Annotated in this window: 110 protein-coding genes, 7 tRNA genes and 1 other RNA gene (2 of these 118 cut by a window edge); 75 read left to right on the forward strand and 43 right to left on the reverse strand. The window is 53.9% G+C overall.

The features are described 5' to 3' along the window. On the reverse strand, positions 1–1,558 hold the 5' portion of the coding sequence (gene tkt, locus P2W74_RS06635; RefSeq protein ID WP_276294397.1) for a transketolase. It extends 437 nt beyond the left edge of the window; only the first 1,558 of its 1,995 coding nucleotides appear in the window; it begins with the start codon at positions 1,556–1,558; its stop codon lies off the left edge, out of view. Positions 1,559–1,578: 20 nt separating this feature from the next. Further along, on the reverse strand, positions 1,579–2,529 hold the full coding sequence (gene tal, locus P2W74_RS06640) for a transaldolase (protein WP_276294398.1): 951 nt from the start codon (positions 2,527–2,529) through the stop codon (positions 1,579–1,581). Between the two features lie 273 nt (positions 2,530–2,802). Between tal and maeB the strand changes: the two genes are divergently transcribed. The 18 genes from maeB (at position 2,803) to eutR (ending at position 20,363) form a co-directional block, all read left to right on the forward strand. Next, positions 2,803–5,082 (forward strand): NADP-dependent oxaloacetate-decarboxylating malate dehydrogenase, encoded by a 2,280-nt coding sequence (gene maeB / locus P2W74_RS06645; protein WP_276294399.1) that lies wholly within the window; start codon positions 2,803–2,805, stop codon positions 5,080–5,082. Positions 5,083–5,241: 159 nt separating this feature from the next. Next, positions 5,242–5,577, forward strand: coding sequence for an ethanolamine utilization microcompartment protein EutS (eutS, locus tag P2W74_RS06650; protein ID WP_192613012.1), 336 nt, complete (start codon positions 5,242–5,244; stop codon positions 5,575–5,577). Between the two features lie 12 nt (positions 5,578–5,589). Continuing rightward, on the forward strand, positions 5,590–6,069 hold the full coding sequence (eutP, locus tag P2W74_RS06655; protein ID WP_276294400.1) for an ethanolamine utilization acetate kinase EutP: 480 nt from the start codon (positions 5,590–5,592) through the stop codon (positions 6,067–6,069). After that, positions 6,047–6,748 (forward strand): ethanolamine utilization acetate kinase EutQ, encoded by a 702-nt coding sequence (eutQ, locus tag P2W74_RS06660; RefSeq protein ID WP_276294401.1) that lies wholly within the window; start codon positions 6,047–6,049, stop codon positions 6,746–6,748. The genes eutP and eutQ overlap by 23 nt, the downstream gene beginning before the upstream one ends. 156 nt (positions 6,749–6,904) lie before the next feature. Continuing rightward, positions 6,905–7,714 (forward strand): ethanolamine utilization cob(I)yrinic acid a,c-diamide adenosyltransferase EutT, encoded by an 810-nt coding sequence (gene eutT, locus P2W74_RS06665; protein WP_276294402.1) that lies wholly within the window; start codon positions 6,905–6,907, stop codon positions 7,712–7,714. Then, positions 7,704–8,720 (forward strand): phosphate acetyltransferase, encoded by a 1,017-nt coding sequence (gene pta, locus P2W74_RS06670; RefSeq protein ID WP_203360474.1) that lies wholly within the window; start codon positions 7,704–7,706, stop codon positions 8,718–8,720. The genes eutT and pta overlap by 11 nt, the downstream gene beginning before the upstream one ends. Before the next feature lie 36 nt (positions 8,721–8,756). Further along, positions 8,757–9,050, forward strand: a complete 294-nt coding sequence (gene eutM, locus P2W74_RS06675; protein ID WP_005121908.1) for an ethanolamine utilization microcompartment protein EutM — start codon at positions 8,757–8,759, stop codon at positions 9,048–9,050. 105 nt (positions 9,051–9,155) lie between these two features. Beyond that, positions 9,156–9,443 (forward strand): ethanolamine utilization microcompartment protein EutN, encoded by a 288-nt coding sequence (gene eutN / locus P2W74_RS06680; RefSeq protein WP_276294403.1) that lies wholly within the window; start codon positions 9,156–9,158, stop codon positions 9,441–9,443. An 11-nt stretch (positions 9,444–9,454) separates the two neighbouring features. Further along, positions 9,455–10,858: an aldehyde dehydrogenase family protein gene (locus P2W74_RS06685; protein ID WP_276294404.1), complete on the forward strand. Its 1,404-nt coding sequence runs from the start codon at positions 9,455–9,457 to the stop codon at positions 10,856–10,858. A gap of 155 nt (positions 10,859–11,013) precedes the next feature. Beyond that, positions 11,014–11,853, forward strand: a complete 840-nt coding sequence (gene eutJ / locus P2W74_RS06690; RefSeq protein WP_276294405.1) for an ethanolamine utilization protein EutJ — start codon at positions 11,014–11,016, stop codon at positions 11,851–11,853. Continuing rightward, complete coding sequence (gene eutG, locus P2W74_RS06695) at positions 11,843–13,030, forward strand: ethanolamine utilization ethanol dehydrogenase EutG (protein ID WP_276294406.1); 1,188 nt, start codon at positions 11,843–11,845, stop codon at positions 13,028–13,030. Before eutJ ends, eutG begins: the two co-directional genes overlap by 11 nt. A 123-nt stretch (positions 13,031–13,153) precedes the next feature. After that, entirely contained in the window at positions 13,154–14,380 is a 1,227-nt protein-coding gene (gene eutH / locus P2W74_RS06700) for an ethanolamine utilization protein EutH (RefSeq protein ID WP_276294407.1), read from the forward strand. Then, the gene (eutA, locus tag P2W74_RS06705; protein WP_276294408.1) at positions 14,377–15,780 is read left to right on the forward strand and encodes an ethanolamine ammonia-lyase reactivating factor EutA; all 1,404 of its coding nucleotides are present in this window, start codon (positions 14,377–14,379) and stop codon (positions 15,778–15,780) included. The genes eutH and eutA overlap by 4 nt, the downstream gene beginning before the upstream one ends. A gap of 11 nt (positions 15,781–15,791) precedes the next feature. Then, the gene (gene eutB / locus P2W74_RS06710; RefSeq protein ID WP_192613003.1) at positions 15,792–17,153 is read left to right on the forward strand and encodes an ethanolamine ammonia-lyase subunit alpha; all 1,362 of its coding nucleotides are present in this window, start codon (positions 15,792–15,794) and stop codon (positions 17,151–17,153) included. Positions 17,154–17,173: 20 nt separating this feature from the next. Beyond that, positions 17,174–18,073, forward strand: a complete 900-nt coding sequence (gene eutC / locus P2W74_RS06715) for an ethanolamine ammonia-lyase subunit EutC (protein WP_276294409.1) — start codon at positions 17,174–17,176, stop codon at positions 18,071–18,073. A 9-nt stretch (positions 18,074–18,082) separates the two neighbouring features. Next, entirely contained in the window at positions 18,083–18,742 is a 660-nt protein-coding gene (gene eutL / locus P2W74_RS06720; RefSeq protein ID WP_203360482.1) for an ethanolamine utilization microcompartment protein EutL, read from the forward strand. A gap of 11 nt (positions 18,743–18,753) precedes the next feature. Next, positions 18,754–19,260, forward strand: coding sequence for an ethanolamine utilization microcompartment protein EutK (eutK, locus tag P2W74_RS06725; protein ID WP_192613000.1), 507 nt, complete (start codon positions 18,754–18,756; stop codon positions 19,258–19,260). A gap of 50 nt (positions 19,261–19,310) precedes the next feature. Next, a complete protein-coding gene (gene eutR / locus P2W74_RS06730; protein ID WP_276294410.1) occupies positions 19,311–20,363 on the forward strand; it encodes an HTH-type transcriptional regulator EutR in 1,053 nt (350 codons plus the stop codon). Between the two features lie 43 nt (positions 20,364–20,406). Here eutR and P2W74_RS06735 read toward each other — a convergent pair whose 3' ends face one another. The 4 genes from P2W74_RS06735 to amiA all read right to left on the reverse strand — a co-directional run bounded on the left by P2W74_RS06735 (position 20,407) and on the right by amiA (position 24,727). Then, complete coding sequence (locus tag P2W74_RS06735; RefSeq protein ID WP_276294411.1) at positions 20,407–21,678, reverse strand: DUF1963 domain-containing protein; 1,272 nt, start codon at positions 21,676–21,678, stop codon at positions 20,407–20,409. A gap of 167 nt (positions 21,679–21,845) precedes the next feature. Continuing rightward, positions 21,846–22,895 carry an ankyrin repeat domain-containing protein gene (locus P2W74_RS06740; protein WP_276294412.1) on the reverse strand — a complete coding sequence of 350 codons (1,050 nt, stop codon included), beginning with the start codon at positions 22,893–22,895 and terminating at the stop codon, positions 21,846–21,848. A gap of 60 nt (positions 22,896–22,955) precedes the next feature. Beyond that, complete coding sequence (gene hemF, locus P2W74_RS06745; protein WP_276294413.1) at positions 22,956–23,855, reverse strand: oxygen-dependent coproporphyrinogen oxidase; 900 nt, start codon at positions 23,853–23,855, stop codon at positions 22,956–22,958. A 2-nt stretch (positions 23,856–23,857) separates the two neighbouring features. Then, positions 23,858–24,727, reverse strand: a complete 870-nt coding sequence (gene amiA / locus P2W74_RS06750; RefSeq protein WP_276294414.1) for an N-acetylmuramoyl-L-alanine amidase AmiA — start codon at positions 24,725–24,727, stop codon at positions 23,858–23,860. 337 nt (positions 24,728–25,064) lie between these two features. Here amiA and P2W74_RS06755 point away from each other — a divergent pair, with 337 nt between their 5' ends. The 4 genes from P2W74_RS06755 (at position 25,065) to yfeX (ending at position 27,559) form a co-directional block, all read left to right on the forward strand. After that, positions 25,065–25,490 (forward strand): GNAT family acetyltransferase, encoded by a 426-nt coding sequence (locus tag P2W74_RS06755; protein ID WP_276294415.1) that lies wholly within the window; start codon positions 25,065–25,067, stop codon positions 25,488–25,490. Further along, complete coding sequence (locus P2W74_RS06760) at positions 25,477–25,926, forward strand: DUF2919 domain-containing protein (RefSeq protein ID WP_276294416.1); 450 nt, start codon at positions 25,477–25,479, stop codon at positions 25,924–25,926. The genes P2W74_RS06755 and P2W74_RS06760 overlap by 14 nt, the downstream gene beginning before the upstream one ends. 60 nt (positions 25,927–25,986) lie before the next feature. Next, complete coding sequence (locus P2W74_RS06765) at positions 25,987–26,562, forward strand: RpoE-regulated lipoprotein (protein ID WP_276294417.1); 576 nt, start codon at positions 25,987–25,989, stop codon at positions 26,560–26,562. A 97-nt stretch (positions 26,563–26,659) separates the two neighbouring features. Beyond that, a complete protein-coding gene (gene yfeX, locus P2W74_RS06770; protein ID WP_276294418.1) occupies positions 26,660–27,559 on the forward strand; it encodes a porphyrinogen peroxidase in 900 nt (299 codons plus the stop codon). A 139-nt stretch (positions 27,560–27,698) separates the two neighbouring features. On the opposite strand, the gene murP is transcribed toward yfeX, so the two are convergent. Both murP and murQ read right to left on the reverse strand, forming a co-directional pair. Further along, positions 27,699–29,123, reverse strand: coding sequence for a PTS N-acetylmuramic acid transporter subunit IIBC (gene murP / locus P2W74_RS06775; protein WP_276294419.1), 1,425 nt, complete (start codon positions 29,121–29,123; stop codon positions 27,699–27,701). A 5-nt stretch (positions 29,124–29,128) separates the two neighbouring features. After that, the gene (gene murQ / locus P2W74_RS06780) at positions 29,129–30,025 is read right to left on the reverse strand and encodes an N-acetylmuramic acid 6-phosphate etherase (protein WP_276294420.1); all 897 of its coding nucleotides are present in this window, start codon (positions 30,023–30,025) and stop codon (positions 29,129–29,131) included. A gap of 195 nt (positions 30,026–30,220) precedes the next feature. On the opposite strand from murQ, the gene murR reads away from it, so the two are divergent. The 7 genes from murR (at position 30,221) to cysM (ending at position 36,996) form a co-directional block, all read left to right on the forward strand. Then, positions 30,221–31,081, forward strand: a complete 861-nt coding sequence (gene murR / locus P2W74_RS06785) for an HTH-type transcriptional regulator MurR (RefSeq protein ID WP_276294421.1) — start codon at positions 30,221–30,223, stop codon at positions 31,079–31,081. 124 nt (positions 31,082–31,205) lie between these two features. After that, positions 31,206–31,997: an SDR family oxidoreductase UcpA gene (gene ucpA, locus P2W74_RS06790; RefSeq protein WP_203360491.1), complete on the forward strand. Its 792-nt coding sequence runs from the start codon at positions 31,206–31,208 to the stop codon at positions 31,995–31,997. A 157-nt stretch (positions 31,998–32,154) separates the two neighbouring features. After that, positions 32,155–33,171: a thiosulfate/sulfate ABC transporter substrate-binding protein CysP gene (gene cysP, locus P2W74_RS06795; protein ID WP_276294422.1), complete on the forward strand. Its 1,017-nt coding sequence runs from the start codon at positions 32,155–32,157 to the stop codon at positions 33,169–33,171. Further along, positions 33,172–34,005 carry a sulfate/thiosulfate ABC transporter permease CysT gene (cysT, locus tag P2W74_RS06800; RefSeq protein ID WP_000458417.1) on the forward strand — a complete coding sequence of 278 codons (834 nt, stop codon included), beginning with the start codon at positions 33,172–33,174 and terminating at the stop codon, positions 34,003–34,005. Further along, positions 34,005–34,880, forward strand: a complete 876-nt coding sequence (gene cysW / locus P2W74_RS06805; protein WP_276294423.1) for a sulfate/thiosulfate ABC transporter permease CysW — start codon at positions 34,005–34,007, stop codon at positions 34,878–34,880. Before cysT ends, cysW begins: the two co-directional genes overlap by 1 nt. Continuing rightward, entirely contained in the window at positions 34,870–35,967 is a 1,098-nt protein-coding gene (gene cysA / locus P2W74_RS06810) for a sulfate/thiosulfate ABC transporter ATP-binding protein CysA (RefSeq protein WP_276294424.1), read from the forward strand. Before cysW ends, cysA begins: the two co-directional genes overlap by 11 nt. Positions 35,968–36,084: 117 nt before the next feature. After that, entirely contained in the window at positions 36,085–36,996 is a 912-nt protein-coding gene (gene cysM / locus P2W74_RS06815) for a cysteine synthase CysM (RefSeq protein ID WP_276294425.1), read from the forward strand. Positions 36,997–37,028: 32 nt separating this feature from the next. On the opposite strand, the gene P2W74_RS06820 is transcribed toward cysM, so the two are convergent. Beyond that, positions 37,029–37,745 (reverse strand): type 1 glutamine amidotransferase, encoded by a 717-nt coding sequence (locus P2W74_RS06820; RefSeq protein ID WP_276294426.1) that lies wholly within the window; start codon positions 37,743–37,745, stop codon positions 37,029–37,031. A gap of 13 nt (positions 37,746–37,758) precedes the next feature. Beyond that, positions 37,759–39,054 carry a MocR-like B6 salvage transcription factor PtsJ gene (ptsJ, locus tag P2W74_RS06825; protein WP_276294427.1) on the reverse strand — a complete coding sequence of 432 codons (1,296 nt, stop codon included), beginning with the start codon at positions 39,052–39,054 and terminating at the stop codon, positions 37,759–37,761. A gap of 82 nt (positions 39,055–39,136) precedes the next feature. On the opposite strand from ptsJ, the gene pdxK reads away from it, so the two are divergent. Both pdxK and P2W74_RS06835 read left to right on the forward strand, forming a co-directional pair. After that, complete coding sequence (gene pdxK / locus P2W74_RS06830; protein ID WP_276294428.1) at positions 39,137–40,003, forward strand: pyridoxine/pyridoxal/pyridoxamine kinase; 867 nt, start codon at positions 39,137–39,139, stop codon at positions 40,001–40,003. Then, positions 40,000–40,239, forward strand: coding sequence for a cytoplasmic protein (locus tag P2W74_RS06835; protein ID WP_271445102.1), 240 nt, complete (start codon positions 40,000–40,002; stop codon positions 40,237–40,239). The genes pdxK and P2W74_RS06835 overlap by 4 nt, the downstream gene beginning before the upstream one ends. A gap of 74 nt (positions 40,240–40,313) precedes the next feature. On the opposite strand, the gene crr is transcribed toward P2W74_RS06835, so the two are convergent. From crr to cysZ, 5 genes are all read right to left on the reverse strand, one after another. Then, positions 40,314–40,823, reverse strand: coding sequence for a PTS glucose transporter subunit IIA (gene crr / locus P2W74_RS06840; RefSeq protein ID WP_000522253.1), 510 nt, complete (start codon positions 40,821–40,823; stop codon positions 40,314–40,316). A 40-nt stretch (positions 40,824–40,863) separates the two neighbouring features. Next, positions 40,864–42,591 (reverse strand): phosphoenolpyruvate-protein phosphotransferase PtsI, encoded by a 1,728-nt coding sequence (gene ptsI / locus P2W74_RS06845; protein ID WP_276294429.1) that lies wholly within the window; start codon positions 42,589–42,591, stop codon positions 40,864–40,866. A 44-nt stretch (positions 42,592–42,635) separates the two neighbouring features. After that, the gene (gene ptsH, locus P2W74_RS06850; RefSeq protein ID WP_002441228.1) at positions 42,636–42,893 is read right to left on the reverse strand and encodes a phosphocarrier protein Hpr; all 258 of its coding nucleotides are present in this window, start codon (positions 42,891–42,893) and stop codon (positions 42,636–42,638) included. A gap of 384 nt (positions 42,894–43,277) precedes the next feature. Continuing rightward, on the reverse strand, positions 43,278–44,249 hold the full coding sequence (gene cysK, locus P2W74_RS06855; protein ID WP_276294430.1) for a cysteine synthase A: 972 nt from the start codon (positions 44,247–44,249) through the stop codon (positions 43,278–43,280). A gap of 184 nt (positions 44,250–44,433) precedes the next feature. Continuing rightward, a complete protein-coding gene (cysZ, locus tag P2W74_RS06860) occupies positions 44,434–45,195 on the reverse strand; it encodes a sulfate transporter CysZ (RefSeq protein ID WP_276294431.1) in 762 nt (253 codons plus the stop codon). A gap of 230 nt (positions 45,196–45,425) precedes the next feature. On the opposite strand from cysZ, the gene zipA reads away from it, so the two are divergent. The 3 genes from zipA (at position 45,426) to P2W74_RS06875 (ending at position 48,731) form a co-directional block, all read left to right on the forward strand. Continuing rightward, entirely contained in the window at positions 45,426–46,424 is a 999-nt protein-coding gene (zipA, locus tag P2W74_RS06865; RefSeq protein ID WP_276294432.1) for a cell division protein ZipA, read from the forward strand. A 71-nt stretch (positions 46,425–46,495) separates the two neighbouring features. Continuing rightward, positions 46,496–48,511, forward strand: a complete 2,016-nt coding sequence (gene ligA, locus P2W74_RS06870) for an NAD-dependent DNA ligase LigA (RefSeq protein ID WP_276294433.1) — start codon at positions 46,496–46,498, stop codon at positions 48,509–48,511. A 1-nt stretch (position 48,512) separates the two neighbouring features. Then, positions 48,513–48,731, forward strand: a complete 219-nt coding sequence (locus P2W74_RS06875; protein ID WP_276294434.1) for a DUF3820 family protein — start codon at positions 48,513–48,515, stop codon at positions 48,729–48,731. On the opposite strand, the gene P2W74_RS06880 is transcribed toward P2W74_RS06875, so the two are convergent. Then, a complete protein-coding gene (locus P2W74_RS06880) occupies positions 48,728–49,726 on the reverse strand; it encodes a bile acid:sodium symporter family protein (RefSeq protein WP_276294435.1) in 999 nt (332 codons plus the stop codon). The two genes, P2W74_RS06875 and P2W74_RS06880, sit on opposite strands and share 4 nt — an antisense overlap. Before the next feature lie 89 nt (positions 49,727–49,815). Between P2W74_RS06880 and P2W74_RS06885 the strand changes: the two genes are divergently transcribed. The 5 genes from P2W74_RS06885 to P2W74_RS06905 all read left to right on the forward strand — a co-directional run bounded on the left by P2W74_RS06885 (position 49,816) and on the right by P2W74_RS06905 (position 54,428). Next, complete coding sequence (locus P2W74_RS06885; protein ID WP_276294436.1) at positions 49,816–50,742, forward strand: LysR family transcriptional regulator; 927 nt, start codon at positions 49,816–49,818, stop codon at positions 50,740–50,742. Between the two features lie 389 nt (positions 50,743–51,131). Beyond that, on the forward strand, positions 51,132–51,965 hold the full coding sequence (xapA, locus tag P2W74_RS06890; protein WP_276294437.1) for a xanthosine phosphorylase: 834 nt from the start codon (positions 51,132–51,134) through the stop codon (positions 51,963–51,965). A 59-nt stretch (positions 51,966–52,024) separates the two neighbouring features. Next, a complete protein-coding gene (locus P2W74_RS06895) occupies positions 52,025–53,278 on the forward strand; it encodes a nucleoside permease (RefSeq protein ID WP_276295137.1) in 1,254 nt (417 codons plus the stop codon). Positions 53,279–53,332: 54 nt separating this feature from the next. Continuing rightward, on the forward strand, positions 53,333–53,491 hold the full coding sequence (locus P2W74_RS06900) for a XapX domain-containing protein (RefSeq protein WP_276294438.1): 159 nt from the start codon (positions 53,333–53,335) through the stop codon (positions 53,489–53,491). Between the two features lie 52 nt (positions 53,492–53,543). Continuing rightward, positions 53,544–54,428 carry a LysR family transcriptional regulator gene (locus P2W74_RS06905; RefSeq protein ID WP_276294439.1) on the forward strand — a complete coding sequence of 295 codons (885 nt, stop codon included), beginning with the start codon at positions 53,544–53,546 and terminating at the stop codon, positions 54,426–54,428. Positions 54,429–54,543: 115 nt separating this feature from the next. On the opposite strand, the gene P2W74_RS06910 is transcribed toward P2W74_RS06905, so the two are convergent. The 5 genes from P2W74_RS06910 to P2W74_RS06930 form a co-directional block, all read right to left on the reverse strand. Beyond that, positions 54,544–54,670, reverse strand: a non-coding RNA gene (locus tag P2W74_RS06910) — RtT sRNA. A 29-nt stretch (positions 54,671–54,699) separates the two neighbouring features. Continuing rightward, positions 54,700–54,775 (reverse strand) — tRNA-Lys (locus P2W74_RS06915). 4 nt (positions 54,776–54,779) lie between these two features. Further along, a tRNA-Val gene (locus P2W74_RS06920) sits at positions 54,780–54,855 on the reverse strand. A gap of 45 nt (positions 54,856–54,900) precedes the next feature. Further along, positions 54,901–54,976 (reverse strand) — tRNA-Val (locus tag P2W74_RS06925). A gap of 44 nt (positions 54,977–55,020) precedes the next feature. Beyond that, a tRNA-Val gene (locus P2W74_RS06930) sits at positions 55,021–55,096 on the reverse strand. A gap of 258 nt (positions 55,097–55,354) precedes the next feature. Between P2W74_RS06930 and gltX the strand changes: the two genes are divergently transcribed. After that, positions 55,355–56,770 (forward strand): glutamate--tRNA ligase, encoded by a 1,416-nt coding sequence (gene gltX, locus P2W74_RS06935; protein WP_276294440.1) that lies wholly within the window; start codon positions 55,355–55,357, stop codon positions 56,768–56,770. Between the two features lie 59 nt (positions 56,771–56,829). Here the strand turns inward: gltX and P2W74_RS06940 are convergent, their stop codons facing one another. Next, positions 56,830–57,222 (reverse strand): MerR family transcriptional regulator, encoded by a 393-nt coding sequence (locus tag P2W74_RS06940; protein WP_276294441.1) that lies wholly within the window; start codon positions 57,220–57,222, stop codon positions 56,830–56,832. Position 57,223: 1 nt separating this feature from the next. Then, positions 57,224–57,586 (reverse strand): YfeC-like transcriptional regulator, encoded by a 363-nt coding sequence (locus P2W74_RS06945; RefSeq protein WP_276294442.1) that lies wholly within the window; start codon positions 57,584–57,586, stop codon positions 57,224–57,226. A 220-nt stretch (positions 57,587–57,806) separates the two neighbouring features. Here P2W74_RS06945 and P2W74_RS06950 point away from each other — a divergent pair. The 3 genes from P2W74_RS06950 (at position 57,807) to P2W74_RS06960 (ending at position 60,401) form a co-directional block, all read left to right on the forward strand. Further along, positions 57,807–57,882 (forward strand) — tRNA-Ala (locus tag P2W74_RS06950). A 38-nt stretch (positions 57,883–57,920) separates the two neighbouring features. After that, positions 57,921–57,996 (forward strand) — tRNA-Ala (locus P2W74_RS06955). Positions 57,997–58,202: 206 nt separating this feature from the next. Next, positions 58,203–60,401 (forward strand): bifunctional diguanylate cyclase/phosphodiesterase, encoded by a 2,199-nt coding sequence (locus P2W74_RS06960; protein ID WP_276294443.1) that lies wholly within the window; start codon positions 58,203–58,205, stop codon positions 60,399–60,401. A 45-nt stretch (positions 60,402–60,446) separates the two neighbouring features. Here P2W74_RS06960 and nupC read toward each other — a convergent pair whose 3' ends face one another. Next, complete coding sequence (gene nupC / locus P2W74_RS06965; RefSeq protein ID WP_203360511.1) at positions 60,447–61,634, reverse strand: nucleoside permease NupC; 1,188 nt, start codon at positions 61,632–61,634, stop codon at positions 60,447–60,449. 306 nt (positions 61,635–61,940) lie between these two features. Between nupC and P2W74_RS23785 the strand changes: the two genes are divergently transcribed. Both P2W74_RS23785 and P2W74_RS06970 read left to right on the forward strand, forming a co-directional pair. Further along, the gene (locus tag P2W74_RS23785) at positions 61,941–61,997 is read left to right on the forward strand and encodes a hypothetical protein (RefSeq protein ID WP_456064466.1); all 57 of its coding nucleotides are present in this window, start codon (positions 61,941–61,943) and stop codon (positions 61,995–61,997) included. Then, positions 61,978–63,216, forward strand: a complete 1,239-nt coding sequence (locus P2W74_RS06970) for an Nramp family divalent metal transporter (RefSeq protein ID WP_276294444.1) — start codon at positions 61,978–61,980, stop codon at positions 63,214–63,216. The genes P2W74_RS23785 and P2W74_RS06970 overlap by 20 nt, the downstream gene beginning before the upstream one ends. A 94-nt stretch (positions 63,217–63,310) precedes the next feature. On the opposite strand, the gene ypeC is transcribed toward P2W74_RS06970, so the two are convergent. Both ypeC and mgrA read right to left on the reverse strand, forming a co-directional pair. Then, positions 63,311–63,643 carry a DUF2502 domain-containing protein YpeC gene (gene ypeC / locus P2W74_RS06975; protein WP_276294445.1) on the reverse strand — a complete coding sequence of 111 codons (333 nt, stop codon included), beginning with the start codon at positions 63,641–63,643 and terminating at the stop codon, positions 63,311–63,313. Positions 63,644–63,769: 126 nt separating this feature from the next. Then, positions 63,770–64,768, reverse strand: coding sequence for an L-glyceraldehyde 3-phosphate reductase (mgrA, locus tag P2W74_RS06980; RefSeq protein ID WP_276294446.1), 999 nt, complete (start codon positions 64,766–64,768; stop codon positions 63,770–63,772). A 186-nt stretch (positions 64,769–64,954) separates the two neighbouring features. Here mgrA and P2W74_RS06985 point away from each other — a divergent pair, with 186 nt between their 5' ends. Then, on the forward strand, positions 64,955–66,610 hold the full coding sequence (locus P2W74_RS06985) for an alpha-keto acid decarboxylase family protein (RefSeq protein ID WP_276294447.1): 1,656 nt from the start codon (positions 64,955–64,957) through the stop codon (positions 66,608–66,610). Here P2W74_RS06985 and P2W74_RS06990 read toward each other — a convergent pair whose 3' ends face one another. Further along, the gene (locus P2W74_RS06990) at positions 66,611–67,846 is read right to left on the reverse strand and encodes an ion channel protein (protein WP_276294448.1); all 1,236 of its coding nucleotides are present in this window, start codon (positions 67,844–67,846) and stop codon (positions 66,611–66,613) included. It lies immediately after the preceding gene. A gap of 204 nt (positions 67,847–68,050) precedes the next feature. On the opposite strand from P2W74_RS06990, the gene glk reads away from it, so the two are divergent. Continuing rightward, a complete protein-coding gene (glk, locus tag P2W74_RS06995) occupies positions 68,051–69,016 on the forward strand; it encodes a glucokinase (protein ID WP_276294449.1) in 966 nt (321 codons plus the stop codon). A gap of 81 nt (positions 69,017–69,097) precedes the next feature. On the opposite strand, the gene ypdB is transcribed toward glk, so the two are convergent. Together ypdB and ypdA are read right to left on the reverse strand one after the other, a co-directional pair. Next, entirely contained in the window at positions 69,098–69,838 is a 741-nt protein-coding gene (gene ypdB / locus P2W74_RS07000; protein WP_276294450.1) for a two-component system response regulator YpdB, read from the reverse strand. A 14-nt stretch (positions 69,839–69,852) separates the two neighbouring features. Beyond that, positions 69,853–71,550 (reverse strand): two-component system sensor histidine kinase YpdA, encoded by a 1,698-nt coding sequence (gene ypdA / locus P2W74_RS07005; protein WP_276294451.1) that lies wholly within the window; start codon positions 71,548–71,550, stop codon positions 69,853–69,855. Between the two features lie 390 nt (positions 71,551–71,940). Between ypdA and alaC the strand changes: the two genes are divergently transcribed. Beyond that, positions 71,941–73,179, forward strand: coding sequence for an alanine transaminase (gene alaC / locus P2W74_RS07010; RefSeq protein WP_276294452.1), 1,239 nt, complete (start codon positions 71,941–71,943; stop codon positions 73,177–73,179). Positions 73,180–73,232: 53 nt separating this feature from the next. On the opposite strand, the gene ypdK is transcribed toward alaC, so the two are convergent. Together ypdK and lpxP are read right to left on the reverse strand one after the other, a co-directional pair. After that, positions 73,233–73,304, reverse strand: coding sequence for a membrane protein YpdK (gene ypdK, locus P2W74_RS07015; RefSeq protein WP_010723117.1), 72 nt, complete (start codon positions 73,302–73,304; stop codon positions 73,233–73,235). Between the two features lie 434 nt (positions 73,305–73,738). Continuing rightward, positions 73,739–74,659 (reverse strand): kdo(2)-lipid IV(A) palmitoleoyltransferase, encoded by a 921-nt coding sequence (gene lpxP, locus P2W74_RS07020; protein WP_276294453.1) that lies wholly within the window; start codon positions 74,657–74,659, stop codon positions 73,739–73,741. A gap of 421 nt (positions 74,660–75,080) precedes the next feature. Here lpxP and P2W74_RS07025 point away from each other — a divergent pair, with 421 nt between their 5' ends. Next, on the forward strand, positions 75,081–75,323 hold the full coding sequence (locus P2W74_RS07025; protein ID WP_276294454.1) for a DUF2545 family protein: 243 nt from the start codon (positions 75,081–75,083) through the stop codon (positions 75,321–75,323). Between the two features lie 227 nt (positions 75,324–75,550). Here the strand turns inward: P2W74_RS07025 and P2W74_RS07030 are convergent, their stop codons facing one another. The 4 genes from P2W74_RS07030 to P2W74_RS07045 are packed head-to-tail and all read right to left on the reverse strand — an operon-like array spanning position 75,551 to position 78,271. Beyond that, complete coding sequence (locus tag P2W74_RS07030; RefSeq protein ID WP_276294455.1) at positions 75,551–76,222, reverse strand: hypothetical protein; 672 nt, start codon at positions 76,220–76,222, stop codon at positions 75,551–75,553. Then, positions 76,207–76,731: a sigma-70 family RNA polymerase sigma factor gene (locus P2W74_RS07035; RefSeq protein ID WP_276294456.1), complete on the reverse strand. Its 525-nt coding sequence runs from the start codon at positions 76,729–76,731 to the stop codon at positions 76,207–76,209. The genes P2W74_RS07030 and P2W74_RS07035 overlap by 16 nt, the downstream gene beginning before the upstream one ends. Positions 76,732–76,739: 8 nt before the next feature. Continuing rightward, positions 76,740–77,432 (reverse strand): hypothetical protein, encoded by a 693-nt coding sequence (locus P2W74_RS07040; RefSeq protein ID WP_276294457.1) that lies wholly within the window; start codon positions 77,430–77,432, stop codon positions 76,740–76,742. 44 nt (positions 77,433–77,476) lie between these two features. After that, entirely contained in the window at positions 77,477–78,271 is a 795-nt protein-coding gene (locus P2W74_RS07045) for a substrate-binding domain-containing protein (RefSeq protein WP_276294458.1), read from the reverse strand. A gap of 533 nt (positions 78,272–78,804) precedes the next feature. Between P2W74_RS07045 and P2W74_RS07050 the strand changes: the two genes are divergently transcribed. Both P2W74_RS07050 and P2W74_RS07055 read left to right on the forward strand, forming a co-directional pair. Further along, positions 78,805–79,029 (forward strand): hypothetical protein, encoded by a 225-nt coding sequence (locus tag P2W74_RS07050; protein WP_276294459.1) that lies wholly within the window; start codon positions 78,805–78,807, stop codon positions 79,027–79,029. Between the two features lie 68 nt (positions 79,030–79,097). Further along, the gene (locus P2W74_RS07055) at positions 79,098–80,645 is read left to right on the forward strand and encodes a sensor domain-containing diguanylate cyclase (protein ID WP_276294460.1); all 1,548 of its coding nucleotides are present in this window, start codon (positions 79,098–79,100) and stop codon (positions 80,643–80,645) included. A gap of 210 nt (positions 80,646–80,855) precedes the next feature. Here the strand turns inward: P2W74_RS07055 and P2W74_RS23465 are convergent, their stop codons facing one another. Further along, complete coding sequence (locus P2W74_RS23465) at positions 80,856–81,002, reverse strand: hypothetical protein (protein WP_412767217.1); 147 nt, start codon at positions 81,000–81,002, stop codon at positions 80,856–80,858. A gap of 39 nt (positions 81,003–81,041) precedes the next feature. Continuing rightward, the gene (locus P2W74_RS07060) at positions 81,042–81,914 is read right to left on the reverse strand and encodes an AraC family transcriptional regulator (protein WP_276294461.1); all 873 of its coding nucleotides are present in this window, start codon (positions 81,912–81,914) and stop codon (positions 81,042–81,044) included. Positions 81,915–82,201: 287 nt separating this feature from the next. On the opposite strand from P2W74_RS07060, the gene P2W74_RS07065 reads away from it, so the two are divergent. From P2W74_RS07065 to P2W74_RS07105, 8 genes are all read left to right on the forward strand, one after another. Beyond that, entirely contained in the window at positions 82,202–82,768 is a 567-nt protein-coding gene (locus tag P2W74_RS07065) for an RBBP9/YdeN family alpha/beta hydrolase (RefSeq protein WP_276294462.1), read from the forward strand. 140 nt (positions 82,769–82,908) lie between these two features. After that, entirely contained in the window at positions 82,909–84,570 is a 1,662-nt protein-coding gene (locus tag P2W74_RS07070; protein WP_276294463.1) for a fatty acid--CoA ligase, read from the forward strand. A gap of 495 nt (positions 84,571–85,065) precedes the next feature. Further along, complete coding sequence (locus P2W74_RS07080; RefSeq protein WP_276294464.1) at positions 85,066–86,055, forward strand: quinone oxidoreductase family protein; 990 nt, start codon at positions 85,066–85,068, stop codon at positions 86,053–86,055. Between the two features lies 1 nt (position 86,056). Further along, the gene (locus tag P2W74_RS07085; RefSeq protein WP_276294465.1) at positions 86,057–86,905 is read left to right on the forward strand and encodes a TauD/TfdA dioxygenase family protein; all 849 of its coding nucleotides are present in this window, start codon (positions 86,057–86,059) and stop codon (positions 86,903–86,905) included. A gap of 77 nt (positions 86,906–86,982) precedes the next feature. Beyond that, positions 86,983–88,035, forward strand: coding sequence for a beta-keto acid cleavage family enzyme (locus tag P2W74_RS07090; RefSeq protein WP_276294466.1), 1,053 nt, complete (start codon positions 86,983–86,985; stop codon positions 88,033–88,035). Between the two features lie 109 nt (positions 88,036–88,144). Then, complete coding sequence (locus P2W74_RS07095) at positions 88,145–89,482, forward strand: MFS transporter (protein WP_276294467.1); 1,338 nt, start codon at positions 88,145–88,147, stop codon at positions 89,480–89,482. Between the two features lie 28 nt (positions 89,483–89,510). After that, the gene (locus P2W74_RS07100; protein WP_276294468.1) at positions 89,511–89,828 is read left to right on the forward strand and encodes a Rieske (2Fe-2S) protein; all 318 of its coding nucleotides are present in this window, start codon (positions 89,511–89,513) and stop codon (positions 89,826–89,828) included. Between the two features lie 185 nt (positions 89,829–90,013). Continuing rightward, the gene (locus P2W74_RS07105; RefSeq protein WP_276294469.1) at positions 90,014–91,027 is read left to right on the forward strand and encodes a hypothetical protein; all 1,014 of its coding nucleotides are present in this window, start codon (positions 90,014–90,016) and stop codon (positions 91,025–91,027) included. A gap of 54 nt (positions 91,028–91,081) precedes the next feature. Here the strand turns inward: P2W74_RS07105 and P2W74_RS07110 are convergent. Together P2W74_RS07110 and P2W74_RS07115 are read right to left on the reverse strand one after the other, a co-directional pair. After that, positions 91,082–91,156: transfer RNA gene (locus P2W74_RS07110), tRNA-Arg, on the reverse strand. A 75-nt stretch (positions 91,157–91,231) separates the two neighbouring features. Next, positions 91,232–92,173, reverse strand: coding sequence for a formate/nitrite transporter family protein (locus P2W74_RS07115; RefSeq protein WP_276294470.1), 942 nt, complete (start codon positions 92,171–92,173; stop codon positions 91,232–91,234). Positions 92,174–92,461: 288 nt separating this feature from the next. Here P2W74_RS07115 and mlaA point away from each other — a divergent pair, with 288 nt between their 5' ends. Next, positions 92,462–93,217, forward strand: a complete 756-nt coding sequence (gene mlaA, locus P2W74_RS07120; protein WP_276294471.1) for a phospholipid-binding lipoprotein MlaA — start codon at positions 92,462–92,464, stop codon at positions 93,215–93,217. Between the two features lie 62 nt (positions 93,218–93,279). Here mlaA and fadL read toward each other — a convergent pair whose 3' ends face one another. Next, positions 93,280–94,620 (reverse strand): long-chain fatty acid transporter FadL, encoded by a 1,341-nt coding sequence (fadL, locus tag P2W74_RS07125; protein ID WP_276294472.1) that lies wholly within the window; start codon positions 94,618–94,620, stop codon positions 93,280–93,282. 371 nt (positions 94,621–94,991) lie between these two features. On the opposite strand from fadL, the gene P2W74_RS07130 reads away from it, so the two are divergent. From P2W74_RS07130 to sixA, 4 genes are all read left to right on the forward strand, one after another. Beyond that, the gene (locus tag P2W74_RS07130) at positions 94,992–95,276 is read left to right on the forward strand and encodes a YfcZ/YiiS family protein (RefSeq protein WP_162383127.1); all 285 of its coding nucleotides are present in this window, start codon (positions 94,992–94,994) and stop codon (positions 95,274–95,276) included. Positions 95,277–95,453: 177 nt separating this feature from the next. Next, positions 95,454–96,764, forward strand: a complete 1,311-nt coding sequence (gene fadI, locus P2W74_RS07135) for an acetyl-CoA C-acyltransferase FadI (RefSeq protein ID WP_276294473.1) — start codon at positions 95,454–95,456, stop codon at positions 96,762–96,764. Continuing rightward, complete coding sequence (fadJ, locus tag P2W74_RS07140) at positions 96,764–98,905, forward strand: fatty acid oxidation complex subunit alpha FadJ (RefSeq protein ID WP_276294474.1); 2,142 nt, start codon at positions 96,764–96,766, stop codon at positions 98,903–98,905. Before fadI ends, fadJ begins: the two co-directional genes overlap by 1 nt. A gap of 213 nt (positions 98,906–99,118) precedes the next feature. Continuing rightward, a complete protein-coding gene (gene sixA, locus P2W74_RS07145; RefSeq protein WP_276294475.1) occupies positions 99,119–99,604 on the forward strand; it encodes a phosphohistidine phosphatase SixA in 486 nt (161 codons plus the stop codon). 88 nt (positions 99,605–99,692) lie between these two features. Here sixA and smrB read toward each other — a convergent pair whose 3' ends face one another. Next, positions 99,693–100,244, reverse strand: a complete 552-nt coding sequence (gene smrB / locus P2W74_RS07150; protein ID WP_276294476.1) for an endonuclease SmrB — start codon at positions 100,242–100,244, stop codon at positions 99,693–99,695. Between the two features lie 165 nt (positions 100,245–100,409). Between smrB and prmB the strand changes: the two genes are divergently transcribed. From prmB to P2W74_RS07180, 6 genes are read left to right on the forward strand one after another with little or no spacing between them, the layout of a single operon-like run. Beyond that, entirely contained in the window at positions 100,410–101,342 is a 933-nt protein-coding gene (gene prmB / locus P2W74_RS07155) for a 50S ribosomal protein L3 N(5)-glutamine methyltransferase (protein WP_203360542.1), read from the forward strand. A 39-nt stretch (positions 101,343–101,381) separates the two neighbouring features. Further along, on the forward strand, positions 101,382–102,467 hold the full coding sequence (aroC, locus tag P2W74_RS07160) for a chorismate synthase (protein WP_276294477.1): 1,086 nt from the start codon (positions 101,382–101,384) through the stop codon (positions 102,465–102,467). A gap of 3 nt (positions 102,468–102,470) precedes the next feature. Beyond that, positions 102,471–103,295 (forward strand): penicillin-insensitive murein endopeptidase, encoded by an 825-nt coding sequence (gene mepA / locus P2W74_RS07165; protein WP_276294478.1) that lies wholly within the window; start codon positions 102,471–102,473, stop codon positions 103,293–103,295. Continuing rightward, a complete protein-coding gene (locus P2W74_RS07170; protein ID WP_203360544.1) occupies positions 103,295–104,104 on the forward strand; it encodes a sulfite exporter TauE/SafE family protein in 810 nt (269 codons plus the stop codon). The genes mepA and P2W74_RS07170 overlap by 1 nt, the downstream gene beginning before the upstream one ends. Next, on the forward strand, positions 104,104–104,652 hold the full coding sequence (locus P2W74_RS07175; protein ID WP_276294479.1) for an elongation factor P hydroxylase: 549 nt from the start codon (positions 104,104–104,106) through the stop codon (positions 104,650–104,652). The genes P2W74_RS07170 and P2W74_RS07175 overlap by 1 nt, the downstream gene beginning before the upstream one ends. A gap of 32 nt (positions 104,653–104,684) precedes the next feature. Then, positions 104,685–104,963, forward strand: a complete 279-nt coding sequence (locus tag P2W74_RS07180; protein ID WP_276294480.1) for a YfcL family protein — start codon at positions 104,685–104,687, stop codon at positions 104,961–104,963. Between the two features lie 104 nt (positions 104,964–105,067). Here the strand turns inward: P2W74_RS07180 and mnmC are convergent, their stop codons facing one another. After that, positions 105,068–107,068, reverse strand: a complete 2,001-nt coding sequence (mnmC, locus tag P2W74_RS07185; protein ID WP_276294481.1) for a bifunctional tRNA (5-methylaminomethyl-2-thiouridine)(34)-methyltransferase MnmC2/FAD-dependent 5-carboxymethylaminomethyl-2-thiouridine(34) oxidoreductase MnmC1 — start codon at positions 107,066–107,068, stop codon at positions 105,068–105,070. A 158-nt stretch (positions 107,069–107,226) separates the two neighbouring features. On the opposite strand from mnmC, the gene fabB reads away from it, so the two are divergent. Together fabB and P2W74_RS07195 are read left to right on the forward strand one after the other, a co-directional pair. Further along, a complete protein-coding gene (fabB, locus tag P2W74_RS07190; RefSeq protein WP_203360546.1) occupies positions 107,227–108,444 on the forward strand; it encodes a beta-ketoacyl-ACP synthase I in 1,218 nt (405 codons plus the stop codon). Positions 108,445–108,649: 205 nt separating this feature from the next. Then, the gene (locus P2W74_RS07195; RefSeq protein WP_276294482.1) at positions 108,650–109,828 is read left to right on the forward strand and encodes an MFS transporter; all 1,179 of its coding nucleotides are present in this window, start codon (positions 108,650–108,652) and stop codon (positions 109,826–109,828) included. Here the strand turns inward: P2W74_RS07195 and flk are convergent. Beyond that, the gene (gene flk, locus P2W74_RS07200) at positions 109,825–110,826 is read right to left on the reverse strand and encodes a flagella biosynthesis regulator Flk (protein WP_276295138.1); all 1,002 of its coding nucleotides are present in this window, start codon (positions 110,824–110,826) and stop codon (positions 109,825–109,827) included. The genes P2W74_RS07195 and flk overlap by 4 nt on opposite strands. A gap of 108 nt (positions 110,827–110,934) precedes the next feature. Here flk and pdxB point away from each other — a divergent pair, with 108 nt between their 5' ends. From pdxB to truA, 3 genes are all read left to right on the forward strand, one after another. Next, entirely contained in the window at positions 110,935–112,071 is a 1,137-nt protein-coding gene (gene pdxB / locus P2W74_RS07205) for a 4-phosphoerythronate dehydrogenase PdxB (RefSeq protein WP_203360548.1), read from the forward strand. 67 nt (positions 112,072–112,138) lie between these two features. Then, the gene (locus P2W74_RS07210) at positions 112,139–113,152 is read left to right on the forward strand and encodes an aspartate-semialdehyde dehydrogenase (RefSeq protein WP_276294483.1); all 1,014 of its coding nucleotides are present in this window, start codon (positions 112,139–112,141) and stop codon (positions 113,150–113,152) included. Beyond that, a protein-coding gene (truA, locus tag P2W74_RS07215) for a tRNA pseudouridine(38-40) synthase TruA (RefSeq protein WP_276294484.1) crosses the window boundary here: on the forward strand, positions 113,152–113,766 show its 5' portion. Its footprint extends 198 nt past the window's final position; only the first 615 of its 813 coding nucleotides appear in the window; its start codon is at positions 113,152–113,154; its stop codon lies beyond the right edge, outside the window. Before P2W74_RS07210 ends, truA begins: the two co-directional genes overlap by 1 nt.

Here is a 113,766-nt window from a genome sequence, read left to right on the forward strand (position 1 = left end):
GGCGGGAGAGGATCAGCGCCGTCGGTCCATTACGACGCTCAACGGCCAGTTTCCAGCCGACGGCCGCTTCGACCTGATCGCACGGTCGCCAGGTGCTGAAGTTTGGCGTCAGTCGCAGGCTCGCTAACTGTTCAACCGCCTGGTGCGTCGGACCGTCTTCGCCCAGACCGATAGAGTCATGGGTGTAGACCATGATTTGCCGGGCTTTCATTAGCGCCGCCATTCGGGCTGCGTTGCGGGCATATTCAACAAACATCAGGAAGGTGGCGGTGTAGGGTAAGAATCCGCCGTGATGGGCGATGCCGTTGGCAATGGCGGTCATGCCGAATTCACGTACGCCGTAGTGGATATAGTTGCCTGCCAGATCCTCGGTCAGTGAGGTGGAGCCTTTCCAGATGGTCAGGTTGCTGGGGGCGAGATCGGCTGAACCGCCGAGCAGTTCCGGCAGCAGTGGGCCGTAGACATTCAATGTGTTCTGCGAGGCCTTACGGGTGGCGATTTTAGCCGGACTAGACTGGAGTTCGGCGATATATTTTTGGGTGGTCTTTTCCCAGGATTTGGGCAGGTCGCCGTTCATCCTGCGGGTAAACTCTGCCGCCAAATCGGGGTAAGCTTTTGCATAGGCGGCGAACTTCTCTTGCCACGCCTGCTGCGTTTTCCCGCCTTTTTCATGGGCATCCCAGGCATGATAAATCTCTTTGGGGATCTCAAAAGCTGGGTGATGCCAGCCCAGTTTCTGGCGCGATAACGCCACTTCTTCCTGGCCAAGCGGCGCGCCGTGCGCCTCTTCTTTACCGGCTTTATTCGGTGAGCCGAAGCCAATCACCGTCCGGCAAAGAATCAGCGACGGTTTATCTTTCACGCTCTGCGCTTGCAAAATCGCTTTTTTCACCGCTTCCGGATCGTGGCCGTCGATCTCCTCCACCACATGCCAGTGGTACGCTTCAAAGCGTTTTGCCGTGTCATCGGTAAACCACCCTTTGGTTTCACCATCAATGGAGATGCCGTTGTGATCGTAAAAACCGATCAGTTTGCCGAGCCCCAACGTGCCCGCCAGCGAACACGCCTCGTGGGAGATCCCTTCCATCAGGCATCCGTCGCCCATAAACACATAGGTGAAGTGATCGACAATTTCATGATTGGGCTGATTAAACTGCGCCGCCAGCGTACGCTCGGCGATCGCCATCCCGACGGCATTGGCCAGGCCCTGACCCAGCGGACCCGTCGTGGTTTCTACACCTGGCGTATAGCCGATCTCCGGGTGTCCCGGTGTTTTTGAGTGCAGCTGGCGGAAATTCTTTAACTCTTCTAACGGCAGGTCGTACCCGGAAAGATGCAGGAGGCTGTACAGCAGCATGGACGCGTGACCGTTGGACAAAATAAAGCGGTCGCGATCGTGCCAGCCGGGGTCAGCGGGATTGTGGCGGAGAAAATCATTCCACAGCACTTCGGCGATATCGGCCATCCCCATTGGCGCACCGGGATGCCCGGAATTGGCTTTTTGCACGGCATCCATACTCAGCGCACGAACAGCATTGGCAAGATCTTTACGGGTCATAAATCACTCCGTGGCAAGGTTTACAGTTTGGCAGCAAGCAGGTCTTCCAGTTTGCGTTGGTCAACGGCGAACAGACGAATGCCGTCCGATAATTTTTCTACTGCCATCGCGTCCTGATTGTGTTCCCAGCGGAATTCCGCTTCCGTCATTGGCGTTGGGCGGGGGAGCGCCTGGGAGGATGGCACCAGTTTGCGGACCACCGGGTCCTCGTTATCCTGTAGCTCTTTTAGCAGGTTAGGGGCGATAGTCAGACGATCGCAGCCGGTCAGCGCCAGAATTTGTTCAGTGCGACGGAAGCTGGCGCCCATGACGATGGTGTCATAGCGATGCTGCTTGAAGTAGTCGTAGATGTTACGTACTGATTTCACGCCCGGATCTTCATCGACCACGTACGGATCCATTGGGCTGCGCGCCTGATACCAGTCGTAAATACGGCCGACAAAGGGCGAGATCAGAAATACGCCTGCTTCGGCGCAGGCACGTGCCTGAGCAAACGAGAACAGCAGCGTCAGGTTGCAGTTGATCCCCTCTTTTTCAAGCTGCTCGGCGGCACGAATACCTTCCCAGGTTGAGGCCAGCTTGATAAGGATCCGTGACTTTTCGACACCTTGTTGTTGGTAGAGGTCTACCAGATGGCGCGCTTTCTGAATGCTCTTTTCTTTATCGAAAGAGAGCCGCGCATCCACTTCGGTCGACACGCGACCGGGAATGCTGTTCAGAATTTCCGCACCGAAATTCACCGCCAGTTTGTCGCAGGCTTCGGCCACCTGCTCCCGCTGGGTTTTTCCATGGTGTTTGCCCCAGACAACCGCGTCGTCAATCAGATGACCGTACTGGGCTAGCCCGGCGGCCTTCAGCAACAGCGAGGGGTTGGTGGTGGCGTCCTGGGGGTGATAATGGCGAATAGACTCAATATCACCACTGTCGGCAACGACTGTCGTGAATTGTTTGATACCGTCTAACTGGTTCATAGGAAATACTCCTTGAAAAGTAAAGTGTTAGCTGAGTGCTTTGATTCACACTTCTGAGAAATTCATGGGGTATACCACAAAAAAGCATAGCAGACGGGCATGGTATTGCTGGTTTAAGCAGGTAACATGACAGTTATAAATTGATAACAAATTCTTTCTTTGAGTAGTGAGAGTTTGGTGACGTTCAAAGTTTGTGCTGCCCTGTGAGGCGATAATGTGCGGCTCAATTGAACCGCGCCACTTTTTTGATCGATACGTGAAAGGAACAACAAGATGGATGACCAGTTAAGACAAAGCGCCCTCGATTTCCACGAATTTCCTGTGCCGGGTAAAATCCAGGTTTCTCCAACCAAGCCTCTTGCCACCCAGCGCGATCTTGCACTGGCCTATTCGCCAGGTGTAGCGGCCCCTTGTCTTGAAATTGCAAAAGACCCGCTGGCGGCCTACAAATATACCGCGCGCGGCAACCTGGTTGCGGTGATCTCCAACGGCACGGCGGTACTTGGGCTGGGCAATATCGGCGCCCTGGCAGGTAAACCGGTGATGGAAGGCAAAGGCGTTCTGTTTAAAAAGTTTGCCGGTATTGATGTCTTCGACATTGAAGTGGATGAGCTCGACCCGGATAAATTTATCAATGTCGTTGCGGCGCTTGAGCCAACGTTTGGCGGCATTAACCTTGAAGACATCAAAGCGCCCGAATGTTTCTACATTGAGCAAAAACTGCGCGAGCGCATGAATATCCCGGTATTCCACGACGATCAGCACGGCACCGCGATCATCAGCACCGCAGCCATTCTAAATGGCCTGCGCGTGGTGGAGAAAAACATCTCTGACGTGCGCATGGTGGTCTCCGGTGCAGGGGCGGCGGCGATTGCCTGTATGAACCTGCTGGTGGCGCTCGGGATGCAGAAGCACAACATTGTCGTCTGCGACTCGAAAGGCGTTATCTACAAAGACCGCGAACCGAACATGGCGGAAACCAAAGCGGCTTACGCGGTGGAGGACGACGGCAAACGTACGCTGGATGATGTAATTGACGGGGCGGACATTTTCCTCGGCTGTTCAGGGCCAAAAGTCCTCACGCCTGAGATGGTGAAAAAAATGGCCCGCGCGCCGATGATTCTGGCGCTGGCCAACCCGGAACCTGAAATCCTGCCGCCGCTGGCGAAAGAGGTTCGTTCGGACGCCATTATCTGTACCGGTCGTTCTGACTATCCAAACCAGGTTAACAACGTTCTGTGCTTCCCGTTCATCTTCCGTGGCGCACTGGATGTGGGCGCCACGGCGATTAACGAAGAGATGAAACTGGCGGCGGTGCATGCCATTGCTGAACTGGCGCATGCAGAGCAAAGCGAAGTCGTGGCTTCCGCCTATGGCGATCAGGATCTGAGCTTCGGCCCGGACTACATTATTCCAAAACCGTTCGATCCGCGTCTGATCGTCAAGATCGCGCCTGCGGTGGCGAAAGCGGCGATGGATTCCGGCGTGGCAACGCGTCCAATTGCTGATTTTGATGCTTACATCGATAAACTGACCGAGTTTGTTTATAAAACCAACCTGTTCATGAAGCCTATCTTCTCTCTGGCCCGCAAAGCGCCAAAACGCGTGGTGCTGACGGAAGGGGAAGAGGCGCGAGTCCTGCATGCCACGCAGGAGTTGATCACCCTGGGGCTGGCGAAACCGATCCTTGTCGGCCGTCCGAGCGTGATCGAAATGCGCATTCAAAAACTGGGGTTGCAGATCAAGTCCGGCGTCGACTTTGAGATCGTCAACAATGAATCCGATCCGCGTTTTAAAGAGTACTGGAGCGAGTACTACCAGATCATGAAGCGCCGGGGGATCACCCAGGAGCAGGCGCAGCGTGCGGTGATCAGTAATACGACGGTGATTGGCGCAATCATGGTTCAGCGTGGTGAAGCGGATGCGATGATCTGCGGGACGATCGGCGACTATCACGAACACTTCAGCGTGGTGAAGGATATCTTCGGTTATCGCGAAGGCGTACACACGGCAGGCGCGATGAACGCTTTGCTGTTGCCAAGCGGTAACACCTTCATTGCAGACACCTATGTCAACGATGATCCTGGTCCGGAAGAGTTGGCTGAAATTGCCCTGATGGCGGCGGAAACCGTTCGTCGTTTTGGCATCGAACCGAAAGTGGCGCTGCTGTCACACTCCAACTTTGGCTCCTCTAACTGTCCATCCGCTGGCAAAATGCGCACCACGCTGGAACTGATCAAAGCGCGGGCACCTGATCTGATGATCGACGGCGAAATGCACGGGGACGCCGCGTTGGTGGAGAGTATCCGTAATGACCGGATGCCGGACAGCCCGCTGAAAGGGTCGGCCAATATTCTGGTGATGCCGAACATGGAAGCCGCCCGCATTAGTTACAACTTACTGCGCGTCTCCAGCTCCGAAGGCGTCACGGTGGGACCTGTGTTGATGGGCGTCTCTAAACCGGTTCACGTATTAACGCCGATCGCCTCTGTTCGCCGTATCGTGAATATGGTGGCGCTGGCCGTGGTGGAAGCGCAAACACAGCCGCTGTAATTTCACTTTAATTAATTCAGGCGCGGGTTTCTCCCGCGCTTTTTTATTTCCCCATTCTTAGTGATCCATCTCACCTTTTAAACCAGCTTGCCGAATTTTGTTATTTACTCTGACGAAAAATTGCCACGATGAGGAAAGTTTCAGCACAGGCGGTGAGCAATGGATAAAGAACGCATCATTCAGGAATTTGTGCCGGGTAAACAGGTCACGCTGGCGCATCTCATTGCGCATCCTGGTGACGAGCTGGCGAAAAAGATCGGCGTTCCCGAAGCCGGAGCCATCGGCATTATGACGCTGACTCCAGGAGAAACCGCGATGATCGCCGGTGACTTAGCGATGAAAGCGGCTGATGTACATATCGGTTTTCTCGACAGATTCAGCGGGGCGCTGGTGATTTATGGTTCTGTCGGCGCGGTAGAAGAGGCGTTATTACAGACGGTCAGCGGCCTGGGACGCCTATTAAATTTCACCTTGTGCGATCTGACAAAAAGCTAATGAGAGGCGGCCATGAAACGAATTGCGTTTGTCGGCACCGTCGGTGCGGGAAAAACAACGCTTTTTAACGCATTACAGGGAAATTATTCCCTCGCCAGAAAAACGCAGGCTGTGGAATTTAATGAAAACGGCGATATCGATACCCCTGGGGAATATTTTAGCCATCCTCGCTGGTATCACGCCTTAATTACCACGCTGCAGGATGTCGATACGCTGATTTATGTTCATGCAGCCAATGACAAAGAAAGTCGCTTACCTGCCGGACTGTTGGATATTGGCGCCAGTAAACGACACATCGCCGTGATCAGCAAAACAGACGTACCGGATGCCGACGTCGCTGCAACGCGACAATTACTGCGCGGATTAGGGTTCCAGGACCCCGTTTTCGAACTCAATACGCATGATCCGGACAGCGTGCAGCATCTGGTGGATTATCTGGCAGCACTTACCGAACAGGAGGAAGGGGCAGGTGAAAAAACTTATCACAGCTAATGACATTCGTGCGGCTCACGCACGGGGCGAGCAGGCATTGTCGGTTGTTCTGCGCGCCAGCATCATCACCCCGGAGGCCCGCGAAGTTGCGGATCTACTGGGCGTCACGATTACCGAATGCGACGAATCTACCCCGGTAGCCGCCGCGACATCCGCTCCGGTGGATGACGGCAAAACGGACAGCCAGCGTATTCGTGAAACCATCATCGCCCAGTTGCCGGAAGGGCAGTTCACCGAAAGCCTCGTCGCGCAGCTGATGGACAAAGTGATGAAGGAAAAACAGTCGCTGGAACAAGGCGGTATGCAGCCGAGTTTTACCTCGGTCACCGGCAAAGGCGGCGTGAAAGTGATTGACGGCAGCAGCGTGAAGTTTGGCCGCTTTGACGGTGCTGAACCGCACTGCGTCGGCTTAACGGATTTAGTGACGGACAAAGACGGTAGCAGCATGGCCGCTGGCTTTATGCAGTGGGAAAACGCCTTCTTCCCGTGGACGCTGAATTACGACGAAATCGACATGATTCTGGAAGGGGAACTCCACGTTCGTCACCAGGGCGAAACCATGATTGCCAAAGCCGGGGATGTGATGTTCATCCCGAAAGGCTCCAGCATTGAATTTGGTACGCCATCGACCGTGAAATTTCTGTATGTGGCCTGGCCTGCGAATTGGCAGTCCTGCTAACCGCCTGACCCAGCAGGCTATTTTATTTGCCATTTTGGCTCTGGGCAGTGCTCACAATCCTCACGTACTCCGCGTACGCTCCGGTTGTTCCGCGCTGTCCATGTCCAAACTGGCGGCAACAATCACGCCTGTTGGGACAGGCTTTGGGGCGGATGTATGAAGGATTTCATTACTGAAGCATGGCTGAGAGCGAATCACACGCTCAGCGAAGGAGCTGAAATTCACCTCCCCGTTGATGCTCGCCTGACGCCATCTGCCAGGGAACTGCTGGAAAGCCGTCACCTGCGCATTAAGTTTCTGGATGAACAAGGAAGTCTGTTTGTCGATGACGAGGAGCAGCAACCGCAGCCGGTACACGGTTTGACCAGCAGCGACTCGCACCCGCAGGCGAGTTGTGAGTTGTGCCGTCAGGAAGTGACGAAAAAGCCCGACACGTTGACCCATCTGACGGCGGACAAAATGGTCGCCAAAAGCGACCCACGGCTGGGGTTTCGCGCCGCGCTGGACAGCACCATTGCCCTGACGGTGTGGTTACAAATTGAGTTGCCGGAACTGTGGCAACCCTGGCTTGCGGACATTCGCTCGCGTCTGGGCAACATCATGCGGGCCGATGCGATGGATGAACCGCTGGCGGCGCAGTCCATCGTGGGGCTCAACGAGGAACAACTGCACCGGCTTTCTCATCAGCCGCTGCGCTACCTTGACCACGATCACCTGGTGCCGGAAGCCAGCCACGGTCGCGATGCCGCATTACTGAATCTGCTGCGTACCAAAGTGCGTGAAACGGAAGTGGTGGCGGCCCAGGTCTTTATTACCCGCGGTTTCGACGTACTGCGACCGGATATCCTGCAGGCGCTGAACCGTCTCTCGAGTACGGTTTACGTGATGATGATCCTGAGCGTAGCGAAGCATCCGCAGACGGTCAGCCAAATTCAACAACGACTGGGAGGTGGCAATGATCATTGAACGTTGCCGTGAGTTGGCAAAAAACTCGCCTGCCCGGGTGGTCTTCCCGGACGCGCTGGACGTACGCGTGCTGAAGGCGGCGCATTACCTGCAACAGCAGGGTCTGGCGCAGCCGATTCTCGTGGCCAGCCCGTTTGAGATGCGCCAGTTTTCCCTGACGCACCGTATCGCCATGGACGGTCTTCGCGTAATTGATCCACAAAGCAATCTGCAGATGCGTGAAGAATTTGCGCAGCGTTGGCTGGCTCGAGCCGGTGAGAAAACGCCGCCGGATGCGCTGGAGAAACTCAACGATCCGCTGATGTTCGCCGCCGCCATGGTCAGCGCAGGCAAGGCGGATGTCTGTATCGCAGGCAACCTGTCGTCAACGGCGAACGTACTGCGTGCCGGGCTGCGCCTCATTGGTTTACAGCCGGGCTGTAAAACGCTGTCGTCCATTTTTCTGATGCTGCCGCAGTACACCGGACAGCCATTAGGGTTTGCCGATTGCAGCGTGGTGCCGCAGCCAACGGCGGCGCAGCTGGCGGACATCGCCATTGCCAGCGCCGACACCTGGCAGACGATTACCGGCGTTGAGCCGCGCGTGGCGATGCTGTCATTTTCCAGCAACGGCAGCGCCCGTCACCCCAACGTCGCCAACGTGCAGCAGGCGACGGATATCGTGCGTGAACGTGCGCCGCAGCTGGTGGTGGATGGCGAATTGCAGTTTGACGCCGCGTTTGTGCCGGATGTCGCGGCGCAAAAAGCGCCAGCCAGCCCGTTACAGGGGAAAGCCAATGTGATGGTCTTCCCGTCGCTGGAAGCGGGCAACATCGGTTACAAAATCGCACAGCGTTTGGGCGGTTATCGCGCCGTCGGGCCATTGATTCAAGGGCTTGCCGCGCCGCTGCACGATCTTTCCCGAGGCTGTAGCGTGCAAGAAATTATCGAACTGGCGTTGGTGGCAGCTGTGCCGCGCCAGACTGACGTGAGCCGTGAAAACGCCTCGCACACACTGGTTGTATAAGGTCCCGTTCTGGACCCTTTAAACGAGGAAAACACAATGGAAGCATTAGGAATGATCGAAACCCGGGGCCTGGTTGCACTGATTGAGGCTTCTGACGCAATGGTTAAAGCGGCACGCGTGAAGCTGGTTGGCGTGAAGCAGATCGGTGGCGGCCTGTGTACTGCCATGGTTCGTGGCGATGTGGCAGCCTGCAAAGCGGCGACCGATGCCGGTGCTGCCGCAGCGCAACGTATTGGTGAGCTGGTTTCTGTGCATGTTATTCCGCGTCCGCATGGCGATCTGGAAGAAGTGTTCCCGATCAGCTTCAAAGGCGACAGCAACGACATGTAATCACCCCATGTGACGTCACAGGCTGGCGTCACTCTCTCTCCTTTTCGCATTGTTCTCTTTGGAGAGCAGGGGGAGGTTTTACCTGAAAATGCCACGGAGGCGGGTATGAAACTGGCAGTCGTCACAGGACAAATCGTTTGTACCGTACGCCATCAGGGTCTGGCGCATGACAAATTGTTGATGGTGGAAATGATTGATTCCCAGGGAAATCCCGACGGACAGTGTGCCGTTGCTATCGACAGCATCGGGGCGGGAAACGGGGAGTGGGTGTTGCTGGTCAGCGGCAGTTCTGCTCGCCAGGCTCATCGTAGCGAAGCGTCGCCTGTCGACCTGTGCGTGATTGGCATCGTCGATGAAGTGGTGGCCGGTGGTCAGGTGATCTTCCATAAATAAGGCAGAAAATCATGAATCAACAGGATATTGAACAGGTCGTCAAAGCGGTGTTGCTGAAAATGAAAGACAGCAGCCAGCCTGACCAGGCTGTTCATGAAATGGGCGTCTTTGCCTCCCTGGATGACGCGGTTGCCGCCGCAAAAGTGGCTCAGCAGGGGCTTAAAAGCGTCGCGATGCGCCAGCTGGCGATTCACGCTATTCGTGAAGCGGGCGAAAAACACGCCAGAGAATTAGCGGAACTTGCGGTTTCTGAAACCGGCATGGGACGCGTAGAAGATAAATTTGCCAAAAACGTGGCGCAGGCCCGCGGCACGCCGGGTGTGGAATGTCTGTCACCCCAGGTGCTGACCGGCGATAACGGCCTGACCTTAATTGAAAACGCGCCGTGGGGCGTGGTGGCATCCGTCACCCCGTCAACCAACCCGGCGGCGACGGTAATTAATAACGCCATCAGCCTGATTGCCGCGGGTAACAGCGTGGTGTTCGCGCCCCACCCGGCGGCGAAAGGCGTTTCGCAGCGCGCCATCACCTTGCTCAACCAGGCGGTTGTCGCGGCAGGCGGCCCGGAAAACCTGCTGGTCACCGTCGCAAACCCCGATATCGAAACGGCTCAGCGCCTGTTTAAGTACCCGGGCATTGGCCTGCTGGTCGTCACTGGCGGCGAAGCAGTGGTGGACGCCGCACGTAAACACACCAATAAACGTCTGATTGCTGCAGGCGCGGGGAACCCGCCGGTGGTGGTGGATGAGACCGCAGACCTGGCGCGTGCCGCGCAGTCCATCGTCAAAGGCGCGTCCTTCGACAACAACATCATTTGTGCCGATGAGAAGGTGTTGATTGTTGTCGATAGCGTCGCCGATGAGCTGATGCGTCTGATGGAAAGCGAGCAGGCGGTGAAACTGACCACGGCTCAGGCCGAACAGCTTCAGCCGGTGCTGCTGAAAAATGTTGATGAGAACGGCAAAGGCACGGTTAGCCGTGACTGGGTAGGACGCGACGCAGGGAAAATTGCCGCTGCGATTGGTCTGAATGTGCCAGAGCAAACGCGCCTGTTATTCGTCGAAACGCCCGCCAACCACCCGTTCGCCGTTACCGAACTGATGATGCCGGTATTGCCGGTAGTACGGGTGGCGAACGTCGACGAAGCGATTGCGCTGGCGGTCACGCTTGAAGGGGGTTGTCACCATACGGCGGCGATGCACTCGCGCAATATCGACAACATGAACCGGATGGCGAATGCCATTGATACCAGCATTTTCGTCAAGAACGGACCGTGCATTGCCGGACTGGGGCTGGGCGGTGAAGGCTGGACCACCATGACCATTACCACGCCAACCGGGGAAGGGGTGACCAGCGCGCGTACCTTTGTGCGTCTGCGTCGCTGTGTTTTGGTGGATGCGTTCCGCATCGTTTAGTGCCTGCCCATCAGGCTATTTTATTTGGCATTTTGGCCCTGGGCAGTGCTCAGAATCCTCACGTACTGCGTGTACGCTCCGGTTCTTGCGCGCTGTCCGTGTCCAAACTGCCTGCAACAATAACGCCTGATGGGACAGGCACCAGGAGAAAAGAGATGGCGCACGACGAACAACAGTGGCTTACCCCACGTTTGCAAAAAGCCGCAGCGCTGTGCAATCAGACGCCGGCAAAGAGCGATTCAGCGCTGTGGCTGGGCGTTGATTTGGGCACCTGCGATGTGGTGTCGATGGTTGTCGACAGCGACGGAATTCCGGTGGCGGTCTGCCTCGATTGGGCCGACGTGGTGCGTGACGGCATCGTCTGGGATTTCTTCGGCGCGGTGACCATTGTTCGTCGCCATCTCGATTCCCTTGAACAACAACTCGGCTGTCGGTTTACCCATGCGGCAACCTCGTTTCCGCCGGGCACCGACCCACGCATCTCGATTAACGTGCTGGAGTCGGCAGGTCTGGAAGTGAGCCACGTGCTGGACGAACCGACTGCCGTGGCAGATCTGCTGCAACTGGATAACGCCGGGGTGGTGGATATCGGCGGTGGCACCACCGGGATCGCCATCGTCAAGCGGGGTTTGGTGACTTACTCCGCCGATGAGGCGACAGGAGGACACCACATTTCCCTGACCCTTGCCGGAAACCGCCGCATTCAACTGGAAGACGCAGAGCAGTACAAGCGCAGCAACGGGGCAGAAATTTGGCCCGTTGTGAAGCCGGTCTACGAAAAGATGGCGGAGATTGTCGCCCATCATATCGAAGGACACGGGATCGCTGATTTATGGCTGGCGGGCGGTTCGTGCATGCAGCCGGGCGTCCATGAGTTATTTCGCAAGCGCTTTCCAGAGTTAGCGGTGCATTTACCACCGCACAGTTTGTTTATGACGCCGCTGGCGATAGCGAACAGCGGGAAAGAGAAAGCGGAGGGGATCCATGCAAGCTGAATTGCAGACGGCGCTCTTTCAGGCCTTTGACACACTGAATCTGCAACGGGTTAAAACGTTCAGCGTTCCACCGGTCACGTTGTGTGGTTTGGGCGCGCTCAGTGCCTGCGGGCAGGAAGCGCAAACGCGCGGGCTGACGCATCTGTTTGTGATGGTCGACAGTTTCCTTCACCAGGCCGGAATGACAGCCGGGCTGACGCGCAGTCTGGCGATGAAGGGGGTGGCGATCACGCTCTGGCCTTGCCCGGTGGGTGAGCCGTGTATCACGGATGTTTGCGCGGCAGTGGCGCAACTGCGTGAGTCGAAGTGCGATGGCGTGGTGGCGTTTGGCGGCGGTTCGGTGCTGGATGCGGCAAAAGCGGTCGCCCTGCTGGTCACGAACCCGACACAACCGCTGGCAGATATGACAGCGCAAAGCGCATTGCGTCCGCGGTTGCCGCTGATTGCGGTGCCGACGACGGCAGGAACCGGGTCGGAAACGACGAACGTGACGGTCATTATTGATGCGGTCACCGGACGTAAACAGGTGCTGGCGCATGCGGCGCTGATGCCGGATGTAGCGATTCTGGATGCCGCGCTGACGGAAGGGATCCCGTCGCACGTGACCGCGATGACCGGGGTCGATGCGTTGACCCACGCGGTTGAGGCATACAGCGCGCTGAACGCCACGCCGTTTACCGACAGTCTGGCGATTGGCGCGATTGCGATGATCGGCAAATCACTGCCGAAAGCGGTGGGCAATGGTCACGATCTTGCCGCGCGAGAGAGCATGCTGCTCGCCTCCTGTATGGCTGGAATGGCGTTTTCCAGCGCGGGGCTGGGGTTGTGTCATGCGATGGCGCATCAGCCAGGCGCTGCGCTGCACATCCCGCATGGACAAGCGAACGCCATGCTGTTGCCAACGGTGATGGGATTTAACCGCATGGTGTGCCGTGAGCGCTTCAGCCACATCGGGCGGGCATTAACCAATAAGAAATCAGACGATCGCGATGCGATCAATGCGGTGAGTGAACTGATTGCCGAGGTTGGCCAGACCAAACGGCTTGCCGACGTCGGCGCGCAGCCTTCGCAATACAGCGCATGGGCGCAGGCCGCGCTGGACGATATTTGTATCAGCAGCAACCCACGAACCGCCACGCAGAGAGAAATTATCGATTTGTACGCGGCGGCACAATAAAAGCATACCAGGACGTAGGCCGGATAAGGCGTTCGCGCCGCCATCCGGCAAAACGCGGCATCATTGCCTGATGGCGCTGCGCTTATCAGGCCTACGAAAACCCTGGCAAATGGAGACAAGGCTATGGGAATTAACGAAATCATCATGTACATCATGATGTTCTTTATGCTGATTGCCGCCGTGGACAGGATCCTGTCGCAGTTTGGCGGCTCTGAACGCTTCCTCGGTAAGTTCGGTAAGAGTATCGAGGGTTCCGGCGGTCAGTTTGAAGAAGGGTTTATGGCAATGGGCGCGCTGGGTCTGGCGATGGTCGGTATGACCGCGCTGGCACCGGTGATGGCGCATGTGCTGGGACCTGTGATTATTCCGTTGTACGAGATGCTGGGTGCTAACCCATCGATGTTCGCCGGTACGCTGTTGGCCTGCGATATGGGCGGCTTCTTCCTCGCCAAAGAGCTGGCGGGCGGCGATGTGGCGGCGTGGCTATACTCAGGTTTAATTCTCGGCGCGATGATGGGGCCGACGCTGGTTTTCTCTATCCCGGTGGCGCTCGGCATCATCGAACCGTCTGACCGTCGTTACCTGGCACTCGGCGTGCTGGCCGGTATTGTCACCATCCCTGTCGGCTGTATCGCCGGAGGGTTGATTGCCATGTACTCCGGCGTTGAGGTCAACGGCCAGCCGGTAGAGTTCACCTTCGCGCTGATCCTGATGAACATGATCCCGGTATTGATTGTGGCGGTGCTGGTGGCGCTGGGGCTGAAATTTATCCCGGAAAAAATGATCAACGGTTTCCAGATCTTCGCCAAATTCCTCGTGGCGCTGATAACGATCGGTCTGGCGGCGGCGGTGGTGAAGTTCCTGCTGGGCTGGGAGCTGATCCCGGGTCTTGATCCTATCTTTATGGCCCCTGGCGACAAACCTGGCGAAGTGATGCGCGCCATTGAAGTCATCGGTTCCATCTCCTGTGTGCTGCTCGGTGCTTATCCGATGGTGCTGCTGCTGACCCGCTGGTTTGAAAAACCGCTGATGAGCGTTGGCAATCTGCTGAAAATCAACAACATTGCTGCGGCAGGTATGGTGGCGACGCTGGCGAACAACATTCCAATGTTCGGCATGATGAAGCAGATGGATACCCGCGGCAAAGTGATTAACTGCGCGTTTGCGGTCTCCGCCGCGTTCGCGCTTGGCGACCACTTAGGCTTCGCGGCCGCAAATATGAACGCCATGATCTTCCCGATGATTGTCGGCAAGCTGATTGGCGGTGTGACGGCGATTGGCGTAGCGATGCTGCTGGTGCCAAAAGATGACCCGGCAGCGGTTAAAACCGAAGCGGAGGCGCAATCGTGAAGACTCGCCAGCTACTGAGCGTCGGTATCGATATCGGCACCACCACCACTCAGGTGATCTTCTCGCGCCTTGAGCTGGTTAACCGTGCGGCAGTGTCGCAGGTGCCGCGTTACGAATTCATCAAACGCGAAATTAGCTGGCAAAGCCCGGTCTTCTTTACTCCCGTCGATAAACAGGGCGGATTGCAAGAAGCCGAACTGAAGGCGCTGATTCTGGCCCAGTACCAGGCCGCAGGCATTGCCCCAGAGTCTGTGGATTCCGGGGCTGTCATCATCACCGGCGAGAGCGCGAAAACCCGTAACGCCCGTCCGGCGGTGATGACCCTTTCCCAGTCTCTCGGCGACTTTGTCGTCGCCAGCGCCGGACCTCATCTGGAATCGGTGATTGCCGGTCACGGGGCAGGGGCGCAAACCCTGTCGGAACAGCGTCTGTGTCGCGTGTTGAACATCGATATCGGTGGCGGTACGTCGAACTACGCGCTGTTCGACGCCGGGAAAGTAAGCGCAACGGCCTGTCTGAACGTGGGCGGCAGACTGCTGGAAACCAACGGTCAGGGACGAGTTGCCTGGGCGCATCAGCCGGGGCAACAGATTGTTGATGCGGTTTTCGGCGCGGGGACCGATGCCCGCGCGCTGACGGTCACACAACTGGGTCAGGTGGCGCGGCGGATGGCCGATCTTATCGTCGAGGTTATCGACGGTTCACTCTCGCCGCTGGCGCAGGCGCTGATGCAAACAGGGTTGCTGCCCGCAGACATGCAGCCTGACGTCATCACGCTTTCCGGCGGTGTGGGGGAGTGCTATCGCAACCAACCTGCCGATTCATTCTGTTTTTCTGATATTGGACCGCTACTGGCACTGGCGCTGCATGAACATCCGCGCCTGCGTGAGATGAACGTGCAGTTCCCGGCGCAAACCGTGCGCGCCACGGTGATTGGTGCCGGGGCCCACACGCTGTCGCTCTCGGGCAGCACGATATGGCTGGAGGGTGTTGCGCTTCCGCTGCGCAATCTGCCGGTGGCCATTCCCGTCGATGAATCCAGTCTGGTCAACGCCTGGCATCAGGCGCTGATTCAGCTCGATCTCTGCCCACAAACTGACGCGTATGTACTGGCGCTTCCCGCCTCGTTGCCGGTGCGTTACGCCGCATTACTCACGGTCATCGACGCGCTGTTAGCGTTCGTCGCGCGTTTTCCGAATCCGCATCCCCTGCTGGTGGTGGCCGAGCAGGACTTTGGTAAAGCCCTGGGCATGCTGTTACGCCCACAGTTACAGCAACACCCGCTGGCGGTCATTGACGAAGTGATCGTTCGGGCGGGGGACTATATCGACATTGGTACGCCTCTTTTTGGCGGATCGGTTGTGCCGGTGACGGTGAAATCACTCGCATTTCCTTCCTGAGGGAACGACTTATGAAACTAAAGACCACATTGTTCGGCAATGTTTATCAGTTTAAGGATGTAAAAGAGGTGCTGGCAAAAGCCAACGAACTGCGTTCGGGGGATGTGCTGGCAGGGGTTGCCGCAGAAAGCTCGCAAGAGCGTGTTGCTGCGAAACAGGTGTTGTCGGAAATGACGGTAGCGGATGTCCGCAACAACCCGGTGATTTCCTATGAGGAGGATTGCGTTACGCGTCTGATTCAGGATGACGTCAACGAAACGGCCTATAACCGCATTAAAAACTGGAGCATCAGCGAGCTGCGCGAATACGTGCTGAGCGATGAAACCTCCGTTGATGACATTGCCTTTACGCGTAAAGGTTTGACTTCGGAAGTGGTGGCGGCGGTCGCCAAAATCTGCTCGAACGCTGACCTGATCTACGGCGGCAAGAAGATGCCGGTGATCAAAAAGGCCAACACGACCATTGGTCTGCCGGGCACCTTCAGCTGTCGTTTACAGCCGAACGATACCCGTGATGATGTGCAGAGTATTGCTGCACAAATCTATGAAGGACTCTCTTTCGGCGCGGGCGATGCGGTGATCGGCGTTAACCCGGTAACGGACGACGTGGATAACTTAAGCCGCGTGCTGGACACCGTTTATGGGGTGATCGACAAGTTCAACATTCCAACCCAGGGCTGTGTGCTGGCGCACGTCACCACCCAGATTGAAGCCATTCGTCGCGGTGCGCCGGGCGGACTGATTTTCCAGAGTATTTGCGGCAGCGAAAAAGGGCTGAAAGAGTTTGGCGTAGAGCTGGCGATGCTGGATGAAGCGCGAGCCGTCGGTGCTGAGTTCAACCGTATTGCCGGGGAAAACTGCCTGTACTTTGAAACCGGGCAGGGTTCTGCGCTGTCAGCGGGCGCGAACTTCGGCGCGGATCAGGTGACGATGGAAGCGCGTAACTACGGTCTGGCGCGCCATTACGATCCGTTCCTCGTGAACACCGTGGTGGGCTTTATCGGGCCGGAGTATCTCTACAATGACCGCCAGATTATCCGCGCCGGTCTGGAAGATCACTTTATGGGCAAGCTGAGCGGCATCTCGATGGGCTGTGACTGCTGCTACACCAACCATGCCGATGCCGACCAGAACCTCAACGAAAACCTGATGATTCTGCTCGCTACAGCGGGCTGCAACTACATCATGGGCATGCCGCTCGGTGACGACATCATGCTCAACTATCAGACCACCGCGTTCCACGATACCGCGACCGTGCGCCAGTTGCTGAATCTGCGCCCGTCGCCGGAGTTTGAACGCTGGCTGGAAACCATGGGCATTATGGCAAACGGTCGCCTGACCAAACGGGCGGGCGATCCGTCACTGTTCTTCTGATGACGCGGGGATGACACACGATGGATCAAAAACAGATTGAAGAAATTGTACGCAGCGTAATGGCGTCAATGGGACAACCGCAGCCACAGGCATCCGCGCCGTTACCGGAAGCGAAATGCAGCACGACGCAATGTGCAGCCTCCTCTGCAGTGGAAAGCTGTGCGCTGGATTTAGGTTCGCCGGAAGCCAAAGCCTGGATTGGCGTTGAGAACCCCAACCGCGCTGATGTGCTGACAGAGCTGCGTCGCAGTACCGCTGCGCGCGTCTGCACCGGTCGTGCAGGTCCGCGTCCGCGTACCCAGGCGCTGCTGCGTTTCCTGGCTGACCACTCACGCTCGAAAGATACCGTCCTGAAAGAGGTGCCGGAAGAGTGGGTGAAAGCGCAGGGTCTGCTGGAAGTGCGTTCAGAAATCAGCGACAAAAACCTGTACCTGACTCGCCCGGACATGGGCCGTCGCCTGAGCCCGGAGGCCATTGAAGTGCTGAAGGCGCAGTGCCTGGCGAATCCGGACGTGCAGGTGGTGGTTTCCGATGGCCTGTCTACCGACGCCATTACCGCCAACTATGAAGAGATCCTGCCGCCGCTGCTGGCCGGGTTAAACCAGGCGGGTCTGAAGGTCGGCACACCGTTCTTTGTGCGCTATGGCCGTGTGAAGATTGAAGATCAGATCGGCGAAATTCTTGGCGCGAAAGTGGTGATTCTGCTGGTCGGTGAGCGTCCGGGGCTGGGGCAGTCGGAAAGTCTCTCCTGCTACGCCGTGTATTCACCGCGCGTGGCGACGACCGTTGAGGCTGACCGTACCTGTATTTCCAACATTCACCAGGGTGGCACACCGCCGGTTGAAGCGGCCGCTGTGATTGTAGATTTGGCAAAACGTATGCTGGAGCAGAAAGCCTCCGGCATCAACATGACCCGTTAAGGAGACATCATGCCAGCATTAGATTTAATTCGACCCTCGGTCACCGCCATGCGTGTGATTGCCTCCGTTAACGCTGAGTTTGCACGGGAACTTAAATTACCGCCGCATATCCGTAGCCTCGGACTCATCACTGCAGACTCTGATGATGTGGCATATATTGCCGCAGATGAAGCCACTAAACAGGCCATGGTTGAAGTGGTGTTCGGTCGCTCGCTGTATGCGGGCGCCGCACATGGCCCGTCACCGACGGCCGGTGAAGTGATGATCATGCTGGGCGGCCCGAATCCGGCGGAAGTGCGCGCCGGGCTGGATGCGATGGTCGCCAACATCGAAAGCGGCGCGGCGTTCCAGTGGGCGAACGATGCCGAAAACACGGCATTCCTCGCGCATGTGGTTTCACGTACCGGTTCGTATCTTTCGGCGACCGCCGGGTGTCGACTCGGCGATCCGATGGCCTATCTGGTGGCACCGCCGCTGGAAGCGACATTTGGGATTGATGCGGCGCTGAAATCTGCCGATGTACAACTGGTGACCTACGTGCCGCCGCCGTCAGAAACCAACTATTCAGCGGCGTTTCTGACCGGCAGCCAGGCCGCCTGTAAAGCTGCCTGTAACGCGTTTGCCGATGCCGTTCTGGATATTGCCCGTAATCCAGTACAGCGCGCGTAAGGGAGGTTTCCATGATCAATGCACTGGGATTACTGGAAGTGGAGGGCATGGTCGCCGCTGTTGATGCTGCGGATGCCATGCTGAAAGCCGCCAACGTGCGTCTGCTCAGTCACGAAGTGCTCGATCCTGGCAGGCTTACGCTGGTGGTTGAGGGGGATTTAGCGGCGTGTCGCGCGGCGCTGGATGCCGGAAGCGCTGCCGCACAGCGAACAGGTCGTGTTATCAGTCGCAAGGAAATCGGGCGGCCAGATGATGACACCCAGTGGCTGATCGGCAGTTTTAAGCGCCAGCCAACACCCTCTGTGAAACCGAAAAAGACGCCAGATGAGCCGGTGGCGTCTGAATCTCTGGAGGAATTGCTGGCGCAGTTGGCAACAATACGTCAGGGAATGACGGCAGGGGAGGTGGCGGCGCACTTTGGCTGGCCACTTGAAAAAGCCAGAAACGCGCTGGAGCAGCTCTTTTCTGATGGGACGTTGCGTAAACGCAGTAGTCGCTATCGTCTGAAGAACGAATAACCTGTCGGAGGCGCCGGGGGCTTCGGTGAAGTTCCCGGCCTTAAAAGATCATGAAAAAGACCCGTACAGCAAACTTGCATCATCTTTATCATGAAGTGTTGCCCGAAGACGGTAACTTTACGCCGAAGGTCGAGGTGGACGCGGTTCACCAGCGACGGACAACGGATGTGTATGAACACGCCCTGACGATTACCGCCTGGCAGCAGATCTATGATCAGCTAAATCCTGGCAAATTTCATGGCGAGTTCACGGAAATCCTGCTGGATGATATTCAGGTATTCCGTGAATACACCGGTCTGGCGTTACGCCAGTCTTGTCTGGTCTGGCCAAACTCATTCTGGTTTGGCATTCCGGCGACACGCGGCGAGCAGGGCTTTATTGGTTCTCAGTGCATTGGCAGCGCGGAGATTGCGACCCGACCAGGGGGAACTGAATTTGAGTTGAGCACGCCGGACGATTACACCATTCTTGGGGTGGTCATCTCCGAAGAGGCCATTACACGGCATGCAAACTTTTTACATAACCCGGAACGGGTGCTGCATATGCTGCGTAACCAGTCGGCGCTGGAGGTAAAAGAACAGCATAAAGCGGCGCTGTGGGGGTTCGTGCAGCAGGCGCTGGCGACCTTTAGCGAGAATCCTGGCAATCTGCATCAGCCCGCGGTACGTAAAGTGCTGCGGGATAATTTGTTGTTGGCGATGGGGACGATGCTGGAAGAAGCGCAGCCGATCATAACGGCGGAGAGCATCAGTCATCAGAGCTATCGACGGTTGCTTTCGCGCGCGCGGGACTATGTGCTGGAGAATATGTCAGAGCCGCTAACCGTACTGGATTTATGCAATCAACTGCATGTGAGCCGTCGTACGCTGCAAAACGCCTTTCACGCGATTTTAGGCATTGGGCCGAATGCGTGGTTGAAGAGGATCCGCCTGAATGCGGTGCGTCGTGAGTTGATAAGCCCCTGGTCGCAAAACGTCACGGTGAAAGACGCTGCGATGCAGTGGGGGTTCTGGCATTTGGGGCAGTTTGCCACCGATTATCAGCACCTGTTTGCCGAGAAACCGTCGCTGACGCTGCACCAGCGGATGCGCCAGTGTATGTAACCTGTGTGCCGGATACGTGAAGCGCTATCCGGCATTAACGCAGTTAGCTTTGCTGATAAGACGTCGCCGTAGTCCGGCAATCCGGGCAGATGAATGCGTAAAGCATCCCTTCACCGTATTGTTCAATATCGGCATAATCTAGCTGCGCGAGAAACATCATCGTCCGGGAACATTCCGGGCAATGAGGATAAAGCGCATCCTGAATCCAGGTTGGATGCCCACCCAGTTGTGAAAAGGATGTCGGTAAAAAGGGGTCTGCTGCAAAAAGGGGAGATCTTGTATTCCCCAATTGCATGCCATTAATTGGCAGTCGGCGCCACTCCTGGACATCTTCTGGTAACCAGGACGGCGGTACATTTTTTGGGGACAAATGAGCGCAGCCGAGTGAATCAACGTAGCCGAAAACGGTGCTGTAAGCGGTGCAGCACTCACAGGTCACGACACGAATGATATCGGTCACGGGTTCAGTCAGGAGACCAGCAGCTTTCAGGTCAACTTCAAATAGATTTGCCAAAGGCAATGTGCAATGCGGACAGGCATCGCTGTGTTCACCCGCGACGCGCAAAACAGCAGAAGATGCGGCAGTTTGCTTCACCAGATGAAAACACTGAGAAAAATAGAGATTGCGCCTTTGGCCTTCAGCGGTTAATTCCCAGCCTGCCACATGCGCATATTCTTCTGGCGCAACGTACAGTGAATTGCGCCACGGCGGCGGGTTTTGACGCCACCGGGCAAAACGTTCGACGACGGCGTCATCCCCCATCCATGCCAGGCATTGAAGGATCTCATTTCTATTTTCCGCATCCACCTCGACCCGCTGTAATAGCGTATCGCGCACATCCGGGGGCGCGCGATGGAAAGGCAGAGGATAATCGCATTCAAAATCCTCATCCTGGACCCATTCTCTTAAACACGCATCCAGGTTCGCGTGGGTAAATGCGGCAAGATAAAGGCAGATTTCCTGAGCTTGCGTATATTGACCCGACTCAAAGCGTGACATGGCATACTCTGCCATGCGGCGGGCTTCTGCGGGTTGTAGCTGCTGGTAAAGCACATCGGTTGGGATGGGGCAAGGCTGCCAGTCGATTAACGGATCGTGTTTCCGCGGCTGATGAATAATTTTCAGCATTTCAACCGGATCGCCCACTCCTGCAAATGCATTCACGGTTTTCTTATTTTTTCGGATAAATTCATCGTGCTCGCGTTTCTTTTGGGCATGAATGCAGGGCATGCAATATCCTTGTGTACGCGCTGCGGTTTCCGGAAGAATACAGTTTAAGCAATCAGGATTTTTACAGGGAAGGCGCTCGCTCATTGGGTTTTGCTCCACGCGTGTAATGACATGCTAATAGTTCATCGTTATAGGTTAGAACCTATCCCAATAGGATTTTATTCCAGACAATAATGCCGCATGAAATGGGTGTTATCCTGGCAGTGGCAGAATGCGATATAAGCGCTCTGAACTTTGTAAAAATCGCTGCGTTATCGAAGGTAAGCAACCGCACCTAACGGGATGGGCTCAGGGTTGTTCAGTACCCAGATAACAGCCAGTTCAGCGAGTCGTGTCAATGATTCATCTGCCATAGTAACGTCGGCTTTGATTATCTGTCGGGCCTCTTGCGACTGGCCTTCGTTAAGCGGCATACCTGTTTGAAAGTATTGAGGCAGGGCAGCCAGCATGTCGCGATAATTAGTATCCCAGTTGGCTCCACCGTTTCGCTGAAGCTCGTCACTGATTTTTCCCGTTATTCTGATCGCTTCCCCTTGGACGGTTTTCGCTGCGCCGCTTGAAGGAACCAACATTGACCAAAGTGTTGCATATTGCTCATTCCATGTACCGGGAGCAAGTACGATCGGCGAAAAACCATCATGGATGATTCGTTGCACAACGGGCTGGGTGCCAAAAATTTCATATAACTGCGTCAGGGCAGCGTCGGTATCGGGGAGTAATTCCCGGTTGAATTTTTCTCGATGAAACTCGAAGTTTTCACCCATTCGCGTGACGGATGTTCGCATTTTTTCCGTAATGGGCGTACCTGCTTTTACCAGCAGGGCAGCAATGGGCGCTAAGTTTCGAATGCCTGCATTATTTGCTGCCGCCAGCGCTTTCTCAAGCGGTGTTTCGCCCCGATCATTTTGGATGAGAACACTGGCGCCGTGGTTAAGCAATTGCTGAACCATGTTCAACGATTTGCAGGCGGCTAGATGCAGGGGCGTATCGCCATACTGGTCGCGGGCTTCTGTATCTGCGCCCAGTTCCAGAAAAATAGCCAAATCACCGCTGAACCGCATCGCGTGTTGATGAAGCGGGGTACGTTGATAGCGATCCCACTTATTAATATCCGCCCCTTTTTCAACAAGCCAGCGAACAAGTTCATCTGGAATAGCGGAAAAACTCAGCGCGACATCTTTATTATCACCGTTCGTGGCATCCAGTTCGCATTTATCAAAAACGGCTTTTAGTTTAGCTACGTTCCCTTCCTGTATTAATTCCCGAAAATCTTTCGGTAGGGCTTTCAGTTTTTTGTCCATGTGTTCCCTCACTCTCTGTTTGGTATATACCCAACATACTCCAATATGTTTACCGCAGGACTATACCCAATCGCGTACCTGAATAAACTCGCTTAAGGCGGCTTCCGGGCTGTCGGCTTCTGGTTGCCAGTCATATTCCCAGCGAACCAGCGGCGGCATCGACATCAAAATGGATTCGGTGCGCCCGCCGGTCTGCAAACCAAACAACGTTCCTCTGTCCCACACCAGATTGAATTCCACGTAGCGCCCGCGACGATAGAGCTGGAAGTTCCGCTCACGTTCGCCCCAGGTCATCGTTTTGCGGCGCTCGACGATCGGCAAATACGCATCGCTATACCCTTTACCGACTGCCTGCATAAAGGCAAAACAGCGGTCGAAATCCGGCGTGTTCAGGTCGTCAAAGAACAGCCCGCCAATACCGCGCTGTTCGTTGCGGTGTTTGAGGAAGAAGTAGTCGTCGCACCATTTTTTATAGCGTGGATAAACGTCATCGCCGAACGGCTGGCACACATCGCGCGCCGTACGGTGCCAGTGAAGGGCATCCTCTTCAAAGCCGTAGAAGGGCGTGAGATCAAACCCACCGCCAAACCACCAGACCGGGTCCGCCCCGGGTTTCTCTGCAATGAAAAAGCGTACGTTGGCATGGCTGGTTGGAATGTACGGGTTGAGCGGATGTACTACCAGCGAGACGCCCATCGCTTCAAAGCTGCGCCCCGCCAACTCAGGACGGTGTGCGGTAGCGGACGCGGGCATCGCATCGCCGTGAACATGGGAAAAATTGACGCCCGCCTGTTCAAATATTCCACCGCTGCGCAACACCCGACTGCGTCCGCCGCCGCCCGCTTCACGCTGCCAGTTGTCTTCAACGAAGCTGGCGCCATCGACCGCTGACAATTGCTGGCAAATATCATCCTGCAAACTCAGCAGGAACTGTTTCACGCGTTGTGCATCGGGTTTCATGGTTAACGTTTCTTCGAGTGGGCTTTCTGGTTATCGAACCAGTGAAAATAGCTGATCACGCCGTTGGCGATGGCGGTGGCAATTTTTTGCCGGAATGCGGCTGTGCCCAACAGGCGTTCCTCTTCCGGATTGGTGATAAAAGAGGTCTCAACCAGCACTGACGGAATTGACGGTGATTTTAGCACCACGAACGCGGCCTGCTCTGTACTGCGCGTGTGCAGACGATGCACGGGTTTGATCTTCCGGAGAATATGCGACCCCAGCGTCAGGCTGTTTTTAATGGTGTCCGTCTGTACCAGGTCGAAAAGCACCTGCTGCAACAGATGATCTTTGTCGGTGGTTTTCTTGCCCGCGACTTCATCGGCGCGGTTCTCGCGATCGGAGAGGTATTTCGCCATGGCGCTACTGGCGCCGCGATTGGAAAGTGCGAAAACAGACGCGCCAGCGGCAGACGGGTTGGTAAAGCCATCGGCGTGAATGGACATGAACAGGTCAGCGCCGTGTTTGTGGGCAATCTCAACGCGATCGTATAACGGAATAAACGTGTCGCCGCTGCGGGTTAAACGCGCATCAATCCCCTGACCACGCAAGATTGAACGGACGTTTTTGGCGATAGCCAGTACCACGTGTTTCTCTTTCGAACCGTTGCGGCCAATGGCGCCGGTGTCGATTCCTCCGTGGCCGGGGTCGAGTACGACAACACGTCTGGCCCCTGCTTTTTTGGCTTTCGGCTTACTGTGGCCGTTGCTGGTTTTCAGCGGTTCTTCTTTGGCGATGGCGTTCGACATGCCTGACAGCGTCAGGGCAGCCAGCCCAGCTTTCAGCACCTGGCGGCGCGATGTGAGAGTTTTTAGTGGTTTAAAAGTGCTCATACGGCCTGAGTTGTAATAAAAATAAGTTCCAGATGTACCCGTCATACTTCAACTTGCATGTGCGTTGGCTGCGTTCGCTCACGCCAGTCACTGACTTTAGTCAGCTCCTGAAGATTCACTCACTTGCCACCTTCCTGCAACTCGAATTATTTAGGGTATATATATCGTACCGTGTAATCCGTTACGACTGTTCAGGATGAGAATTGTTTTACGTTTCATTTCAATACGTGACAATGCGCTATTATGCCATTTTTTTCGCCGCTTCGCGTCAGATATTGGCTAAATCAGACGATCGCGCCATAATCACAGTTTTTAACCCTAAAAGGTAACTCATACCATGGAGATACGCGTTTTCCGCCAGCAAGATTTCGAAGAGGTGATCACTCTCTGGGAGCGCTGCGATCTGTTGCGTCCATGGAACGATCCGGAAATGGATATCGAGCGTAAGGTGAACCATGACGTCAGCTTGTTCCTGGTCGCTGAGGTGAACGGCGAAGTTGTCGGCACGGTGATGGGGGGATACGACGGGCATCGCGGTTCGGCGTACTATCTTGGCGTGCATCCGGAGTTTCGTGGTCGTGGCATCGCCAATGCGCTACTGAACCGTCTGGAGAAAAAGCTGATTGCGCGCGGCTGCCCGAAAATTCAAATCATGGTGCGGGACGATAACGACGTCGTGCTGGGCATGTATGAGCGCCTGGGCTACGAGCACAGCGATGTGCTGATTTTGGGTAAGCGTTTGATTGAAGATGAAGAGTATTGAGTTTCATCCTGGCGATTATGATAGTCACGGACGTTTGCGCCTGCCTTTTCTGTTCTGGTGCGTACTGTTGCTACAGGCGCGTACCTGGGTATTGTTTGTGATTGCGGGAGCATCCCGTGACCAGGGCAATACGCTGCTTAATCTGTTTTATCCCGATCACGATTCTTTTTGGCTGGGGCTAATCCCTGGCGTACCCGCCGTGCTGGCGTTTTTACTCAGCGGGCGGCGCTTTGCGTTTCCGGTTCTGTGGCACGGATTTCGCGCGCTTTTGATTTTAGCCCAATCGGTGCTGCTTTGTTGGCAACCGGTATTATGGTTGATGGGGGAGCCGGTCAGCGGCGTCGGACTGGCGCTGGTCGTGGTGGATATTATCGCGCTTATCTGGCTGGTGACCCATCGGCGTTTACGCGCCTGTTTTGCCATTGAAAAAGAATAACGGCACTTTTTAACGAAGCTGGACTCCAACCAACGTTGATTAATAAAGAAAGGAAGTGAGATGAAATCGCTGCGTTTGCTTTTATGTGCGATGCCGCTGGCGCTGACCGGCTGTTCGACGCTCTCGTCTGTAAACTGGTCCGCCGCAAATCCGTGGAACTGGTTTGGATCATCGACGGAAGTCACCGAACAAGGCGTTGGAACATTAACGGCGTCCACCCCGCTTGATGAAAGCGCCATTGCCGACGCGCTGGATGGCGACTATCGCCTGCGTAGCGGGATGAAAACGGATAACGGCAATGTCGTACGTTATTTCGAGGCGATGAAGGGTGACAAAGTGGCGATGGTGATCAACGGCGACCAGGGAACCATCAGCCGGATTGCTGTATTGGACAGTGAGATTCCGGCACACACCGGCGTTGAGATCGGTACACCGTTTAGCGACCTTTACAGTAAGGCGTTCGGCAACTGCGCGTTAGCCTCTGGTGACGATAGCAATGCTGTAGAGTGTAAAGCGGAAGGAAGTCAGCATGTTAGCTATGTTTTTTCTGGCGAATGGAGCGGTCCTGAAGGGTTGATGCCCTCTGATGACACTCTGAAAAACTGGACGGTGAGCAAAATTATCTGGCGTCGTTAATTTGCGTCTGAACAAACCGCCCCGCAGAAAATACGGTTACAATAGCCCCCATCAATAATGCCACCCAGTCGTGGCATTCTCATATTCAGGAGGAATAATGTCTCAGGTTCAGAGTGGCATTTTGCCAGAACATTGCCGTGCGGCGATTTGGATTGAAGCCAATGTTAAAGGGGAGGTTGATGCCCTGCGTGCGGCGAGCAAAGCGTTTGCCGACAAACTGGCAACCTTCGAAGCGAAATTCCCGGATGCGCACTTAGGCGCCGTCGTGGCTTTCGGCAACAACACCTGGCGTGCCCTCAGCGGTGGCGTCGGCGCAGAAGAGCTGAAAGATTTTATCCCTTACGGTAAAGGTCTGGCGCCAGCAACGCAGTACGATGTGCTTATCCATATTTTGTCCCTGCGTCATGACGTGAATTTCTCCGTCGCGCAGGCGGCGATGGAAGCCTTTGGCGACTGCATTGAGGTGAAAGAAGAGATCCACGGTTTCCGTTGGGTAGAAGAGCGTGACCTCAGCGGCTTTGTCGATGGTACTGAAAACCCGGCTGGCGTTGAGACGCGACGTGAAGTTGCGGTCATTAAAGACGGCGTTGATGCGGGCGGCAGCTATGTGTTCGTTCAGCGTTGGGAACACAACCTGAAGCAGCTCAACCGCATGAGCATCCACGATCAGGAGATGATGATTGGCCGCACCAAAGAAGCCAACGAAGAGATCGACGGCGACGATCGTCCGGAGACCTCTCACCTGAGCCGCGTGGATCTGAAAGAAGAAGGTAAAGGGCTGAAAATTGTCCGTCAGAGTCTGCCGTACGGGACGGCCAGCGGCACACATGGCCTCTATTTCTGCGCCTACTGCGCGCGTTTGTACAATATCGAACAGCAGTTGTTGAGCATGTTCGGCGACACCGACGGCAAACGCGATGCCATGTTGCGCTTCACCAGACCGGTCACCGGCGGCTATTACTTCGCGCCGTCACTGGATCGTTTGATGGCGCTGTAAGTCGCTAATTGCTTTGCATGTGCTGAAAGGCCAGTCAGTGATGTCACTGACTGGCCTTTTTGTTATTCACGTTTCAGCGTGGTGCGGGGGTATAACTGACGGCAAGCAGGGAAGCAAAGCGTCAGGTGATTGCCATTTTTTAATCCAGATCCACGTTACGGCAGCCAAAGAGAACCGTAAAAATAAAACCGCTCGTCCAGGAAATCAGTATGCCGCCGGCATACACCGCCATTGCAGGGAGGATGCCTTGCGCAGAGGTCATTAATGGCAGGGCCACCAGACCGGAGGGACCAAAGGCGCTGTTTAACCCCATCGGCAGACCGGACCAGGCCACCAGACCGATAAACAGACCTCCGGCAGCGCCGCCGAAGCAGGCGGTGATAAAGGGTTTCATTCGCGGCAATGTGACGCCATAAATCAGCGGTTCGCCGACGCCGAGTAAACCTGGAATGATCGCGCCGCGAACCTGGCTGCGTAACGTGCTGTGTTTTTCTGCCCGCCAGTAGAGCGCCAGCGCGGCCCCGACCTGACCCGCGCCCGCCATAGAAAGAATTGGGAACAGGCTGTTAAAACCCTGACTGCTCATTAACGCCAGATAGACGGGAATAAACCCCTGATGCACGCCAAAGACGACAGAAATCAGAAAAAGCCCGGCGAGGACGGCACAGCCCAGCGGATTGCTGTTGAGATGGATAAAGAGCCACGACATCCCTTCGAACAACCATCCGCCCAGCGGCATAATCACCAGATAAGCCAGAATGGCCGTGATCACCAGAGTTAGCATGGAGGTCAGAAGCATATCCAGATCGTCAGGCATAAAACGGCGAATCAGACCTTCAATGCGCGCGCTGGCCCAGGCGGCGATCAGGACGCCAATAATGTTGCCGCGCGGGTCTATCGTCAGCCCGAAGAAATCCTGAAGACCGGAGTAATAACCCGTGGTGGCGCTCGGGTTGTATCCCAGCAAGAACAGCGAAGCGATGATTGCACCGTTAACCCCTGTGCCGCCAAACGCCTGCGCCGCGTTGTAACCAATAAGAATGACCAGAAAGGTAAAGAGTCCTTTGCTGAAGACTTTCATAAAGTTCAGCGCATCGGGAAGCGTGCCGGTCGCATCGGCCGGGACGTGCATCACGGTGCCGAGGAGCGTTGCAATCCCGAGTAACAGACCTGCAGCAATAAAACCGGGGATCAGCGGGGTGAAAATAGTGGCAAACTTTGACAGAAATTGCTGAATCCCGGATGTCTGCTTCGCTTTAATCTGGCGTTTGTTCTGCGCAGCGATTTCCGCAGCCTGCGGGGTCACCGTTTCGCCAAGCAACACGTTCATGGCATCTGCCGCGCGTTGCGCTTTACCCGGGCCAAAAATAACCTGCACCTGGTCATCAGAGAGCAGGACACCTTTCACGCCTTCCAGCGTTTTGATGGCGGGATCAATCAGACTGCTGTCATGCACTGACAGCCGCAAGCGGGTCATACAGTTGCCGCATTTGGAAATATTAGCGGCACCACCGACCCGGTCGATGATGGTATTCAGGAGTGCGTTGCTGATGTCTTTTGCCATTCGCGTTACTCCTCTTCCAGTGCCCGGCGAATGAAGCCGCCATGTTGCTCAAGCCGTAATCTGGCTTCTGTTGCATCGAGGTTTTTCAGCAGCATGATAATGGCGGTTTTGCAGTGACGCGCACACGCCAGCAGCGCGTCCTCGGCTTGTTGCTCAGTACAGCCTGTTGCATTTTTGACGATATTGACCTGGCGGGCATTCAGTTTTTCATTGGTGGCGACAACGTCCACCATCAGATTTCCGAATACCTTTCCTGATTTAATCATCAGACCGGTCGAAAGCATGTTGAGTACGAGCTTTTGCGCGGTGCCAGCTTTCATCCGAGAAGAACCGGTGACCACTTCTGCGCCGACCACGGGGGTGATGGCCAGCTCCGCGGTTTTTGACACATCGCTGCCCGGATTACAGGAGATCCCGATCGTCCGGCAACCGATTTTACGTGCATATTCCAGTCCGGCAATGACATACGGAGTACGACCGCTGGCAGCGATGCCAACAACCACATCGTGGTTGTTCAAGGCGAGGCTTTTCAGGTCATTGATGCCGAGTTCCCGGTCATCTTCTGCTCCTTCAATTGCGTGCTGTAGCGCGCGATCGCCGCCAGCAATCACCCCCACGACGATTCCGGGGGCCACGCCGTAAGTCGGGGGGCATTCACTGGCATCAAGGACTCCCAGGCGGCCTGAGGTGCCTGCGCCTGTATAAATCAGACGTCCGCCAGCGCTGACCTGAGCCGTAATCATATCAATGGCCGCTGCGATTTCTGGCAGCACACGCTCTACCGCAAGGGGAACGGTTTTATCCTCATTATTGATGATTTGGCACATCTCTACTGTAGATACACGGTCAATTTCTGCTGAGGCGCGGTTCGCCCCTTCGGTAATCATCTTTTCAAGTTGCATGATGCGGGCTGCCTTACAGGTTCGTTGTTACCCCAGGATATAACTGGAATCATATATTTCATAAAATTAAACACAATGAGAATCATTGAGTCACAGCGCGGAGTGTGAGGACAATCAAACTCTGATGGCCTTTATGGTATGCTGCGCTGACGGTTTGGAATTTTTGATTCCATGATGACGGGGAGCTGGAGCGATATGTTTTATCTGACGAAAATGCGCAATGCAGAGGGAGAATTCACGGAAAATGAGCAGAAAATTGCCGGGTTTCTTTTGGCGAACGTCAGTGAGCTGAAGGCAGTCTCTTCCCGTAGCATGGCAAAACAGCTGGATGTGAGTCAGTCCAGTATCGTGAAATTTGCCCAGAAGCTTGGGGCAAAAGGCTTTACTGAACTCAGAATGGCGTTGATTGAAGAGTACAGTATCAGCCGGGAAAAAAAGCATGATACGGCGCTGCATCTGCACAGCACCATTACCAGTGAAGACAGCCTGGAAGTTATCGCCCGCAAACTTAACCGGGAAAAAATGTTTGCCCTTGAACAAACCTGCAGTCTGATGGATTTCGCTCGCCTGCAAGCGGTCATCGGGGCGATCAGCAAAGCCAGTCTCATTCAGATAACCGGAGTAGGCGGTTCCTCCCTCGTAGGACGGGATTTATCGTACAAGCTCATGAAAATTGGCTATCGCGTTGCCTGTGAGGTGGATACCCATGTTCAGGCAACGGTCGCGCAGGCCCTGCAAAAAGGGGATGTGCAGATAGCGATCTCCTACAGCGGTTCGAAAAAGGAAATCGTGTTGTGCGCTGAAGCGGCGCGTCAACAAGGGGCCACCGTTGTTGCAATCACATCACTGAGTGATTCGCCGTTACGCCGCCTGGCGCATTACACGCTGGACACGGTATCCGGGGAGACCGAATGGCGAAGCTCTTCCATGTCAACGCGAACCGCGCAGAATTCAGTGACCGACCTTCTCTTTATCGGCATGGTACAGCTTAACGACGTTGAGTCCCTGCGCATGATCGAACGCAGTAGCCAACTGATTAAGCAGTTGGGTAAATAGCGCGCTGATTTTTTACTTAAGATTTACCTGAATTAGTGAGCTGTTCCGCAGCACTTATTTGTTATTGCTGTATTTTCAGTGTTAATGGAGTGTAAGGCTCTGTATTCAAATGGAGAACATTGAAATGGGTAAACTCACGGGTAAAACAGCACTGATTACGGGCGCGTCACAAGGTATCGGCGAAGGGATCGCCAGAGTGTTTGCCCGCCATGGCGCGAACTTAATTTTGTTGGACATCTCCGATGAGATTGAAAAACTGGCGGACGAGCTAGGGGGCCGCGGTCATCGTTGTACGGCGGTTCATGCTGATGTCAGGGATGCCGCCTCTGTCGCGGCAGCCATTGCCCGCGCAAAGGCGACGGAAGGTAAAATTGATATTCTCGTCAACAATGCGGGCGTTTGCCGGTTAGGTAACTTCCTCGACATGAGCGAGGAGGACCGGGATTTACATATCGATATCAATATTAAAGGTGTCTGGAACGTCACAAAAGCCGTACTGCCCGAAATGATCGAGCGCAACGACGGTCGCATCGTGATGATGTCTTCCGTGACGGGCGATATGGTTGCCGATCCGGGCGAAACCGCCTATGCCTTATCCAAAGCTGCACTGATCGGTCTTACCAAATCACTGGCCGTGGAATTCGCGCAGGCGGGGATTCGTGTGAATGCGATCTGTCCAGGCTACGTGCGCACCCCGATGGCGGAAAGCATTGCCCGGCAGTCCAATCCGGATGATCCAGAGTCCGTGCTGACCGAGATGGCGAAAGCGATCCCGATGCGCCGCCTGGCGAGCCCGCTTGAGGTCGGTGAGCTTGCAGCCTTCCTGGCATCCGATGAGTCCAGCTACCTGACGGGGACACAAAACGTCATTGACGGTGGCAGCACGTTGCCGGAAAGCGTCAGCGTCGGGGTCTGATTGACACGCCTTACCTCCTCACCGTCGGTGGGGAGGTGTTCTCTTATTCTCTTTTCAACTTTCAAATCATCAAACGGTATATAAAACCGTTACTCCTTTCACCCTGGTTATAAATATGATGGCAAATAGAAAGTCATTAAATTTATAAGGGTGCGCAATGGCCGTTAACTTACTGAAAAAAAGAACCCTGACGCTGGTAGCGTCTCTGTTACTGGCCACGCAGGCGCAGGCAACGGAGCTGCTGAACAGTTCATACGATGTTTCCCGCGAGCTGTTTGCCGCCCTGAACCCACCGTTTGAACAGCAATGGGCGAAAGACAACGGCGGCGACAAGCTGACGATTAAACAATCTCATGCCGGGTCATCAAAACAGGCGCTGGCGATTTTGCAGGGCCTGAAAGCCGATGTCGTCACTTACAACCAGGTGACGGATGTGCAGATCCTGCACGATAAAGGCAAGCTTCTCCCGGCGGACTGGCAAAGCCGTCTGCCGAATAACAGCTCGCCATTCTATTCAACGATGGCGTTCCTGGTGCGCAAGGGCAACCCGAAGAACATCCACGACTGGAATGACCTGGTGCGCACTGACGTGAAACTGATTTTCCCGAACCCGAAAACCTCCGGTAATGCGCGTTATACCTATCTGGCGGCCTGGGGGGCGGCGGATAAAGCCGATGGCGGCGATAAAGCCAAAACCGAGCAATTCATGACCCAATTCCTGAAGAATGTTGAGGTGTTTGACACCGGCGGTCGCGGCGCAACCACCACCTTTGTTGAACGCGGACTGGGCGATGTGCTGATCACCTTTGAGTCGGAAGTGAACAACATTCGCAAACAGTATGAAGCGCAGGGCTTTGAAGTCGTGGTGCCGAAGGTGAATATCCTCGCCGAGTTTCCTGTGGCGTGGGTCGATAAAAACGTGCAGGCCAACGGTACAGAGAAGGCGGCGAAAGCGTATTTGAACTGGCTCTACAGCCCTGAAGCGCAGACCATCATTACTGATTTCTACTACCGCGTGAACAACCCGGACGTGATGGACAAGCTGAAAGACAAATTCCCGCAAACCGAACTGTTCCGCGTGGAAGATAAGTTTGGCGCCTGGCCTGCGGTGATGAAAACCCATTTTGTCAGCGGTGGCGAACTGGACAAACTGCTGGCGGCGGGGCGTAAGTAAATGTTTGCCGTCTCCTCCAGACGCGTGCTGCCCGGCTTTACCTTAAGTCTGGGCACCAGCTTGCTGTTCGTCTGCCTGATTTTGCTGCTGCCGCTCAGTGCGCTGGTGATGCAACTTTCTGAGATGAGCTGGGCGCAGTACTGGGAAGTGATCACCAACCCGCAGGTGGTTGCGGCCTATAAAGTCACGCTGTTGTCGGCCTTCGTGGCGTCGATCTTTAACGGCGTGTTCGGCCTGCTGATGGCGTGGATCTTAACCCGCTATCGCTTCCCGGGACGTACGCTGCTGGATGCATTGATGGATCTGCCGTTTGCCCTGCCAACGGCGGTCGCTGGCCTGACGCTGGCGTCGCTGTTTTCGGTCAACGGTTTTTACGGCGAGTGGCTGGCGAAGTTTGATATTAAGGTCACCTATACCTGGCTCGGTATTGCGGTGGCGATGGCGTTTACCAGTATTCCGTTTGTAGTGCGTACGGTGCAACCGGTGCTGGAAGAGTTAGGCCCGGAATATGAAGAAGCGGCAGAAACACTCGGTGCCACGCGGTTGCAGAGCTTTCGTAAAGTGGTGCTGCCGGAGTTATCACCTGCGCTGGTGGCTGGCGTGGCGCTCTCTTTTACCCGCAGCCTGGGAGAATTCGGCGCGGTGATTTTTATCGCGGGCAATATCGCGTGGAAGACCGAAGTGACATCGCTGATGATTTTTGTTCGCCTGCAGGAGTTTGATTATCCGGCGGCGAGCGCAATCGCGTCGGTGATCCTGGCCGCATCGCTGTTACTGCTGTTCTCGATTAACACTCTGCAAAGTCGCTTTGGTCGACGTGTGGTAGGTCACTGATGGCGGACGTTACTCAATTAAAACGCTATGACGCGCCCCGCATTAACTGGGGGAAATGGTTGCTGATTGGCGCGGGCATGCTGGTGTCCACGTTTATTTTGCTGGTGCCGATGATCTATATCTTCGTGCAGGCATTCAGCAAAGGATTGATGCCGGTATTACAGAATCTGGCCGACCCGGACATGCTCCACGCCATCTGGCTGACCGTGCTGATCGCATTGATTGCCGTGCCGGTCAACCTGGTGTTCGGCGTGTTGCTGGCCTGGCTGGTGACGCGCTTTAACTTCCCGGGTCGCCAATTGTTGCTGACGCTGCTGGATATCCCGTTTGCCGTCTCGCCGGTGGTCGCCGGTCTGGTGTATCTGCTGTTCTACGGTTCTAACGGACCGCTGGGCGGCTGGCTGGATGAGCATAACCTGCAAATTATGTTCTCCTGGCCGGGCATGGTTCTGGTCACTATCTTCGTCACCTGCCCATTTGTGGTACGTGAACTGGTGCCGGTGATGCTAAGCCAGGGGAGCCAGGAAGATGAAGCGGCGATTTTACTCGGCGCTTCCGGCTGGCAAATGTTCCGCCGCGTGACGCTGCCGAACATCCGCTGGGCGCTGCTGTACGGCGTGGTGCTGACCAACGCCCGTGCGATTGGCGAGTTTGGCGCAGTGTCGGTGGTCTCCGGCTCGATTCGCGGTGAAACCCTGTCGCTGCCGCTACAGATTGAATTACTGGAGCAAGACTACAACGCTGTCGGCTCCTTTACTGCCGCCGCGTTACTGACGCTGATGGCGATTATTACCCTGTTTTTGAAGAGCATGTTGCAGTGGCGCCTGGAAAATCAGGAAAAACGCGCGCAACAGGAGGAAAATCATGAGCATTGAGATTGCCAATATTAAGAAGTCTTTTGGTCGCACCCTGGTGCTGAATGATATCTCACTGGATATTCCTTCAGGTCAGATGGTGGCTCTGCTGGGGCCGTCCGGTTCCGGAAAAACCACGCTGTTACGGATTATCGCCGGGCTGGAACATCAGTCCAGCGGCCATATTCGCTTCCACGGGACGGACGTCAGCCGCCTGCATGCCCGCGATCGTAAAGTCGGTTTCGTGTTCCAGCACTACGCGCTGTTCCGCCATATGACCGTATTCGACAATATCGCCTTTGGCCTGACGGTGCTGCCGCGTCGTGAGCGCCCGAATGCGGCAGCGATTAAAGCGAAAGTGACAAAGTTGCTGGAGATGGTGCAACTGGCGCATCTGGCGGACCGCTTCCCGGCGCAGCTTTCCGGCGGGCAGAAACAGCGTGTGGCGCTGGCGCGCGCGTTAGCCGTGGAACCACAAATTCTGTTGCTTGATGAACCGTTTGGCGCACTCGACGCTCAGGTACGCAAAGAGTTGCGTCGCTGGCTGCGTCAGCTGCATGAAGAGCTGAAATTCACCAGCGTCTTTGTGACGCACGATCAGGAAGAAGCCACCGAAGTGGCGGACCGCGTGGTGGTGATGAGCCAGGGGAACATTGAGCAGGCCGATGCGCCGGATCAGGTATGGCGCGAGCCTGCGACCCGCTTCGTACTGGAGTTTATGGGCGAGGTGAACCGCCTGCAGGGGACGATCCGTGGCGGGCAGTTCCACGTTGGGGCGCACCGCTGGCCGCTCGGCTACACGCCAGCATATCAGGGCCCTGTCGATCTGTTCCTGCGCCCGTGGGAAGTGGACATCAGTCGCCGTACCAGCCTTGACTCACCGTTGCCGGTACAGGTGCTGGAAGCCAGCCCGAAAGGCCACTATACCCAATTAGTTGTGCAGCCTCTGGGGTGGTACAACGAACCGCTGACGGTGATCATGCAGGGTGACGATGCGCCGGTACGCGGCGAGCGCCTGTTCGTTGGGTTACAAAATGCGCGGTTGTATAACGGCGAACAACGCATCGAAACGCGCGAAGCGGAGCTTGCTCTGGCTGAATCGGCCTGATAGGTTAATTCGTATGTTTATCGCCCGGTGGTGCTGTACTTACCGGGCCTACGGTATTGTCGTCACTTGTCGGCCGGGTAAGCGCAGCGCCACCCGGCTTTTTTATGAGCAGAAAACGTGAATACATTAGAACAAACCATCGGCAACACGCCGCTGGTTAAATTACAACGTCTGGGGCCGGACAACGGCAGCGAAATTTGGCTCAAACTGGAAGGCAATAATCCGGCAGGCTCGGTAAAAGATCGCGCCGCGTTATCGATGATTGTCGAGGCGGAAAAGCGAGGTGAAATCAAACCGGGCGACGTGCTGATTGAAGCGACCAGTGGCAACACCGGAATTGCACTGGCGATGATTGCCGCGTTGAAAGGCTATCGCATGAAGCTGTTAATGCCGGACAACATGAGCCAGGAACGACGCGCCGCCATGCGCGCCTACGGTGCTGAGCTGATCCTGGTCACCAAAGAGCAGGGGATGGAAGGGGCGCGGGATTTGGCGCTGGAAATGGCGAATCGCGGTGAAGGCAAACTGCTGGATCAGTTTAACAACCCGGATAACCCGTACGCGCACTACACCACCACCGGTCCCGAAATCTGGCAACAAACGTCCGGGCGGATCACCCATTTCGTCTCCAGTATGGGGACGACCGGCACCATTACCGGCGTGTCGCGTTTTCTGCGTGAGCAAGAGAAACCGGTGACGATTGTGGGGTTGCAGCCTGAAGAAGGCAGCAGTATTCCGGGTATTCGTCGCTGGCCGGCAGAATATATGCCGGGGATTTTCAACGCCTCGCTGGTGGATGAAGTTTTAGATATTCATCAGGATGACGCCGAAAACACGATGCGTGAACTGGCGGTGCGTGAAGGTATTTTCTGCGGCGTCAGTTCCGGCGGCGCGGTGGCAGGGGCGCTGCGCGTGGCAAAAGCGAATCCTGGAACCGTGGTCGTAGCGATCATCTGCGATCGCGGCGATCGCTATCTGTCGACCGGGGTCTTTGGCGAAGAGCACTTCAGCCAGGGAGCGGGAATCTAAGAACATCGCCCGGCAATGGCCGGGCACGTCGGTTATTTGCGGTGCTTCTCGACCAACAGGTCGAGGAACTGCCACAGTTTTTCATTCATTCCCCGGTAATTCCATTCACGCATTTCCTCGTTTGAGCGAATAAAGCGCTTCCCTTTGGCTTCTGCCAGTTCCTGTTCGGAATGCTGAATCAGTCCTTCAACCGCGTCGGCGGTAAACTCCATATGGCACTGGAAACCATAAACAAAATTACCGTACTGCACGATTTGCCGTGGGCAGCCTGTGCTTGTGGCAAGTACCGTTGCCTGGTCGGTTAACCCCGGCATGTCGTTGTGCCAGTGACCGACCATCAACGGGGAGCCAAAGTGGGCAATCAACGGATGCTGTTGACCTGCTTCGGTCAGCGTAATGGGATAATGACCAATCTCTTTTTCCGGGCTCTGACAGACTTTTGCCCCCAGCGCCTCGCCAATCAGCTGTGAGCCTAAACAAATCCCCACCACAATCCGTTGTGCGACAATGGCCTGGTTGATCAGATGCTGCTCGGCCAGTGAGTCAAAATGTGGGCACTCGGCAAGCGTGGTGCGCGGTGACTGCGGGCCGCCAAAAACCACCAGCATATCGAAATCATCGGCATTCGCGGGAATGGGTTCTCCGCTATAGACGCGAGACCAGGAGATGGCGTAACCACGTGCTTCTGCCCATTGCAGATAGGCTCCGGTTGATTCGAACGACTCATGAACAACAAAATGAACTCGCACTTGTATTCTCCTGTTAGCGTTTCAGCGCCTGATGAATATCAGCCGCCAGTGTGTTGATGTCGCTGTCGCTGAGTGTCGACAGCGTAATGCGCAGGCCGTGGGCTGGCGTATTCACGGCAAACACTTCACCTTCACGCACCAGCCATCCTGATTTTGCCAGTTTAAACGCAACCGTCTGACTTGCGTCATGCAGCGGTAGCCACAGATTCAGGCCGTCGCCGGGAGAGACGGAATCAATGCCCTGATGGCGCAATGCCGCCGCCATTTTTTGCTGCACAGAAGCATAAAACTGCCGGGTATGACGAAGCGATTGCTGGTAGTCCTCGTCGGTCAGGCAGGCGCAGACGAGATCCTGCAACAGATGGCTGACCCACTGACTGCCTGAATTCAAGCGTAAACGAAGCTTCGCCGAGGTGGCCGCGTCGCTGCAAACGATAGCGAGGCGCAGGTCCGGGCCGAGCGTTTTCGACATGGAACGCACCACGGCCCAATGTTGCGTTTCACGGGCAATGACCGGATACCAGGGAGATGAAGACAGCAGGGCGAAGTGATCATCGACAATTACCAGCACTTGCGGATAGCGAGCCAGAATGGCGTGTAACGCCGACGCGCGTGATGCGCTCAGGCTGCATCCTGTTGGGTTGTGCGCCCGTGGAGTCAGAATGACCGCTCTTGCCCCTTTTTGCAGAGCCTGCTCCAACCCTTCCGGCTGCATGCCTTCGCTATCGACATGCACGGGAGCCGCGCTAAATCCGGCGTAACGCAGCATGCTGATACTGCTTAAAAAGCAGGGATCTTCCACCACCACACTGTCACCTGGCAGCAGATGCGCGCAGAGCAGGCGCTCAATCGCATCAATGGCACCGCTGGTAATATCGATTTCGCCAGCGTGAGGGGTCGCATTCTGCATCCAGTGTGCAGCCCATTTCTTGAGTTCAGGAGACACTGCCGCATCACCATACAGACGTGGCGACGTGTTTATCGCTGTGAAGTAGCGGCTAAGATCGGGTAGGCGCTGAGGATCAGGGTTACCACCGGAGAGATCGGTCAGCGGTGTTCCAGGATTGCTCCCTTCGAGCGCGACAGGTGATGGAGTGCCTTTGATCACCGTCCCGTTGCGTCCAAGGCTGACGGCCAGCCCGGAGGTGACCAGCCGCTTGTAAGCCGCCGCGACAGTATTGCGGTTGATCTCCAGCGCGGTCGCCAGTTCACGGACCGGCGGCAGCGTTTCGCCTGGCGTCAATTTGCCACTTGCGACATGTTGGCGAATATTGTCAAAAATTTCGTTGGCGGTTTTTCCGTCGATCATTATTGACCTATGACAAAATGAATTTTAGCATATGACGATAATAGTGAGGCGTGAGCCCGCTGTCCAGTGAGAGGAGAAGGCAATGGGGCAGGATAGTGAAATACAGTCAGTGCTCTTCGACGATACGCATCGGGCGATACAGACCGATATTGTCGCCGTTCAGTCACAGGTCGTTTATGGTAGCGTCGGCAACAGCATTGCGGTGCCTGCCATTAACGCGCAGGGATTACGGGTGACGCCGGTTCCTACGGTACTGTTTAGCAATACCCCGCATTATCAGACGTTTTATGGCGGCATTATCCCTGCCGACTGGTTTCGCGGTTATCTTCAGGCCTTAAATGAACGTGACGCACTGCGCGAACTTAAAGCGGTGACCACCGGTTATATGGGAAGTGCGGAGCAAATCGCTCTGCTGGCGCAGTGGCTGAAGACGGTCCGGGAGTCGCATCCTGATGTGTGCATTCTGGTGGATCCGGTGATAGGCGACACGGACAGCGGAATGTACGTGAAAGCGGAAATCCCCGCCGCGTATCGCCACCATCTGCTGCCGTTGGCACAAGGACTGACACCCAACGTCTTCGAACTGGAGATGCTCAGCGGGAAGCCGTGCCGCACGCTGGATGATGCCGTGATCGCCGCCAAATCGCTGCTTTCCGACACCTTGAAATGGGTCGTGATCACCAGCGCGCCGGGTGAAACCGATGAGACGATAAACGTTGCGGTGGTGACCGCCGATTCGGTGGATGTCATTGAACACTCACGGGTGAAAACCGATCTGAAAGGGACCGGCGATCTGTTCTGTGCGGAGCTGGTGAGTGGCCTCGTGAAAGGGAAAACGCTGGTGGCGGCGACGAAAAATGCGGCACAGCGCGTGCTGGATGTCATGACCTGGACCCAGCAATGTGGCTGCGATGAACTGATACTGCCACCGGCAGGGGAGGCGCGATGAAGAGTTATCGGTTAGTGGTTCGCCAGCAGGGGCGTGTCGTCGGCCATTTCGAAACCAGCGGCCTTGAGGCGCTGGAAGACATTTGTGTGGCGCGGGCGATGTTCGGCATAGCGGGGGGATATCAGTGCGAATTGCAGGTTTCAGATTCGGAAAGGCGTATGCTGGAAAGCGGGCCGGAAGGGATGAAAATCCTGATGCGTGAAAAATGTTATCGCCCGGTGACCTCGCCATTGTGACCGCGGCACCGATGCCGGATGAAGTGTATAAAAAAAATGGCGCCAGTCGGCGCCATTCTTCACTGCGGCAAGAATTACTTCTTGATGCGGATAACCGGGGTTTCACCCACAGTTACGCTACCGGACAGTTTGATCAGTTCTTTGATTTCGTCCATGTTGGAGATAACAACCGGCGTCAGGGTAGACTTGGCTTTTTCTTCCAGCAGCGGCAAATCGAATTCAATAACCGGGTCGCCAACTTTAACGCGCTGGCCTTCTTCAGCGATACGCTTGAAACCTTCACCTTTCAGTTCAACGGTGTCGATACCGAAGTGAACGAACAGCTCAATGCCGCTATCAGATTCGATAGAGAACGCATGGTTGGTTTCAAAGATTTTGCCGATGGTACCGTCAACAGGCGCTACCATTTTGTTGCCGGTGGGTTTGATAGCAATGCCATCACCAACGATTTTTTCAGCAAATACTACATCCGGCACGTCTTCGATGTTGACGATCTCGCCAGAGAGCGGAGCAACAATCTCAATAGTTCCGGTGTCTTTCTTATCATCAGAAACCAGAGATTTCAATTTATCAAACAAACCCATGATCTTCTCCTAAGCAGTAAATTGGGCCGCATCTCGTGGATTAGCAGATTGTTTTTTCTTCAATGAACTTGTTAACCAGCGTCATTAACTCGTCCGTTGTCGGTTGAGCAAGAGCCTGCTCTGCTAACACCTTCGCATCTTCGAAGTTCGTGTTACGGATAATCTTCTTAATGCGCGGGATAGAAATGGCGCTCATAGAGAATTCGTCCAGACCCATCCCCAGCAACAGAAGTGTAGCACGTTCGTCGCCTGCAAGCTCACCACACATGCCAGTCCATTTGCCTTCCGCATGAGAAGCATCGATAACCTGCTTGATAAGCGTCAGGACAGACGGTGACATTGGCTGGTAAAGGTGTGAAATCATATCATTACCACGGTCAACTGCCAGGGTATACTGCGTTAAATCATTGGTACCGATACTAAAGAAGTCCACTTCTTTGGCTAAATGACGCGCAATGGTCGCGGCGGCCGGTGTTTCCACCATCACGCCAATCTCAATGCTCTCGTCAAAGGCTTTCCCTTCGTCACGCAGTTCCTGTTTGTAGATTTCGATCTCTTTGCGCAGTTCGCGTACTTCTTCAACAGAGATGATCATCGGGAACATGATGCGCAATTTACCGAAAGCAGACGCACGCAGGATGGCGCGAACCTGGTCACGCAGGATCTCTTTACGATCCAGTGCGATACGCACAGCACGCCAGCCGAGGAACGGGTTCTCTTCTTTCGGGAAGTTCATGTACGGCAGCTCTTTGTCGCCGCCGATGTCCATGGTACGTACGATAACAGCCTGAGAGCCACACGCTTCAGCAACGGCTTTATACGCCGCAAACTGCTCTTCTTCGGTTGGCAGAGCGTCACGGTCCATGAACAGGAATTCGGTGCGGTACAGACCAACACCTTCAGCGCCGTTACGCTCGGCACCTTCAACATCACGTACAGTACCGATGTTAGCGCAAACCTCAACCTGATGACCGTCAAGCGTGATGGCCGGCAGATCTTTCAGTTTCGCCAGTTCGGCTTTCTCAGTCGCAACTTGCTCCTGAACCGCACGCAGCTGTTCGATTTCTTCGTTAGTTGGGTTGACGTAAACCAGGTTGTTTACGGCATCCAGAATCAGATAGTCGTCATTTTTTACCTGAGCGGTCACGCTACCGGTACCTACGATGGCGGGCAGTTCCAGAGAACGCGCCATAATAGAGGTATGCGAAGTACGACCACCAGCGTCAGTAATGAAACCCAGCACCTTGTTCAGGTTCAGCTGCGCAGTTTCTGACGGCGTCAGGTCAGCCGCAACCAGGATAACTTCGTCCTGAATTGAGCTCAAATCGATAATTGCCAGACCAAGGATATTACGTAGCAGACGTTTACCGATGTCACGTACGTCAGCCGCACGTTCTTTCAGGTATTCATCATCCAGCTCTTCCAGAGCAGTGGCCTGACCTTCGATAATTTCATGCGCAGCTGCATCAGCCGTCATGTGTTTATCTTTAATCAGGGCTATGATTTCCTGCTCCAGCTCCTCATCTTCGAGCAGCATAATATGCCCTTCAAAGATGGCTTCTTTCTCTTCACCGAACGTTTCACCAGCTTTCGTTTTGATCGCTTCCAGTTGCGAAGATGCCTTGGCACGACCGCTCAGAAAACGTTCAACTTCCTGATCAACCTTGTCGGCAGAAATTTTTTTCCGGTCAATGACGATTTCGTCTTCTTTCAGCAGCAGTGCTTTGCCGAAAGCGATACCCGGGGATGCTAAAATGCCTGAAATCATAACCCTACCTTACTTGTGACTGATTTTTAAAAGAACCCGGAAAATTACTCGAGTTCCGCCATCAGTTTAACCAGATGTTCAACCGCTTTCTGCTCGTCTTCACCTTCTGCTGCGATGGTAACGACGGTCCCCTGAGTCAAGCCCAGAGTCTGCAGTTTGAACAGGCTTTTTGCGCTAGCGCTTTTGCCGTTGGAGGTCACAGTAATATCAGAAGTGAAGCCTTTCGCTTCTTTAACAAACTGAGCAGCAGGGCGGGTGTGCAGACCGTTCGGAGCGGTAATGGTAACTTCTTGCTGGAACATTATATTTCCCCAACTTATAGGTTTAGTGTTGTGGAACTAAAGTCTAGCCTGGCGGCTCAACTTTAGCCTGTATTGTTAGCGCCGGCGTAAACGGGGCACGACACAGTCGGTGTTCTACGCAATTCCGTTGCTGGCAACTTCTGGCCGCTGACGTTTCGCTCGTCATTAAACATTATGCCGCTAAAGGGAGACTTGAACCAAATCATAAAATCGATTCAGCTAGCGGTTTTCGTGTAACGATTAATTTCGCGCATCAAAATAATTAGTCTGGTTAAATACCAGACCCGGCAGGGTGAATCAATGCCAGGAGGAGTGAAACTTTGAAGCAGGCCACAAAAAAGCGCCCAAAAAGGCGCTTTTTTACGCGTTATTAACATGCTGGCATTACTGTTGCAGTTCTTTCTCAGTGAAGAGATCGGCAAACAATGCAGTGCTCAGATAACGCTCACCTGATGATGGTAATATAACCACAATATTCTTACCGGTAAAGGCTTCATCTTGCTGGAGCTTAAGCGCTGCAGCAACGGCGGCGCCTGAGGAGATACCCGCCAGAATACCTTCTTCTTCCATCAGACGACGTGCGGTGGAAATGGCCTCATCGTTGGTGATGCCGACAACTTTATCAATCAGTTTCAGATCCAGGTTGCCGGGGATGAAGCCCGCGCCGATACCCTGAATTTTGTGCGGACCGGGTTTCAGTTCTTCGCCTGCCAGCGCCTGAGCGATAACCGGAGAGTCCGTCGGCTCAACGGCAACGGTGATAAGATCCGTTTTGCCTTTCGTTCCCTTAATGTAGCGGGTTACGCCGGTGAGCGTACCGCCAGTACCAACGCCAGAGATAAACACATCGACCTGACCGTCGGTATCTTCCCAAATTTCCGGGCCGGTGGTTTTCTCATGAATTTCAGGGTTTGCCGGGTTGCTGAACTGTTGGAGTAACAGGTACTTAACCGGATCGCTGGCGACGATCTCTTCGGCCTTCTGGATTGCGCCTTTCATGCCTTTTGCGCCTTCGGTCAGCACCAGATTTGCGCCCAGCGCTTTAAGGAGCTTACGACGCTCAATGCTCATGGTTTCCGGCATGGTCAACGTCAGTTTGTAGCCACGAGCTGCCGCCACATACGCCAGAGCGATACCCGTGTTGCCGCTGGTTGGCTCGACCAGTTCAACACCTGGTTTCAGTACGCCACGTTTTTCGGCATCCCAAATCATATTGGCACCGATACGGCATTTGACGCTGAAGCTCGGGTTACGTGATTCCACCTTCGCCAGAATGCGTCCGTTACCGATACGGTTCAGTCGAACCAGCGGCGTATGACCGATAGTCAGCGAGTTATCTTCAAAAATCTTACTCATGGCCTGTCCTTAACTGTATGAAATTGGGGTACAAGGGCTAGCATACCCGCTCAGAGAATATGCGGAAGTAAGGATTTAGCATATCTATATTCAGAAGGGAAATAATGGGGATCCAGATGGAATAAGGAGCGGCATAAGCCACTCCTTTTTTGCACAATTTTTTTACAAAGAGAAAAAAGATCAATTACTTCCAGAGGGCATGTTTATCACGATAACAATCCACCCACATTGCCGTCGCGCCGCAGACGGCAACCGGCATAATGAACAGGTTGAGCACGGGCAGCATAGTGAACAGACTGGTCAGCGCGCCGAACTGCATATTGGTGACTTTTTTCGTACGCAGGGCATTCCTCATCTCTTTGAAAGGCACCTTGTGGTTGTCGAAGGGATAGTCGCAGTATTGAATCGCCAACATCCACGCGCTAAACAAGAACCACAGCACCGGCGCGACGGTTTGCCCGATGCCGGGAATAAAATAGAGAACCAGCAGGGCAATCGCGCGCGGGAGATACCACGCCAGTTTTTGCCATTCACGTTTCATGATGCGCGGCACATCTTTCATGATGCCGAGTACGCCGGTGTCGGGAGGCATCGCCCCGGTTAAACGCGCTTCAAGCTGTTCTGCCAGCAAACCATTAAACGGCGCGGCAATCCAGTTGGCGAGCGTCGAGAAGAAATAGCCGAATACCAGCAGCACAGAGAGGACGACAATCGGCCACAGCAGGTAGCTTAACCACTGTAGCCAGTCCGGTACATGGCTCATCAGCGAAGGTATCCAGCTGTCCAGCTCGGTAAACAGCCACCAAAACGCGCTGCCCATCAACAGAATGTTGACCATCAAAGGTAAAATCACAAAGCGACGGATACCCGGTTGGGTGACCAACTTCCATCCCTGAGAAAAATAATAGAAACCGCTGCGTGGCGCAGCTGCGGATGATGAAACCATAATCAGGACATGCTCCTTTTGTTTAAGCCCCGGCTAAACTTTGTCTATCTTACCGTGTTGTGGCCTGGTGGACAGTTAAGAAATGTTCGAAAAAACAGCAAAAAGTACAATTTTGTTCATCTTTATGCTGTGAAAGACAAGAGTCCACTTGCACTTGAGGTAATCGGCAAATACTCTTAGTGAGTAAATGTTTGCCGTGGTGGCAAGGTGTTAGAACAACAGAGAATATAATGATGCAGGATTTGCGTCTGATATTAATCATTGTTGGCGCGATCGCCATAATCGCTTTACTGGTACATGGTTTCTGGACCAGCCGTAAAGAACGATCTTCTATGTTCCGCGATCGTCCACTAAAACGCATGAAATCAAAACGTGACGACGAATCGTTTGACGACGATGTCGAACAAGACGACGAAGGCGTGGGTGAAGTTCGTGTTCACCGCGTAAATCATGCCCCGGGCAATGCACAGGAGCATGACGCACCTCGCCAGCCGCCGCAACACCAGTACCAGCCGCCTTATGCGTCTGCGCAGCCGCGTCAACCGGCTCAGCAACCGCCGGGAGCGCCGGTACCGCCGCAGCATGCTCAGCCGCAGCCAGTACAACAGCCGCAGTCGGTACAACCGCCTGTGCAGCATCAGCCGGTACAACAACCGGCTGCGCCGCAGGTGCAACCGGTTCAGCAACCTGTGCAGCACGCCCCGCAACCTGCGCCGCAAACATTCCAGCCAGCGGAACCCGTTGCCGAGTCAATACCTCAGCCAGAACCTGTCGTGGAAGCGCCGCCAGCGCCTGAAAAACCGCAGCCTAAAGAAGCGGTCATTATCATGAACGTCGCAGCGCATCACGGCACCGAGTTGAACGGTGAGATCCTGCTGAACAGCATTCAGCAAGCCGGCTTCAAGTTTGGCGATATGAATATTTTCCATCGTCATTTAAGCCCGGATGGCAGCGGTCCTGCACTATTCAGCCTGGCAAATATGGTGAATCCAGGGACGTTTGATCCTGAAATGACGGGTGATTTCACCACCCCAGGGGTGACTATTTTCATGCAGGTGCCGTCCTACGGCGATGAACTGCAAAACTTTAAGCTGATGCTGCAGTCAGCACAGCACATCGCCGACGAAGTGGGCGGCGTGGTGCTTGACGACCAACGCAGAATGATGACCCCGCAGAAATTGCGTGAGTATCAGGACCGCATCCGCGAAGTGAAAGACGCTAACGCCTGATTCTACTCAGGCGTGACATTTCCTTTCTGAACCCCCGCCTGTCGGGGGTTTTTTATCATTGATGGTGCGATATGGAATCAATCGAACAACAACTGACAGAATTACGAACCGCACTTCGCCATCATGAGTATCTTTACCATGTGATGGACGCGCCGGAAATTCCCGATGCGGAATATGACCGCCTGATGCAGACGCTGCGCGAACTGGAAGAAAAGCACCCGGAAATGGTGACGTCAGACTCGCCAACCCAGCGCGTCGGGGCTACTCCGCTGGCGGCATTCAGTCAGATTCGCCATGAAGTGCCAATGCTGTCGCTGGATAACGTGTTTGATGAAGAGAGCTTTCTGGCCTTTAATAAACGCGTACAGGACCGGCTGAAAAGCACCGACAAACTGACCTGGTGCTGCGAACTGAAACTCGATGGCCTGGCGGTGAGCATTCTGTACGAAAACGGTGTGCTGGTGAGTGCGGCGACGCGTGGCGATGGGACAACCGGTGAAGATATTACCTCTAACGTGCGTACCATCCGTGCCATTCCACTCAAACTGCGCGGCGACAATATTCCTGCTCGCCTGGAAGTGCGCGGCGAAGTCTTCCTGCCACAAGCCGGTTTTGAAAAAATTAATGAAGATGCCCGCCGTACGGGAAATAAAGTGTTCGCTAACCCGCGTAACGCGGCGGCGGGTTCATTGCGCCAGCTAGACCCGCGTATTACCGCGAAGCGACCGCTCACTTTCTTCTGTTATGGCGTTGGCGTGCTGGAAGGGGGCGAACTTCCCGATACGCACCTTGGGCGTTTGCTGCAGTTTAAAGCGTGGGGGCTTCCGGTGAGCGATCGGGTGACGCTCTGCGACTCCCCTGAGGCTGTACTGGCGTTCTACCATAAAGTGGAAGAGGATCGTCCAACGCTCGGCTTTGATATTGACGGTGTCGTCATTAAGGTCAACTCACTGGCACTCCAGGAACAACTGGGTTTCGTGGCTCGCGCGCCACGCTGGGCGGTGGCCTTTAAATTCCCCGCGCAGGAGCAAATGACCGTCGTTCGTGACGTGGAATTCCAGGTTGGGCGGACGGGCGCAATTACCCCTGTGGCCCGCCTCGAGCCGGTGCAGGTGGCGGGCGTGCTGGTGAGCAACGCCACGTTGCATAATGCCGATGAAATTGAACGCCTCGGTTTACGCATTGGCGACAAGGTCGTTATCCGCCGTGCTGGTGATGTGATCCCTCAGGTGGTTAACGTGGTGCTTTCAGAGCGCCCGGAAGAGACCCAGGAAATTGTGTTCCCCACCCATTGCCCGGTCTGCCAGTCGGACGTCGAGCGTGTGGAAGGCGAAGCGGTCACCCGCTGTACCGGGGGCCTGATTTGCGGGGCGCAACGTAAAGAATCACTTAAGCATTTCGTTTCACGTCGCGCCATGGATGTTGACGGTATGGGCGATAAGATAATCGACCAGTTGGTCGAGAAAGAGTATGTCCATACGCCCGCCGATCTGTTCACCCTGACGGCCGGTAAGTTGACCGGGCTTGACCGTATGGGGCCGAAATCGGCGCAGAACGTGGTGAATGCGCTGGAGAAAGCCAAAGAGACGACCTTTGCCCGTTTTCTGTATGCGCTGGGTATTCGTGAAGTCGGCGAGGCGACCGCTGCCGGACTGGCGGCATATTTCGGTACGCTGGAAGCGCTGGAAGCCGCCTCTCTCGACGAACTGCAAAAAGTTCCGGATGTGGGCATCGTGGTGGCCACTCACGTGTTCAACTTCTTCGCGGAAGAGAGCAACCGTGAGGTGATCGAACAACTGTTGGCGCGGGGCATTCACTGGCCTGCTCCGGTCGTTGTCAACGCGGAAGAGATCGACAGTCCGTTCGCCGGTAAAACGGTGGTACTGACCGGCAGCTTAAGCCAGATGTCCCGCGACGATGCCAAAGCGCGTCTGGTTGCGCTGGGGGCGAAGGTGGCAGGCAGCGTGTCGAAGAAAACCGATTTAGTGATTGCGGGCGAAGCGGCGGGTTCGAAACTGGCGAAAGCACAGGAACTGGGCATTGCCGTCATCGACGAAGCTGAAATGCTCCGCTTGCTGGGTGTCTGAGATGGAAAAAGAGCAGTTGGTCGAGATAGCCAATACGGTGATGCCGTTCGGCAAGTACCAGGGGCGTCGATTGATTGATGTGCCGGAAGAGTATTTGCTGTGGTTTGCCCGCAAGGATCAGTTCCCGGCGGGAAAATTAGGCGAGCTGATGGCGATCACGCTGTTGATTAAAACAGAGGGGCTGACGCAGTTGGTTCAGCCCCTGAAACGCCCGCTCTAAGCTTTCGCGGCGCGGTTTTCTTGCTGCGCCTGTAACGCCTCGGTCTGGCGCTTGTAGCGACGCGCCAGCACCGCACACACCATCAGTTGAATCTGGTGGAAGATCATCAGCGGCAGCACCATCATCCCAATCACCGAGGTCGGGAACAGAATGTTTGCCATCGGGATACCGTTGGCGAGACTCTTTTTCGACCCGCAGAAGACAATCGTAATCTCATCCGCCTTGTTGAAACCGCATTTGCGGGCCACAAACATGTTGATTGCAATAACAATCGCCAGCAGCACGATGCTGACCACCACGATAAACAGCAGCGATCCCCAGCCCACTTTGTGCCAGATACCGTTCACAACCGCTTCACTGAAGGCAGAATAAACCACCAACAGGATGGAAGTTTGGTCGGTTTTGCCAATCCACTTTTTATTGCGCGCCACCCAGTTGCCAATCCACGGGCGTGACAAATGCCCAAGCACAAACGGTAGCAGCAGTTGCAGCATGATTTTACCGACCTGCTCCAGGCTACCTTCTGCGCCGTGGATATTCATCACCAGGCCCACCAGGAGTGGCGAGAGGAAAATGCCCAGCAGGCTTGACGCGGATGCGGAACAGACCGCGGCAGCGACGTTGCCGCCCGCCAGGGAGGTGAAAGCGATGGCGGACTGGACGGTGGCAGGAAGAATGCAAAGATAAAGAAAACCGGTATAGAGCATAGGGTCGACGTTAACCGGCGCCCACCAGGCAAATAACACGCCGATGATCGGGAACAGAACGAAGGTACTGCACATCACCCACAGATGAAGTCGCCAGTGGCTACCGCCTGCGATAATCGCTTCGCGCGAGAGTTTGGCACCGTGCATAAAAAACAGCAGTGCAATGGCGGCCGTGGTTAAGCCTTCAAAGAAGGGAACAAAGCTGCCTTCGGCCGGAAAAAACGAGGCCAGCAATACGACGGTGATAAGGCTCAAGGTAAACGGATCAAGGATACGAAAAAGTTTCATAAATACTCCAGGAATCTGATGCCGATATTTTGCGTTTTTTCATTTGAGAAATAAAATTGATTTATTGCATCTATATATGAGCTGAATTAATGAATTACTCTCTGCGTCAACTCCGTATCTTTGTCACCGTCGCTCAGGCTAAAAGTTTTAGCCGTGCGGGGGATATTATCGGTCTGAGCCAGTCGGCAGTCAGTCACAGTATTAAAGAGCTGGAGCGGCAGACAGGCGTCAAACTGTTGGATCGCACAACGCGTGAAGTCGTTTTGACGGAAGCCGGGCAGCAACTGGCGACACGCCTGGATCGGGTGTTGGATGAACTGCACAGTACCCTGCGTGAAGCGGGTAGGGTGGGCACACAGTTGACCGGCACGGTACGCGTGGCGGCCAGCCAGACCATCTCCGCGCATCTTATTCCGCAGTGTATTGCGCAAAGTAATCACCTTTATCCTGCGATTGATTTTGTTCTGCACGACCGTCCACAGCAGTGGGTACTGGAGAGTATTCGTCAGGGGGACGTCGATTTTGGCATTGTGATCGATCCCGGTGCCGTGACGGATTTGCAGTGTGAAACCGTGTTGTCTGAACCGTTTTTGCTGCTCTGCCATCAGAATCATCCCTTTGCCAGGCGGGAGTGGGTGAGCTGGCAGGATCTTGAGCATGAGCGGCTGGTATTGCAGGATTATGCTTCAGGCAGTCGACCGTTGATTGACGCGGCATTGTCGCATTTTTCGATTGATGCCAATATCGTGCAGGAGATTGGTCACCCAGCGACGCTGTTTCCGATGGTGGAGGCGGGTATTGGTATTAGTGTATTGCCTGCGCTGGCGTTACCGCTGCCTCAGGGGAATCAATTACAGGTGAAGCGACTCACGCCTGTCGTGGAAAGACAGCTCATGCTGGCCCGGCGGAAAAACCGGTCGCTTTCGACCGCCGCCCAGGCGCTCTGGGATGTGGTTCGTATGCAGGCCAGTGAGCTCACCGCGGGCCGCGCTCAGGACCCGTTGTATCAGATCTAGATCGCGCAATAAAACGCCTGCTATTTCTGGCAGGCGGACACGTTAAAAATATTGGCGGGAGTGGGTAATTCCGTCCTGCAGGAATGACTCACCTAACTTATTTATAGAATGTCCCGCAGGCTAAATAAAATTAAATGAGCAACTAATAAATTTTCAATGCTTTATTTATGCTGTGCAGGGTTGCGTGCGATATTTTTTAAGGTGATTCCGTTATCCCGTATTTAATTGTGGGGGAGTGATAGCAGACCGTTCTTAATGAAAATAAGATCAATATAGGATTGATATCAATCATCACGAGAAAGTGTATTGGCAAATGGTCGTGGACTCTCGTTATAAAAGAAAGAGGACAGCTATTTTTATTTGACTATTCAGCCTTATGAGGATTTACCATGAGTCATTCCCCTTTTTCGCAGAATCCGTTCTATTGCGCGGATATCATTCGTGGTTACAAACCTGATTTCACCCCACGAGTGGCTTTTATTCTCGGTTCAGGTCTCGGGGCACTGGCAGAGCAAATTGAAGAGGCTGTCGCAATCTCCTATGAAAAACTGCCGGGTTTCCCGGTAAGCACCGTTCATGGTCATGCGGGCGAGTTGGTACTGGGTCATCTGGCGGGCGTACCGGTTGTCTGTATGAAAGGCCGGGGCCATTTCTATGAGGGGCGTGGCATGACCATCATGACCGACGCGATTCAGACCTTCAAGCTGCTGGGCTGCGAACTGTTGTTCTGCACCAATGCTGCCGGTTCACTGCGTCCTGACGTCGGCGCGGGCAGCCTGGTGGCGCTGAAAGATCATATCAACACCATGCCGGGTACACCAATGGTCGGCACCAACGATGAACGCTTTGGCGAACGTTTCTTCTCGCTGGCCAATGCTTACGACGCGGACTATCGCACTGTTCTGCAGCAAGTCGCGAAAGAGGAGGGCTTCCCGCTGACAGAAGGTGTGTTTGTCTCTTACCCAGGGCCGAACTTCGAAACAGCGGCGGAAATTCGCATGATGCAGATTATCGGCGGTGATGTTGTGGGGATGTCAGTGGTGCCGGAAGTGATTTCCGCCCGCCATTGTGGCCTGAAAGTGGTGGCAGTATCCGCCATTACCAACATGGCGGAAGGTCTTAGCAACGTGAAACTCTCGCACGCCCAAACGCTGGCTGCTGCAGAACTCTCACGGCAGAATTTTATTAACCTCATCTGCGGCTTTCTACGCCGTATTGCCTGAATAAAATAACAATAAACGGCCTCAGTCGTGAGGCCATAGGATGCGACAAGGAAACGATGATGAGTATCGCAATGCGCTTAAAAGTGATGTCCTTTTTGCAATATTTTATCTGGGGGAGTTGGCTGGTAACCCTCGGATCTTACATGATTAATACTCTACATTTTACCGGTGCCAATGTGGGCATGGTGTACAGCTCGAAAGGGATCGCGGCGATTATCATGCCTGCCGTGATGGGGATCATTGCCGACAAATGGCTACGCGCGGAACGCGCTTATATGCTGTGCCATCTGGTTTGCGCCGGTGTGCTGTTTTACGCCGCTTCTGTTACCAATGCCGATACCCTGTTTTGGGTGATGCTGGTGAATGCGATGGCGTTTATGCCAACCATTGCGTTGTCAAATAGCGTCTCTTACTCCTGCCTTGCACAGGCGGGGCTTGACCCGGTGGCGGCCTTCCCGCCCATTCGGGTGTTTGGGACGATTGGGTTTATTATTGCGATGTGGGCGGTCAGCCTGCTGCACCTGGAGTTGAGCCGTCTGCAACTTTATATCGCGTCTGGCGCGTCATTGCTGTTGGCGATCTATGCGCTGACGCTGCCCAAAATTCCGGTGGCGGGGAAGAAAGCGACGGCAACGCTTGCCAGCAAACTGGGGCTGGATGCCTTTGTCTTATTCAAAAATCCGCGTATGGCCATTTTCTTTCTCTTCGCCATGCTGCTGGGCGCGGTACTGCAAATCACCAATGTCTTCGGTAATCCATTCCTGCATGATTTTGCCCGTAACCCGGAATTTGCCGACAGTTTTGTCGTGAAGTATCCCTCTCTTTTGCTTTCGGTTTCACAGATGGCGGAAGTGGGGTTTATCCTGACGATCCCATACTTTTTGACGCGTTTCGGCATTAAAACCGTGATGCTGATGAGTATGGTGGCCTGGACGCTTCGCTTTGGTTTCTTTGCGTATGGCGACCCATCTCCGACCGGCTTTATCCTCCTGCTGTTGTCGATGATCGTCTACGGCTGTGCGTTTGATTTCTTCAATATCTCCGGTTCGGTATTTGTTGAGCAGGAAGTAGACGCCAGTATTCGCGCCAGCGCTCAGGGGCTGTTTATGACCATGGTGAACGGCGTGGGGGCCTGGGTCGGATCTCTTCTGAGCGGCATGGCGGTGGACTATTTTTCTGTCGATGGCGTGAAGGACTGGCATACGATCTGGCTGGTTTTTGCCGCTTATGCATTAGGCCTGACCGTGATTTTTGCTATTGGTTTTAAATATAAACATCAACCCGATAAGGTCAGCGCTTCCGTTGTACAGTAATTTTTATCTGCAGCCCCCTGCACGAACCTGCTTTTTTTGATTGAAGGATGTTAAGTGAAAGAAATATTATTCTCTTCCGGTGTCAGTTTAGGTCCTGGTATGTTTTTTACGTTGTTACGATTACCCATTCCTGTACCAAATGTGTTGCCGGGTATTTTATCTAGTGTGTTTATGTATATTGGTTATCAGGTGGTGCAGTTTTTTATTTCCTGACGGAGTGTGATACGTTCAGGTTAACTTTTTAGACACCTGCGGGCTCTTATTTATGGAACGTGTTTATCGTACAGACTTAAAGCTGTTGCGTTATTTTCTCGCCGTTGCTGAAGAGCTCCATTTTGGACGGGCTGCTGCCCGTCTGAATATGTCACAACCTCCTTTAAGTATTCACATAAAAGAACTGGAACAACAACTCGGTACGCTGTTATTTATCCGTCATTCCCGCAGTGTGGCATTAACACATGCAGGTAAAGTATTGATGGAGGAGTCACGTCGTCTGCTGGCCAGTGCAAATCAGGCGCTGGCAAGGGTTGAGCAGATTGGACGGGGCGAGGCAGGGCGCATTGAGTTAGGGGTTGTAGGTACGGCAATGTGGGGCAGAATGCGGCCTTCAATGCGTCTGTTTTTAAAGCAGAATCCCAATGTTGAAGTCGTGTTTCGCGAAAAATCGCCAGGGATGCAAATGGCGTTGCTGGAGCGCCGTGAACTGGATGCCGGAATTTGGCGGATGGCGGTCGAGATACCAGACGGATTTACCCGCCTGCGTTTGCATGAATCCGCATTTTTGGTTGCAGTTCCCGAGGATCATCCGCTGGCTTCCTACACTGCGGTGCCTCTTGAAGCATTACGCAATGAGTATTTTGTTACTCTGCCTTCGGTGCATTCTGACTGGGCATTTCTACAGAAGGTGTGCCAGAACGCCGGATTCTCACCGATGATCGTGCGCGAGGTTGTGGAGCCTCAGACGGTGCTGGCGATGATCAGTATGGGGATTGGCATTACGCTGATGGCGGACGGTTACGCTCAAATGAACTGGCCAGGCGTTGTATTTCGCCCGCTGGAGGAACCTATCCCGGCTGATTTGTATATTGTCTACGAGCAGCAACAGGCGACACCGGCGCTGGAGAAGCTGGTTAGCGCACTGACAGCGTGAGAGAAGCAAAGGTAGGTCTGATAAGCGAAGCGCCATCAGGAAAGTGAAGCAAATGTTCCAAACCGCAGATAGCAAAAAGGCGCCTTTAGGGCGCCTTTAGGGCGCCTTTTTACATTGGTGGGGCGTGCAGGATGACTCGCTTCGCTCGCCCTTCGGGCCGTCGTCGCAAGCGACTCCGTTGTTTCGCTGCGCTCAACACCGAACCTGCAGCAGGTTCGAATCGTACAAACCGCAGATAGCAAAAAGGCACCTTTAGGGTGCCTTTTTACATTGGTGGGGCGTGCAGGATTCGAACCTGCGACCAATTGATTAAAAGTCAACTGCTCTACCAACTGAGCTAACGCCCCGAAGTGGTGGGTGATGACGGGATCGAACCGCCGACCCCCTCCTTGTAAGGGAGGTGCTCTCCCAGCTGAGCTAATCACCCACTTCGGTACTTCACATTTTGCAAGAAATCCAGCTGGCGAGAAAGTGGTGGGTGATGACGGGATCGAACCGCCGACCCCCTCCTTGTAAGGGAGGTGCTCTCCCAGCTGAGCTAATCACCCACTTCTCAATTTCTTGCTACACGGCGGAGACTACATAAAGTAGTTGGTGGGTGATGACGGGATCGAACCGCCGACCCCCTCCTTGTAAGGGAGGTGCTCTCCCAGCTGAGCTAATCACCCCCGCTGTGTGGAGTCGCATTATAGGGAGAGTTGAAAATGAGTCAACGCCTTTTCTAAATAATTTGTTTGTTCGTCGTAAAATTAGACAAAACGATCGCAAAACGGCCCGCGCCGCATGATTTATAAACAAAAATGGCAAAGCGTGATGTTCCAACCGGATCAACATTGAGGAATCAAGCCACAGTGATAGAATACCGACCTACCGATCTTTCCAGGATTTGCCGGTTTTCGGCATCTTTATAAACGTAAGGCCATTTCATGAAAATTAAAACTCGCTTCGCGCCCAGCCCGACAGGATATCTGCACGTCGGCGGTGCGCGTACTGCTCTTTATTCCTGGCTTTTTGCACGTAATCACGACGGTGAGTTCGTGCTGCGTATTGAAGACACCGATCTCGAACGTTCCACGCCGGAAGCTATTGAAGCCATTATGGATGGCATGAACTGGCTGAGCCTGGAATGGGACGAGGGTCCGTACTACCAGACAAAACGCTTTGATCGCTATAACGCGGTGATTGATGAAATGCTCGAAGCAGGGACCGCATATAAATGCTACTGCTCTAAAGAGCGTCTGGAAGCGTTGCGTGAAGAACAAATGGCGAAAGGCGAGAAGCCACGCTACGACGGCCGCTGCCGCCATGGTCACGAACATCATGCGGAAGATGAACCGTGCGTGGTGCGTTTTGCCAACCCGCAGGATGGTTCCGTTATTTTTGACGATCAGATCCGTGGCCCGATCGAATTTAGCAACCAGGAGCTGGACGATCTCATTATTCGCCGCACTGACGGCTCTCCGACCTACAACTTCTGTGTGGTTGTCGATGACTGGGATATGGAGATCACCCACGTTATCCGTGGTGAAGACCATATCAACAACACTCCGCGCCAGATCAACATCCTCAAAGCGCTGAATGCGCCAGTGCCGGTTTATGCACACGTGTCCATGATCAACGGTGATGACGGTAAAAAGCTCTCCAAACGTCATGGCGCGGTAAGCGTGATGCAATACCGTGATGACGGTTATCTGCCGGAAGCGTTGCTGAACTATCTGGTCCGTCTGGGCTGGTCCAGCGGTGACCAGGAAATCTTTACCCGTGAAGAGATGATCAAGCTCTTTTCTCTGGGTGCGGTGAGCAAGTCTGCCAGCGCGTTCAATACTGAAAAACTGCAATGGCTGAACCATCACTACATTAATACTCTGGCACCGGAATATGTGGCGACTCACCTGCAATGGCACATTGAGCAGGAAAACATCGACACCCGCGTTGGCCCGCAGCTGGCTGAACTGGTGAAATTGCTGGGTGAGCGTTGTAAGACCCTGAAAGAGATGGCGCAAAGCTGCCGTTACTTCTACGAAGATTTCGCTGAGTTTGATGCTGATGCAGCGAAAAAACATTTGCGTCCGGTTGCGCGTCAGCCGCTGGAAGTGGTGCGTGACAAACTGACCGCCATCAGCGACTGGACTGCAGAGAATGTTCACCACGCTATTCAGGCGACTGCCGATGAGCTGGAAGTAGGTATGGGTAAAGTTGGGATGCCGCTGCGCGTTGCCGTCACTGGCGCGGGTCAGTCCCCTGGTCTGGACGTTACCGTTCATGCTATCGGGAAATCCCGTAGCATCGAACGTATCAACAAAGCGCTGGCGTTTATTGCTGAGCGTGAAAATCAGCAGTAAAACAGACGGGTAAATACAAAACGGCAGGAGTGTATCCTGCCGTTTTTTTTGGGGGGATGTTACTTAGATTCGTCAATATTCAGGCGGGCGAGAAAGCCGCGAATACCTTCACGTGACAGTAACTGCGCCAGTTTTTCTTGTTCTGTTGAGGACATGTTGTCCAACGCATCAACAATCTGGCGATACGCATGACTGTGAGCAAAATGCTCGTATTCCGCGAGGGGTTCTTCCATTTGATAAAACGCAGGGGTTTTACGAAAGGCAGGAATATTGAGGATAAATTCCCGTACGCTGGCATCAATATGAATGAGTCTTGCCCGACCACCTTTAACACCGGGGAATTTTTCTGTTTTCCAGTTTTGTTCTCTGATCCAACGGTTAACAGTTTGTTTGGCCACATTCAGGCACTCCGCCAGCTCTTCCGTGGTCATTTTGCTGCGTAATCTTTTCATATTATTTGCTATCGCGGATCCCTAAGCGTTGTAACAAACCGGTAATTCCTTCCCGTAGGAGCAATGACGTAAAGTTCTTCTGTTCCGAAGGCGTCATCTCTTTGGCGAGTGTGATGAGCAGAGTCTCAAGTGAAGTATCACCGGCCAGCGGAAAAGGTTCCGCCATACCTTCAGTTAAGCGTTCGGCACTACGGATATATTCACGCACCTGTTCATTGACATGAACCAGACGTGCCTTGCCTCCCTGAACTCCGGGTTTTGGTGATGTCGCCCATCCTTCCTTGCGTACCCATTTATTGATGGTCTGTCGGCTGTAACCGGTCAGATTCGCGAGTTCTTCTGGCGTCATCCGTTCCTTGAACATAAGATTCCCTGAATAGATGTGGGGTTAATTAGTGGTTCATTTTATAGCACCATTTTAATAGAAACCGTGACGGGATTAACTACTGAATGCGAGTTGTTACGCAATGTTCTTCATTTGCATGCTTTTTCAGCGATTGAGTTCTGCAGGGTAATTTTGCCGTTGACACGTGCGAAGGGAATTCATATGATGCCGCCCGTCAACTCGACAAGCTTTACGTAATGGGGCTATAGCTCAGCTGGGAGAGCGCTTGCATGGCATGCAAGAGGTCAGCGGTTCGATCCCGCTTAGCTCCACCAAATTCTATCCCAAGGAATTTGGTACGTAATCGCATCGTGGGGCTATAGCTCAGCTGGGAGAGCGCTTGCATGGCATGCAAGAGGTCAGCGGTTCGATCCCGCTTAGCTCCACCAAAATTTTAACCCTCGCTGAAAAGCGGGGGTTTTTTATATCTGCGTTTTTCCTTTCTATTTCATGCGGTTTAACCCTTCGTTGTGTACCTCTATGCGATGCAATAGCTCGCAAAGCCTGGCGTTGAGCGGGTATCAGGTTGCTTCGTGTCGCGAATAAACTTATCATTTATGCGTCAACTTTATCGTTCTATGAGAGCATTAACGTAATGCCAGTGATGCATAACATGTTAAAAAACATAAGAAAATTTACTCTGGCTTTAGCGCTTTCCGTTATTGCGATACAGTTTTCTCGTTTGATTTCCCCGTTAGCCGTTGTTGATTCCAGCTCTATTTACTTAGCCTGGCTGCCACTGTGTGTCGTTTATTCCGTACTGTTTCTCTTTGGCAGACACGGTATTGCGCCAGTCGTTCTCGGCATGATGCTGACCAATCAGTGGAATTTCCACCTGCCGTTTGCACAGGCAGCGGTTCTGTTGTTTTGCCAGCTCTTTTTTGTGTTAGGGATGTGCGCGCTGGTGCGCTGGCAAATCGGCTCGCGTTGGCGATATCGACTCCCTGACAAAAATATCTGGGTGAGGGTGTTCTGGCTGGGGGGGGTTGCTCCCATTGGGATCAAAGTCATGATGCACCTGGCCGGGCGTTACCTGGATTACCCGGTAGAGATTTCAACCTTTTTTGGTACTGCGACGGCTATTTACACGATTGTCGACGTTTTAAGTTTGATTTCTGCCGCGCTGATTTTCACTTTATTTTTCTACTTTCCCATGCGGATGATAGCGAATCCGCGTTATGCGCGCTTGTTTTGGCGCAGGGAAGTCGTATCCCGTATTCGCAAAAAGAATCGACTCTATATCATGGGTTGGCTGATGGTGCTGTCGGCGTTGTTGGGGGTGATGTGTACGCCGTACCATGCTGACTATGTTGCAGGTTACCTTGTCCCGGTGTTCTTCATTGTTTTTACGCTGGGTATCGGCAAGTTCAGCTATCCATTTTTGAATCTCAGTTGGGCTGTCTCAGCGCTTGCCTTACTGACGTACAACAAAAATTTCCTGCAGGGAGTGGTATCAGCCTATTCGCTGGCTTTTATTCTCTCCGTACTGATTTCTTTCAGTATTTGTATGCTTTACATGGCGCGGATGTACCAGCGTGGAGAATGGCTTAATCGGCGCTGGCAGTCGCAAGCACTGACGGATCCGCTCACCCAATTACCCAATCTTCGGGCGCTGGAGAAATTCCTCGGTAACGAGTCCGGGCAGAGTGTGTGTTGCCTGCGCATGGAAAATCTGGAGTTTCTGAGCCGTCATTACGGCATGCTGATGCGCGTTCATTGCAAGAAGTCGATATTTCGCGCCTTACAGCCGCTGCTGTTGGAAAAAGAGAGTGTCTTTCAACTGCCGGGTAGCGAGCTGTTGCTGGTACTGACAGGGCCGGAGACCGAAGCCAGATTGCAGCATATGGTCAACCTTCTCAACAGTCGAAAAATCCACTGGAATAATACCGGACTGGATATGGAGTATGGCGCGTCCTGGGGGACGTTCGATGGCCGGCAAGAAACATTACAACCTATGCTCGGGCAACTGAGCTGGCTGGCGGAACAATCCTGCACGCACCAGCAGGTTCTGGCGCTGACGAATAGTCTTGAGGTGGCTTCCGGGCAGACGACCGAGCGGGTATTGCTACTGCAAAAAATACGTAGCGCCCTGGAAAGCGACGATTTGGTTTTGTATGCACAACCGATTTATGACGCGCAAGGGAAGGGCTACCATGAGATTCTGGCGCGGCTGAGAAGTGATGACGGCCTGATGATGCCTGACCAGTTTATCCCCTTAATTACCCGCTTTAACCTCAGTGCGCGCTTCGACTTACAGGTGGTGGAGGCGTTGCTGAAATGGCTCTCTGTGCATCCTTCACAACAGAAGGGGGCGCGTTTTTCCGTCAATTTGATGCCGCTAACGCTGATGCAGAAAGAGATCTCGCTGCACATTATTCGTCTGTTCAAACGTTATCAGATAGCGCCAGAAAGCGTGATCATTGAGATTACGGAAGAACAGGCTTTTTCTAACTCAGAGAGTAGCGTGCAGAATATTGAACATCTGCGTAAATTCGGTTTCAGGATAGCTATCGATGATTTTGGGACCGGGTACGCCAACTATGAACGTCTGAAACGGTTGAAAGCCGACATTATCAAGATTGATGGTTGCTTCGTGAAAGACATTGTGACTGATTCCCTGGATGCCATGATCGTCAAATCCATCACCGATATGGCAAAAGCAAAGTCTCTGAGCGTGGTGGCTGAATTTGTCGAAACCCCGGAACAGCAGGCGCTTTTATTCAGTCTTGGCGTGAACCATCTGCAGGGTTACCTGATTGGGCGGCCCAGTCCGCTGGCAGAATTGCAGGCATAAAAAAACCGGGGAGAAGCCCCCCGGTTTTCAATGTTATCTCTTAGATTACAGAACCAGTGCAGCGATAGACGCTGACAGTACGCTGACCAGCGTAGAGCCATACACCAGCTTCAGACCAAAACGGGAAACCACGTTGCCTTGCTCTTCATTCAGGCCTTTGATTGCGCCTGCGATGATACCGATAGAAGAGAAGTTAGCGAAGGAAACGAGGAAGACAGACAGGATACCTTCAGCGCGCGGAGAAAGCGTTGAGGCGATTTTCTGCAGATCCATCATCGCAACAAACTCGTTAGAAACCAGCTTGGTCGCCATAATACTGCCCACCTGCAGCGCTTCGTTCGCCGGAACACCCATTACCCAGGCAATCGGATAGAAGATGTAACCCAGAATGCCCTGGAAGGAGATACCCAGTACGGCAGCAAACAGCGCGTTCAGTGCGGCAATCAGGGCGATGAAACCAATCAGCATTGCGGCAACAATAATCGCGACTTTAAAACCAGCCAGAATGTATTCACCCAACATTTCGAAGAAACTTTGGCCTTCGTGCAGGTTGGACATCTGAATATCTTCTTCGCTGGCTTCAACGCGATACGGGTTGATCAGAGACAGCACGATAAAGGTGCTGAACATGTTCAGAACCAGCGCAGCAACCACATATTTCGGGTCCAGCATGGTCATGTAAGCGCCGACGATAGACATGGAAACCGTGGACATCGCCGTGGCTGCCATGGTGTACATGCGGTTGCGCGACATTTTGCCAAGAATATCTTTATAGGCAATAAAGTTCTCGGACTGTCCCAGAATCAGGGAGCTCACGGCGTTAAAGGATTCCAGTTTGCCCATACCGTTGACTTTGGAGAGCAGGAAACCGATAGCACGGATAACGATCGGCAGGACGCGAATATGCTGGAGAATACCGATCAGCGCAGAAATAAAGACGATAGGGCAAAGGACTTTCAGGAAGAAGAACGCCAGACCTTTATCGTTCATGTTGCCAAAGACGAAGTTTGTCCCTTCATTGGCAAACCCGAGCAGTTTTTCAAACATCTCGGAGAAGCCTTTTACGAAGCCCAGACCGACGTTCGAGTTCAGGAAGAACCAGGCCAGTAATACTTCAATGACGAGTAACTGAATAACGTAACGAATACGAATTTTTTTACGGTCATGGCTTACCAGCAGCGCGAGCACTGCAACGACGGCGAGGGCCAGGACAAAATGAAGGACGCGGTCCATATTTGCTCCAAATATGAGGCAGGTTTAATTTCCGTGCACATTCTATGCAACAACACCAAAGAAAACGAGATCAAACACACACTATAATAAGGACCTGTGACGAGATTCAAAATTAGTGATCTGCGATACACTTCCCCTATGTTTAGTATGGAAGTGAAAAGTTATGTCATTGTGCTAATCTAATAACAATTATTAAACAATATACTGCCATACCCCAATACCTCAGCGATCCATCGTTCAACACTATCAGAGAAATCAACTTTACCCGCTTTAACGCACTTGATAATCATTATCAATAAACATAACATGAAACATAGCAAAGGCTATGTTTCTGAGGCACAAGATGACAGACGATCGCGTTGAGAGTAGCAGTGGACGGGCAGCGCGCAAGTTGAGGCTCGCATTAATGGGACCTGCGTTCATCGCGGCTATCGGATATATCGATCCCGGTAACTTTGCGACCAACATTCAGGCCGGGGCCAGCTTTGGGTATCAACTGCTGTGGGTGGTCATCTGGGCCAACCTGATGGCGATGTTGATCCAGGTGCTGTCGGCCAAACTCGGTATTGCTACCAGTAAAAATCTCGCGGAACAGATTCGCGACCACTACCCGCGTCCTGTGGTCTGGTTCTACTGGGTTCAGGCCGAAATTATCGCCATGGCGACCGATCTGGCGGAGTTTATCGGCGCGGCCATCGGCTTTAAACTCATTCTCGGCATCTCGTTATTGCAGGGGGCGGTACTGACCGGTATTGCCACGTTTTTGATTCTGATGCTGCAACGCCGTGGGCAGAAACCACTCGAGAAAGTGATTGGCGGATTGTTGCTCTTTGTGGCGGCAGCTTACATTGTGGAGTTGATTTTCTCCCAGCCGAATCTGGCGCAACTGAGTAAAGGGGTGATTATCCCGAGTTTACCCAACTCTGAAGCCGTCTTCCTGGCGGCCGGGGTTCTGGGGGCGACGATCATGCCGCACGTTATTTATCTGCACTCTTCTTTAACTCAGCACCTGCACGGCGGTTCGCGCCAGCAGCGCTATTCGGCAACCAAATGGGATGTGGCTATCGCGATGACTATCGCGGGGTTTGTGAACCTGGCGATGATGGCGACAGCCGCCGCGGCTTTTCACTTTAGCGGCCACACCGGCATTGCCGATCTTGATCAAGCCTATTTAACACTGGAGCCGTTGCTCAGCCATGCCGCCGCCACCGTTTTCGGGTTGAGCCTTGTGGCTGCGGGGCTCTCCTCTACCGTGGTGGGAACCCTGGCAGGGCAGGTCGTGATGCAAGGGTTTATTCGCTTTCATATTCCTCTGTGGGTACGCCGTACGGTCACTATGCTGCCGTCGTTTATTGTGATTCTGATGGGGCTTGATCCGACGCGTATTCTGGTTATGAGCCAGGTACTGCTCAGCTTTGGTATTGCGCTGGCGCTGGTGCCTTTACTGCTTTTCACCAGCGACCGTTCCCTGATGGGTGATTTGGTCAACACCTCGTGGGTAAAATATCTGGGATGGCTGATTGTCATACTGGTTGTCGCGCTGAACATCTGGCTGCTGGTCGGTACGGCACTGGGATTGTAATAATAACCGCCGCCGGACGTGCCGTGTTTGTCGTAACGAGAAGATTTTCTGATATAAACAGAACGCAATAAAAAAGAGCCCGAAGGCTCTTTTTTTAATGGTGATGTTTTTTACCGTGACCGTGGCCATGACCCCGATGATCATCGCGATCATTCCAGCCTTCACGGTATCCGCGTTCGTAAGCTTTGCGCTTATCCCAACCACGGTGATAACCATTGTCATGTCGCGACCAGCGATTCTGGCGCCATTCATAATGATGGTGCCAATAATCGCGGTCACGCCAGTATCCGCCGTCCCAGTAGTTACCGTAATTGTCGCGATCGCCAATTTGTAATTTTATTGATGGCAACAGGGTGATTTCGCCAGCGTTAGCGGCCAGCGGTGTAAAAGCCAGTAAGGCTGCCGCCAGAATCAGTGACCTGAACATTCTTTTTCTCCTTCACGATCGAAGCCGTAACCGGCCTGTTAACGTAATATTACGAGGCAGTAAAGCCCCGTTTCATCGCCTTAACTCTTAAATCTTGTAGGAGAGCACTTTTTGTTAAAACTGTATTTATTTTGCACTATTCAGGATGGCGTCAATCTCTGCACATTCCTCGGCGGAGAAGTGGCGGTTTGCCAGCATCCCAATAGCGTCCTCTATTTGCGCGCATTTACTGGCGCCAATCAGCACGGAGGTGACGTTATCATCGCGTAGTACCCAGGCTAATGCCATTTGCGAAAGCTTCTGTCCCCGTCGCGCGGCCAGCGCATTCAACTGGCGGACTTTATCCAGTTTTTCTGCGGTGATCTGCTCAGGATTCAGGAAACGGCTTGTGCTGGCTGCACGGGAATCGGCAGGAATACCATTGAGATAGCGGTCAGTTAATTGCCCCCCTGCCAGAGGTGAAAACGCGATACTCCCGACACCTTTCTCCTGCAACAACGATAAAAGACCGCCTTCCACCCAGCGTTCAAACATCGAGTATTTGGGTTGGTGGATCAGACAGGGCGTTCCCAGATCGTCGAGAATCTCAATAGCTTGTCGCGCAAGGTCTGCCGGATAATTGGAAAGCCCCACATAAAGCGCCTTCCCCTGACGCACGACATGATCCAGCGCCTTCATCGTCTCTTTGAGGGGTGTTTCGGGGTCGGGACGGTGGTGGTAAAAAATATCGACATACTCAAGCCCCATGCGTTTCAGGCTTTGATCAAGACTGGAGATCAGATATTTACGCGAGCCCCAATCGCCGTAAGGTCCCTCCCACATGGTGTAACCCGCTTTGGTGGAAATGATGAGCTCGTCGCGCCACGGTAAAAAATCTTCCTGGAGAATACGCCCGAAGTTGCGTTCTGCGGAGCCGGGTGGCGGACCGTAGTTGTTGGCGAGATCAAAATGGGTGATACCCAGGTCAAAGGCCCGCTGCAGGAGCGAGCGACTGTTTTCTAGCTGGGTGGTGTCGCCAAAATTGTGCCATAGCCCCAGTGAAATCGCGGGGAGCTTTAATCCGCTCTGACCACAGCGGCGGTATTCCATTGTCCGATAACGATTTTCATCAGCCCGATAAGCCATTTTGTTACCCCTGTTAGTGACGTCTTCTTTTCAGTGTATACGTTTACACTGAACCTAATTCAATGAGATTACGCTGCGAAAAACTGTAAATTTTGCTTTCCACCCCCAATCGCCGTGACGTTTCTGGACAGCTATCACAGTTCTTTAATACTCAACAGTGAGGTTACCGTCAGAAGGATAGCTGTCATGAAAACCCTCTATTCAATCGCGGATTATCTGCTGGACAGACTGGCAGGTTGCGGTATCAACCATCTTTTTGGTGTGCCGGGCGATTATAATTTGCAGTTTCTCGACCATGTTATTGAGCACCCCGAGGTACGTTGGGTTGGGTGTGCAAACGAACTGAACGCCGCCTATGCTGCCGATGGTTACGCCCGGGTAGCAGGGGCAGGGGCGTTACTGACAACATTTGGCGTTGGTGAATTAAGCGCCATCAACGGTATTGCGGGAAGCTACGCAGAGTTTGTCCCCGTCTTGCATATTGTGGGGGCGCCTTGCCAGGGCGCACAGCGAAAGAGGGAGTTGATGCACCACACCCTTGGCGACGGTGATTTTCAGCACTTTTACCGTATGAGCCAGTCGGTAACGGTTGCCAGCGCCATACTGGATGAACAAAACGCCTGTCATGAAATTGACCGCGTACTGCGTGAAATGCTGACCGAGCGGCGACCCGGTTATCTGATGCTTCCCGCAGACGTGGCCAGATCGCCTGCGACGCCGTTTGCAAATGCGCTCACGGTAACGCCGTCTGAGCCAGACAGCAGCGTCGTGGCGGCGTTTCGCTACCATGCCCGCCAGCGGTTGATGAACAGCCCACGGGTCGCATTGTTAGCTGATTTTCTGGCATTGCGTTTTGGCTTGCAGCCGGTGCTTCAACGCTGGATGGCGGAGACACCCATGGCGCATGCCACCTTATTGATGGGAAAAGGGCTGTTTGATGAGCAGCATCCGCATTTCGTCGGCACCTACAGCGCCAGCGCCAGCAGTGAATATGTGCGTCAGGCGATAGAGGATGTCGATATGACCATTTGTGTCGGCACCCGATTTATTGACACGCTGACCGCCGGTTTCAGTCAGCAGCTCCCGCAGGAACGCACTATTGACGTCCAGCCTCATGCCTCGCGAGTGGGCAATACCTGGTTCAGCGGCCTTTCTATGGAACAGGCCGTCACCACATTACGAGAATTGTGCCTGGAGTTGTCTTTTTCCCCGCCTCCAGATCGTCCTCCTGTTGCGCGTACGCGGGTAGAAAAGGGTCCACTGACGCAGGAAAATTTCTGGCATACGCTGCAGAAGTATCTGGTTCCCGGGGATATCGTGCTTGCCGATCAGGGCACCGCCGCGTTTGGCGCAGCCTCTCTGTCGCTCCCCGCCGGAGTGGACGTGCTGGTACAGCCGCTTTGGGGATCGATTGGCTACTCGCTGCCTGCCGCATTTGGCGCACAAACAGCCGCTCCTGACCGCCGGGTGATCCTGATAACCGGTGATGGCGCGGCGCAACTGACCATTCAGGAACTGGGGTCAATGATGCGCAATGGGCAGGCGCCGATCGTTTTAGTGCTCAATAATGACGGTTACACCGTGGAACGCGCCATTCACGGGGAGAACCAGCGTTATAACGACATTGCGAACTGGAACTGGACCCAGGTGCCGCATGCGTTGAATGCGGAAGGCCAGGCTGAATGCTGGCGGGTGACGCAGGCCGTTCAACTGGACGAGGTGCTTGAACGGCTGAAATATCCGCAGCGGCTTTCGCTCATCGAAGTCATGTTGCCGAAAGCCGATTTACCGGATCTGTTAAGGACGCTCACCCGCTCGCTGGAGGCGCATAATGGGGCTTAGTTATTCATCGTGACGATGGGCGATCATCATCGGTTTCCCTGCCAGCAATAGCCACGCCGGGAGCATTACGATACACAACAATGGCAGCAGGGTGGCGTTAGGGACGACGACTGCTGCCATAAACAGGCTCAGCCAGCCGTCACGCGTGACCACCAGTACCAACCCAAGAATCGCGCAGGATACGGTGATGGCTGCCGGAACCGCCTCCACGTGGGCGTGCAGCATCAAACCTAACGCCACGCCCACAAACACCGCAGGAAATATCCGTCCGCCGCGAAAACCGCTGGCGGCTGCAACGACCAGGGCTGCCAGTTTTATCACCGCGAGCATAAAAAAGTCGGAGGTGCCTAGTGTCTGGCTAAAGGCCAGTTGCTGCATCTCGTCCAGACCTTTAAATAAGGTCAATGGTCCACCGATCACGCCCAGAATACCCAGGATAAAGCCGCCGACGCCCAGCATCAGTACCGGGTTTTTCAGCCGATGTATCAGGCGGTGCAAACGCGGCAAACACCAGACTGCCACCATCCCTGTCGCTATCGCAATTGCCGCCACGATCGCACCACTGAAGATATCCACCAGTTGCATCTGCGCGTAGTGGGCAATGGGTAAAGAAAAATGAGGATGAAAAAACAGGCTGGTCGTGAGTGACCCCGCTGCGGCAGCCATCATGGGAGCAAACAGGCGATCCCACAAGGGGATGTCGTTGGTGCCGTTCAGCGTTTGTGAAAATATCAGCGCGGCGGCAACCGGAGTGCCAAACAACGCCCCAATGGTGCCGGCAGACGCCAGAATAGTCCAGTCAAGGGCACCAATTCGGGGGAACAGGCGAGCGCCAAGGGCAACGGCCAACGCGATATTTACGGCCATAATGGGATGTTCCGGACCAAGGCTGACTCCGCCAGCCAGACCGAGGATCAGCGCCATCAGTAAACCGGGAAGTGCGCCTGGGTTGACCGGTGCGCTGATCAAAGGCTCTGTTGCTGGATCGGGGCCGGCATGGCCAGGACTGAAGCGGATAACCAGCCCGACCATAATCCCGGTCAGCGTCAGGATGCCGACAATCCATAGCGATGAGTCGTGAGCCACGCCGAGACTGGCAGGCAGACGTTCCCACAGTATCTGCTGTAACGCGTTCGCGACTTTCATTACAGCGATTAATATCAGACTGGATACGACCCCGATGACCAGCGCGGGAAGTGATAATGCCAGCATAGTTCTGGCTCGCGGATGGAGCATGATTCATTCCTTGTACAAGGGTATAAGCCATAGTTTGCACAACCTGCTGGTTGTCATCGCTGCAAATGGTGCTGAAACGATAAAGTAATTCTGTGACCCAGATCGATATTTTCAGGGAGCCCGCTTTCCAGGCGTTGTTGTTATGCCTTCGTGAATCTACAGTGTGGCAAAGAATCATTTTGACTTTAGCGGAGCAGTAGAAGAATGACAAAGTATGCATTAGTAGGTGATGTCGGCGGCACCAACGCGCGTCTTGCTCTGTGCGATATCGCCAGCGGAGAGATTTCGCAGGCGAAAACCTATTCGGGGCTTGATTACCCGAGCCTGGAAGCCGTTGTACGTGTCTATCTGGATGAGCATAGCGCCAGGGTGGAAGACGGATGTATCGCCATTGCTTGTCCTGTCACCGGTGATTGGGTGGCAATGACCAACCATAGCTGGGCATTTTCTATTGCGGAAATGAAAAAGAATTTGGGGTTCAGCCATCTGGAAATCATCAATGATTTCACCGCCGTGTCGATGGCAATCCCGATGCTGAAAAAAGAGCACTTGATTCAGTTCGGCGGTGCGGAACCTGTTGAAGGTAAGCCCATCGCGGTGTATGGCGCGGGAACCGGCTTAGGCGTGGCGCATTTGGTGCATGTGGCTAAGCGTTGGGTCAGTCTGCCGGGCGAGGGGGGGCACGTTGACTTTGCACCGAACAGTGAAGAAGAAGGCATCATTCTGGAAGAACTGCGCGCCGAAATTGGTCACGTTTCGGCTGAACGTGTGCTGTCAGGCCCAGGTCTTGTGAACTTGTATCGTGCGATTGTGAAATCAGACGGGCGTCTGCCGGAGAATTTGCAACCGAAGGATGTCACTGAGCGCGCGCTGGCGGATACCTGCATTGATTGTCGTCGTGCGCTGTCGTTGTTTTGCGTCATTATGGGGCGCTTCGGCGGCAATCTGGCGCTAACGCTGGGGACCTTTGGCGGTGTCTATATTGCGGGTGGCATCGTGCCGCGTTTCCTGGAGTTCTTTAAAGCATCCGGCTTCCGTGGAGGATTTGAAGATAAAGGCCGTTTCAAAGCCTATGTTCAGGATATTCCTGTCTATCTGATCGTCCATGACAATCCGGGGTTACTCGGCTCCGGCGCGCATCTGCGCCAGACGCTGGGGCATATTCTGTAATCGGAGTACCGGATGGTGTCTACGACGCCATCCGGTAACAAAAACACCCCAAAACAAACGTAATAATCACTCGTTCCCGAGCTACAAATGCATTAACTGCCTGAACTCTTTCACTTTGCTCCGACTCACCGGCACTTCAAATTCCAGATCTTTGAGCCGCAGAATGTAGGTGTTATTAAACCAGGGCTCAATCTCGCGAATTTTATTCAGATTCACGCAAAATGAGCGGTGGCAGCGGAAGAAATGCGACGCCGGAAGTTTGCTGCAAAATTCGGTGATATTCATTGGCATGACATACGATTCCCGCCGTGTATAAACAAAGGTCATCTTTTCATGGGCTTCAGCGTAATAAATATCGTTGATCGGCGTGACGATGATCCGCTCATCTTTGACTAAGTTGATGGTGTCATTCTCGCGCGTTACGGGATTAGCGGGCGCAGTTCCGGGCTGCAGTTGCTGTTGTTGCCAGGCTGATTCCAGTTTTTGCAGCATGCCGACAATACGTGACTCCTGATAGGGTTTCAGAATGTAGTCAAATGCTTCCAGTTCGAACGCTTCCACCGCATGCTCCTTCCACGCGGTGATAAACACGATAAACGGTTTATGGGCGAACTGACTGATGTTTTGCGCCAACAGGACGCCATCCAGTGACGGAATATTAATATCCAGAAAGATGGCATCGACGCGGTTATGCTGAAGAAACTTCAGAACATCCAGACCATCGTCAAACGTACCGACAATCTCCATCTGGCTGTGTTCTTTTATCAGCCAGCTTAACTCTTGCTGGGCAAGGAACTCATCTTCAACAATGATGACTTTCACAACACATCTCCGAATTAAAGCAATAACGTTGCCGGCGCGGCGGCAGGGGAGTGCTGGTTAGGCACATAGAACGCAATCTCTGTACCGGGTTCCAGGCGACGGATATGAAGCCCTTCGCCATATAACAGCTTAACGCGGTGGTGGACATTGAGCAGACCAATTTTATTCCCTGGCATTTCATTGGATTCCACCCGTTCGATCACTATGGGATCAATTCCGTGGCCGGTATCTCTGACGGCAATCCGTACTCGATTACCGCATTCGGCGACGCTGATGGTGACCACGCCTTTCCCTTTGCAAGGCTGGATACCGTGGACGATAGCGTTCTCTACCAGCGGTTGAATAAGCAGGCTGGGAATATAGCAGCTCACCTCTTCATCGATATCATAAATAACCGTCAACTTGTCGCCAAAACGGGCCTGCTCAATGGCAATGTAATCTTTAATTTGATACAGCTCTTTCTTGATATCGATCTGCTCATCATCTTTCAATTCAATGTTATAGCGCAGGTAGCGCGATAAATTAAAAATGAGCTGGCGAGCGGTGTCCGGGTTTAAGCGGATTGAGGATGAAATTGCGTTCAGCGCGTTAAACAGGAAATGAGGATTTATTTTGCTCTGTAACGCCCGCAGTTCTGCCTTATTTGCCATTTCACGTAATTGTTCAGCGCGGGAGACTTCCAGTTGTGTCGAGATGATTTGCGACAGGCCAACCGCCATCTCCTGTAATGAGGAGGTGATCTGGTGAGCGTGACAGTAATAAATTTTAAGCGTACCGGTGACGATGCCTTTCTCCCACAACGGGATCACCAGCATGGAGTGTATCTCTGGCGTTCGATGAGCCTCATCATTGTTTTTTATAATGATTTCGCCGTGATTTATCGCCTGCTGAGTGGTAGGGCTGACAAAATCATCGTTCTCGCGATAGTTGATTTCCCCAACACCAACATAGGCAAGCACATGCTGCGTATTGGTGATGGCGACCGCATCGGCGTGAATATCATGGCGAATGATTTCACACACCTGACGTAAAGACTCGCTGTTGACATGACGAAAAAGCGGCAGTGTTTTATTGGCAATATCCAGCGCCAGCTTGGCTTGTCGCGCTGCACTGGCTTCCTTTTCCCCTTCAACGCTCTGTACCAACAGCACAATAAAGCCGATGCACACGCTGCCGAGAATCATAGGAATACCGATTTTCGACACAATATCCAGACCCAGTTCGGTGGTTGGCGCCCACACAATCACCAGGATCATGGTCAGCGTTTCACATAACACGCCGCCTAAAATACCCGCCCGCCAGTGTTGTGCTTTGGGGATCTTACGATTAATCCATCCTGCGATGCAGCCTGCCAGAATGCTGGTGATAAAACACGGTATGGCGGTGACGCCTCCGATATCAATAAGATAGCGATGGATGCCTGCGATCACTCCCGTAATGATGCCTACCCACGGGCCAAACAGAATGCCGCCTGACATCACGGCGATAATGCGCACATTGACCAACGAACCTTCTACGGGAACGCCTGACCAGGTGCTGAACAGCGCAAACATGGAAAAGATGGCGGTGACGGCGAGCAACTCTTTTGGGGAGTGTGCTGACTTGTGCAACAGTTCGCGGAACAGACGGATACGAATGAGGAAAAAAAGACAGAACAGCATCAGCGCTGCCCGATCGAATACCGCCAGCAGCATGTTGAATATTTCGTGCACGGGTGACTCTTGCGAAAGGATTAAACCCCTATGATAGGTAACCTGAGCCCGCTTGACCAGCGTACCGGGAAGTCATCTCTAATGAGGAAAAACCATAATATTAAAAGGGGATTGATATTCATCCAGTTAATTGACAGTAGATCACCCGGTGGTGATAAATTTTGGTGTAATTATATTGATGTCAATATGTTAACTAAATGGTGGTTATTCGCCGTTAAAGGTGTTTTTGGAGTTCAGGTTTTGTTGTCCGTTGTTCCTCTTTTTAACGTCCAACATTATTTTCGCTTTTCCCTCGACAGACGGTTTTTTTTCAGGCTATTTTTTAAGCGTGCCACCCTTGTGGCAGCGTCGCTCGGACGGTCCGGGCGCTCACGTTAATCTGAGGATATTATGGCTGACTCTCGTCCTGAACGTCGCTTTACGCGTATTGATCGTCTCCCACCCTATGTTTTCAACATTACCGCTGAACTGAAAATGGCTGCGCGTCGGCGCGGCGAAGATATTATCGACTTCAGCATGGGGAACCCGGATGGCGCCACGCCTCCTCATATTGTCGAAAAACTTTGCACCGTGGCCCAGCGCCCGGATACCCACGGTTACTCGACGTCCCGCGGCATCCCGCGTTTACGTCGGGCGATTTCCCACTGGTATCAGGAACGCTACGATGTGGAGATTGATCCGGAAACCGAAGCCATTGTGACTATTGGTTCGAAAGAGGGGTTGGCGCACCTGATGCTGGCGACGCTCGATCATGGCGACACGGTACTGGTGCCGAATCCAAGCTATCCGATTCATATTTATGGCGCCGTCATTGCCGGGGCGCAGGTACGTTCTGTGCCGCTGGTGGAAGGCATTGACTTCTTTACTGAACTGGAACGTGCCATTCGTGAAAGCTACCCGAAACCGAAGATGATGATCCTCGGATTCCCCTCCAACCCCACCGCACAGTGCGTTGAATTAGCGTTTTTCGAGAAAGTGGTCGCGCTGGCAAAACGCTATGATGTGCTGGTGGTTCACGACCTGGCCTATGCCGATATTGTTTACGACGGCTGGAAAGCGCCGTCGATCATGCAGGTGCCAGGGGCGCGTGATGTGGCCGTTGAATTTTTTACCCTGTCGAAAAGCTACAATATGGCAGGCTGGCGCATTGGCTTTATGGTCGGAAACCCTACGCTGGTCAGCGCTCTGGCGCGAATTAAGAGCTATCACGACTACGGTACGTTTACGCCGTTACAGGTCGCGGCGATTGCGGCGCTGGAGGGCGATCAGCAGTGCGTTCGCGATATTGCTGAGCAGTATAAGCGTCGCCGCGATGTGTTGGTGAAAGGGTTACATGAAGCGGGGTGGATGGTTGAGATGCCGAAAGCATCCATGTACGTTTGGGCAAAAATTCCCGAACAGTATGCCGCAATGGGCTCGCTGGAATTTGCCAGAAAGTTGCTGAAGGATGCCAAAGTCTGTGTCTCGCCGGGAATTGGTTTTGGTGATTACGGGGATACTCATGTGCGTTTTGCGCTGATTGAAAACCGCGACCGTATTCGTCAGGCGGTCAGAGGCATCAAAGCCATGTTCCGTGCTGATGGCGTATTGCCAACGGGTGCGAAATCCACAACGGAAAGCGCAGAGTAGAAAAGCAAAACAGGAGCCAATGGGCTCCTGTTTTTTGCTGCATTTTTTTGTTTTTAGATCATCAGGGCAAAAGTACCGGCCCATACGATGACCATAAATGAAATGCCCATAAAGAAATATTTCACGTTTCATCTCTCCGCGTACCTTCATGTACGCCTAAATGAACTTAAACTCACCTGATTATAGAGAGTTGGTGCCAGACTGAATGAAACTGAGAATGTTCCCCGTTTCGTCTGCGGCATCACCTCAGAATTCTGTGCTTCATCGCTCCAGACGGCGCTAATGTACGCCTAAAAATGAGGCGAGACAAGAGGCATTTTTTTATTTACTTTTAGTAACTTACAGGTGTCGTGATTCGGCGACAGTTTAATTTCTGACGGTAATAAATGGTCAATCAGCGACGTGAATATTGATCGGATAACGCTTGCTATACCTTGCTGTAATTGTGGTTATTTTTAGGCAATATCCACATTGAATGGTGTGATGTCAGCGTGGTCTGGATGGGGGGGGCAGGGCATGAAAAAGGCAAAAAAAAGAAAGGCCATATGGCCTTTCTTTTTTAAATATAGAGGGAGGCTTCGCCCTGCGGGCGAGTTTTGAACCGACGATGGATCCAGAGATATTGTTCAGGCGCGCGCATAATCTCTCTTTCGATGATCTTGTTCATGTAGGCGGCAGCCTGGCTTTCTTCGCTCGGGTAACCTTCCATTTCAGGCGAGATAAACAAACGATATCCTGAGTTATCGGTTTTTCTCACCATGGTGACGGTCAGCATGGCAGCGCCAGACAGGCGGGAAAGCACATACGTCCCGTTAGTGGTGGCAACATTTTTGACCGCAAAGAAGGGTGCAAATGAGCTGCCTTTACGTCCGTAGTCCTGGTCGGGAGCAAACCATACGGCCTCACCTTTTTTCAGCGCGCTGACGATGCCGCGAAGATTGTTTCTGCCGATCATCGCTTTATTAGAGCGCATACGTCCGCGCGTCTGAACCCATTCCATTAACGGGTTATTATGCGGACGGTAGGTTGCCATCATCGGCTGGCAAAGTCCCATTACGCGACCGCCCAACTCCAGAGACATAAAGTGAACACCGACCACCATAACGCCCCGGTTTTGCGCCTGGGCGCGCAGCAGGTTATCCATGCCTTCGACATCAAACCATTTGCGCACGCGTTTGTCAGGCCAGAACCAGGCCATGCCCGTTTCGAGCAATGCCATGCCGAGAGAATGAAAGTTCTCTGCAATCATGGTTTCTCTCTCTTCCGGCGATAATTTTGGGAAGCAGAGTTCAAGATTTTTACGGGCGATAGATTCGCGACGTTTTAAAAAAGGGCGCGCCAGTTTGCCGGTTCGGGTCCCCAAAAAGCATAAAACGGGATAAGGCAATTGCACCAGCAACCAGAGCACACCGACACCAAACCAGGTGAGCCAGTAGCGCGGATGCAGGAATGCGCGTGAAAATTTGCTTGTTGGGAACATAAGCACCTTCAATAGATACGGGAGGTTGTATCGCAGAAGACTTCTGGTCTGCAGCGGTACACTTTTACTTAGGCCATCATGTACGACAATGGTTCCTGTAAAGAGTGTAAAGCTGAGTCAGGACAAAACCACGAGGGGCATGAATGCTTGCCGATATAATATACCATTTTAGGATTAGAACCTGCTATAAAATCTTATACAAGAAACGTAAAGATTTTTCGGGTTATGAGTGGGGGGAGTACTTAATTTTAATTCTATGTTTTAAATGCTTTTTGAGACCGTGAAGCACGATGAGTGCAGGGGGGCAAATTGTGAGGCGAATGTGATACACGCGGTTCCGTTATAAGGTATAACTTAAAGTATAAACGGTAAGGAGTGTAAAGCATTACGGGAAGCATCACGGCCCACAGGAGGTAACGCTATGATCTATTTATTGATGTTTCTTGCGATAGGTATTGTAGCCGTAAGCGGTTATATCGGTCAGGTTTTGGGGATCGTTTCAGGTATTTTTTCTTTTATCGGAATGATTACTCTTGCAATCTTAATATACTACTTCACCTGGTGGTTGACCGGGGGAGCAGAAATGGTTACCGGCTTTTTTCTTTTTCTTTCTCCGGCATGTGGGTTGATGATCCAATTAATGGTGGGTTACGACAGGCGATAAAAGCAGACGACATCCTCCTGTAAATAAAATTGAATAATAACCTACGCTTATTCTAAACATTTTGCTTATTTTCATGTGTTAAGTGCCAGCCTGGTCTGGCACTTAATTTGGATAAACCTGGTGTTAAGTCGCATATTGCTCAGTTTCGCCGATGATTCCTCATTCTCCGAACGCCCACCGAACTTCGCCTGCCGGTGGAAACGTTGGGTTATCAGAAATTGGCCGGACTAAAGTGTAAGACATTTGCCGGAAAACAACGTGCGTTCGTTATCTTTGACGACCAGTTGATCGCTGTTTTTCAACTGCTTCCATTCACCGGGAGTCAGATAGTGCATATCCCGCAATTGCGTCATCGGGGCAAGGTAAACCAGCTGGCCACTGGTTTTGTCGCGCATCCACAACGTTGCCTGCGTAAACGCTGCCGGGTCACTGTGCGCGCTGTATTGCACACGGATGCTGGACTGTCCGGGTTTACTTCCCTGGAACGCCAGCAGGACAAAACAATCCCGACACTCCGGGGACGACATCATCGCCAGATAACTTACGGGCTTTATTTGCTGCGTTACCGGCGTTAGCGTCAGAAACATCAGCAGCGCCCCTGCTGCCAGCCACCCAGCATTACGCAGCCAGTGTTTTACGCCGCGCGCTGATGCGTCTCTGTCCATTGATGCCTGTATATTGCGCCAGACGCGTGCTGGTGGATGGGCGATCGGGAGACTGCGAGCATCCAGGCGTTGCTGCCATTCTTCCACCGCCTCCCATAAAGAAGGGTCCTGTTGCAGAAGGTTTTCAAACCGCCGTCTGGCAAGCGGAGACAGTACACCCAACAGATATTGACTGGCGAGATGCTCGCGGATCTGCGGATGGCGATAGCGGGAAGGGGTTATTGGCTGAGGCATTGTTTTAACTCACTGAGACCCCGGCGGATCCAGGATTTGATCGTGCCCTGCGGCGCACTGAGATGGCTGGCAATCTCGGGGTGTGAAAAACCGTGATACCAGGCGAGGACGATGGCGCTGCGTTTCTCTGCTTCCAGTTGGGAAAGGCAGTCGGTGAGCCGACGCTCTTTCTCCTGTTGCACCGGTGGCGCAATGAGGTCGTGTTCCTGATCCAACAGCGCTGTTTCACCGCGTCTACCGTGCTGTCGGATGTGGTCGATTGCCTGGTTTCGCATGACCTGGCACAGCCATGCCCAGGGGGCGTCAATCGGTGAACGGAGTTTACCGTGCCAGATTTTTATATAGCCCTCCTGGAGCAAATCAGCAGCAATCGCCCTGTCTCTCACGATAAGTAAAATGCGGGTATATAAATACCCGCTGGTGCGTTGATAAAGGGTGGTAAAGGCTTCTCTGTCCTGCAGCATGATCCGCGAAAAAAGTGTGCGGATCTCTTCCTTATCAATGTCCACGCAATGCCTTATTGAGTAATGGAGATGATATGCCACACGTTTTTGACGTTATCTCCGGTGGTGTCGCCTGGGGCGCGATCCTGTTTCCAGAGATAGAGTGGCATGTTGTTATAACGCAACTGCCGCTGGCCGTCCCGGCGAGCGGTGGAACTGAATGGCGGCGTTAATTTTGCACTTGCCCCGACAATCACTGGCGGCCACTTTTCCGCGCAATCGTCGTAGCAGGCCGGGATGCCATTCTGATCTTTATCAAAGGTGTAAAGCGTCATGTTTTCGGCGTTCACCAGAATACGGCCTGTTTTTGTCGAATACAGTCGGACAGGCGTTTCGTCGGCGCGCGCCAGCTGCCAGACGTTTTTGACCCCCGCGCCAGTGGTATCGCCGGGTTTCATATCTTTTACCCAGCGGTAGAGCGGTTTACCGTTGAGTGCCCATTGTTGGGTGCCATCCTCTCGCTTGATGGCTTCAAGCCCATCGAGCGCGGGCGACATCTTTTCTGTGACCCGCAGCGGCGGCCAGTTTTTGCTGCACTCCGCGTCGCAAACGGACATACCGTTACCATCTTTATCAAAGGTATAGAGCGTCATGCTCTCTTTGTCGGTATACACCTTTCCAAGTGACGTATCATGTACGGCGATATCTGCGGCCTGCACGGCACAGGTGGTTCCTGCTAACATCACACTCCAGATGAATTTGTTCATAACTGTTTCCTGTTGATTGATTGTAGACGGAATTTTCTAACGGGTTATTGCATCCAGCCTTCATGAGCAAAAATTTTGCTCGCCTCCGGGGAGCTCAGGTAACGGACGAAATCCTGGGTCTGCGGATCGGCATTTTTAGCGACGGCGATATTCATATCCCGATAGATCCGCCGCTCGGGTTCTATCTCGACCAGCGTGGCCTGATCGGGGTGTGCGAGAGGCCAGTCGCTCCACGTGATCCAGGCATCGGCCTGGGGTTGCTGAAATGCCTTAAATGCAGCGCCGCTACCTTTTTCAAACGCAACAATTTTGCTGCGGATGTTTTTGATATCGGCAAGCTGGCCGGTACGTCCGGCGATATCCTCCCAGACCCCGGTTCCGGAGGTGTTGTAAACCCCTGCACCTTCGGTGACTACGATGCCGACGTCTTTGTTCAGTAGATCGTTAATTCCCTTGATGCCTTTAGGATTTCCCGGTTTCACCGCAAGCACCGAACGCTGTAAATAGAGGGGCTGTACATCCTTACTTTGAATAAAGGCATACGTTTCCAGAAAAGCGGTCATCGACTGCTGGGAAGAGCCGAAAATGAGATCGGCATCGTGCTGCGCCTCTTTGCTCCATTTACTTTCCGGTCCATAGATGATCGCAACGTTAACGCCCGATTGTTTCGACCAGGCGCTGGCGGCTTTTTGCAGCGCAGAGTGCGGACCGCCAGGTCCATAGACCTTAATGACGCCATCCTGAGGCTGGTGCTGAATTGCAGGATCGGTAAGCGGTGAGGCAGAAAAAGCAGTAAAACTGGGTAACAACAGTGAAAGGATTAGGTGCTTATATTTCATGAGGACTCCAGTCGTGGTGAGGGTTTACTGGAGAGACGATGCAAAAGCCAAAATGGATGCACCCGGATCAGCATTTTTTTGTCGGGTGCTTTTCCGTTTCCCTGTGAGATGGGCAAGAGACTCGTCAGGGGGATAGTCGTTTATCTGACGCGCGCAGTGCGGGAGCGCTTTGCATACCTCGAACCTTTACAAAACCACAGGCCTGGAGCAAGTCTCGTCACAATGCGCAGCTGTAATTAAATAGTTGAATAAAATCATGCGGTAAAAATAATCATTAAAAATGCCGCGAGAGAATAATTGCAACAAATGCAAAATGCTAAATCGTTAAATGATAGGCAATGATTGACGTAAAAAACTGCGTTCTCTCGCAGTGTTAATACTTTCATCTTCACTATCAGGTTTCTGTTTTTAGGTTGATGATGCTTTTTATCACAGCACAGTTTTTAACTCTGCTTTTGTGCGTGTTGAGTATTTTGATTGTAATGGTAATAATTTGAAACATTGTGTGAATCTTTCATTAGGAACCCATCTGTATGGCCAGTATATCGTCTCCAAAATATGACAGTGCTTTTACTTTCACAGGGTTAGATTTTATTGCCAGAAGTATGGTGATGATGGAAACCAACGGCACCTATATTTCACTTGCTGCTATGACCGGTAATATGACCAATGAACAAAAAGAAATCTTAACGGCGCGTTGGGAATATCACCAAAGCAGACGGAATGTATCCAGCAATGAGAATCAGCCTTTAGCATAATAAATAACTTCGGTGAATATATTAAAGCAGGTCGTCTCTACCATTATCCTCATTGACCAGGAAAACGCGTGCCGTACGGAAAAATTGCCTCATACTGTGGCCATCTCAGCTTGACCGCAAAGCGGGGTTTACTTCTGCTGTTTATTTTTTTGCAAACGGCAATTCTTGCCGGGCATCTTTATTATCAATACACATATATTATGGGTGAGGCTGCCCGTATTCTGCGCAATACCACGTTATTGGAAGCCGAGCGTTTTGAAACCAGTCTGGATGCGATGGGGTATCAGGTACGTCTTATCGGCAATGCTTTGTTGCTGAATCACACCGTCACGTCTGAAAATACCAATCGGTTTCTGGATGAAGAGCTGAAACAAGACTGGCTCGATGGTGTGATCGTGTTCGATGAGAAGGGCGACTTTGTTGCTCAGCGTGCACTTTTCCCGCTGGAAAACGCACTCAGCGCATCGACCCTCACGCAGGCCAGCTTTCGCGATCGCCCTCTGTTTAAGCAACTGCGTCACAGTAAAGAGAATGACAGCCTGTTTTATTGGCAGAGTCAGGGAACGGATCCCAATATCCACGGGTTTGTGATGTACCACGCTATCCGTGACGCCAAAGGAAACTTCCTTGGGGGTGTTGTTGGATATTTCGATGCCCACTCTATAGTAAAAATTTTTAGAAAACTGAGTGATAAAGGTTTTTATCTCGGCTCCGGTGGGGCAATGGTTGTGCTGGATCGTGATAATTATATTCAGCTCACCCGCGTGGGAGCCGGTATTACCGTGGGCCCGCTTCATTTCAACCCTTACCTCAAGGAGGTCATGAAATATTCCTCCGATTCGGCTCAGACCAATCAATATATATCGCCTATTGACGGTACCTCACGCATGGGGGTATTCCTCAATTTGAGTCATCATAAATGGGTGATGGCTGCGGGACTTGCGGAACATGAGATCCTGCATGGCTGGTATTTGCAGGTCTTTTGTTCGGTCATGGCGCTTATTGCCATCATCATAACGCAGTGGTCATTGTTGAATTATATGCATGCGAACTCCCTGCAACGGGCACAACTTGTCAAAGATGCTCTGCGTGATCCACTGACCGGTTTGGCAAACCGCCGCTATTTTGACGAACAAGTCCGGAATATCTGTCGTGTGATGAGTCGTCAGCGGCAATCCCTGTGTGTGCTGAGCATTGATTTGGACTATTTCAAAAAGATCAACGACAACTTCGGCCATAGTGGGGGAGATGAGGTACTCCGGTGTGTAGGGCAAATATTACCGGGATTGGTTCGGGGAAATGATATTGCCGCCCGGCTTGGTGGTGAAGAGTTTGTCGTGGTGATGCCATTTACCGAATCTGATTACGCCAACGTAGTGGCCGAACGCATCCGAAGCAATTTCGCGCGTCAGGAAGTGGATTTCCATGGTCGTAAGATTCAATTCACGGCAAGTTTTGGTCTTGCACAGATGACGCCTGATGAACTGAACGCCAGTGAGGGTTTCCAGGCTGCGCTTGACAGAGCCGATCAGGCGCTTTACCGCGCGAAACGGGAAGGGCGTAACCGGGTCTGCATGGCGAGCAAAAATCAGCAACTCATTCTGTATCCAACGTAGCCGAGAGAGTCGGAACACGATGGCGGGAAATAACGCACCAGGAAGGGTATTACAACCGCTTCGAGTACAAACCCGCTTACGAAGCCAGTATTGATAGATCCCACTCTCAGCGCTAATCCCAAAATCTCAATCCAGACCGACATGCCGTATCCGCTTCTTGAGAGGTTTACGGCTGCGGTCATTTTTACTTTTCGTCATTATCCGCCGTTGTTATTCAGGTGATGAATATAAACACCCCGTTGTTGTCTGGACGGCCCTGGGGACTTTGCTGTGGCGAGAGCGCCAGGTTGCGGGAGGCATACCGAACTGGGCACTGAACCAGCGCGTGAAGGAACTGGGCATGGAGTAGCCGAGCATGTCGGCGATGTGGCCAAGGGAGTAGCCTGGATTCTGCAGTTAACGGATCACCAGGTCGCGCCGCACATCATTGATAAGCTCGCTGAAGGTGGCGCCGCTCTCTTCCAGATGGCGTTGCAGGGTACGCACATTCATCCCCAGGGTGCGGGAGATCTGCTCTATGGTGGCGCGCCCCATCGGCAGACGCAGGTAGATCGACTTGCGCACGTCGAACATCAGGGACTGGTGGTTTTCCACCAGCAGCGAGTCGAGGTAGTTGCGCGCGTGGAGAGCCATGGCCTTGTTGGCCAGCGGGTTGGCGATGTCCAGATCGGCAGCCTGACAGACAATACCATTGAATTCACTGCCAAACTCCACCTTGCAACCGAATATGCGTTTGTGGACGGAGAGATCCGTCGGCGCGGGGTGAGTGAAGTTGACGCTGATGGGACGCCAGTTTGCGCCAACACCGACCTGAGCGGAGCAGAAACGGTACATAACACCGACCGCCAGCTCGCTGGCATGGCGTGACGCGGTGGGGATGTCGGTGATCACCTCCTCGCGAATGATGACCATCTTACCTGCCTCCTCGATGTAGATTGCCAGCGAGTCATTGCACAGCTGGCGATACTGTACGATCCCCTGCAGCGCATCGCGCAGGGTGGGCAGGTGGCTGAGTAGCAGACTTATCTCGCCAAAGTCCGACAGATGACGATGCTCCGCCATCCGTAGGCCCAGGGTATCGCATCCGCTGACGAGGGCAGACTGCTCGATCAGCTTGATGGCGGTGGAGACGGGGATGCGTTGATTGGGCATACCCAGGATGGAGGTACTGAGTCCCACCTGCGCCAATAAGTGCTGGGTATTGAGACCGAGTTGACGGGTGACGTCCAGATAATTGGTGAGGATGGCGGCTCTGGCTAAGACAGTCATAGTGCAGCTTCCTTAAGTTATTAATCTGTGTCGTGAATAGTTGATTAACATTTAATTAGCAGTCATGTAACAAAATTGAAAGTATTGTGGTTGTATTTTGCAACATAGATGCTTCACTTATTTGGGGAAGTGGGGTAGGCGGGCGCGAGCCTTAGTCTTGTTTGCCAGTGTCGTAAAATGAAAAATCGATGGCGTCAAAAGTAAAGCAACGGGAATGTTGGGGCTTTAGTGTTGCTCCCGAGGCGCTGGCCCTTAGCCAGACCCGTATGGAGAGTAAGGAAAGTCATATGGATAAATTACATACCAGGGCGACAGTGCTGATCGTCCCCGGATTGCGCGAGCATGTGGCGGAACATTGGCAGACGCATCTGGCGGCCAGCCTGGCCAGGGTGCGTTCAGTGTCTCCTCTGACCCAGGATAAGCTCAATTGCCGGGCTCGTGTCGAGGCCATTGCACAGGAACTGGCGCAGATCGACGGCCCGGTGATCCTGGTGGCGCACAGTGCCGGTGTACTGATGACGGTGCACTGGGCGCAGCATCACAAGCATCAAATCAAAGGAGCCCTGCTGGTCACCCCCCCGGACCTTAACGCCAACTGGCCGGCCCAGTACCCGAGCAAGGAGACCTTGCAGGCCGGTGGCTGGTGCCCGTTGCCGCGTACGCGATTGCCGTTTCCCAGCCTGGTGGCCCTCAGCAACAACGATCCCCTGGCCAGCGCCGACGCGGTGAGTGCCATGGCGACCGACTGGGGCAGCGAGGTTGTCGAACTGGGCTCCGTGGGCCATCTCAATCCGGCGAGCGGCTTCGGTCCCTGGCCTCAGGGGCTGGAACTGGTGCGTCGCCTCGACACCTGATGCCCATGTTCCGCGACTATCGATATTCAGGGAAGCGGGCTGGCCAGTGAGCCACCCGCTTCCTGTTTAGAGGGCAGAGGTTAACCTTCCTCTGTCATTGCAATTTTACCGAGCAAATAATGCGCCAGGGAGTCACCTGCATGGTGAAGACAAGAATCATACCGTCAGCGCAGGGAGCCCATGCTTATCCGTTGCTGATCAAGAGTCTGCTGCTGTCGGGCGGGCGTTATCACCCCGAGCGAGAAATCGTCTACGCCGACAAGCTGCGTTACGACTATCGCACCCTCAGGCAGCGTATCCACCGTCTGGCAAACATGCTGACCGCGGCCGGTGTTAAGCCCGGTGACACCGTCGCTCTGCTGGACTGGGACAGCCATCGCGCCCTTGAGTGCTTCTTCGCCGTGCCCATGATCGGGGCTGTGCTGCACACGGTCAACGTCCGCTTCTCGGCGGATCAACTTGCCTACACCATGAATCATGCCGAGGATCACCTGGTGCTGGTGCACGACGACTTCTTGCCGCTTCTCGAGTCGCTGGAAGAGACGCTGACCACGGTTCGGGGCTACATCCAGCTCAGTGACGACGGGGGGAAGGCGACCAGCCTGCCGGTGCTGGGGGAATATGAGACCCTGCTGGCTGCCGTGGGGGATCACTTCGACTTCCCCGACTTCGATGAAAACTCGATGGCCACCCTGTTCTACACCACGGGCACCACGGGCGACCCCAAGGGCGTCTACTTCAGCCATCGCCAACTGGTGCTGCACACCCTCAACGAACTGGGTACTCTGGCGGCTAACGAAGGGCAGTCGCTGCTGCGTTCGAACGATGTCTACATGCCGATCACCCCCATGTTCCACGTGCACGCCTGGGGCGCCCCTTATGTGGCGACGATGCTGGGGGTGAAACAGGTCTACCCCGGTCGTTACGAACCCAACAAGCTGGTGCGCCTCTATCGCGACGAGGGTGTGACCTTCTCGCACTGTGTGCCGACCATCTTGCAGATGATCCTCGAGTGCGGCGAAACCGCGCAGACCGACCTGTCGGGATGGAAGATGTTGCTGGGCGGCAGTGCGCTGTCTCTCGGTCTGGCGACGCAGGCACACCGCAAGGGCATACGTATCCACGCAGGCTATGGCATGTCGGAGACCTGCCCACTCCTCTGTCTGACCCACCTGAGCGATGCAGAGCTGGCCCTGCCCATGGATGAGCAACTGCCCCTGCGGATCCGCACTGGCCTGCCCGTCCCGCTGGTGGATCTGCGCATCGTCGATGGCGAAGGCCGGGAGGTGGTGCAGGATGGCGAGGCGCTGGGCGAGATAGTGGTACGAGCACCCTGGCTGACTCAGGGTTATCTGAAGGAACCCGAGAAAGGGGCTGAGCTATGGAGCGGCGGTTGGCTGCACACCGGCGACATGGCCTCTATCGATCCCCATGGGATAGTGGAGATCAAGGATCGCATCAAGGACGTGATCAAGACGGGCGGAGAGTGGGTAAGCTCGCTGACGCTGGAGAGCCTCATCAGCTCCCACGCGGCGGTCAGATCGGTGGCCGTTGTCGGGATCCCGGATGAGCAGTGGGGAGAACGCCCCCTGGCGCTGGTGGTTTGCAAGGAAGGGGAGTTTCTGGAGCCGCAGGCCATAGTGGCGCATCTGCAAGGGTTCGTCGACAGCGGACGCATCAATAAATGGGCTATCCCCCGGCAGATCCGGATAGTCGCGGATATTCCCAAAACCAGTGTCGGTAAGATCAACAAGCGGCTGATCCGGGAAATCGAAATCAGCAGCGGGGGCGAGGACAGCTGAGGGTTCTGTCGCATTAACAATAAAAGGTTAGCCATCTTTCGCTGCTTATATTTCAGGTCGTTAGCCGGTAAAAATGTTCAGCCGGGGACTCACCCTCCCCGTGCGGATGCTGATACTGCCCCTTACGCAACCTGTGTATCCATTCAATGCCGCCCTCGGCGAAGATCCTGTCGGCGGAGCACTCCAGTGACCAGTCAATACCGTTCACCACCAACGAACTTATGGCCCCGCTTTGTCTTTTTTTATCAAATTCAAACAGTTGTCTTTTAAAAAAACATTTTGGCGGCCGTCCCCGGAGCCGTGAAACCTGTCGCGAGGCGGTAAGACGAGGTCGGTTTTGGTGGTTTCCCTCCCGCTAACACAATGAATTCAGAGCGATAGTCACGAGATGAAAAGCGCCTGTCGCCGGATGAAAAGCGTACGTTTACGTCATCTCCTAGATTCAATTCAGTTCGAGGCATTTTGCTCACATCAAAGACGAGTTGGAGAACAGAGATGGCCAAAGCCGTACGCTTTTACGAGACTGGGGGACCGCAGGTTCTGCGCTACGAAGACGTCACGGTCGGAGAGCCAGGCCCGGGCGAGGTGCGTCTGCGCCAGGTCGCCGTCGGTCTGAACTATGCCGACACCTATTTCCGCAATGGTACCTACCCGATCCCGATGCCGAGTGGCATGGGTGTCGAGGCGGCTGGGGTGGTGGTGGCCATCGGCGCCGGGGTGACTAACGTGGCGGTGGGCGATCGTGTCACCTACACCGGTTTCCTCAATACCCTCGGCGCCTATGCGACTGAGCGACTGCTCCCGGCTGCCCCACTCATCAAGTTGCCCGACAACATCACCTTCGAGACGGCCGCCGCGATGACCATGCGCGGGCTGACCTCTGCCTATCTGATGCGCCGTATCTATGACTTCAAGCCCGGCGACACCATTTTGTTGCACGCCGCCGCAGGTGGCGTCGGCCTCATCGTCGCCCAGTGGGCCAAACTGCTCGGTCTGACCGTGATCGGCACCGTCTCCAGCGAGGCCAAGGCTGAGGTGGCCCGTGACCATGGCTGCGATTACACCATCAACTATAGCCATGAAGATGTGGCCCAGCGCGTACGTACCCTGACCGAGGGCGTCGGCGTCAACGTGGTATTCGACAGCGTCGGCAAGAGTACCTTCATGGGCTCGCTGGACTCGCTTAAGCGTCGTGGCCTGATGGTCTGCGTCGGCACCGCGTCCGGTCCCATCCCGCCGTTCGATCCTGTGTTGCTGGCGATGAAGGGGTCGCTCTGTCTGACCCGCCCGGCGCTGGCCGACTATATCGCCGATCCGGCCGAGAAGGCGGCGCTGGCCGCCGAGCTATTCGACCACGTCGGCAGCGGGCGGATCCGGATTGATATCAATCAAAAATATGCACTGCAGGATGCGGTGAAGGCCCACAGCGATCTCGAATCGCGCAAGACCACGGGCTCATCGATCTTCGTCATCCAGGGGGCGTGACATGCGTGTAGAACAACTGACCTACCATATCGGCGCTGAGCTGAGCGGTGTTCGTCTGGCCGACGCCATTCATGATGCTGGCTTGTTTAAGGAGATCCGTGCGCAACTGCTCAGACATCGAGTCCTGTTCCTGCGCCAGCAGGATATCAGCCGTGCCGAGCACGTCGCCTTTGCCCGATTGTTTGGTGAACTGGAGGATCATCCGGTGGCGGGCAGTGACCCGGACCATCCCGGTCTGGTACGTATCTACAAGACGCCAGAAGTGGCGAATGAGCGCTATGAAAATGCCTGGCACACCGATGCGACCTGGCGCGAAAAACCCCCGATGGGGTGTGTGTTGCGCTGCGTCGAGAGTCCGCCAGTGGGAGGGGATACGCTCTGGGCCAACATGGTGGTGGCCTGGCAGTACCTGCCGGAAGACGTGAAACAGAAGATCGCAGACTTGCGTGCCTACCATAGTCTGGAGGCCAGCTTCGGGGCGGCCACCCCCATCGAGAAACGGCTGGCGCTCAAGGCGCAGTTCCCGGACGCGGAGCACCCGGTGGTGCGTACCCATCCGGAGACGGATGAGAAGATCCTGTTCGTCAACGCCTTCACCACGCATTTCAGCAACTACCACACCCCGCAGCATGTTCGCTACGGGCAGGACTACACCATGGGCGGCAGCGATCTGCTGCGCTATCTGATAAGCCAGGCCTATCTTCCCGAATACCAGGTGCGCTGGCGCTGGCAGTCCGGCAGCATCGCCATCTGGGACAACCGCAGCACCCAGCACTACGCCGCCATGGACTACCCGCCCAGCCACCGCAAGATGGAGCGGGCTGGGATCATGGGCGACAAGCCCTTCTAGATTGCACCTCCACCTGGGCGACGTCGCCCGGGTGAATCAACGACTCATCAAAACCCTACTATGCCAGGAGAGAATAGATGCAATTTTTTGACGATTCCCTGCACCCGGAGAACATGGAAAAGGTCGTGATCACCGTGGCCCCTTACGGCCCAGAGTGGGCACCGCAAGATTTCCCGGAAGACATCCCGGTCACCATGGGGGAGCAGATCCAGAAGGCGGTGGATTGCTACGAAGCCGGTGCGACCGTGCTGCACCTGCATGTGCGTGAGTTGGACGGTACAGGCTCCAAGCGTTTGTCCAAGTTCAACGAGCTGATCGCCGGGGTGCGCAAAGCCGTGCCGGACATGATAATTCAGGTCGGCGGCTCTATTTCCTTCGCCCCGGAAAGTGATGGCGAGGCGGCCAAGTGGCTGTCAGACGACACCCGCCACATGCTGGCCGAACTGACGCCGAAGCCCGATCAGGTCACGGTCGCCATTAATACCACCCAGATGAACATTATGGAGCTGCTCTATCCGGAATACCTGGAAGGCACTTCCCTGGCCAACCCGGCCTTGCAGGCCGCTTACAGCGAGATGACGGTCCCGGCGGGGCCTGCCTGGGTGGCAGAGCACCTCAGACGCCTACAGGCCCATGGCATCCAGCCGCACTTCCAGTTGACCGGTATGCACGCCTTCGAGACCCTGGAGCGTCTCGTGCGCAAGGGTATCTACATGGGCCCGCTCAATCTGACCTGGATTGGCATCGGTGGCGGTTTCGATGGTCCCAATCCGTACAACTTCATGAACTTCGTCCAGCGCGCGCCTGATGGTTGCACCCTGACCGCCGAATCCCTGCTCAAGAACGTGCTGCCGTTCAACATGATGGCGATGGCCATGGGTCTGCACCCGCGCTGCGGCATCGAGGACACCATCATTGGCCAGCACGGTCAGCGCATGAGTTCGGTCGAGCAGATCCAGCAGTGCGTGCGGGTGGCGCACGAGCTGGGTCGCGAGGTGGCGAACGGCAAGGAAGCTCGCGCCATCTATCGTATCGGCGTCCAGTACGACAGTGTCGAACAGACTCTGCTGGCCAACGGTATGGCACCGAATCGCAAGGCGGGTGAGAAAGGCGTGCCGCAACGCGGCTAAACGAGATGTGCCGCCCCTCCACGCGGATGGGGCGACCTGACAAGTTCGGTTGGCAAAAAGGTTGCTGTCCTGAGCGCTATGCGGTGCGGGCAGATGAATGAGGGACTGTATGGCTACGTATCATATCAACAACGATGACGACGCGAGCAAGGTTACCGTTCCGCGTCGTTATGCCTGGGTCGTCTTTGCGCTAACCTTTGGGCTGCTGATCTCCGACTATATGTCGCGTCAGGTGCTCAACGCCGTCTTCCCACTGCTCAAGGGAGAATGGGCACTCACAGATACGCAACTTGGCCTGCTCAGTGGCATCGTGGCGCTGATGGTCGGGTTGCTGACTTTCCCGCTCTCCCTGCTGGCGGATCGCTTCGGCCGGGTGAAGAGCCTGACGCTGATGGCCATGCTGTGGAGCCTGGCGACCCTGGGCTGTGCAGTGGCCCAGAATTACGAAGAGATGTTCATCGCCCGCTTACTGGTTGGCGTGGGGGAGGCCGCTTATGGCAGCGTCGGTATCGCCGTGGTGGTTTCCGTCTTCCCGCGGAGTATGCGGGCCACCCTGTCAGCCGCCTTCATCTCCGGAGGCATGTTTGGCTCTGTACTGGGCATGGCTTTCGGGGGCGTGCTGGCCCATCTGATGGGCTGGCGCCTAGCCTTCGCTGGCATGGCGTTGTTTGGCCTGCTGCTGGCAGCGCTCTATCCCATTATCGTCAAGGAAACGCGCATTTCACCGGCGCGTGGCGTAGCGCGTCCTGCCCCCGAGGTCTACAGCAAGTCGTTGCGAACCCTCTATTCCAGTCGCTCCGTGATTTCGGCCTATGTTGGCAGCGGCTTGCAGCTGTTTGTCGGCGGGACCGTCATCGTCTGGATGCCGAGCTACCTCAATCGTTATTACGGTATGGGTACAGAAAAGGCGGGGAGCATCGCCGCTATCATCGTGCTGTGCAGCGGCGCTGGCATGATCCTCTGCGGCGTTCTGAGCGACAAACTGTGCCGGGATCGGCCGGATCGCAAGATAAGCCTGGCCATCTTTTACAGCCTCAGCAGTTGCGCTCTGCTATCACTGGCATTCGCCCTGCCGACCGGCATCCTCCAACTGGTCTTGATCTGCCTCGGTATGTTCATCGCCACCGGCACCTCGGGCCCGGCGGGCGCCATGGTCGCTAACCTGACTCGCGCCAGCGTGCATGGCACGGCCTTTGCCACCCTGACCCTGGCCAACAACCTACTCGGGCTGGCCCCTGGCCCCTTCGTCACAGGAAGGGTCTCCGACCTCATCGGCCTGGATAATGCCTTCCGGCTGGTGCCTCTGATCAGCATCGTGGTGGCGGCCGTCTTCTTCTATGCTAAGCGCCACTATCACAAAGACATGGCCAGGCTGGAAAGTGATCCACAGCCGTCTGTTGCTAGCGAACCTGCCGTCGGTACCCATAGCACGGAGGCCCGGACATGAACAAAATCGTGAAAGTAGAGATCTATTTATGAAAGAAAAACGCATCGCCGTTCCGGTCGGGCGCGTACCAGCCCCTGGTCAGCGTGTCTTGATCGAGGCGGAGGGGAAGAGCCTTGCGCTGTTCAACGTTGCCGGGCAGTTCCACGCCATCGATGACGGCTGTCCCCATCAGGGGGCGTCCCTGTGCGGCGGTCGGTTGGAAGGGGAGGTGATCCAGTGCGGTGCTCACGGTCTGCGTTTCAATCTACGTACCGGCTATCTGCTCAACTCGACTCAGCTCAAGGTCAGTTGCTACCCTGTCGAGCAAGTAGACGAACAGCTATTTATCGTCATTGAAGCTTTGTAAGCGTGTACTGACCACCGCTCTGAACCATCACGTAGCCGAGGTGGAACAGGAACAGCGGAATATCAAACGACGATCAAGACACATTTACTCAGTTTTTTTACCCTTCATGCGACACAATCGTTTATTCTGGTTTCTGTTTACAATCGTTCTCATTCGTCGTGAGATAACGCTTTACAGGTGGCTTAATGGGGTATATTTCAGAAAAATTTCAACGTGCATATCAACGAGAATACGAAAAAGAAGCTGAAAAAAATGCCTTGATATGGATGAGTACGAAGGACTATTTAACTGAATGCCTGGATATTCACGAGCAGCTCCACAAAGATTATTCACTTCAGGAGCAGGTGAGTTCATGGCTTTTTATGCTCAGAATGAAACGTATACCGGATTTACTGGGATACAAAACAGCGATATTGTCAAACAATATGGAGGTACTCCATTCAGCGTTGCTTCAGTCTGCCATGATTAAGCATGTGACGCTGGGGGGGGATTCAGGATGCGATCACTGCGCTAATATATGGATAACCCTGGATATTCTTGCTGTAGGCATGTTTACCCGTGTTCCACTTCTTTTGCCTGAAAGGCTTGGCATGAGTGACAATGGTCATCCTGTAACAATAGCGATAACTAATTTAGTCATGGCGTTATGGTACAAACGTACTGATTTTGAAGTTGATGCAAGGAAAAGAGCGGAAGCGGTACTTGCGTCTAAGCAAGCCACAATCGATCTTTTGACCATCCGTTATCTTATCGCACTCCTCGACGGTAATGTTGCAGAAGCAGGGAACCAACTCGATTTATATTGCCAAAATGTACCAAGGGTGAAGGAGTACGGGGTCACTAAGCTTAATAAAATGTTCTGGCCATATGCGCATGGGTTATACAACCTTGCTTTTGTTGTTTGGGGCAGTGAAAAGGCCAGCGCTATTGCAAAACCAGAGTCCGATTGTTTTATTAACGAACTGGCGGAATGGCAAATTCAACATAATTACCGCCATGGGCAATTGTTTTTTGAATACCCAATGCCAATTGATCTCGTTAATACAATTATCTCTTGCACCCCACCGGAATGTTCGCTGCATCAACCCTACCTGGATACCGATAAAAAATATAAAGAAAAGCGATATCTGCATGCAGAACATTTTGAACAACAGATGACGAAGATGGCTTTGGAGGCACTCTTGCAAAGAACGCCGTGACCCTGGCCCAAAATCAGTGCAGCGCTAAATCAGAAAGGAGATCATAAGGCGGGATGGTGTCCCCTGCAGGAATCGAACCTGCAACTAGCCCTTAGGAGGGGCTCGTTATATCCATTTAACTAAGGAGACGAAGCGGCACGAGTATAGCGTTTTTTATGCAGCGCGGTAAGTATAAGGCCGCCTGACTGCTCAAACCGTCGCCACTCAGGACTGTTTTTTCTGGTTTTTCTGCTGTTGCTCATTATCTTCGGCGCGTTGTCTGGCCTCTTCTTTACGTTTGGTGCTCATATCGTTGCGGATTTGCGCGTGACTCATCAGCGCAAAGATAAAAGTGCCGCCGCAGATGTTTCCGGCAAGTGTTGGGAGGGCGAAGGGCCAAAAAAAGTCGCTCCAGTGTAGTGTACCGTTAAAGACCAGATAGAGGATTTCAACCGATCCGACGACAATGTGGGTGGTGTCGCCCAGCGCGATGAGCCAGGTCATCAGGATGATCACCACGATTTTTGCAGCCCCGGCTGCGGGAAACATCCACACCATGGTGGCAATCAGCCATCCTGAAATGATCGCGTTGGCAAACATTTCTGACGGACTGTTTTTCATCACCGCCATACCGATACTGACAAACGCGTCCCGCGTTTCTTCATCAAATATTGGCATATATTCAAAGGCCCAGGCCGCGATGCCGGTGCCGAGAATATTGCCCAGCAGCACAATTCCCCAGAGTCGCATCAGCAAGCCGATATTACCCGGCGTTGGTTTATGCATGATGGGAAGGACAGCCGTTACCGTATTCTCTGTGAACAGTTGTTGGCGTGCCATGATGACAATGATAAAGCCAAAGGTATAACCGAGGTTCTCGAGTAAAAAACGGCCGGGGACATCGTCCAGCTGAACATGAAAAATCCCTTTTGCCAGTAAAGAGGCTCCCATGGAGAGACCGGCAGCAATTGCCGACCATAGCAGCGCCATGGCGTCGCGCTCCAGTTCCTTTTCGCCATCCTGACGGATGTGCTCATGTATGGCCATTGCCCGCGAGGGGAGGCGGTCTTCGTCCAGCTCAATTTTCTTGCCGCGCTGTTTCTCTTCGCTTTCTACTTCAAGTCCATCGCTGTTCCGATCGATTTTATCGCCGCTGAGCTTGTCCATCGGGTCACCCTGTTATGAGCACGTATAGCTAAAGCGTAGCGACTTTTTATTCACGCAAGAGATACATACTTTGAAATCGCAAAAATGGTAACGTTTGGTTTTTCGCCGTCAGTTAAAATAGAAGCATTACGAGCGTTGCGTTACCAGGCTATGATCAGATCAACGAGATTGGGTATATAGACATCGTTTGACGTGCTGTTACAATCGCTCACACCTAAACAGGCGGATACGGTTTCGTTCCGTCATGGATGGCAATCAGCGATAGCCATAATCAACAGGGAGACATTTATGAAGCTTCGCCTGTCGGCGCTTGCGCTGGGAACCACACTGCTGGTGGGGTGTGCGAGTTCCGGTACAGAACAGCAGGGGCGTTCCGACCCGTTTGAAGGGTTCAACCGCACCATGTACAACTTCAACTTCAATGTGTTGGATCCGTATGTCGTTCGGCCGGTCGCCGTCGCCTGGCGTGACTATGTTCCTCAACCTGCACGAAATGGTCTGAGCAACTTCACCGGCAACCTTGAAGAACCCGCGGTAATGGTGAACTACTTCCTGCAGGGCGATCCGTATCAGGGGATGGTGCATTTCACCCGATTCTTCCTGAACACCCTGTTGGGGATGGGCGGCTTTATTGATGTTGCGGGAATGGCGAATCCGAAACTACAGCGTGCTGAACCTCACCGTTTCGGCAGTACGTTAGGGCACTATGACGTGGGTTACGGGCCGTATATGCAGCTTCCGTTCTACGGTAGCTTCACGCTTCGTGACGACGGCGGTGATATGGCGGATACGCTCTATCCGGTCCTTTCCTGGCTCACCTGGCCGATGTCTATCGGTAAATGGACGGTTGAAGGGATTGAGAGCCGCGCACAGCTTCTCGATTCTGATGGCCTGCTGCGCCAGTCTTCCGACCCCTACATTATGGTGCGTGAAGCGTACTTCCAGCGCCATGATTTCATCGCCAATGGCGGGAAGCTTAAACCTCAGGAAAACCCGAACGCGCAGGCGATTCAGGACGACCTCAAAGATATTGATTCTGAGTGATGGCCTGAGGCCAATAAAAAAGGTGAGCCTGAAGCTCACCTTTTTTTATGTCCGGGACAAACTTAGAACGCGTAGTTAAAGTTGGTACCGAACAGCCAGGCCTTACCTTCAGATTCGAACTGGTATGGGCCTTCGTTGATCGTAACGCTTTGACCGTGCATGTAAGAGACGCCGACATCAATAGAGGCATCTTTATTGAAGGCATAAGTGGTACCTGCGCTCAGCCAGAAACGGTCCTGATCCGGAATAGAGATGGAACGTTTGTCGGCAGGCACTGGGCTATCATCGAACGCGATACCGGTGCGGAACGTCCAGTTATCATCGTAATAATAGGTGGTACCCAACGCGATACGGTAAGCATCTTTAAAGCCTTCATCTTTCTGGAACAGCGTGTCGCCACTGGTCGATGTCGCTTTCAGCTCCTGGAACTGACTCCAGCTGGTGTACGCCAGGCTATAGTGAATCGCCCATTGCGGCGCAACGCGGTTATAACCGGAGATTTCCCACATTTCAGGCAGGTTCAGCGTCAAATAACCTGACTGGGTTGCACCGCCGGTGGCGGTCGGGATGGGGAGACCAAAGCTATTGAGTCCACTGTTCAGATCGCTACTGTAGTTACCTTTGAAGTCGATTTTCACTTCAGAACGGTAGGTTAATGCGTAGCGGTTGTTTTTGTCGACTTCATAAAGGATACCGGCGTTCCAGCCAAAGCCCCACTGATTACCGTTCAGGTGAGCAATATTGGTGTCGCTTGGGATACCGTTTGCTGTCGCTGCTAATTGCTGGCCTTGCGGGGTTTGCCCGGCAGGAGACCGCATAATCTGACCGGCAACCAGTTGACCTAAGTCACCGGCGTAGCGATCAATTTTAGCGCGGGCATAGACGGCATCCAGACCGAGACCAAAGCTCCAGCTTTCATTTAAGCGATATGCGCCGCTTAAATTCAGGTTCATGGTTTCGAGGTCGGTCGTACCGCCAACAGAACCTGCGGTGTAAGTATCGTTAAACTCGGTGGCCAGACCGTAGTTAGAGGTAATAGATGCCCCGATACCAAACTGATCGTTGATTGGCGCAACGAAGTGGACGTTCGGTACCCAGGCGGTTGGCGCGATGTTATCTGCGTCCAGACTGCGACCTGAGGGTGAACGTCCGCTAATATTAACATCAGGATCGATGTACACCGCACCGGCTGAGAACATTGGGCGATCAAACATGGTGATTAACGCAGGGTTACGGCTGACGTTACCCGCGTCGTCTGCGATAGCACCTTCGCCCGAATAGGCCCGGCCAAGGCCAGAGGAAGAAAATTCGTTTAACTGAAAGCCTGCAGACCAGGCCTGTGTGGAGATGATTGCCACTGTGACTGCGAGAGCAGACTTTGTAAACAGGGTTTTCTGGCTCATGACCATAACCTCATTGATTTATTTTTATTCAAACAATGTTACATACCGTAACAGGAGCGCGAAGTGTAGGGTCTGAGGTACGACAGAGAAATCAGACCAGTGGCGTGAGTATAGGTCTGACCAGATGGAATGTTGCAAGTATGTTTATAAGTTTTTTCAATTGTGATCTTAGAAACGCGATCCAGCTGGCAAAACTGAGGGGATACGCACTCACCCGTTTAGGCGATTTTTGTTTTAGATCATTTTTAGGTGTGATTTCCCTCACTTATCCTATTTCACATCATTAACGACTGGAGAGGTGAATGGCGGGAGCGTAAAATGTCCCCAGCGTTTATCTGGCACCTAAGGTGCGAATACAGAGGAAATCTACAATGAGTAAATGCAGTGCTGATGAAACCCCGGTTTGCTGCTGTATGGATGTTGGTACCATTATGGACAACTCCGACTGCACCGCGTCGTACAGCCGAGTGTTCGCGAACCGCGCGCAGGCTGAAGAAACGCTGGCTGCGTTGACGGAGAAAGCGCGTAGCGTGGAATCCGAACCTTGCCAAATCACCTCCACTTTTACTGAAGAGTCTGAAGGTGTGCGTCTGGATATCGATTTTGTCTTCGCTTGTGAAGCTGAAACGCTGATCTTCCAGCTGGGCTTGCGTTAATCCCCACCTTTCAAACACCCTTGTCAAATACTGGCAGGGGTGTTTTCGTAACGCTATGTAACTATTCATTGTGCCATAGCTCGCACTTTCTTATGTCTCCCCTTGGCTAAATGTAAAAAATTGGTTAAGACTGTGATCAGGTCAGACCACTTAAAATATTTTTTACAGGGGAGTGCTATGAGTCAGGCTTTACCACTGGTCACCCGTCAGGGCGATCGTATTGCCATTGTCAGCGGTTTACGTACACCGTTTGCCCGGCAGGCTACTGCATTTCATGGCATTCCCGCCGTTGATTTGGGGAAAATGGTGGTAGGTGAACTGCTGGCGCGCAGTGAAATACCCTCCGACGCGATTGAACAACTGGTTTTTGGCCAGGTTGTACAAATGCCTGAAGCGCCAAACATCGCGCGCGAAATCGTGCTGGGTACCGGGATGAACGTTCATACGGACGCCTACAGCGTGAGCCGGGCCTGTGCGACCAGTTTTCAGGCGGTGGCGAATGTGGCCGAGAGCCTGATAACGGGCACTATTCGCGCCGGTATCGCCGGGGGGGCCGACTCTTCCTCCGTGTTGCCCATTGGTGTGAGCAAAAAGCTGGCGCGCGTGCTGGTGGACGTCAATAAAGCCAGAACGACCGGTCAGCGACTCAAACTCTTTTCCCGCCTGCGTTTACGCGACCTGATGCCGGTTCCTCCTGCCGTGGCGGAATATTCGACGGGGCTGCGGATGGGGGATACCGCCGAACAAATGGCGAAAACGTATGGTATTACCCGTGAACAGCAGGATGCGCTGGCGCATCGTTCTCACCAGCGTGCCGCTCAGGCCTGGGCCGAAGGTAAGTTAGCGGATGAAGTCATGACCACCTGGGCACCACCCTTTAACGATCCTTTCTCCGAAGACAATAATATTCGCGGTAACTCTACGCTGGCTGATTACGCCAAACTGCGTCCAGCGTTCGACAAAAAGCACGGTACTGTGACGGCGGCTAACAGCACACCGCTGACGGACGGTGCGGCTGCCGTTATTTTAATGACGGAATCTCGCGCTCGGGAACTGGGACTGGTCCCGCTGGGTTATCTGCGCAGCTACGCCTTTACCGCCATCGATGTGTGGCAGGACATGTTATTGGGTCCCGCATGGTCTACACCGCTGGCGCTGGAGCGTGCTGGATTAACAATGGCTGATTTGACGCTCATTGATATGCATGAAGCCTTTGCCGCGCAGACGTTGGCCAATATTCAACTGCTTGGCAGCGAACGTTTTGCCCGTGACGTTTTGGGGCGGGCGCATGCCACCGGTGAGGTGGATGACAGTAAATTCAACGTGTTGGGCGGGTCGATTGCCTATGGTCACCCGTTTGCCGCCACGGGCGCACGCATGATCACCCAGACATTACACGAGTTACGGCGCCGGGGCGGGGGCTTCGGTTTAGTCACTGCTTGCGCGGCGGGTGGTCTGGGTGCGGCAATGGTTCTGGAGGCGGAATAATGGAAATGACATCGGCTTTTACGCTTAACGTGCGTCTGGATAATGTCGCCGTCGTTTCCATGGACGTCCCCGGCGAAAAGATGAACACCTTAAAAGCGGCATTTGCGACGCAGGTTCGCGCCATTCTGAAACAAATCCGTGAAAACAAAGCATTGCGCGGCGTGGTGTTCATTTCCGCAAAGCCAGATAATTTTATTGCTGGCGCCGATATCAATATGATTGGCCATTGCCGCAGCGCTCAGGAGGCTGAAACCCTCGCACGTCAGGGCCAGCAGATAATGTCTGAGATTAACGCGTTGCCGATCCCGGTCATTGCCGCCATTCATGGTGCGTGTCTGGGCGGGGGGCTTGAGATGGCGCTGGCCTGCCACCACCGCATCTGTACCGATGATGCAAAAACAGTCCTGGGCCTGCCGGAAGTACAGCTTGGGCTGTTGCCGGGTTCGGGCGGCACACAGCGACTGCCGCGTCTGGTCGGGGTGAGTACAGCGCTGGATATGATCCTCACCGGTAAGCAACTGCGCGCCAAACAGGCGCTGAAGGCGGGGCTGGTGGATGAGGTTGTCCCCTATTCCATTTTGCTGGAAGCCGCTGTTGAGTTAGCCAAACAGGATCGGTCATCTCATCGTGAATTACCGGTTCGTGAACGCATTCTTGCAGGTCCGCTGGGGCGTGCACTGTTATTTCGTATGGTCAGGAAACAGACGGAGCAGAAAACTCAGGGTAACTATCCGGCCACCGACCGTATTCTGGAGGTGATCGAAACCGGGCTGGCGCAGGGGAGCAGCAGCGGTTATGACGCTGAAGCCCGTGCGTTTGGTGAACTGGCGATGACGTCGGAGTCAAAAGCCTTACGTAATATCTTCTTTGCCAGCACAGAGGTGAAAAAAGACCCAGGCAGCGACGTGCAACCCGGCTCACTCGAAAGCGTAGGGATCCTTGGCGGTGGATTAATGGGCGGCGGAATTGCTTATGTTACGGCCTGTAAAGGCGGCTTGCCAGTTCGCATCAAAGACATTAATACGAATGGAATCAACCACGCGCTGAAGTACACCTGGGATCAACTTGAAACGAAAGTGCGCCGCCGCCATATCAAGGCAGGCGAACGTGACAAACAGCTAGCGCTAATTTCGGGCTCTATCGATTATCGCGGTTTCTCTCATCGGGATCTGGTTATTGAGGCTGTGTTTGAAGATCTGTTGTTAAAACAACGGATGGTGGAGGAAGTTGAGCAGAATTGCGCCCCTCACACGATTTTTGCGTCTAACACCTCATCTTTACCGATTGGGGATATTGCAGCAAAGGCTCTCAGACCGGAGCAGGTGATCGGTATGCACTTCTTCAGTCCGGTAGAAAAAATGCCGCTGGTTGAGGTAATCCCGCATGCGACCACCTCTGCGCAGACAATTGCGACAACCGTTAAACTGGCGAAAAAACAGGGCAAAACGCCCATTGTGGTTAGCGATAAAGCGGGTTTCTACGTCAACCGTATTCTTGCTCCCTATATCAACGAGGCAATACGTCTGCTGACCGAAGGGGAACGTGTCGAACATATTGACGCCGCGTTAGTAAAGTTTGGTTTTCCAGTAGGCCCAATCCAACTTTTGGATGAGGTCGGAATCGACACAGGCACTAAAATTATACCTGTACTGGAGGCGGCTTACGGAGCACGGTTTAGCGCGCCTGCAAATGTTGTTGCTTCAATTTTGAATGATGATCGCAAAGGTAGAAAAAATGGCCGGGGTTTCTATCTTTATGGTGCAAAAGGGCGTAAAAGCAAAAAACGAGTCGACCCTGCAATTTATACGCTTATTGGCGTGCAAGGGCAGACAAGGCTTTCCGCGCAGCAGATTGCTGAACGTTGTGTAATGTTAATGCTCAATGAGGCGGCACGCTGTTTCGATGAGCAGGTTATCCGTAGCGCCCGGGATGGCGATATCGGCGCTGTTTTCGGTATTGGTTTTCCGCCATTTCTTGGCGGCCCGTTCCGTTATATGGACTCCCTGGGGGCGGGTGAAGTGGTTGCAACTCTGCAACGGCTGAGCGCGCAATATGGCGACCGGTTTACGCCGTGTGAGCCGCTATTGCAGATGGCGCAGCGTGGTGAACGCTTCTGGAGGAGCGGGGGAACGGACCTGTAAGTATAAGGTCAAAGGTAGGATGAATCCGCACCGAATGAATGTATCATGCTCAATTTGTAAACAGAGATTGACTATACTTACGCCATTACGGTAAAAAACAGCGTTTCATTCGGTGAACGGATAAGGCACAATGCCGGCCACCGCATTTTTACCACTGCCATTACGGTATTGAGTACGAATGTGGGTGATTCTGGTTAACAAAAGCGGTGCAATATGCAAGTTTTTATCATGCGTCACGGCGACGCGGCCCTCGATGCCGCCAGTGATTCGGTTCGTCCCTTAACCTCTTGTGGTTGTGACGAGTCTCGCCTAATGGCGAACTGGCTGAAAGGTCAAAAAGTGGATATCGAACGTGTTCTGGTGAGCCCGTTCCTGCGAGCCGAACAAACGCTGGATATCGTTGGGGAGTGTCTGAACCTGCCGAAGGGCGTAGATGTTTTGCCGGAGTTGACTCCCTGCGGCGATGTTGGTCTGGTCAGCGCCTATCTGCAGGCTCTGGCTAATGAAGGCGTCACCACTGCGCTGGTGATCTCTCACTTACCTTTAGTGGGATATCTCGTGTCTGAACTGTGTCCGGGTGAAACGCCGCCGATGTTTACCACGTCTGCAATTGCGAGCGTCACGCTTGATGAGACTGGTAAAGGTTGTTTCAACTGGCAGATGAGTCCATGTAATCTGAAAATGGCGAAAGCCATTTAACGGTAAAATGGCGGATAAGGCGAAGCCGCCATCTGGCAAACACAACGATCAAAAGAGCCGCTGCTGCGGCTCTTTCTGTTTTGGCGGTTCAGGGAAGCTCGGGTGGTAGCCACTCTTCTACTTCTATCAGCACCAGCAGCGCGGCATCGCCGCCATACTCCTTCGGCGCCTGATGAAAAGCCATCACATGCGGGTGTTGTGCCAGCCATAGCGGTGTCTGCTGTTTAAGGATGTGCTTGCCATGTCCGTGCATCACGCAGGCGCAAAACACATGTTCCCGGCGGCAGGCGGCAATCAATGCGCCCAACTCTTGTTTGGCCTGTTGTTGGGTCAAACCATGCAAGTCGAGAAACAGCTCCGGGGAGTAATCACCACGGCGCATCTTCTTCAGTTCAAAATGGCTGACGTCGGGACGAAGGTATTTTACCGGACCATCCGTATTCAACAGAGGCTGAAATTCGTCAGAGAAATAGTGACTGGCGTCTGCCTGCTCCGAAAGGAGTCGCTTAACCGGAACCTCGGTAATTTTTTTACGCTGCGGGCGGTGAACAATCGTGTCCTGCTTAATCTGACGGGTGCCGGTCATCAACTGCCGGAACAACGTCTGGTCCTCCTCGCTGAGCGGATTTTTCTTTTTCATTCGCGCGTCTCATCTTCTGTTTTGCGTTAGTTTACCCGACTCCGGGGATATCCGATCCGCCAAAACGCAATTTTCGTGTTCATGCTCTGCGTGAATGCTGATTTATCCCCGTCTTCGTGGCAAACTAGCCGCCGAATTTAATGCGAGCATGCCCTGGAGGAATACGTGGATAAAATTTTCGTCGATGAAGCAGTGAGTGAACTGCATACCATTCAGGACATGTTGCGCTGGGCGGTTAGCCGTTTTAGCGCGGCAAATGTATGGTACGGCCACGGTACGGATAATCCCTGGGATGAAGCAGTTCAACTGGTATTGCCGACGCTGTATTTACCGCTGGATATTCCTGAAGATATGCGTAGCGCGCGTCTGACGCCGAGTGAACGTCACCGCATTGTTGAACGCGTGATCCGTCGCGTTAATGAGCGCATTCCGGTGGCCTACCTGACGAACAAAGCCTGGTTCTGCGGTCACGAATTCTATGTGGATGAACGCGTGCTGGTACCGCGCTCACCGATTGGCGAACTGATCAACAATCATTTTGACGGGCTTATCCATAGTCAGCCGAAGCATATTCTGGATATGTGTACCGGCAGCGGCTGCATTGCGATTGCCTGCGCCTATGCCTTCCCGGAAGCGGAAGTCGATGCCGTCGATATTTCCACCGATGCGTTAGCGGTGACCGAACACAACATTGAAGAACATGGCTTGCTCAATCACGTGACGCCTATCCGTTCTGATGTGTTCCGTGACCTGCCGAAGGTTCAGTACGACCTGATCGTCACGAATCCGCCGTATGTCGATGCAGAAGATATGTCCGATCTGCCGAGTGAATATCGCCACGAACCTGAACTGGGTCTGGCATCGGGATCCGATGGGTTAAAGCTCACCCGCCGTATCCTGGGCAATGCGCCGGATTACTTGTCTGATGACGGTATTCTGATTTGTGAAGTCGGAAACAGCATGGTACATCTGATAGAACAATACCCGGATGTGCCGTTTACCTGGCTGGAATTCGACAATGGCGGCGACGGCGTCTTCATGCTGACGAAAGCGCAGCTGATTGCGGCTCGTGAACATTTCAGCATCTACAAAGACTAATCAAACGCGCAAACACACAACAACGATAACGGAGCCGTGATGGCAGGAAATACACTTGGACAACTCTTTCGCGTAACCACTTTTGGCGAATCGCACGGGCTGGCGCTCGGGTGTATCGTCGATGGCGTTCCGCCTGGCATCCCGCTGACAGAGGCTGATTTGCAGCACGATCTCGACAGACGTCGTCCGGGCACCTCACGTTACACGACTCAGCGTCGTGAGCCGGATCAGGTGAAAATTCTGTCGGGTGTGTTTGAAGGCGTCACCACTGGCACCAGCATCGGTTTACTGATTGAAAACACCGATCAACGTTCGCAGGACTATAGCGCCATTAAAGACGTTTTTCGTCCAGGCCATGCCGACTATACCTATGAGCAGAAGTACGGTTTGCGTGATTACCGTGGCGGCGGACGCTCATCTGCCCGTGAAACGGCAATGCGCGTTGCGGCAGGAGCGATTGCCAAAAAATATCTGGCCGAAAAATTCGGTATCGTTATTCAGGGCTGTCTGACCCAGATGGGCGATATTCCACTGGCGATCAAAGACTGGTCGCAGGTAGAGCTTAATCCGTTCTTTTGTCCCGATCCGGACAAAATTGACGCGTTAGACGAACTGATGCGCGCGCTGAAAAAAGAGGGCGATTCCATTGGGGCAAAAGTGACGGTGGTGGCGAACGGCGTACCGCCGGGTCTTGGTGAGCCGGTGTTTGACCGCCTGGACGCCGACATCGCCCACGCGCTGATGAGCATCAATGCGGTCAAAGGTGTGGAAATCGGCGACGGTTTTGACGTGGTCTCGCTGCGTGGCAGCCAGAACCGCGACGAAATCACCAAAGCGGGTTTCCAGAGCAACCATGCTGGCGGCATTCTGGGGGGGATCAGCAGTGGGCAACAAATTGTGGCTCACATGGCGTTGAAACCGACCTCCAGCATTACCGTGCCGGGGCGGACGATCAATCGTTTTGGCGAAGAAGTTGAGATGGTAACCAAAGGGCGTCACGATCCTTGTGTTGGGATCCGCGCCGTACCGATTGCCGAAGCGATGCTGGCGATCGTGTTGATGGATCACCTGCTGCGTCAGCGGGCGCAAAATGCGGATGTAAAGACTGATATACCACGCTGGTAACAGATGAAAAAAACGGTACTTGCACTGCTGGCCCTGTTGGTCAGTAGTGCCAGCCTGGCGGCGACGCCCTGGCAAAAAATAACCCATCCCGTCTCGGGAAGCGCGCAATCTATTGGCGGATTTTCGAATGGTTGTATCGTGGGCGCCGACACGCTTCCCGTACAGTCTGAATCCTACCAGGTGATGCGCACCGATCAGCGCCGCTATTTCGGCCATCCTGATCTGGTGATGTTTATCCAGCGTCTGAGTACGCAGGTGAACCAACTGGGGTTGGGGACGGTGCTGATTGGCGATATGGGGATGCCTGCTGGCGGTCGTTTCAACGGCGGACATGCCAGCCATCAGACCGGCCTGGACGTCGATATTTTCCTCCAGTTGCCGAAAACGCGCTGGACGCAGACTCAGCTGTTGCGACCTCAGGCGCTGGACCTGGTCGCTGCTGATGGTAAACACGTCGTGCCGTCGTTGTGGAAACCCGAAATTTCCCATCTGATTAAACTGGCGGCGGAAGATAACGACGTCACGCGAATTTTTGTCAATCCTGCGATTAAACAACAACTTTGTCTGGATGCCGGGACCGATCGCGACTGGTTGCGTAAGGTTCGCCCGTGGTTCCAGCATCGTGCGCATATGCATGTAAGACTACGCTGCCCAGCCGACAGCCTTGAGTGTGAAGATCAACCGTTGCCGCCACCGGGTGATGGATGCGGTGCGGAGCTGCAGAGCTGGTTCGAGCCGCCGAAACCTGGAACAACCAAGCCTGAGAAGAAGACACCGCCACCGTTGCCGCCTTCCTGCCAGGCGCTACTGGATGAGCATGTACTCTAATGGACAATTTTTTAGACCTGTTTATGGTGTCTCCGCTGTTGTTGGTGGTTCTGTTTTTTATCGCGGTGCTGGCAGGCTTTATTGATTCAATCGCCGGAGGCGGGGGGCTGCTGACTATTCCCGCTCTGATGGCGGCGGGAATGTCGCCTGCGAACGCACTGGCAACCAACAAACTGCAGGCCTGTGGCGGCTCCATCTCGGCCACCATCTATTTTATTCGCCGCAAAGTGATCAATCTGGCGGAGCAAAAACTCAACATTGCGATGACTTTCATTGGCTCAATGAGCGGCGCGCTGTTGGTTCAGCATGTGCAATCTGATGTGCTGCGTCAGATCTTGCCCGTTTTGGTTATTTGTATCGGTCTTTACTTTTTGTTGATGCCGAAGCTGGGAGAGGAAGACAGACAACGTCGTCTTTACGGTCTGCCTTTTGCGCTGATCGCCGGAGGATGCGTCGGCTTCTACGATGGTTTTTTTGGACCCGCGGCAGGATCGTTTTACGCACTGGCTTTTGTCACCCTGTGCGGATATAACCTCGCCAAATCAACGGCCCACGCCAAATTACTTAACGCCACCTCAAACGTGGGCGGTCTGTTGTTGTTTATCATCGGCGGAAAAGTGATCTGGGCGACCGGCTTTGTGATGCTGATTGGCCAGTTCCTCGGCGCGCGTATGGGCTCCCGACTGGTATTGAGCAAAGGGCAAACCTTAATTCGGCCCATGATCGTTATCGTTTCGGCGGTGATGAGCACCAAACTACTTTATGATAGCCATGGACAGGAGATCCTCCACTGGTTGGGGATGAGCTAATGAACAGTACACATCACTACGAACAGTTAATCGATATTTTTAATGGCTGTTTTGCCGATGGATTTAATACCCGTCTGATTAAAGGCGATGACGAACCGATCTATCTTCCTGCTGATGCTGAGATCCCGTATCACCGTATCGTCTTTGCCCACGGCTTTTACGCCAGCGCCTTGCATGAAATTTCGCACTGGTGCATCGCGGGTAAAGCGCGTCGGGAGCTGGTCGATTTTGGCTACTGGTACTGCCCGGACGGCCGGGATGCGCAGACTCAGTGCCAGTTTGAGGATGTGGAAGTGAAACCCCAGGCGTTTGACTGGTTATTTTGCGTGGCGGCGGGTTATCCGTTCAACGTCAGCTGCGATAATCTGGAAGGCGACTTTGAACCGGATCGCGTGGTGTTTCAGCGTCGGGTACATGCTCAGGTGATGGAATATCTGGAAAAAGGTATCCCTGAGCGTCCAGCGCAATTCATTAAAGCGCTACAGAATTATTATCACACGCCTGATCTTAAGGTGGAACAGTTCCCGTGGCCAGAAGCGCTCAACTGAAGCCAGCGCCACGTTTACAATGAGGAAAGAAGATGATCGCGGAGTTTGAATCACGCATTCTGGCATTAATCGACGACATGGTAGAGCATGCAAGTGATGATGAGCTTTTTGCCAGTGGGTATTTGCGTGGCCACCTGACGCTAGCCGTTGCTGACCTGGAAGGGGGGGATGACCATTCCGCCGAAGCGGTATCTGCCAATGTCACCCTGAGTCTGGAAAAGGCGATTGGCGCAGGTGAGCTCTCGCCGCGCGACCAGGCATTAGTGAAGGAGATGTGGGACGCTCTGTTCCAGAAGGTCACGGCAAAATAGTGGCGGAATGTGCCGGATAGCGACGCCTGGCGTCTTATTCGGCCAATGAGCCCACATCCCGTAGGCCGGATAAGGTGTCTGCACCGCTATCCGGCATTGCTCCGTTACTGTACCGCTTTCCCCTTCAACAACTTCCGTACCCATAAACGATTCGGGTTTAATGCCGCCAGCGTGTTCGCATCCATCGGGATAGGTTCCTCACTCATTTGCGCGGCGAGGATCTCCGCACACAGTGGGGCAGAACACAGCCCACGCGATCCCAGCGCGCCCAGCATAAACAGATCCGCGTAGACCGGCGCACTTTCCGCGTTCGCTTTGTGTTCAGCCAGGTTTGCATATTGGGTGAGCGTCGCGTCATAGTCCGGCACATTGCCCACCATGGGCAGGTGGTCGCGGGTGGCGCAACGCACGCCGCAACGCGCCTCTTTTCCGCTCACATCGACCTCTTTTGCCCACCCGGCATGCGGAAAACAGTCAATCAGGCGCTGCCGATTCTGTTGCTGATCATCCTCGCGATAGCGTGTCTCTTCACTGCCACGGTGATAGCTGGCGCCGATACAGTGCTGCTGATTGGCCGGATTTTGCGGGGTGAGATAGCCGTCATAGCACAACACCTGCCGTAGGGCGGACAGCGCAGAAGTGGTGGGGATATGGCTCACCTGACCCCCAACGGAGTAAACCGGCAACGGCTGAGTTTGCTCAAAACGATTAATCTGATGACCGTTTGCCAGGACGACAACCTGATGTTCAGCTTGTGTTCCGTCTGCGAACGTCAACTGCCAACCTGCTTCCTGCGCTGAAAGGGTGGTCAGGGAATGCTGATAACGGGTACGTAATCCCTGTTTTTCGGCCTGGGCCAGTACCGCTGCGGTCAACTCCGCCGGACACAGCCAGCCGCCGTGCGGCCAGGTGATCCCCCCGCAGTTTACCGACAGACCAATGGTTTGCTCGATCTGCGTCGCATCAACGGCCTGTGCGAATTCGCCGGGCAGTAACTGCGACAGCATTTGTTCGATTTTCTGCTCACTCTTTTTATCCCAGCCTAATTGCGTGACGCCGCACCAGTCGTGCGCAAACTCCACGGGCAGGGCGTCATACAGGCGTCGGGCAAAGGTGAACGCGGCAGGAAAGAAGCGATTTATGGCCGCGTCGTGTTTGCTGAGCAACGGATAAAGCGCGCCCTGACGATTACCGGAAGCGCCCTGCGCGGGTTGCTTATCGGCGCAATACAGTGTGACCTGCCAGCCACGGCGTAGCAGCGCCAGCGACAATAATGCGCTGGCGACACCGCCGCCGATAATTGCCGCTTCACGTTTTTCGGTTCCACGGCGGAGAAACCAGGGAGACGCGGAAGGGGGTGCCAGGGTTTGTTCCATCACACCGCAAAGCATTTCGCGTTTGCGCCCAAACCCTTTGCATTTTTGCATGGTAAAACCGGCATCCTGTAAACCCCGACGCACAAAACCTGCGGAGGTAAAAGTCGCCAGCGTACCGCCAGGACGCGCCAGTCGCGCCATAGCGTTAAACAGATTCTGCGTCCACATATCCGGATTTTTTGCCGGCGCGAAACCGTCGAGGAACCAGGCGTCTACTTTCTGGTTCAGTGTCTCATCCAGTTGCCCGGTCAGCTCATTGATATCGCCAAACCATAAATCCAGCGTCACACGACCCTCGTCCAGAAACAGACGATGGCATCCGGCCAGCGGCAGAGGCCACTGAGCTTGCAACTGTTCAGCCCAGGGCGCCAGTTCAGGCCAATGCTGATGCGCCTGAACCAAATCCTGGTGGCTCAGGGGATACTTTTCGAAGCTGATAAAATGAAGTCGTTCTAACGTGGCCTGCGGGTGTGAAGCACGAAAGGCAGTGAATGCCTGCCAGAGCGTCAGGAAATTGAGACCGGTACCAAAGCCGCTTTCTGCCACAACAAATAATTGCCGTGAATGAGTGGGGAAGCGTTCCGCAAGATGATTTCCACCGAGAAAAACATAACGTGTTTCCTCCAGTCCATTATCATTAGAGAAATAGACATCATCAAAATCTCGGGAAACAGGTGTACCCTCAGCATTAAATTCAAGGTTGGCAGGTTGTATTGCGTATTGTTTCACGTAAGTTACTCGTCTCACAGGCAGTGTCACGATCTTAGCGATGTGTGCCTGGCGGCGCAAATTTCCGCATAAATTGGCTGATCGGACTTGTTCGGCGTACAAGTGTACGCTATTGTGCCATTCGAAACTTAATATAGTGCGACTTACAGAGGTATTGAATGAAACGTGCAGTGATTACTGGCTTGGGCATCGTTTCCAGCATCGGTAATAACCAGCAGGAAGTCCTGGCATCTCTGCGTGAAGGACGTTCAGGGATCACTTTCTCTCAGGAGTTCAAAGATTCAGGAATGCGCAGCCACGTGTGGGGTAACGTCAAACTGGACACCACCGGTCTGATTGACCGTAAAGTGGTCCGTTTCATGAACGATGCCTCTATCTATTCCTATCTCTCCATGCAGCAGGCGATTGAAGACGCCGGTCTGAAAGATGAGGTTTATCAGAACAATCCGCGCGTGGGCCTGATTGCCGGTTCTGGCGGTTCGTCTAAATCTCAGGTTTTTGGTGCCGATGCGATGCGTAGCCCGCGTGGTCTGAAAGCGGTGGGTCCGTATGTGGTCACTAAAGCGATGGCCTCTGCGGTATCCGCGTGCCTCGCGACACCGTTTAAAATCCACGGTGTGAACTACTCCATCAGCTCCGCCTGTGCGACTTCCGCACACTGTATCGGTAACGCGGTAGAACAGATTCAGCTGGGCAAGCAAGACATCGTCTTTGCGGGCGGCGGCGAAGAGCTGTGCTGGGAAATGGCGTGTGAATTCGACGCAATGGGCGCGCTGTCTACCAAATATAACGACTCTCCAGACAAAGCGTCCCGTACTTATGACGCAAACCGTGACGGTTTCATTATCGCAGGCGGCGGCGGTATGGTTGTTGTCGAAGAACTCGAGCACGCACTGGCGCGTGGCGCGCACATCTATGCGGAAATCGTTGGCTACGGCGCAACGTCCGATGGCGCTGACATGGTTGCTCCGTCTGGCGAAGGCGCAGTGCGCTGCATGCAGATGGCGATGCACGGTGTTGACACGCCAATCGACTACCTGAACACCCACGGGACTTCCACGCCGGTTGGCGATGTGAAAGAACTGGGCGCTATCCGCGAAGTGTTCGGCGATAACTCCCCGGCTATGTCCGCAACCAAAGCGATGACTGGTCACTCTCTGGGTGCTGCTGGCGTACAGGAAGCCATCTACTCTCTGCTGATGCTGGAGCACGGCTTTATCGCACCAAGCATCAATATTGAAGAACTGGACGAGCAGGCTGCGGGTCTGAACATCGTGACGGAAGCGACCGATCGCGAACTGACCACCGTGATGTCCAACAGCTTCGGTTTCGGCGGCACTAACGCCACGCTGGTTATGCGTAAACTGAAAGCGTAAGCATCCGTGATGCAAGAAGAGGGGAGCCAAATGGCTCCCTTTTTTATGCGTTGACAATAACCGGCCCCCAAAGGCAAACTCCACGCTCAACATTATCTTCCTGATAATAGTGGGCGTTTAACGTTATCCAACGCACCTTAATCCTGGCGGTCAGGTAGAGGGGGCGTGGCAATTCCTCGCCTTACTCTGCATTTCGGAGTAACGCATGACAGCAGTAACCCAAACAGAAAAAACATCTTCTGCGAATTTTTCGCTTTTTCGTATCGCCTTTGCGGTTTTCCTGACCTATATGACGGTCGGTTTACCCTTGCCCGTCATCCCGCTTTTTGTGCATCAGGAGCTGGGTTATGGCAACACCATGGTCGGTATCGCCGTGGGCATTCAGTTTCTGGCTACGGTACTCACGCGAGGCTATGCCGGGCGACTCGCCGATCAATACGGTGCTAAACGTTCTGCGCTACAGGGCATGTTTGCCTGTGCACTGGCGGGCGTCGCGTGGCTGCTGGCAGCGCTGTTGCCGGTCTCCATCCCGGTTAAATTTGCGCTGCTGATTGTCGGGCGCTTGATCCTGGGATTTGGTGAAAGCCAGTTACTGACCGGCACATTAACCTGGGGAATGGGGCTGGTTGGGCCGGGGCGTTCGGGCAAAGTGATGTCGTGGAACGGGATGGCGATTTACGGCGCGCTGGCGGCCGGTGCGCCGCTTGGACTGTTGATCCACAGTCATTTTGGTTTTGCCGCGCTGGCGGGCACCACGATGGCGCTTCCGCTGCTGGCGTGGGCGTTTAACGGCACGGTGCGTAAAGTGCCAGCCCATCCAGGCGTACGTCCTTCACTGTGGAGCGTGGTTGGGCTTATCTGGAAACCCGGTGTTGGCCTGGCGCTGCAGGGCGTCGGGTTTGCCGTTATAGGTACGTTTATTTCTCTCTACTTTGCCAGCAACGGCTGGGCGATGGCAGGTTTCACCTTGACCGCCTTTGGTGGCGCATTTGTGCTCATGCGCGTGCTGTTTGGCTGGATGCCGGATCGCTTTGGCGGCGTGAGGGTGGCCATCGCATCATTGTGCGTTGAAACTGCCGGTTTGGTGTTGCTCTGGCTCGCGCCAACCGCATGGTTTGCCTTGTTGGGCGCGGCATTAACCGGGGCTGGGTGCTCATTAATCTTTCCGGCGCTGGGTGTTGAGGTGGTGAAACGCGTACCTTCACAAGTTCGGGGCACCGCGTTGGGCGGATACGCCGCCTTTCAGGACATTTCCTACGGCGTGACCGGACCTCTGGCGGGGCTATTAGCCACCTCATGCGGTTACCCCTCGGTATTTCTGGCCGGGGCGATTTCCGCAGTGGTGGGCATTATGGTGACATTGCTCTCTTTTCGTAAAAGTTAGGAAACCAATCCAAAAATAGCCAGAGCAATCATCAGCGCGATAAACAGTAACCCCGGTCGTGCCGACAGCGATTTAATGGTTTCAATAACCGGCGCGAACGGGCTGAAGATCGGCTGAATATGGCGCGGATCGTTCAATTCCCGGTCTCGCTCTACACGACGCAGGAAGATCTGGTTAAGCAGATCCTGCACCTGAACCGTGGTCAGAACCGTTTGCGGTTGGATCTGATAGCTCTGCTGCGCATACTCTTTGATTGCCGTAAATTCATTCGGCTCTAGCGGCTGCTTCAACGCCGCCTGCAGCGTTTGCAATGTGGGCGCGTTCTGTAGGCTGAGTGTCTGGCGCGCCTGTAACCAGGTCACCAGATGGGTGAACTGTTTAGCCGGGATCAGCTCGCCGCTTTTCACGCCGGAGAGTTCCAGCATTGATTGCCAAATCAGCTTGCCAGATTCTCCCGTGGCGGCGGCCAGTTTGGTCACGAGTTGGTTGAGCGTATTGTGCTCGGCCGGTAATAACGGCCTGTCGGTCGCCGGGCGCTGCTGCGGTTGTGGAATAGAGAGCAGCCCTTGTTGCAGTAGCGTCAACACGTTCTTCAACTGTTCTGGCGTAAGCTGGCTTAACGCTGTCTGGTTATACTGCTGGCGGATAAAATCACTGACGGCCTGGCGATTGTTCCCCAGGCTCAACAGCTCCGTTAATTGCGCCAGCACCTGACGATTAGCATGGTTTTGCTGGGCGCTCCCCAGTCGTTGGTTGAGATTGTGTTCAGCGGCAGGGAAATGACGCGAAAGCAACGGCGTGTCGCTTTTTACCCCCAAATCGTGTTTTATTCCGGCCCAGACTTCCGCACTTTGCTGTTGCGTCAGCGAAATCAGGCGAGTGATCAGTCGTTCCAGCACGGTGCGTTGTTGGGTGGATAACGGCTGTTCGCCCGCGATGGAAGGACGGTTCTGTCCTTCACCGGGAGGTTGTGCGGGAGTTCCGGAAATGGGTTGCATCATCACTAATCCTTAAATCTTTGCAAACCAGGTCTCGCAGTATGCCTGGCGGCGAGATTATGGCACACTTGCCCGGTTAACTCTCGTTCTCAAACAGGTACGACAGACGTGAAAATCCTCGTTGATGAAAATATGCCTTATGCCCGCGAATTGTTCAGTCGTTTGGGGGAGGTAAAAGCGGTTCCAGGTCGCCCCATTCCCGTTGCTGAACTCGAAGACGCAGATGCGTTAATGGTGCGCTCGGTCACCAAAGTGAACGAATCGTTGCTGAGCGGAAAGTCCGTTAAGTTTGTCGGAACGGCGACCGCAGGCACTGACCATGTGGATGAGACCTGGCTGAAACAGGCTGGGATTGGTTTTTCTTCTGCGCCTGGCTGCAACGCCATCGCGGTTGTCGAATATGTTTTTTCCTCGTTGCTGATGCTTGCTGAACGCGATGGTTTTGCTTTACGCGATCGTACCGTGGGCATTATTGGCGTAGGGAATGTTGGCGGTCGTCTGCAGGCGCGACTGGAAGCGCTGGGCATTCGCACGTTGCTGTGCGATCCGCCGCGCGCCGACCGTGGGGACGAGGGCGATTTCCGCTCTCTGGAAGAGCTGGTGCAGGAAGCGGATATTCTGACCTTCCACACGCCGCTTTTTAAACAAGGGCAGTATAAGACGCTGCATCTGGCTGATGACGCGATGATTCGCCGTCTGAAACCTGGAACCATTCTGGTCAACGCCAGTCGCGGCCCGGTGGTGGATAACGCGGCCTTGTTGGCGCGACTGAATGCCGGGCAGTCGTTAAGCGTGGTGCTGGATGTCTGGGAAGGTGAACCTGAGCTCAATGTCGAATTGTTGGAAAAGATCGACATTGGTACGCCACATATCGCGGGCTATACCCTGGAAGGGAAAGCGCGCGGCACCACTCAGGTCTTTGAAGCGTATAGCGCATTTATTGATAAGGCGCAGCAAGTCGCACTGGATACGCTGTTACCCGCGCCAGAGTTTGGCCGCATCACACTTCACGGCACGTTAGATCAACCGACGCTGAAAAGACTGGTGCATTTGGTGTATGATGTGCGGCGCGACGATGCCCCGTTGCGAAAAGTTGCCGGGGTTCCGGGTGAGTTTGATAAACTGCGTAAGAATTACCTTGAGCGCCGTGAGTGGTCATCTTTGTACGTGATGTGTGATGACGCTGAAACGGCTGCGCTGTTGAAAAAACTGGGTTTTAACGCCGTTTACCACCCAACACATTAATGTCTTCTTAATGCTCCCTGACGAATAATTCGGCAGGGACGCTTATGTTTTTCTGGAGTAAATCACCATGTCTGAAGGCTGGAATATTGCCATCCTGGGCGCCACGGGTGCCGTAGGCGAAGCCCTGCTTGAAACGCTGGCCGAACGCCAGTTCCCGGTCGGTGAAATTTATGCGCTGGCGCGCAATGAAAGCGCTGGTGAGCATCTGCGCTTTAACGGTAAATCCATCATTGTGCAGGATGTCGCTGATTTTGACTGGACGCAGGCGCAGCTGGCGTTTTTTGTCGCCGGGGCTGAAGCCTCTGCTGCCTGGGTGGAAGAAGCCACCAATGCCGGTTGTCTGGTGATTGACAGCAGCGGGCTGTTTGCCCTCGAGCCGGATGTTCCGCTGGTCGTGCCGGATGTTAACCCGTTTGTGTTGGCGGACTACCGTAACCGCAACGTGATTGCGGTTCCTGACAGCCTGACCAGCCAGTTGCTGTCTGCATTGAAGCCGCTGATTGACGAAGGGGGACTTTCCCGAATCACGGTGACGAACATTTTGTCGGCATCCGCGCGCGGTAAAAAAGCGGTCGATGCGCTGGCAGGTCAAAGCGTTAAATTGCTTAACGGCATTCCGATTGATGAAGATGATTATTTTGGTCGCCAGCTGGCATTTAACATGTTGCCGCTGTTGCCGGATCGTGAAGGCAGCGTGCGCGAAGAGCGTCGCATTGTCGATGAAGTCCGCAAAATTCTGCAGGATGAGGGATTAATGATCTCTGCCAGTTGCGTACAGTCGCCGGTATTTTACGGCCACGCGCAGATGGTGAATTTTGAAGCGCTGCGTCCGCTGGCAGCTGAAGAGGCACGTGATGCGTTCTCTCGCGGCGAAGATATTGTCTTGTCTGAAGAGACGAATTTCCCGACGCAGGTCGGCGATGCCACGGGTAATCCACAGCTTTCCGTAGGCTGTGTTCGTAACGATTACGGTATGCCTGAACAAATTCAGTTTTGGTCAGTCGCAGATAACGTCCGTTTTGGCGGCGCGCTGATGGCGGTGAAAATTGCTGAAAAACTGGTGCAGGAGTATCTGTACTAATGTCTGACCAGCAACAGCCGTCAGTTTATAAAATTGCGCTGGGCATTGAGTACGACGGCAGTAAATATTATGGCTGGCAGCGCCAGAACGAAGTGCGCAGTGTCCAGGAAAAGCTGGAAAAGGCGCTTTCGCAGGTGGCCAACGAACGTATCAACGTATTTTGTGCGGGTCGTACGGACGCTGGTGTGCATGGTACTGGGCAGGTGGTGCATTTTGAGACCACCGCTCAGCGTAAAGATGCAGCGTGGACGCTGGGCGTAAATGCGAATTTGCCTGATGACATCGCTGTGCGTTGGGTGAAAGCTGTACCTGATGATTTTCACGCCCGGTTTAGCGCCACGGCTCGCCGTTATCGCTACATCATCTACAATCATCGGTTGCGTCCGGCGGTTTTAGGTAAGGGCGTTACGCACTATTATGAGCCGCTGGACGCAGAACGTATGCACCGGGCGGCGCAGTGCCTGATTGGTGAAAACGATTTTACTTCGTTTCGCGCAGTGCAGTGCCAGTCACGCACGCCGTGGCGTAATGTGATGCACATTAATGTGACGCGTCATGGTGCGTATGTGGTGGTCGATATCAAAGCAAATGCCTTTGTACATCATATGGTAAGG

Origin of the sequence: Citrobacter enshiensis, from assembly GCF_029338175.1 — a bacterium.
Classification (GTDB): domain Bacteria; phylum Pseudomonadota; class Gammaproteobacteria; order Enterobacterales; family Enterobacteriaceae; genus Citrobacter_D; species Citrobacter_D enshiensis.

Excerpts from the sequence above, each read along its gene's own strand:
- tal (WP_276294398.1), bottom strand. The coding sequence starts at position 2,529 with ATGAACCAGTTAGACGGTATCAAACAATTCACGACAGTCGTTGCCGAC.
- maeB (WP_276294399.1), top strand. The coding sequence starts at position 2,803 with ATGGATGACCAGTTAAGACAAAGCGCCCTCGATTTCCACGAATTTCCT.
- eutS (WP_192613012.1), top strand. The coding sequence starts at position 5,242 with ATGGATAAAGAACGCATCATTCAGGAATTTGTGCCGGGTAAACAGGTC.
- eutP (WP_276294400.1), top strand. The coding sequence starts at position 5,590 with ATGAAACGAATTGCGTTTGTCGGCACCGTCGGTGCGGGAAAAACAACG.
- eutT (WP_276294402.1), top strand. The coding sequence starts at position 6,905 with ATGAAGGATTTCATTACTGAAGCATGGCTGAGAGCGAATCACACGCTC.
- pta (WP_203360474.1), top strand. The coding sequence starts at position 7,704 with ATGATCATTGAACGTTGCCGTGAGTTGGCAAAAAACTCGCCTGCCCGG.
- eutM (WP_005121908.1), top strand. The coding sequence starts at position 8,757 with ATGGAAGCATTAGGAATGATCGAAACCCGGGGCCTGGTTGCACTGATT.
- eutN (WP_276294403.1), top strand. The coding sequence starts at position 9,156 with ATGAAACTGGCAGTCGTCACAGGACAAATCGTTTGTACCGTACGCCAT.
- P2W74_RS06685 (WP_276294404.1), top strand. The coding sequence starts at position 9,455 with ATGAATCAACAGGATATTGAACAGGTCGTCAAAGCGGTGTTGCTGAAA.
- eutJ (WP_276294405.1), top strand. The coding sequence starts at position 11,014 with ATGGCGCACGACGAACAACAGTGGCTTACCCCACGTTTGCAAAAAGCC.
- eutG (WP_276294406.1), top strand. The coding sequence starts at position 11,843 with ATGCAAGCTGAATTGCAGACGGCGCTCTTTCAGGCCTTTGACACACTG.
- eutH (WP_276294407.1), top strand. The coding sequence starts at position 13,154 with ATGGGAATTAACGAAATCATCATGTACATCATGATGTTCTTTATGCTG.
- eutB (WP_192613003.1), top strand. The coding sequence starts at position 15,792 with ATGAAACTAAAGACCACATTGTTCGGCAATGTTTATCAGTTTAAGGAT.
- eutC (WP_276294409.1), top strand. The coding sequence starts at position 17,174 with ATGGATCAAAAACAGATTGAAGAAATTGTACGCAGCGTAATGGCGTCA.
- eutL (WP_203360482.1), top strand. The coding sequence starts at position 18,083 with ATGCCAGCATTAGATTTAATTCGACCCTCGGTCACCGCCATGCGTGTG.
- eutK (WP_192613000.1), top strand. The coding sequence starts at position 18,754 with ATGATCAATGCACTGGGATTACTGGAAGTGGAGGGCATGGTCGCCGCT.
- eutR (WP_276294410.1), top strand. The coding sequence starts at position 19,311 with ATGAAAAAGACCCGTACAGCAAACTTGCATCATCTTTATCATGAAGTG.
- P2W74_RS06735 (WP_276294411.1), bottom strand. The coding sequence starts at position 21,678 with ATGAGCGAGCGCCTTCCCTGTAAAAATCCTGATTGCTTAAACTGTATT.
- P2W74_RS06740 (WP_276294412.1), bottom strand. The coding sequence starts at position 22,895 with ATGGACAAAAAACTGAAAGCCCTACCGAAAGATTTTCGGGAATTAATA.
- hemF (WP_276294413.1), bottom strand. The coding sequence starts at position 23,855 with ATGAAACCCGATGCACAACGCGTGAAACAGTTCCTGCTGAGTTTGCAG.
- amiA (WP_276294414.1), bottom strand. The coding sequence starts at position 24,727 with ATGAGCACTTTTAAACCACTAAAAACTCTCACATCGCGCCGCCAGGTG.
- P2W74_RS06755 (WP_276294415.1), top strand. The coding sequence starts at position 25,065 with ATGGAGATACGCGTTTTCCGCCAGCAAGATTTCGAAGAGGTGATCACT.
- P2W74_RS06760 (WP_276294416.1), top strand. The coding sequence starts at position 25,477 with ATGAAGAGTATTGAGTTTCATCCTGGCGATTATGATAGTCACGGACGT.
- P2W74_RS06765 (WP_276294417.1), top strand. The coding sequence starts at position 25,987 with ATGAAATCGCTGCGTTTGCTTTTATGTGCGATGCCGCTGGCGCTGACC.
- yfeX (WP_276294418.1), top strand. The coding sequence starts at position 26,660 with ATGTCTCAGGTTCAGAGTGGCATTTTGCCAGAACATTGCCGTGCGGCG.
- murP (WP_276294419.1), bottom strand. The coding sequence starts at position 29,123 with ATGGCAAAAGACATCAGCAACGCACTCCTGAATACCATCATCGACCGG.
- murQ (WP_276294420.1), bottom strand. The coding sequence starts at position 30,025 with ATGCAACTTGAAAAGATGATTACCGAAGGGGCGAACCGCGCCTCAGCA.
- murR (WP_276294421.1), top strand. The coding sequence starts at position 30,221 with ATGTTTTATCTGACGAAAATGCGCAATGCAGAGGGAGAATTCACGGAA.
- ucpA (WP_203360491.1), top strand. The coding sequence starts at position 31,206 with ATGGGTAAACTCACGGGTAAAACAGCACTGATTACGGGCGCGTCACAA.
- cysP (WP_276294422.1), top strand. The coding sequence starts at position 32,155 with ATGGCCGTTAACTTACTGAAAAAAAGAACCCTGACGCTGGTAGCGTCT.
- cysT (WP_000458417.1), top strand. The coding sequence starts at position 33,172 with ATGTTTGCCGTCTCCTCCAGACGCGTGCTGCCCGGCTTTACCTTAAGT.
- cysW (WP_276294423.1), top strand. The coding sequence starts at position 34,005 with ATGGCGGACGTTACTCAATTAAAACGCTATGACGCGCCCCGCATTAAC.
- cysA (WP_276294424.1), top strand. The coding sequence starts at position 34,870 with ATGAGCATTGAGATTGCCAATATTAAGAAGTCTTTTGGTCGCACCCTG.
- ptsJ (WP_276294427.1), bottom strand. The coding sequence starts at position 39,054 with ATGATCGACGGAAAAACCGCCAACGAAATTTTTGACAATATTCGCCAA.
- pdxK (WP_276294428.1), top strand. The coding sequence starts at position 39,137 with ATGGGGCAGGATAGTGAAATACAGTCAGTGCTCTTCGACGATACGCAT.
- P2W74_RS06835 (WP_271445102.1), top strand. The coding sequence starts at position 40,000 with ATGAAGAGTTATCGGTTAGTGGTTCGCCAGCAGGGGCGTGTCGTCGGC.
- crr (WP_000522253.1), bottom strand. The coding sequence starts at position 40,823 with ATGGGTTTGTTTGATAAATTGAAATCTCTGGTTTCTGATGATAAGAAA.
- ptsI (WP_276294429.1), bottom strand. The coding sequence starts at position 42,591 with ATGATTTCAGGCATTTTAGCATCCCCGGGTATCGCTTTCGGCAAAGCA.
- ptsH (WP_002441228.1), bottom strand. The coding sequence starts at position 42,893 with ATGTTCCAGCAAGAAGTTACCATTACCGCTCCGAACGGTCTGCACACC.
- cysK (WP_276294430.1), bottom strand. The coding sequence starts at position 44,249 with ATGAGTAAGATTTTTGAAGATAACTCGCTGACTATCGGTCATACGCCG.
- cysZ (WP_276294431.1), bottom strand. The coding sequence starts at position 45,195 with ATGGTTTCATCATCCGCAGCTGCGCCACGCAGCGGTTTCTATTATTTT.
- zipA (WP_276294432.1), top strand. The coding sequence starts at position 45,426 with ATGATGCAGGATTTGCGTCTGATATTAATCATTGTTGGCGCGATCGCC.
- ligA (WP_276294433.1), top strand. The coding sequence starts at position 46,496 with ATGGAATCAATCGAACAACAACTGACAGAATTACGAACCGCACTTCGC.
- P2W74_RS06875 (WP_276294434.1), top strand. The coding sequence starts at position 48,513 with ATGGAAAAAGAGCAGTTGGTCGAGATAGCCAATACGGTGATGCCGTTC.
- P2W74_RS06880 (WP_276294435.1), bottom strand. The coding sequence starts at position 49,726 with ATGAAACTTTTTCGTATCCTTGATCCGTTTACCTTGAGCCTTATCACC.
- P2W74_RS06885 (WP_276294436.1), top strand. The coding sequence starts at position 49,816 with ATGAATTACTCTCTGCGTCAACTCCGTATCTTTGTCACCGTCGCTCAG.
- xapA (WP_276294437.1), top strand. The coding sequence starts at position 51,132 with ATGAGTCATTCCCCTTTTTCGCAGAATCCGTTCTATTGCGCGGATATC.
- P2W74_RS06895 (WP_276295137.1), top strand. The coding sequence starts at position 52,025 with ATGAGTATCGCAATGCGCTTAAAAGTGATGTCCTTTTTGCAATATTTT.
- P2W74_RS06905 (WP_276294439.1), top strand. The coding sequence starts at position 53,544 with ATGGAACGTGTTTATCGTACAGACTTAAAGCTGTTGCGTTATTTTCTC.
- gltX (WP_276294440.1), top strand. The coding sequence starts at position 55,355 with ATGAAAATTAAAACTCGCTTCGCGCCCAGCCCGACAGGATATCTGCAC.
- P2W74_RS06940 (WP_276294441.1), bottom strand. The coding sequence starts at position 57,222 with ATGAAAAGATTACGCAGCAAAATGACCACGGAAGAGCTGGCGGAGTGC.
- P2W74_RS06945 (WP_276294442.1), bottom strand. The coding sequence starts at position 57,586 with ATGTTCAAGGAACGGATGACGCCAGAAGAACTCGCGAATCTGACCGGT.
- P2W74_RS06960 (WP_276294443.1), top strand. The coding sequence starts at position 58,203 with ATGCCAGTGATGCATAACATGTTAAAAAACATAAGAAAATTTACTCTG.
- nupC (WP_203360511.1), bottom strand. The coding sequence starts at position 61,634 with ATGGACCGCGTCCTTCATTTTGTCCTGGCCCTCGCCGTCGTTGCAGTG.
- P2W74_RS06970 (WP_276294444.1), top strand. The coding sequence starts at position 61,978 with ATGACAGACGATCGCGTTGAGAGTAGCAGTGGACGGGCAGCGCGCAAG.
- ypeC (WP_276294445.1), bottom strand. The coding sequence starts at position 63,643 with ATGTTCAGGTCACTGATTCTGGCGGCAGCCTTACTGGCTTTTACACCG.
- mgrA (WP_276294446.1), bottom strand. The coding sequence starts at position 64,768 with ATGGCTTATCGGGCTGATGAAAATCGTTATCGGACAATGGAATACCGC.
- P2W74_RS06985 (WP_276294447.1), top strand. The coding sequence starts at position 64,955 with ATGAAAACCCTCTATTCAATCGCGGATTATCTGCTGGACAGACTGGCA.
- P2W74_RS06990 (WP_276294448.1), bottom strand. The coding sequence starts at position 67,846 with ATGCTCCATCCGCGAGCCAGAACTATGCTGGCATTATCACTTCCCGCG.
- glk (WP_276294449.1), top strand. The coding sequence starts at position 68,051 with ATGACAAAGTATGCATTAGTAGGTGATGTCGGCGGCACCAACGCGCGT.
- alaC (WP_276294452.1), top strand. The coding sequence starts at position 71,941 with ATGGCTGACTCTCGTCCTGAACGTCGCTTTACGCGTATTGATCGTCTC.
- lpxP (WP_276294453.1), bottom strand. The coding sequence starts at position 74,659 with ATGTTCCCAACAAGCAAATTTTCACGCGCATTCCTGCATCCGCGCTAC.
- P2W74_RS07025 (WP_276294454.1), top strand. The coding sequence starts at position 75,081 with ATGATCTATTTATTGATGTTTCTTGCGATAGGTATTGTAGCCGTAAGC.
- P2W74_RS07030 (WP_276294455.1), bottom strand. The coding sequence starts at position 76,222 with ATGCCTCAGCCAATAACCCCTTCCCGCTATCGCCATCCGCAGATCCGC.
- P2W74_RS07040 (WP_276294457.1), bottom strand. The coding sequence starts at position 77,432 with ATGAACAAATTCATCTGGAGTGTGATGTTAGCAGGAACCACCTGTGCC.
- P2W74_RS07045 (WP_276294458.1), bottom strand. The coding sequence starts at position 78,271 with ATGAAATATAAGCACCTAATCCTTTCACTGTTGTTACCCAGTTTTACT.
- P2W74_RS07050 (WP_276294459.1), top strand. The coding sequence starts at position 78,805 with ATGGCCAGTATATCGTCTCCAAAATATGACAGTGCTTTTACTTTCACA.
- P2W74_RS23465 (WP_412767217.1), bottom strand. The coding sequence starts at position 81,002 with ATGCTCGGCTACTCCATGCCCAGTTCCTTCACGCGCTGGTTCAGTGCC.
- P2W74_RS07060 (WP_276294461.1), bottom strand. The coding sequence starts at position 81,914 with ATGACTGTCTTAGCCAGAGCCGCCATCCTCACCAATTATCTGGACGTC.
- P2W74_RS07065 (WP_276294462.1), top strand. The coding sequence starts at position 82,202 with ATGGATAAATTACATACCAGGGCGACAGTGCTGATCGTCCCCGGATTG.
- P2W74_RS07070 (WP_276294463.1), top strand. The coding sequence starts at position 82,909 with ATGGTGAAGACAAGAATCATACCGTCAGCGCAGGGAGCCCATGCTTAT.
- P2W74_RS07080 (WP_276294464.1), top strand. The coding sequence starts at position 85,066 with ATGGCCAAAGCCGTACGCTTTTACGAGACTGGGGGACCGCAGGTTCTG.
- P2W74_RS07085 (WP_276294465.1), top strand. The coding sequence starts at position 86,057 with ATGCGTGTAGAACAACTGACCTACCATATCGGCGCTGAGCTGAGCGGT.
- P2W74_RS07090 (WP_276294466.1), top strand. The coding sequence starts at position 86,983 with ATGCAATTTTTTGACGATTCCCTGCACCCGGAGAACATGGAAAAGGTC.
- P2W74_RS07095 (WP_276294467.1), top strand. The coding sequence starts at position 88,145 with ATGGCTACGTATCATATCAACAACGATGACGACGCGAGCAAGGTTACC.
- P2W74_RS07100 (WP_276294468.1), top strand. The coding sequence starts at position 89,511 with ATGAAAGAAAAACGCATCGCCGTTCCGGTCGGGCGCGTACCAGCCCCT.
- P2W74_RS07105 (WP_276294469.1), top strand. The coding sequence starts at position 90,014 with ATGGGGTATATTTCAGAAAAATTTCAACGTGCATATCAACGAGAATAC.
- P2W74_RS07115 (WP_276294470.1), bottom strand. The coding sequence starts at position 92,173 with ATGGACAAGCTCAGCGGCGATAAAATCGATCGGAACAGCGATGGACTT.
- mlaA (WP_276294471.1), top strand. The coding sequence starts at position 92,462 with ATGAAGCTTCGCCTGTCGGCGCTTGCGCTGGGAACCACACTGCTGGTG.
- fadL (WP_276294472.1), bottom strand. The coding sequence starts at position 94,620 with ATGAGCCAGAAAACCCTGTTTACAAAGTCTGCTCTCGCAGTCACAGTG.
- P2W74_RS07130 (WP_162383127.1), top strand. The coding sequence starts at position 94,992 with ATGAGTAAATGCAGTGCTGATGAAACCCCGGTTTGCTGCTGTATGGAT.
- fadI (WP_276294473.1), top strand. The coding sequence starts at position 95,454 with ATGAGTCAGGCTTTACCACTGGTCACCCGTCAGGGCGATCGTATTGCC.
- fadJ (WP_276294474.1), top strand. The coding sequence starts at position 96,764 with ATGGAAATGACATCGGCTTTTACGCTTAACGTGCGTCTGGATAATGTC.
- sixA (WP_276294475.1), top strand. The coding sequence starts at position 99,119 with ATGCAAGTTTTTATCATGCGTCACGGCGACGCGGCCCTCGATGCCGCC.
- smrB (WP_276294476.1), bottom strand. The coding sequence starts at position 100,244 with ATGAAAAAGAAAAATCCGCTCAGCGAGGAGGACCAGACGTTGTTCCGG.
- aroC (WP_276294477.1), top strand. The coding sequence starts at position 101,382 with ATGGCAGGAAATACACTTGGACAACTCTTTCGCGTAACCACTTTTGGC.
- mepA (WP_276294478.1), top strand. The coding sequence starts at position 102,471 with ATGAAAAAAACGGTACTTGCACTGCTGGCCCTGTTGGTCAGTAGTGCC.
- P2W74_RS07170 (WP_203360544.1), top strand. The coding sequence starts at position 103,295 with ATGGACAATTTTTTAGACCTGTTTATGGTGTCTCCGCTGTTGTTGGTG.
- P2W74_RS07175 (WP_276294479.1), top strand. The coding sequence starts at position 104,104 with ATGAACAGTACACATCACTACGAACAGTTAATCGATATTTTTAATGGC.
- P2W74_RS07180 (WP_276294480.1), top strand. The coding sequence starts at position 104,685 with ATGATCGCGGAGTTTGAATCACGCATTCTGGCATTAATCGACGACATG.
- fabB (WP_203360546.1), top strand. The coding sequence starts at position 107,227 with ATGAAACGTGCAGTGATTACTGGCTTGGGCATCGTTTCCAGCATCGGT.
- P2W74_RS07195 (WP_276294482.1), top strand. The coding sequence starts at position 108,650 with ATGACAGCAGTAACCCAAACAGAAAAAACATCTTCTGCGAATTTTTCG.
- flk (WP_276295138.1), bottom strand. The coding sequence starts at position 110,826 with ATGCAACCCATTTCCGGAACTCCCGCACAACCTCCCGGTGAAGGACAG.
- P2W74_RS07210 (WP_276294483.1), top strand. The coding sequence starts at position 112,139 with ATGTCTGAAGGCTGGAATATTGCCATCCTGGGCGCCACGGGTGCCGTA.